Below are 114,894 nucleotides of genomic sequence, written 5' to 3'. Positions count from 1 at the left end.
TCACCCGGCCGCAGCGACGGCAGCCGTATGACGGCCCACATCGTCGCGAACAAGAACAGTGCGTCGACGAAGTAGAGGAGCGAATAGCCGAGGATGGGGATCATCGCACCGCCCACCAGCGGCCCGGCGATGGCGCCGGCCTGCATCACCGTCATGTTCAGTGAGTTCGCGGCGGGTAACTGCGCCACCGGCAACAACTTCGGGAGGATCGCTGTGCGGGTCGGCTGATTGACGGCGAAGAATGCCTGCTGGACCGCGAACAGACACAGGATCAGCCAGGCGTTGCCGAACCCGAGGAACGACTGCACGAAAAACAGTGCGCTGGTACCGATCAGGCCGATGGTCGTGATGATGAGCAGGATGCGGCGATCCATCGCGTCGGCCAGGGCGCCGCCCCAGAGTCCGAACACCACCAGCGGTACCAGGCCGAACAGACCCGTCAATCCGACGTACGCGGAGCTTCCGGTGAGTTGATAGATCTGCGCCGGGACCGCGACGACGGTGAGTTGCGCGCCGATGACGGTGACGATGTTCGCCCACCACAGCCGCCGGAAATCCGGCTGCGCGAGCGGAGTGGTGTCGGCGAGGAAGCGGCGGGCCACCTACGGCTGCAGTCGCACTGCGGACCACCGGCCGTCGACCAGGGTGGCGCGGACCCGATTGTGCAAACGGTTTGCCCTGCCCTGCCAGAACTCGACCTCGGTCGGCACGAGCCGATATCCGCCCCAGCGCGGCGGCACCGGTACCGGCTGCTCGCCATCTACGCCACCGAACTCGGCGGCGGTTCGGGCAGCCTTCTCCTCCAGTGCGTTCCGGGATTCGATCGGCGCCGACTGCTCGGACGAATAGGCACTGAGCTGCGATCCACGCGGACGTTTGACCCAGTAGTTCTCGGTCTGCTCGGCAGGGATCACCTCGACGGCACCCCGGAAATGCACCTGCCGCTCCATCGCGATCCACGGGAACGTCACCGACGCATACGGGACCGCCGCGAGATGGGCACCCTTGTCGGAGTCGTAGCCGGTGAAGAAGACGACGCCCGCCGCGTCGGCGCCTTTACACAGGACCGTCCGGGTCGACGGATGACCGTCGGCGTCGACGGTGCCGAGCACCATCGCGTTGGGCTCGGCGACCTGCGCGTCGATCGCCTCGGTGAGCCACTGCGAGAACAGCGCTGTCCAGGGCGGATCGCCTGCGAGCCAGCTCGGATCGAGGTTCCCTTTCACCCCGTCCTTGCCCGCCGCGTCGTCCCCGCCACTCGCCGCGTACGACACCCGCATGTTCGCCATATCGATTGGTTCGCTACCCACGGCAAATAACGCTACTCCCGGGTAACCGGAAACTCTTCGGCCCACTACAGTCCTAACAAGTACGGCAATGGCGCACATGGCAAGAGGAGTCCGGTTCGATGGCAGTCAACGTGGAAATACCCGAAGGTTTCGTCGAGGGCCTCGAGGGTGTCACCGCCTTCACGACCCAGATCGCCGAACCGGACAAGAACGGCGGCAACCTCCGATACCGGGGCGTCGACATCGAAGACCTCGTCGAGAACCAGGTCACCTTCTCCGATGTGTGGGCGTTGCTGGTCGACGGCAAGTTCGGTGACGGACTGCCTCCCGCCGAACCGTTCCCACTCCCCATCCACACCGGTGATGTCCGCGTCGACGTGCAGGCCGGCCTGGCGATGCTCGCGCCGATCTGGGGCTACCAGCCGCTCCTCGACATCGACGACACCACCGCCCGCAACAACCTGGCGCGCGCCTCGGTGATGGCCCTGTCCTACGTCGCCCAGTCGGCGCGTGGCATCCACCGTCCCGCAGTGCCGCAGGCGACGATCGACGAATGTGACACCGTCACAGCACGATTCATGACCCGCTGGAAGGGCGAGCCCGACCCCGCGCACATCCGGGCCATCGACGCCTACTGGGTCAGCGCCGCCGAACACGGCATGAACGCCTCCACCTTCACCGCCCGCGTCATCGCCTCCACCGGCGCCGACGTCGCGGCGTCCCTGTCCGGGGCCATCGGCGCGATGTCGGGGCCGCTGCACGGCGGCGCCCCCGCCCGAGTGCTCCCGATGATCGAAGAAGTGGAGAAGTCCGGCGACGCCCGGGCCCTGGTCAAGGGCATCCTCGACCGCAAAGAGAAGCTCATGGGGTTCGGACACCGCGTCTACCGCGCCGAGGACCCCCGCGCCCGGGTGCTGCGCCGCACCGCACAGGAGTTGAACGCACCGCGGTATGAGGTCGCCGCCGCACTCGAGCAGGCCGCTCTGACCGAATTGCGCGAGCGGCGTCCCGACCGCGCCATCGAGACCAACGTCGAGTTCTGGGCCGCCGTCATCCTCGACTTCGCCGAGGTGCCGCCGCACATGATGCCCGCGATGTTCACCTGCGGCCGGACCGCCGGCTGGTGCGCCCACATCATGGAGCAGAAGCGGCTGGGCAAGCTGGTCCGTCCCGCAGCGCTGTACGTCGGCGCGGCTCCCCGTCGTCCCGAGGACGTCGAGGGCTGGGACGCCATCGCCCCGAAGTAGCCCGAACCCGATCTTGGTGGGTTCTGGCGAGCAAATCCCCACGTCGCGCTCACCAAAACCCACCATCATCGGGGTCTGGGGGCGGTCTCTAGACTGATCCCATGAGCTTATCGATCACCATCCCGGCCGACCTCCTGCCCGCAGACGGCCGATTCGGTTGCGGTCCTTCTAAAGTCCGCCCCGAGCAGCTGCAGTCTCTCGTCGACACCGGCGCCTCGGTCTTCGGAACCAGTCACCGGCAGGCACCGGTCAAGAACGTCGTCGGCGCGATCCGCAGCGGCCTGGCCGATCTGTTCTCTCTGCCCGACGGCTACGAGGTCGTCCTCTCCAACGGCGGCACCACCGCGTTCTGGGATGCCGCAGCGTTCGGTCTGATCTCCAAGCGCTCGCTCAACCTGACCTACGGCGAGTTCTCGAACAAGTTCGCCACCGTCGCCAAGAAGGCTCCCTTCCTCGACGATCCGGTCGTGATCTCCACCGAGCCCGGCACCGCGCCGTCGATCTCGACCATCGGCGCCGATCAGTTCGACGGCGTCGACCTCGTGGGCTGGGCCCACAACGAGACCTCGACGGGCGTGGCCGTACCCGTGAGCAGGCCCGAGCTCGCCGGCGACGCACTGATCGCCATCGATGCGACGTCCGGAGCGGGTGGCCTGCCGGTCAACGTCGCCGACGCCGACGTCTACTACTTCGCGCCCCAGAAGAGCTTCGCCTCCGACGGTGGTCTGTGGATCGCCCTCATGAGCCCGGCCGCGCTCGAGCGCATCGACACCATCGGCAAGTCCGATCGCTGGTGCCCCGAGTTCCTCTCGCTGCCGACCGCCGTCGACAACAGCAGCAAGAACCAGACGTACAACACCCCGGCCGTCGCGTCGCTGCTGCTGCTCGCCAACCAGCTCGAGTGGATGAACGGGCAGGGCGGACTCGACTGGTGCACGTCGCGCACCGCCGACAGCAGCTCACGGCTCTACACCTGGGCCGAGAAGAGCGAGTACGCAACGCCGTTCGTCACCGACCCCACCTACCGCAGCCAGGTCGTCGGAACCATCGACTTCAACGACGACGTGGACGCCGCTGCCGTCGCGAAAGTGTTGCGCGCCAACGGAGTGGTCGATACAGAGCCGTACCGCAAGCTCGGTCGCAATCAGCTGCGGATCGGCATGTTCCCGGCCATCGAACCCGAGGACATCAGCAAGCTGACCGCGAGCATCGACTACGTGGTCGGCGCACTGTAGTCGCCGGTCGGGCTGCAGAAGACCCCCGCTGAGCTGGCATTTTTCCGCGTGTCACGGCAGGCGATTTCACTACACTGCATTACGCTGACGCTAATGCAGACCGACGCAAATGTAGAGGCTGGCTCCGAGACGTGAAGGAGGAGCAGATGCGTGAGCTTCGAGTCATCGGCCTGGAGCCGGACGGCAAAAAGGTGATCTGTCAGGACACCGAGTCGGGCGAGAAGTTCCGTATCCCTGCTGACGACACATTGCGAGCCGCTGCGCGCGGCGACCTGACACGCATGGGTCAGATAGAGATCGAGATGGAAAGCACGTTGCGTCCCCGCGAGATCCAGTCACGAATCCGGGCGGGCGCCTCCGTAGCCCAGGTCGCTGCGGCTGCCGGCGTCGGTATGGATCGGATCGAACGATTCGCCCACCCCGTGCTGCTCGAACGCGCCCGCGCCGCCGAGCTCGCCGCCGCCGCCCATCCCCTGCGCTACGACGGTCCTGCGCTCTCGACGCTGTCCGAGGTCGTTTCGGCAGCACTCGGGGCGCGAGGACACAACCCCGACGACACCGACTGGGACGCCTGGAAGGCCGAGGACAACCGATGGGTGGTCCAGGTCAGCTGGCGCGTCGGGCGGTCGGTGAACCGGGCCCACTGGCGATATGTGCCGGGTTCCAACTCGGGCACCGTCGAGGCGATCGACGAGGTCGCCGATGAGCTCATCGATCCGGACATCAGCAGGCCACTGCGGAGTGTCCAGCCGGTCGCACCGCTGCCGGTCGAGGACGACGACTCCGACCATCCGGAGCTGGCGTTCGACTACACCCCTCCGCAGGCCTCCCAGGTGGCACCGATCTCCCCCGTCTCACGCTCGGCGCGGCTGACGGTGAAATCCGACGGCACCGAGGCCGTGACCGTCGACGCCGATACGGTGACCGATGCCCAGGCCCGCCGGAATGCGCCCAGGCCGGCTCCGCGCCCGGCACCACCCGAGCCCGAGGTCGAGGTGGAGGTGGACGTCGAGTCCGCAGAGGAGTCTGCGCCCGCAGACGACACCGGCGACGCGTCGGTCCACGACGAGAAGTCACCCCCGTCCCGCAAACGCGGTCGCGGCAACCGGAAACCGTCCGTCCCGGCCTGGGAGGACGTACTTCTCGGGGTCCGCAGCAGTGGGAACACCTGACACAGGTTAAGTTGATCGGTACGCAAAATCGGTCGGACCACACGAAAGGCTTGCATTGGCAGCGAAAGCAGCATCCATGCTCTGGTTCGTCAATTCCAGCGATCCGGCAGCGGAGATCAGGCAGGGCCTGCGCCACGACCCGGCAACGGCCGGAGCGATCGCTGCCGCACTGCTCCCAGATCTGACTGCGGTGCCGATCGGCGAAACCACGCTGGCAGAGGCCGCAAATCCCGAGACCGACCAGCTGTTCATCGGAACCTACGGCGCACTGACGGTGGTGACGAGCCCCGTCCTCGCCTCGACGACACCGTCGACCCTGCCGGAGTCCTGGATCGCCGCACTGCCGTCGGATTCGACGATAGTGCTGCATACGGACCCCGAGTCATCACTGGGCGCTTTCGCCCGCTGGGACGCCGGTGAATTGCGCCGGTCGTTCTCTGCGAATCCCGTCGACATCCTCGAAAACAACGGTCTGCCCTTCGTTTTCGAGGGTCCGTTCTGGTCGGGCGAACATCCACTGGTCTACGCCGATGGCGCACAACCCGATCCACAGGCCCTCCCCTTCCACCCCCAGGAGTTCGCCGAACAGGCAATCCGCGAGTGGCTGGGATTTCGCTTCACCACGCCGCTCGAAGACTCCGACACCGATCCGGCCACCATCACCGTCTCGGGCTTCGCGATCCGCCCGAAGGGCTACGAGCCGACGGAAGCCGATGTGGAACTGGGGCTTTCGACACCCGCCGCACCTACCGGCAATACCGGCACGCCGCAGGAATCAGAGCCCAGCGCTCCCGGACGTGTGGCTCGCTGGTTCGGCTTCGGCCACAAGAACTAACGCGCTCGTTCGTAGAAGGCCAGCGCGGCCGCTGTCGCGACGTTGAGCGAATCGGTGCCGCGGGCCATCGGGATCCTTGCCCGCACATCGCCTGCGCGCATTGCGGTCTCGGAAAGTCCCGGCCCTTCTGCGCCCACCATGAACGCCACCCGCTCGGCGTCCACCGCGTCGGACAGAGGGATCGCGGCGGCATCCGGTGTCATCGAGATGATGCGGAAGTTGTTGTCGCGCAGGATGTCCAGGTCTGATGGCCAGTTCGCGGCGTGCGCGAACGGGACGAGCAGCGCATGCCCCATCGACACCCGCACCGAGCGGCGATACAGCGGATCGGCACATGCGCCGCCGAAGATCACCGCATCGACACCGAGGCCGGCAGCGTTGCGGAAGATGCTGCCGATGTTCTCGTGGTCGTTGACGCCTTCGAGCACGGCGATCGTGCGCGCCGTCGCGATCACGTCCGGCACCTCGAGAGGGACCGGCCGACGGGCCACCGCCAGGACCCCGCGGTTGAGATGGAACCCGACGATGTCGGCCATCACCGCGGCGCTCGCGCGATAGAACGGGACACCGGCCAAGGTCGGGTCGGTGGGGCCGAGTTCGCGCAGCCTCTTGTCGACCCCGAGGAAAGCGTGTGTCGCGAAGCGCGAGGCGACCATCCGCTCGGCCACCAGCACTCCCTCGGCGATCACCAGCCCCTTCCCGGGGCTACCGCCGGGCAGGATCGGCAGATCAGGGCGCCGATCGACGGAGTTCAGATCCCGGAAGTCGTCGACCCGCGGGTCCGCCGGGTCGTCGATATCGACCACGGTCACCGCGAGATCGGGTGGGGCGTCGGCGCGGGAAGGTTGCGATCCGGGCATCCGGCTAGTCTGCCCGACGTCGGGTGTGACAAGTTGGATGGGTGAGCAACGGGAACCTGACTCTTCGTCGCGCAATCGATTCGGACTGGCAAGACATCGCGACCGCCGACGCCCGGGCGTTCGCCTTCATCGAACCCCTCGACGACGAGGCGCTGGCAGACATCCGCTCCAAAGTCGACGACGGCGACGTCGTGGTGGTACACGACAACGTCGACCCCGACCGTCCGGTTCTGGTCGGCATCGCGATGTTCTACCGGATGGTGATGTCGGTGCCGGGCGGGTACCGCGCGAGTCTGCCCGGGCTGTCCTGGGTGTCGGTGGCGTCGACCCATCGCAGGCGCGGCATCCTGCGGATGATGATCACCGAGCTCTTCGAGCAGTGGGAGCAGGAGGAGTCCGTCTTCTCCATCCTCACCGCATCCGAGGGCACCATCTACGAACGCTTCGGTTACGGCCCTGCCTCATTCGAGCATTCCTGGCGAGTTGATCTGCGCCGGGCCGAGTTCCGCGCGCCGGCGCCTGCCGATTCCCGCGTGCGGTTCGGCGAGCCCGATCAGATTCGCGACCGCGTACCCGAGCTCCACAACCGGTGGGTCTCGACCAGACCCGGAGCCATCATGCGAGCTCCGGTGTGGTGGAACATGATCTTCGCCGACCGGCCGATGCTGCGGAACGGTCGCAGCGGTCTGCACTACCTGCTGCACGCCGACGGGTACGCGAGCTACCGAATCCACCATGAGACCGAAAATACCTCTATCGCAGAGGTTTACGAGATCTTCGCAGTCACCGATGAGGCGCACACAGACCTGTGGCGCGTGCTTGTCGGACTCGACCTGATCCCGGCCATCACCGCCACCACGCCGGTCGACGACCCGCTGCCGTTGAAGCTGACGGACCTGCGGGCCCCGGCGGTCACCGCAATCCGCGACAGCATGTGGCTGCGGATCCTCGACGTCGAGAAGGCCCTGACCCTCCGGGAATACGGCCATGACACCGAGTTCGTCCTCGAGGTCTCCGACACGTACCGCGAGTCAGGCGGCAAGTTCGCGGTGTCGATCACCGACAGCCAGGCCACCGTGACCGCAACCGACGCCGACCCGACCGTTCGAATGGACATCTCGGTGCTGGGCAGCCTGTACCTGGGCGGGTACCGGGCGGTTGATTTCGCGGCCGCGGAGCGTCTCTGGACGGCCGATGCCCCCACCCTGCACGCGGTCGATCAGGCCTTCAGCACCGACAAAAAGCCGCACGCGGGAACGTTCTTCTAGGTCGCAGACTGCTTCGGCACGGTCGACGGTCGGTTCGGCCCGGTCGCGGGGTGATCAGTCGCTTTCGGCGACGATGGATTCGATGATGCCGACTGCGTTGCGCAAGGTGGCGAGCTGATCGTCGTCGAGGCGCTTGAGCTGGGCGCGCAGCCATTCTTCACGAGCGTTCGCCTCATCGACCACGACGGCATCACCCGTCGGGGACAGGGTGACGATCACCTGCCTGCCATCGGTGGGGTGCGGATCACGCTTCACCAGCCCCAGGTCCGCCAGTGATGCGATCACCCTGGTCATCGACGGGGGCTGCACGCGCTCGCGGGCGGCGATCGCGCCCGGGGTCATCGGCCCCTCTCTCCGCAGGGTCGACAACGCCGACAGTTGCGTGAGCGACACCGGCGACGCATTTCTGCGGCCTCGCAGATGCCTCGTCAGTCGGACCACGGCCAACGCCAAGTCACTCGCGAGCTTTTCGTCATTCTGGTCCACGCAGCCAGGATAAGTCAGCTTTCAGAAAATACATGCCAAACGGGTGATGTTCATTTGTTCGACCCACCAGTGAATTACGGTTAACTTAGTGTCACGGGCGATCACCTCTGTGCCTGCGCACACCGGATTCTTCGCAGGCAAAACTATGTGCAGTTTTTCCGAAATGATGTACTTCCAAGGCCCGGACGCACTGTCCGCGCAATTCGAATTAGTCTGATGGTCATGGCTGGCCACATCCCCGAATTGCCACACAAGCTGACCGCCCCCGCGCCGGTCATCATCGTCGGCATGCTCGGGTGGTTGATCGCCACTGTTGTCGTCGCAGGCTGGGGCCTCGGGACCGACAACACGCTCACGATTTGTCTGGTCGGCCTCGGAGTTGGTTTGTTCGGCTGTTTCGTGGTGTCCCTGCAGAAGTGGGCGGTCCGCCGCGGGAGCCGGGCGGCCCAGCAGGGTCTGTCCTGAGCACCAGGAACGCCGCCAACGCGAGATAGATCGATCCGAAGGCCCAACCCGCCAGCACGTCGGTCATCCAGTGTGCACCCAGGTAGACCCGGGAAATCCCGATGGCGATGGCCAGCACCGGCGCAGCCACCAATACCCAACGGTGCGCGCGAACCCAATCGCTGCACCAGTAGGCCGAGACCGCGATGGACCCATAGACAACGGTGGACGTCATCGCGTGCCCTGACGGGAACGAGTAGCTCGACAGCTCGACCATCCGCTCCGGGATCGGTGGCCTCGGCCGTGCGATGAGCTGTTTGAGCCCGAACATGACGAGCGACCCCACCAGCGAGCCGACCGAGACCAGTATCGCCGGCCTCCACTGCCTTTTGCTCGCGAGAACCACGGCCACGAGGGCGGCGATCATCGTGAGCACCCCGGTGTTCCCCAGGACCGTGACCGCTTTCATCGCCGAATCCCAGAAGCCGGTCCGGTGATCGACCAGCCAATCCAGGACCGCTTGATCGGGCCCGAACACCGTGTCGGTCTCGACGACCTCAGCCACCGAGGACATCGAACCCCGCATCCACGTGGACCATCCCGTGCTCGTCACGCCACCAGGGAACCCGGTGCTCGCTGCGCTCGTCGCCGCGGCGCAGTTCGATCGTCAGCGACTCGTGGACGCGGATGGGACCGGTGGGTAGTGCTCTGTCCTGGATCAGGGCCGACCTCAGTGCCTGCGGGTGCGCCTGCCAGGTCGTGGCCTCCCCCGGCTCCGTGGGACCACCGGAGTACTGCTCGGTGGCCGTCGGGATGTCCAACAGGTCGGCCAGTTGCGTCGCCAGGGAAAACCCCGGTGGTGCCAACGCGACCACGACGGCGGGGTCGAGTGCCGCGGCGAGCCAGGGCACGTCCAACACCACCGCGTCGTCTGCGACAGATCCGGCGAGGGTGCGCAGCCCGCTCGGGGGGTCGATCCGTCCGAGGTCGATTCGCCCGTCCCGGAGCGCCACCGCGAGTGTGGTGTGGGCGATGGCAGCCACCGACGGGCTGATCGACCGGTCGGCATCGGCCAGGTGGGTCAAGAGCATCAACGCCTGATCGGTGTCCTCGACGTCGGCCGCGCCCAGAGCCCCGGACAGCTCATCCGCGTGCGGATGATCCAACGGATCCAACAGCCCCGCCATGGTGTCGTCGCTCGGAGCCCGCCAGTGCCCCAGTGGCGCGTCGTCGATCTCCGCGTAGTGGCGAAGCCACCAGGCCGTGTAACCGCGGCGATCGGTCAGCAACGCTGCACAGTCCGGAGATTCCGCGAGCAGGCTCAGAGCCTGCGGCCACCGGCCCTGGTCGACGAGGTCGAGGTCGCGAACTGCCGAAAACGTCTGCGGCGGATCGCCGATCGTGTCCCACCACCGTGCTTCGTCGGCAAGATCGTGGTCGGGGCCGGTCGGGTAATCCTCATGGGTGACGGTGAACCCCCATCCCACCCCGAGCGCGCGAAAGGCCTCTGCACCATACGTTTCGACCCAGTCCGGGTCGACGACGCCGAACGGCGAATCGTCGATCAGGACCGACGCCAGCGGGCTGTTCGGCAGCAGCAGCTCGTCCGCCGGACGCTCGTCGCCGTCCGTGGTCGGCAACAGCAGCTGTCCGAGCCAGGCCGGTACCGACGCGTCCGGTGCGGTGCGCAGCAGACCCAGCACGCTACGGGCCAGGTCATCACCCTCCGGGTCGGACTCGATCTCGCCGCGCAGCGCCGGATCAGACAGCATCTCCGACACCGACAGTTGCCGGGCACCCAGGCGTCCGAGCAGCTCATGGGCCGCCTGCGGATGCACGGTGGGCAGCCACGACGGCGCGACGACATCGGTGTCCGGGTCGTCGGACTGCGGCGGAGGCAGTACCGTGCCACGCGCGCCGGGCAATGTCCGGCCATCGGTCAACGGCACCGGCAAGGCGCCGAGTTCGTCGACCTGCCCCTGGGCGACCACCGACAGCTCGGTGTACAGCTTTCCCCACCAACGAGGTTCGCGGTCGATACCGGTGAGCCGCGACGCTATATCTGCCAGACCGATCTCGGTCACGCCCACCGAACGCAGCCGGGTGACGGCACTGCGGTCGGACAGGTCGGGGTGGACCAGCGTGGTGATGATCTCGCCGAGGAGTTCCGCCAAACCGGATGTCAGGTCGAGGAGCACCTCGGCGCGCTCCGGGATCAGGTCGTCGCCGCCGGCGCCCGGAAGCCACGGACGCGAGGACAACTCATCGATCAGAGCGCCGCGCAGACGCTCATCGGTACGGCTCGCGGCGAACCCCGGTTCCGGAACGAGTATCGCCCGCTGGTCGATGGGCAGGGATGCGGCAAAGTCCGCGTATCCGATTGCCGCGGTGGCTATGTCAGCATCGGGATGCAAGCCACGACGGTCAGCGGTCAGACGCACGTCGGCGATACAGATCGCCGGGACCGTGAGTTCTACGTCCGTCCTCGTCGGGGCGCGGAGCACGTCACGCTGCCGGGTCACCAGCCAGTCGCCCGTCATCGGCAACAGCCAGCGGGCATGGGGAGCCGAATATTCCAGCCACCTCTGCGACCCCACCGACACCACCGAATCGGCGCGCTCCCGGGTGAACAGGTGATCGGCTACCGAAATCGTCTCGACCGCAGGCAATTCCAGCAACAGCTCGACGGCCTCCGCGGCGAACTCCCGCATCATCACCGCGGTGTCGACGTGGGGTTCCAGGCGCAGTACCACCTCGGTGTCGAAACCGGCCGCAGGCGCGAGATCGACCGGCCAGGCGAGCCGCAGGGTCGGGACCTCCTCGGCCTCGATCCCATGCGCCGCCAATTCAGTGCGTGTGCGTTCGGCGGAGAACTCGATCGACCCACTGCGCGAACGGATCTGGACGTGACGGGTCACTGCGGCGACGGCGGTGAACCCTACCCCGAAGCGCCCCACCAACCCGGAGCCGGTCTTGTTCGACGAACGCAACGCGGTCAGCGCGGCGGCCCCGCCTGCGTCGAGCGGACTTCCCGTGTTCGCGACGTGCAGGTCTGCGCCGTCGAGCCAGACCTTCACCACACCGGAGACCCCCGCGGCCGTCGCCGCATCGGCGGCATTCGCCACCAATTCGGTGAGGAGCCGATCGCGGTACCCGACCCCGACGAGGTCGGACTCAGCTGCGACGTCTTCACGCAGCCGGGTCGGCGAGGTGAGCCAGGATTGCAGGGTCGAATCCCGGATCTCGTTGATCCCGAACGGATCCGCACCCGATCGGAGATCGGCTGCCCGACCCCCCGATCGGAGATCGGCTCCCCCATCGGCAGCGTCAGGCACCGGCGTCAGGAGTTGGCGTGGATTTCGACCGCACCGTCGTCGAAGGCGTCATAGGCCGGACTGCCGGCACCCGAGGGCGCCTTGACGTCGGTGTGGGCACCGCACCCGTGATCGGCGTGCACCACCCGCCCGTCCGCGGAGTACTCGTTGGCGCACACCCCGAACGCCGCGCGCAGTGCGCCGACGATCGGGAGGTAGAAACCGCAGCTGACGCAATTGTGGCGAGCGCCTTGCGCCATCGGCGAGTCCGGGCCGTATTCGCCTTCGGCCCAACGCTGCGCGGTGTCGAGGCGGGCTTCGCGAGTCATCAACCGGTCGCGGCCCAGGCCCAGTTCCGCGACGACCTGTGTTGCCGGGTCGACGGGATCGACGTCGCCGTTGTCGACGTAGCCCGGTTCCAGGCGGGGGTCGTCGGGTGGGCTGGCGAGCAGGTCGCCGGGATGGAGATCGCCCGGTTTGAGCCGCTCGGCCCACGGCACCCAGTCGGGCGCGGTCAGCGCCTGGGATCCGGGGAGCAGGGCGACCTCGTTGACGGTCACGTCGTCGCTGTCGGGACAGCCCGCGAGCACGACGCACCACTGCCATCCCCGGTAACCGGGGACGTCGGCGGCGAAGTAGTGGGTGACGGTGTAGCTCGCCTCGGTCACCGCGTCGAGGTGGTCACCGACCTCGTCACCCTCTGCGTCGATGGCCTCCCGCGCCTGCGAGACGGCCCCGGCCAGCAACGTTGCCACGCGCTGCTGATCTGCCTGTTCGTGATCAGTTGCTGTGTCTGCCTGCTCGGTTACCGCGTTCACCCCTCCAGTGTGCCGTATCGCAACTCGCCGCAGGCGCCCGAGGGTTGGTCGGCCAACCGGGGATAGGGAACAATCGTGGAAGTGAACCGAGGAAATGCACCACGCGACCCGAGGCAGCCTCCTCGCCCGTCGCCCGGCGCGCACCCGGGAGCAGCAAACTATCCGGTCGACGGTGCCGCCGGCCCGAGGCCACCGCGCCAGGGCCCCCCGCCGCCTCGACAACGACCGCCGGGCCCACCTCCGGCCGGGCCCTCGCCCCCCGGCAACTCGCCCCCCGGCAACCCGCCGACCGCGGCCTATCCCTCGCCGGGTGCAACCCGCCACGAGACCCGGCAGCAGACCTCGCACAATCCGCATCTGCCGCCGCTCGACGAGACCGACTACCACCGCGACGACAACCAGCGTGCGATGCCTCGCAAGCTCACGGTCACGCGGGTGGCCGCGCTGCGCGGGCGCGAACTGACGTCCAAGGGCATCGGCAAGATCCACCAGGCCGCCACGGCCGACGGCGCCGACCGTTCGGGTCTGACCGCGCTCACCTACCCGACCGTCGTCAACTTCGCCGTCGACGCCGCCATGACCATCGCCCTGGCGAACACCCTGTTCTTCGCCGCGGCGAGCGCCGAGTCCAAGGGCAAGGTCGGCCTCTATCTGCTGCTGACCATCGCGCCGTTCGCGATCATCGCACCGCTGATCGGGCCGATGCTCGACAAACTGCAACGCGGCCGCCGTATCGCGATGGCCGGGACGTTCGTCGGACGCACACTCCTGGCCGTGTTGATCATGGCCAACTGCGGGTGGGACGCCGCCACCAGTCAACTGACGTACGACCCGTGGGTGCTCTATCCGTGCGCTCTCGGAATGCTGGTGCTGTCCAAGTCCTTTGGAGTCCTGAAGTCCGCTGTCACGCCCCGTGTCCTACCCCCGTCCATCGACCTCGTGCGGGTGAACTCCCGGCTGACCACCTTCGGACTGGTCGGCGGAACCATCATCGGCGGCGGCGTCGCAGCGCTGTGCGAGGTCCTGCTCGGCAAGGTGCTGCCGCTGCATCTCCCGGGAGCGATGGTGTGGTTGGCCATCATCACCGTCGTCGGCGCCGTGCTGTGCATGCGGATCCCGTCGTGGGTGGAGGTCACTGCCGGTGAGGTCCCGACCACACTCACCTACCACGGTGAACCCGCCCGCGACCCGCTGTACCGGCCCGATTCCGGTCCTGCGGCGACCGAGCCGCCCGGTGAGAAACAGTCGCCGGTCAAGGCGCTCGCGGCCAGCATGCGTCAGCCCCTGGGGCGCAACGTCCTGGTGGGCCTGTGGGGCAACGGCACCATCCGCATCCTCACCGGGTTCCTGACCCTGTTCATCGCGTTCTACGCCAAGTCGCAGCAGGGCGGGGGCAGCGGATGGGCGCAGGTCGCGATGCTGGGCGCCGTCGGAGCCGCGGCCGGTATCGGCAACTTCATCGGCAACGCGACCGGCACCCGCCTCGAGCTGAAGAACCCCCAGAACATCATCGTCATCGTCACCGGGGCCTGCATGGTCGTCGCGGCGGTGGCCGCCATCTTCAGCAACCTGCTGCTGATCGCCATCGCGGCACTGATCGCCTCGGGCACCAGCGCCATCGGCAAGGTGTGCCTCGATTCATCGATCCAGGATGACCTGCCCGACGAGTCCCGGGCCTCTGCCTTCGGTCGCTCCGAAACCGTGCTGCAGATGAGCTGGGTGTTCGGCGCATCGCTCGGAGTCCTGCTGCCGCCCAACCTCACCATCGGCTTCGGTGTGGTCGCGGGACTGCTGGCACTCGGATTCATCCAGACCTTCGTCACCAACCGAGGGTCGACACTCGTCCCCGGCTTCGGCGGCAAACGACCAGACATGACAATGCCGACCGGCGCGATCCACATCGATCCGAAAACCCGCGAGGCCTGGAACAAAGGTGCACACGGCGCATGAGATTGTCCTCGGGCGAAAAGAAGTTCTTCGCCATCTTCTCGATCGTCGCTGTCCTCTTCGTCGCCGTCGTCGCCAGTTCCGTGGCAGTGCTGGCGTCGGGACACGAGGCCGACGACACCCCGTACGTGCAGGTGGCCAGCGGAGACAAGCTCGTCCGGGTGGAGCCGCTCAAGTACTGCAGCATCGACATGCAGAAGTGCAACCAGGAGGCGCTCGACCCGCCGGCACGAGTTCCGGTGAAGGTCGGAGACACCGTGATGCTGTCCCTGTCGGCAGAGCTGGCGGTCGGTCCGTGGACCCTGGTGGTGCAGTACCTCACCGCCGAGGGTTCGGACATCGGCGACGAGGTCTTCTACCCCAGTGATTCGGCACGAACGATCACGCTCGACTCGACTCGCGACCGGATCCTGGCCGCCATCGAGATCAAGCAACCTTCACAGGTCGAGGACGAGTTCGGCTTCGTACCCCGCGGAATCTGGGGAATCGACACCCTCCCGGACGGCGTCGAGGTGCCCGCTCAGAGTCAGTAACACCCAGCCGCAACCGGAAATGGTGGGTTGTGGCGCGCGTGACCAGGGGAAACGCTCGCCAGAACCCACCAAGATCGGAGGTCGGGCTAGTTCTCGAGCTCGCGGGCCACGGCCCGCACGACCTCGGAGATCATCTGCGCGGTCTTGCGATCGGGGTAACGCCCCTTGCGCAGATCCGGCTGCACCTTGCCCTCGAGCAGCGTGACGAGGTCGGCGATCATGCCGTGCAGTTCGTCGGTGGTGTGCTTCTTCGGCTGATCTTTGCGTGCGGCCTCGCGCGTGTTCTTGGCGACGCTCGGGGCCGGATCGAGCACCTTCACCGACAACGCCTGCGGCCCACGACGTCCCGCGGCCATCCCGAACTCGACCTTCTGGCCGGGCTTGAGCGCCTCGATCCCATCGGGGAGCGCGGACGAACGCACGTAGACGTCTTCGCCCTCATCTTGCGAGAGAAAGCCGAAGCCCTTCTCCGCGTCGTACCACTTCACCTTGCCGCTGGGCACTGCGCTCACCCTCATCTGCTCGTCATCAAACAAAACGAAAGCGCCCGCTGTGACGGTAGGTCCAGCCAGACGCGTTTGGGTCAGTCTAGCCCCTGGCCCCCGCGGGCAGCACAGGGGTTTTCCCGCCCCCGGCGGACTGCACTACCGTTGACCACATGCGCAAAACCGACGGCAACCTGCTCCTGCGGGTGGCACTGGGGCTCTTCGCGATCGGGCTCATCGCACTGGCCGTGCTGTTCTTGATGACGCCGATCACCGGTGAGAGCGCACCGCTGTTCGTCTATCTACTAACCATGTGCGCGCCCCTCGGATTTTTATTCGGGCTGATTTTTGCCCTGCGATCAGGCCGACGGCAGCGTGCCGAGCGGCGCAACCCGACCGGCGACACCCCGGCGAACTAGGCTGGTCGGTGACATGACGACACCAATCGACGGAGCCCTGACGCCGACCAGCGATGGATCGGCCTTACGGCGCGCCTACAGCTGTTTCCCGACCGGTGTGGTGGCGGTCTGCCATCAGTCCGGTGATCAATCGATCGGCCTGGCCGCCAGCTCATTTGCCACGGTCTCACTCGACCCGCCGTTGGTGTCGCTGTGCGTGCAGAACGAGTCGACCACGTGGCCGAAACTCCGTAATGCGCCGGTACTCGGGGTGTCGGTCTTCGCCCATGATCAGGACGCCGAGTGCAAGCAGCTCGCCGGAGCCGCGGATCGCCGCTTCACCGGGCTCGATCTCGAGACGACCGAGGACGGGGCACTGTTCATCGGCGGGGCCGTCGCCCAGCTCTCCTGCACCATCTACAACGAAATTCCCGCAGGCGACCACAGCCTGGTGTTGCTCAAGGTCAACGCCTTGCGCGCCGACCCGGTCCACGAACCGCTGGTCTTTCACGCGAGCACCTTCCGCGCCCTGGAACGGAAAAAGGCATCGACTCCGCAGTAGCGGACTCAGACGGCGACGGCGTCCGCATGTACGGATGCGGCCACGGCCATCACCCCCGGCGGCCCGACCATCAACCGACACAAACCGTACGCTGGGGGCTGTGACTGTCATCGCTCTCGGCATGCCGAGCGGCTTGTCCGCGCAGAAGCCCGTTCTGCGCGACGCCGCCATGCCCACCAGCGGACCCATGGTCGACACCTTTGGGCGCGCCGTACGTGATCTGCGCGTCTCGGTCACCGACCGCTGCAACCTACGCTGCACCTACTGCATGCCCGCAGAGGGACTCGATTGGCTTGCGCGGGACAAAGTTCTGACCGCCGAGGAAATCGTTCGGGCGGTCTCGATCGGCGTGCGGCATCTAGGCGTCGAAGCAGTGCGCTTCACCGGCGGTGAACCGTTGCTACGAAAAGACCTGCCCGACATCATCGAGGCCGTCGCCGCACTGGACCCACGTCCCGAGATCGCGCTCACCACCAATGGCCTGGGCCTGAAACATCAGGCCAAGCGGCTGGCCGACGCCGGACTGAACCGGGTGAACGTATCGCTCGACACGGTCGATGCGGCCAGATTCGCCGCGATCACGCGTCGCGACCGGCTACCCGACGTGCTCGCCGGACTGGAGGCAGCGGCAACGGCCGGCCTGTTCCCGGTGAAGGTGAACGCCGTCCTCGACACCGAGCACGGTCTCGACGATGCCGCCGCGCTGCTCCGGATGTGCCTGGACCGCGGCTACGAACTCCGCATCATCGAGCAGATGCCTCTCGACGCCGAGCATCACTGGTCGCGCACCACCATGATCACCGCGGACCAGATCCTGGAGCGGCTGCAACGGGAGTTCGATCTGCGCCCGGATGCCGCACCACGAGGCGCCGCGCCCGCGCAGCGCTGGACCGTCGAGGGGTACCTCGGTGCCGACGGGAAGCCGGCCCGCGTCGGGGTCATCGCATCGGTCACGCGGCCGTTCTGCGGTGACTGCGACCGCACCCGCCTGACCGCGGACGGACAACTGCGTAACTGCCTCTTCGCCACCGACGAGACGGATCTGGCCGATTTGCTGAAGTCAACTTCTTCTTCAGATGAAGAAATCGCGCTGCGGTGGCGCGAATCCACCTGGGGCAAGCTCCCGGGCCACGGCGTGAACGAACCGGGCTTCCTGCAGCCGTCCCGACCGATGTCTGCGATCGGCGGCTGAGATGGAGATCTGCGTCCGTTTCTTCGCCGCAGCCCAAGCTGCAGCAGGGACTGAACAAACTGTGGTGAAGCTCACTGACAAAGCCACACTTGCCGATCTGGAAAATGTGTTGGGTCAACAGAATCCAGAATTGGCCAACGTACTTAACCGATGCTCGTATCTGCATGAGTCAATTGCCGTTCGCGACCGCTCGCGCGTGCTGTCGAGCGGCGACACCGTGGACGTGCTCCCACCCTTCGCGGGCGGATGAGACCATCGATTGAGGGTTGGCGATCGGGTCGATCGACCCACAACGCCGCCTCATTCCTTCGGATGACACAGTGACCTTCATCACATAACGGTACGGTCACGGTACGGACACGGGACGACAGTCATAGCGATGAGCAGCGCGAATACGAAATGAACGCGAAATGGCCTCCCGACACGTCAAACACCTCACCTCACAAAGATGTGTGTCGACCCGAATTAACACGTACCGTCTGACTCGGTTGATCTGATCGACCGCAACGCAATTGAATATTCCCGGCTCGCCGCGCCCAACCTCGTCCCGCGAACCGAGAACACAACAAACGCAATTCAGGGACGAGGGCGGGGGACCCAAACATCTCCTGGAGATCACCGGGCTGCCGACGATCGGAAGCGACACGCTTTCATCCGACGGAGTCCTTGGGGTGTAGTTCCACTGGAACCGAGCAACCTCTCGCTCGAACCCGACAGCTGACTTCGTAGGCGCGTGGAGAGAGGAAGCAAACTCATGTCAGGACGTCATCGTCAGTCGACCAGCACCGGTCGCACCCTTGCCAAGATCGCTGTCACCTCTGCCGTGATCGGTGGCGGCGCAGGCCTCGCGTTTGCAGGCGGCGGCAACGCCGGTGCAGCAACCGACGCCGAGTGGGACACCGTCGCCGCGTGCGAGTCGGGCGGCAACTGGGCCATCAACACCGGCAACGGATACCAGGGCGGACTGCAGTTCTCCCCGAGCACCTGGGCGGGCCACGGCGGCACCGAGTTCGCGCCGTCCGCGGACCAGGCCACCCGTGAGCAGCAGATCGCCGTTGCCGAGCGCGTGCTCGCCGGCCAGGGCAAGGGCGCATGGCCCACCTGCGGCACCGGCCTCAGCGGCGCCACCGAGCGCAGCGCGCCTGCTCCCGAGGCTGCCCCCAGCCTCGAGATCCCGGCTCTGCCGCAGATCCAGCTCCCGGACCTCGCAGCGCAGACCGATGAGATCGCGAACCAGCTCAAGGCCTCGATCTCCGATCCCGCCATCAAGGCGCTGATCGACCAGGCCAACGCGGCAGGCGATCTCGACGCCGGCCAGATCGCCTTCTTCAACCAGTACAAGGACGTTCTGCCCCTCTCCTGATCACGGAGACCCAGACGAAGGGCCCCGCACGCGACATCTGAGTCCGTGCGGGGCCCTTTTCCATTCCTTCTCTACGGTTCCAAGAATGGGTCAGCGGGTGGGTGCCGGGAACAGCGTCTTCTCGAGCGTGATGTCCCCCTCGGCCTCGTCGACGAACTCAGCAGGACTGTGGCCGGCGAGGATCTCCGAGACTGCAACGACGACCCGCGGATCGGCCGGTTCGACCTCATGGACGAGGTCAGGAATCGGTGCAACCCGGTATTGGCCGCCATCGAGACGACCGTCCGCCAGTTCCTCGTCGCTGCGGATCGAGTAGTACGCCGTGTCGCCCGGGGTGTCGTCGCCGGTGATGAGGTCGGCGATGAACGGGGTCACCGGGCAGCCGTCCCAACCGAATCCGGGCAGTTGCGCGCAGCCACCGGGAGATCCGTACTGCGGGGTGCCGATGGCGATGTAGGTGTCGACCACGTCTGATCCACCGAGGGTCTTCAGATAACTACGGGCCGAGAGTCCACCGTAGCTGTGGCCGACGATCGCCACCGATTCGGCGTCAACGCCTGCGGTGGCTTTCGCGACCGCGGCCTCGACGACGCGGGTGTCGGCGGGGAGATCAAGGCCTTTCACATCGACCGTGTGCACGGTGTACCCCTGCGCGGTGAGCTCGGCTGCCATGTCCTCGTACTGATCCAGGCTCGTGGTCCCAGGAGTCGCCTGCTGGCCGGGCACCAGGACGACGATGCGCTCCCCCGCCGGAACTCCGTCGGCCGACGCAGCCGGTATGGACAGCGAGCCGACGGCGGTCAGCAGGACCATGGCAGACAGCGCGCGTGTTAGGCAACCCTTGGTTTTCATGGTCGGACCGTACCGGGCAACTGCGCGAACTTCAATCGCGACCCGTGAGGGGAGAACGTCAGGCCGATCCGACCCACTCGTCGGAACCATCGGCGAAGATCTGGTGTTTCCAGACCGGGAGTTGGGCTTTCACCTCATCGACGAGGAGTGAACAGGTGGCGAAGGCGGCGCCACGATGGTCGGCGGCGACGGCGACCACCAGTGCGGCGTCACCGATCAGGAGGTCACCGACCCGGTGCGACACCGCGACCGCCCGTACCCCCTCGGCGCCCGCCGCCACGTCGGCGACCACCTTCGCGACGACGTCGGCCGCGGTGGGGTGGGCACTGTAGTTCAGCGCGGTCACGTCCCGGCCACCGTCGTGGTTGCGTACAGCGCCGACGAAGCTCACGATCGCCCCAGCGGTGCCACCGGCGGCATCGGCCGCGAGTTGCTCGTGAAAGGCGGTCGACAACGGCTCTTCTGTGACGGCCGCTCGCGCGACGACGGCAGACATCAGTGATCGCCTCCATTGATCTGGTCGACGGCGTGGGCGAGCACCGGATCCAGCACCTCGAGGCCGTCCTTCACCCCGCCGGTCGAGCCGGGCAGGTTCACGATCAGCGTGCGACCCACGGTGCCGGCGAGGCCTCGTGAGAGGACGGCGGTGGGCACCTTCGGCAGCCCACTGCGGCGGATGGCGGCGGCGAGGCCCGGGATCTGCCGGTCGAGTACAGCGGCGGTCTGCTCGGGCGTGTGATCGGTGGGGCTCAATCCGGTACCGCCCGTGGTGATCACGACGGCGGCCCCTTGCGAGATGGCCTCGCGTAGGGCGCCGCCCACCGGATCTCCGTCAGGGACGACGATCGGGTCGGGCACCATATAGCCGCGCTCCCGCAGCCAGGTGGCGATGATCGGTCCGCAGCGGTCGGGGTAGACACCGCCGGCTGCTCGGGTCGAGGCGACCACGACCACAGCGCTCGGGTCAGTCATCGCCCGACTCCGGGTCACGTTTCCAGTGCCCCTTCTTGCCGCCGGTCTTTTCGAACAGACCGATGTCGGTCATCGATGCGCGTGGATCGACCGCTTTGACCATGTCGTGGAGAGTGAGACCCGTCACTGCAACGGCGGTCAACGCTTCCATCTCGACACCGGTGCGGTCGGTGGTCACAGCCGTGGCCCGGACGCCGATCGACTCCTTGCCGAGGTAGAATTCGACACTCACGGAACTGAGCGCCACCTGATGGCAGAGCGGGATGAGTTCAGAGGTCTTCTTCGCCGCCATGATCCCCGCGATCCGGGCCGTGGCGAGAGCGTCACCCTTGGGCAACCCGTTGGACGACAGCAACGTGATCACTTCGGCTGTGGTCCGAAAAGTGCCGGTGGCCACAGCTTTTCGCGTCGTCGCGGGTTTGCCGCCCACATCGACCATGCGGGCCGCCCCGGCATCGTCGAGATGACTGAGGCGTCCGCCCTCGGCCGACGTCGCCAACGGATCAGCGATTGACGGAGGTCTTCGGGTGGATGTACGGGAGATCCTCGACGGGCAGTGGGAACTCCACATCACCGAACGGCGACAGCGACCCGGACACGTTGGCCGCGAACTCGCTGATCGCGTGCTCGCCTTCAGGAACTACCGGCCAGCCATTGTCGACGTACTTCTTCTTTTCAGCCACGGGCGTCATTCTGCCATGAACCACCCGCATATCATCGGCTGGATGAAGACCGAGGCGCCAACCAGTCTGGCCGACGACCTCGCGGGCCGCGACGACGACCAGCTGCTCGACCTCATGCATTCGCGTCCCGACCTGGCGAGCCCGCCACCGCCCGGCGTCGCGGTGCTCGCGCAGCGTGCCCTGTCGGCCGCATCGGTCAACCGCAGTGGCGAAGAACTGGACCTGCCGGCGATCGCAATACTCGAGACGGTGAGCGCCCTCGGCCCCTCCCCGGTGTCCACCGCAGCCATCGTCGAAGCGCTGTCCGGCCGGTCGGATCCGGCAGACATCCGCGCCCGGATCGACAGACTCATCGACCTCGCCCTGCTCTGGGGACCCCCCGAGGCCCTGGTCACAGGCCCGCACCTGGCCGCGGCCTGGCCCTGGCGTTCACGGCTGGCGACGGCCGCGATCAACACCCTGACCCTCGAGGAGATCCGGGAGAAGATCGCCGCACTTCCCGAGCGTGAACGAGAGCTGCTCGGCACGCTGGCCTCGGGCCCCGGTCTCGGACGCACCCGCGACGCCGCGCTCGGCCCCGACTCGGATCGTCCGGTGCCGCGGTTGGTGCGCGAGGATCTGCTGGTCGTCGTCGACGATCAGACCGTGGAGTTGCCGGTGGTCGTCGGCCAATTGATCCGCGGCGAAGACCCGTCCGAGCCGGCCGATCTCCGGCCACCGGAGCTGACCGGCGCCGGGGGCCGGAAAATCGCCCTCGGCGAGGTCGACGCCGCGGCCGCCGGTGAAGCCCTGGAGTTCCTCCGGCATGCCGCCGACACCCTCGACACCCTGGGAGTACAACCCGCGGCGATGCTGCGGGCGGGCGGGATGGGCGTGCGGGAGATCCGCCGGCTGGCGAAGCTGGTCGGCGTCGACGAGAAACGCATCGGCCTGGTGCTGGAGGTACTGGCCGAGCTACGGCTCATCGACTCCGGATTCCCCGTCCCCGACATCTCCGACGGGGTCGAACCGTCCTGGGCGCCCACCTCATCGACAGACAGCTGGATCCATCAGGCCGCCGAGCGACGTTGGTTCTCGATCGCGTCGGCGTGGGTGAACCTGCAGCGCCGGCCGTGGCAGATCGGCGGTCGCACCCCCGAAGGCACACCCATCGGGGCCTTGGTCGGTGAGATGGCCGAAGGTGCCGCCCGGGCCGAACGGCTGCTGGTGCTCGAGGCACTCGGTGCGGCACAGGCCGGTGCCGACGTCACGCCGGTGTCGGTGGCCAGGTACATCGCCTGGCGACACCCGCGATGGGTGCGCCGAATGCCGCGAACGACGATCACCGAAACCCTCTCCGAGGCACAGGCTCTGGGGTTGGTCGCCCACGGCGCACTGACGTCGGCGGGGCGCCACCTGATCGCAGCGGGTGCCGCCGACGACGTGGAGAAGCACACCGTGGCGGCGATGGCGCGATCGATTCCGCCGCCCATCGATTTCTTCCTCGCCCAGGCCGATCAGACAGTCACCGCTCCCGGACCACTCGCACCTGAACTCGCCGCCGACCTCGCCTTGGTCGCCGACCTCGAATCCGGCGGCGCCGCATCGGTCTATCGCGTCTCCGAGTCGTCGGTCCGGCGCGCACTCGACGCCGGCCGCACCGGGACCGAGCTGGTCACCTTCTTCACCACACATTCGAAAACGCCGGTCCCACAGTCGATCACGTACCTGATCGACGATGTGGCACGCAAGCACGGTCAGTTGCGGGTCGGCGTCGCCACGTCGTTCATCCGGTGCGAGGACGCGACCATGCTGGCAGCGGTTCTCAGTTCCCCTGTCGCCGAGCAGCTCTCCCTGAGGGCTTTGGCACCGACGGTCGCGGTGAGCACCGACCCGTTGATCGAGGTCCTCGAAGCTCTCCGCGCAGCTGGTTTTGCCCCGGCGGGTGAAGACACGACCGGCGCACTGGTGGATCTGCGCACGCGTGGCGCCCGGCTGCCGACACCCCGGGAACGCCGGACGGCCCGCACGTCGACACTCGTACCCCCGACCCGGGACCGTCTGGCCACCGTCGTCACCCACATGCGATCACAGGATGCGGCCAACGCAGCCGTGGCCACCAGGATCGGCGCCGGAGGCTCTGCGGTCACCGGCGGCGGCACGCCCGCCGCGGCCCTGCTGCAGACCGCCCTGAACACCAAACGCACGGTGCGTCTTGGTTACGTCAACGCGCAAGGGTTCGCCAGCAAGCACATCGTCGCGCCCCGGATGATCGGCGCGGGGCAGGTCGTCGCGGTCGAACCGGGCAGCGAAGAAGAGCACCGGTTCTCGCTGCACCGGATCACCACGGTCGAAATCGTCGACTGACCTCCCGATCTTGGTGGGTTTTGGTGGGTGAATCCCCAGGTCGCCGTCGCCAAAAGCCACCAAAACCGGCTGTCGTGGACAATGGACCCTTGTGACCGATGGACCATTGATCGTGCAATCCGATAAGACCCTGCTACTCGAGGTCGACCACCCCCAGGCGGCGCAGGCGCGGGCGGCGATCGCACCCTTCGCCGAGCTCGAACGGGCTCCCGAACACGTGCACACCTACCGCGTGACCCCGCTCGCTCTGTGGAACGCGCGGGCCGCCGGACATGACGCCGAGCAGGTCGTCGATGCCCTGGTCAGCTTCTCCCGGTACGCGGTGCCGCAACCCCTGCTGATGGACGTCGTCGACACCATGGGCCGCTTCGGCCGGCTCCAGCTGGTGAAGAGTCCCGTCCACGGCCTGACGCTGGTGAGCAATGACCGGGCCGTCCTGGTCGAAATCATGCGGAACAAGAAGGTTGCGCCGATGCTCGGGGCGCGGGTCGACGACGACACCGTCATCGTGCACGCCTCCGAACGCGGGCGCCTCAAGCAGATCCTGCTCAAGGTCGGCTGGCCCGCCGAGGACCTCGCGGGCTACGTCGACGGCGAAGCCCATGCGATCTCCCTGGATGAGAACGGCTGGGAGCTGCGCGACTACCAGCAGCTCGCGGCCGAGTCGTTCTGGGCGGGCGGTTCGGGCGTCGTGGTCCTGCCCTGTGGTGCGGGCAAGACGATGGTCGGGGCCGCCGCGATGGCCACCGCCCAGGCCACCACCCTGATCCTGGTCACCAACACGGTCGCCGGGCGGCAGTGGAAACGAGAGCTGATCGCGCGGACCTCGCTGACCGAGGAAGAGATCGGCGAGTACTCCGGCGAGCGCAAGGAGATTCGGCCGGTAACCATCGCGACCTATCAGGTGATGACCCGTAAATCGAAGGGCGAGTACCGCAACCTCGACCTCTTCGATTCCCGCGACTGGGGTCTGATCATCTACGACGAGGTCCACCTGCTGCCGGCACCGGTGTTCCGGATGACCGCCGATCTGCAGTCCCGCCGCCGCCTCGGTCTCACCGCGACGCTGGTCCGCGAGGACGGCCGGGAAGGTGACGTCTTCAGCCTGATCGGACCGAAGCGCTACGACGCGCCGTGGAAGGACATCGAGGCCCAGGGCTGGATCGCGCCTGCCGAATGCATCGAGGTGCGGGTGACCCTGACCGACAACGAACGCCTCGAATACGCGGTCGCCGAGCCCGAGGAGAAGTACAAGCTCTGCTCCACCGCGCACACCAAGATCAACGTGGTGAAGTCGATCCTCAAGAATCACAAGGATTCCCAGACGCTGATCATCGGGGCGTACCTCGATCAGCTCGACGAACTGGGCGAAGCCCTCGACGCACCGGTCATCAAGGGATCGACGAAAAACAAAGATCGCGAGGTGCTGTTCGCGCAGTTCCGCACCGGTGAGATCCAGACGCTGGTGGTCTCGAAGGTCGCCAACTTCTCCATCGACCTGCCCGAGGCGTCGGTCGCCGTGCAGGTGTCGGGAACCTTCGGGTCGCGACAGGAGGAGGCGCAGCGACTGGGTCGGCTTCTGCGTCCGAAAGCCGATGGCGGGCAGGCCCACTTCTACTCGGTGGTCTCGCGCGACACCGTCGACGCCGACTACGCCGCCCACCGGCAGCGCTTCCTCGCCGAGCAGGGCTACGCGTATCGGATCACCGATGCCGACGACCTGCTCGGGCCGGCGGTCGGCTGACCCCAGCCCCCGTCTCTTCGGTGATCGCTACTCGGTGGGGTCACCCAGGCAGTAACCCAGCGGCTTCGGCTTGTCGAAGGTGACGGGGTCGTCGCAGTCGGGAACGGTCACGGAGTCGACCCTCGCCGTGACTTTCACCGTCCGGTTGAGCTGGCTGCTGTCGCCTGCACCGCAGGCCACCTCTTTCATGCCGGTCAACGACGAGATCGGGATCTCGTAGCATTTGCCCTGTTCGAAGTTCGGGACGAGACAGAGTTTGGTGGTCTCGTCGCCGGTCTGGGTGAGCTCGGAGTACTGCTCTCCCCCGCATGAGCCGTCGGTGGAGTCGAGCGTCTCGGCGACATAGAAGTTCAGCGGATCCGTGTCCCCACAGTCGACCTTGTCGAAGTCGGCATCGGAGTTCGAGCCGGTGACGGTCACGCAATCGCCCGCCTTCACGTCACTGATGTCATCGGTGAGCACGACGCCGACGACTACCAGGGCGACGACTGCGGCGACGACGAGCGCCACCAACGATCCGATGATGATCCAGATCGTCTTCTTTTTCTTCGGTGGCGGGGTGTTGTAATTCGAGCCGCCGTACTGGGGCACACCGCCGCCGTAGGGCGGTTGCCCACCGCCGTACGGCTGGCCGGGCTGTCCGTATTGCTGCCCGCCGGCGGGATACGGCTGCCCGCCCTGTTGCGGGTTGGGCGGGTAGTTCGGCTGGCCGCCAGGTGGCGGGTAACCGGGTTGTCCCTGCGGACCGGGTGGTTGATTGTAAGGATTTCCGCCGCCGGGAGGGTTGTACTGGTTCCCGCCGCCGGGCTGATTGAACGGCCCGGGCGCACCGGGATATGGGCCTTGATCGGACACGAGATACCTCCGGTGACGTGGATGCCTGCGCTGTGAGCGTACTGGCCGGACAGCCCTCCCGCCGGTCGATTCCACCCTGGTGTCCCAAAAATTCTGCTTTACCAAACCGATTGATCGCGATCGCAAATAGGTAAGCTGGCCGAATGACTGCTAAGCGTGGCATGCGGACCGTCGCACGGTTACAACCGTTTTCATCCACGATCTTCGCCGAGATGTCGCAGCTGTCGGTCACGCATGACGCCATCAATCTCGGCCAGGGTTTTCCTGACACAGACGGCCCCGCCGCCATGCTCGCCGCCGCGCAGGACGCGATCGGCACCGGACAGAATCAATATCCCCCCGGCCCCGGGATCCCCGCGTTGCGGGCTGCCGTGGCCAAGCATCAACTCGAACATTATGGGCTGCAGTACAACCCGGATACCGAGGTGCTGATCACCGTCGGCGCCACCGAGGCTATCGCGGGCGCCGTCGTCGGCCTTGTGGAGCCGGGCTCCGAGGTCGTCATGATCGAGCCCTATTACGACGCCTACGCCGCCGCGACCGCCATGGCGGGAGCCAAGCGCGTGACCGTGCCACTGGTCGCGGACGGCGACGGCTTCACCTTCGACCGCGACGCCCTGGCGGCAGCCGTGACCCCGAAGACCGCGCTGGTGGTGATCAACAGTCCCCACAACCCTACGGGCACCGTTCTTTCCGCCGACGACCTCGCAGCCATAGCCGCGGTCTGTATCGACAACGACGTGGTCGCATTGACCGACGAGGTCTACGAGCATCTGCTGTTCGACGGCCGTCAGCACACCCCGCTCGCCACCCTGCCCGGCATGAAAGAACGGACATTACGGGTCTCGTCGGCGGGTAAGACCTTCAACGTCACCGGCTGGAAGGTGGGCTGGATCAGCGGTCCGGCCGAACTCGTTGCCGCGGCCCGGGCTGCGAAACAGTTCATGAGCTACGTCGGCAGTGGCCCGTTTCAGCCGGCGGTGGCGGTGGCCCTGGAGTCGCAGATGGACTGGGTTGCGGGATCGGCGGCGGCACTACAGCGCAAACGCGACCTGATCTCGGCGGCGCTGACGGATGTCGGATTCGGTGTACACCGGAGCGAGGGAACCTACTTCGTCTGTGCCGACCCGCGGCCGCTCGGCTACCACGACGGCGCTGCGCTGTGCCGCGACCTCCCCGGCCGCATCGGTGTAGCCGCGGTGCCGGTCAGCGCCTTCGTCGATCACCCCGAACCCTGGAATCATCTGGTCCGCTTCGCTTTCGCCAAGAAAGACGACGTGATCGCGCAAGCTGCAGACCGACTCCGAGCGCTCGCCTGACCCAGGCGCCATCGAGCGTGCCGAAACAACCGTTCACCGTGCCCAAACAACCGTCGACCGTGCAGAAACAACCGTTCACCGTGCCGAAAAGCCCAGCGAGCGTGCCGGAATGGCGCCGGTGCGACCTCAGCCGAGGAGTTTTGGCACGGTCGGCGGCTGTTTCGGCACGGTCGGCGGCTGTTTCGGCACGGTCGGCGGCTGTTTCGGCACGGTCGGCGGCGTTACCGGCACGGTCGGCGGAGGTCTAGGCGGGCACCGCTGGGGTGGGCATCAGCTCGGCCAGGACGTCGTTGATGGTCAGCACCCCGCGGAACCCGGCGTCATCGACTACGACAGCAAGGTGATTGCGGCTCTCCCGCATCGTGCCGAGTGCCTCGTACACGGGAGTCGCCGCGGCCAACGTCAGCACCGGACGCATCAGGTCCGACGCGGTCGTATGTGCGGGCGCATCCACGCTGTCCCGCACGTGCACCACGCCTTCGATGCCGCCGGCGCCGCTGACCAGCAGTCGCAGATGTCCGCTGCGATGACCGGCGCCGCGCACGTCTGCCGCGCTCGCACCGATGTCGACCGTGCTCGGTGCAGCGGTTACGGGTACGAGTTCGCCGACGGACAGGTGCTCGAGCTCCAGCGCGACCGCCAGCTGTCCGTGATACCGCTCGTCGAGCGTTCCCACCGTCGCCGAGTGTTCGACGAGGTGCTTCAGGGCGGCTGAATCCTGGCCCGTGTCAACCTGATCCACCGGCGTCACGCCGACCGTGCGCAGGAGCGCGTTGGCCATCTGATTCAGCAGGTTGAGCAATGGCCTTGTAAGCCACATGAACCCGCGCATCGGGATGGCCAGCAGGGTCGCAGATTTTTCCGGATGAGCGATCGCCCAGGACTTGGGCGCCATCTCCCCGACCACGAGATGCAAGAACGTGACGATGATCAGCGCGAGCACGAATCCGAGCACGTCGGCCAGCCAGAGGGGCGCACCCCAGTCATCGAAGATCGGGGTGAGCCAGTGGCGCACAGCAGGTTTGGTGACTGCACCGAGCGCGAGCGTGCAGACGGTGATACCGAGCTGCGAACCGGCGAGCAACACCGAGAGCTCGCTGGAACTGCGTAGCGCCGCGCGCGCCGACCGGCTGCCGGGTGCGGCGTCTTCGAGGCGGTGCCGCCGTGCGGCGATCAGCGCGAACTCGACTGCGACGAAGAACGCACTCGCGGCGATGAGCCCCACGGTGACGGCGAGAACGATCCACGGATCACTCATCGTCAGATCCTTCGTCGATGGCCAGCGTCACGAACAGCGATGCAGGCACGTGCTTGTCGATCTCCAGTACCTCGGCGACCAGGGCGCGTTGCGGCGCCGCGTCGTCGTCTAGCAAGTCCGACGGGTCGGCCGGGAGGGGGATCCGGACGACCTCACCGATCGCGGGCAACCCTTCGAACCGGGCGACGACCGCGCCGGCGAGGGTCTCGAAATCGCCTTCGGGCAGGTCGAATCCGAGCACTCGCTGCACTTCGTCGATGTGCATGTCGCCGGTCATCGTCCACCCCGACTCGGGCGAACCCTCCACCACGCTGACACCTTCGGGATCGTGTTCGTCGACGATCTCGCCGACGAGTTCCTCGGCCATGTCTTCGGTGGTGATCACGCCGGCGAAACCGCCGTACTCATCCACCACGAGCGCCATCTCCTCCGACTGATCCGAGAGCTGTGCCAGAACCTGCGGCAACGGCAACGTCGTGGGTACGACGACCGCGGGCCGCATCCGACCGGCGGCCGTACCGTCGACCGAATCGCCGAGGAGATCGTGCAGATGGATGACACCGCACAATTCGTCGGCGCCTTCCCCGATCACGGGGTAGCGCGTGTGCCCGGCCCCCATCTTCGCCAGCACCTCCGAGGCCGGAGTGTCGGCACGGACGGTGTCGACTCGTGAGCGCGGGATCATGGCATGTTCGGCGGTCCTCGTCGGGAAGTCGAGAATCCGATCGAGCAGGGTCGACAGTTCGGCAGGCAGTTCCCCGGCATCGCGGGACTGCGCCACGATGTGTTCGAGGTCGCGGGCCGTCGCCGAGTGCTCGACGTCGTGCACGGGTTCGATCCGCAACGCCTTCAGCAGCAGATTCGACGACTGGTCGAACAGCCAGATCAGCCAGCCGAACAATCGCAGGTAAATGGTGGTCGACCTCGCCAGCCACCGGGCAACCGGTTCTGGTCGCGCGATGGCCAGGTTCTTCGGGAACAGCTCGCCGAAGAGCATCTGCACGAACGTCGAGAACAGCACGGCCAAGACCACACCGACGGCAATCCCGACCGCCGTCGGAATCCCGACCCCACCGAGTAGTTCGCCGAGGCCCCGGCCGATCAGCGGCTCGGCGACGTAGCCGACCAGCAGACCGGTCACAGTGATCCCGAGCTGGGCACCCGAGAGCATGAACGACGTGCGGCGGGTCACCGACAGAGCCCGTGCCGCACCGGAATCGCCGGCCTCGGCTCCGGCCTTGAGCCGGGAGCGATCGACCGACATGAACGCGAACTCCTGGGCTACGAAGTAACCCGTGAGTGCGGTGATGAGAAGGACTACGAGAATTCCGAACGCGATGGTCAGAACCGTCAACGCGGGCTCGACCCCGCTTCGATGTTCGTGAGGGACTCGGGCGGTGTGCTACTGCACCGTGCGCTGACCATGGCTCTTTCTGTTGTCGGGACGATCAATCGGGAAATGTATCAGCCAATAGTAAAGGATATTTTGCAATCGAGTCGCCACCCGCAGCGCCCGGACCAGAAACTGTTCGTATGTATGTTCGATGGCAGGTAGTCTGAGACGTATGCACCCCGGTCGCCAGGCATCGCTGTTCGAGGAGGACGCAGCAGACGAAAGCGAACAAAACTCAGCAGTCGGCGACCACACCCCCGGATTGGCCCCGCTCGCCGGTGTCGTCGCCCGGCGGACACTCACCGCTGGAGCCTGGGTCGATCTGAGGCCGGGCTGGGTCACCGGCGCCGACGAATTGTTCGACCGTCTGGAATCAGATGCTGCGTGGCGCGAAGAACGGCGGGTCATGTACGACCGCGTCCTGCCGGTACCGCGACTGGTCAGCCACTACGAGGATCGCCGCACTTTCCCACATCCGTTGCTGGAGACATGCCGCGGCGCTCTCACCGACTTCTACCGCGACGAGTTGCCTGAGGGTTTCAGCTCAGCCGGACTGTGCCTGTACCGCAACGGAAATGACAGTGTCGCCTGGCACGGCGATACCATCGGTCGCGGCAAGACCGAGGACACGATGGTCGCGATCCTCTCCCTCGGATCACCGCGACCGCTGCTGCTGCGGCCCACGGGCGGTGGCCGATCGCTGAGGTTCACCGTGGGTCACGGCGACCTACTGGTGATGGGCGGGAGTTGCCAGCGCACGTGGCAGCACGCCGTCCCGAAGACCACCGGGGTCGGACCCAGGATCAGTGTGCAATTCCGCCCCCACGGCGTGCGCTGAAGCAGAGCCTCAGAGCGGGTCGTCGACGCCGGTCAGCGCTCGGCACCGGAGAATGCGTAGTGCACACCGGTGAGCGACTCGGACAGGTCCCACAGACCGGCTGCGACAAGCTCGTCGTGAGAGCGCTTGTTCGATTTCGCGGGTCCTGGTGCGCCCCGCATGCCGCCGAACTTAGTGGGTCCGTAGAACGCGCCGGAGCGCGCCTGCGGGGAGGTCGCGGCATACAGTCCGGGCAGCGCACCATCGGCCGCGGACTGGGCCGCCAGATTTCCGATCCCCATGAACCGGTCCCAGATCGAGTCGGTATGGGATTGTAGCTCGGTCGCCGCGTATCCCGGGTGGGCCACAATGGATTTCACCGATGATCCGGATGCCCTCAGCCTCGCCGCGAGTTCGTAGCCGAACAACAGATTCGCCAGCTTCGACTGTCCATACGCGGGCCAGCGGCTGTACCTGCGCTCGCGGTAGTTGGGATCCTCGAGGTTGATCTTGCCAATCTGGTGCATGGACGACGACATGGTCACCACCCGATCGGAGATCTTGGGGAGCAGCAGTCCCGTCAGGGCGAAGTGTCCGAGATGATTTGTGCCGAACTGCATCTCGTAACCCTCGGCCGTACGAGCCTCGGGCACGGCCATCACGCCTGCGTTGTTGATCAGCACATCGATCGGGCCGGTGCGCTCGGCACAGGCCTGCACCGAACTCAGGTCGGCGAGATCGAGTTCGGTGATCGACGCACCCGCTCCGATCCGGGCTGCTACCGGTTCGGCCTTGGACACGGTGCGGCAGGCGAGGATCACCTCGGCGCCCGCGGCGCCGAGCGCGAGTGCGGCCTCTTCACCCAGGCCACTGTTGGCCCCGGTGATGAGGATTTTGCGTCCGGTCTGGTCTGGGATGTCAGCAGTAGTCCACGTCATAGCTTCAACGTACCTGTGTTCACGTGCATGTCTCCTTGTGTTGGAAGGTCTTTACCGACGCTCACGTAGTCCGAGCATCATGCCGGGGATCTTGATCACGCTGCCGACGAGCGCCTTGAGGCTCCATTCGGCCGGATCCGCGCCGGCGGCAATGGTGTAGAGCTTGGTCGGCACCGCACGACCACGCAGCACCAGCGAACCGATCGAATTCCATTGCGCGGATTCATCTTTCGACGCATCCATCGCGGATCCGCTGGCCAGCACGTGCGACCGCACCGACTTGGCGGCCTCGGACAGCCTGGCCGATTCGTTGACGGCGTCACCGACCACGGTGTACTCGTATCGGGTGACAGCGCCGATGTTGCCTGCGAAGACGGTGCCTGCGGAGACGCCTATCGAAAATCGAAGCGGCCGAAGAACCTCCAGTTCCGCATAGAGATCACGGGCAGCGGCCAGCGCCGCGCCCGCGGGGTCGTCGACCGCGCTGGGAGCACCGAAGATGGCCAGTGCGGCGTCGCCCTCGAACTTGTTGATGAAGCCGTCATGACGGTCGACGACCTCTGCGACGATGGCGAAGAAGCTGTTCAGGAGGGTGGCGACGGTTTCGGGTTTCTCGCGCTCGGCGAGCTTCGTCGACCCCTGGATGTCGACGAACAGCACGCCGACGAACGCGTTCTCACCGTGGAAGCCCGCGCCCTGTTCCAACGCCAGTCGGGCGACGCCGTCCCCGACATGGCGTTCGAAGAGTTCCCTGATCTGCTCTCGTTCGGCGAGCCCGGCCACCATGTCGTTGAAGCCCTGCTGCAGGATTCCCAGCTCGGACGAGTCGTAGACGTCCACCACAGGGTGAACCTGACCCGACTGCACCTGCTCCATACCGGTCCGGATCTCGCGCAGCGGGTCGGTGATCGATCGTGAGACCAAGACGGTGGCCCGGATTCCGCCGAGCAGGCAGAAGATGGCGAGCACCACCGCCGGCGTGTCGATCAGCATGCGGTTGTCCGGCAGCCAACCCGCCAGCCGGCCGACGTTGATCGCGATGATGCCGAACAACGGGATGGCACAGAAGACGATCCACACCGCCAGCAGACGTTCACGCACGCCGAGTATCGCGCCGCCGAGCACCCCGCCGCGCAGCGCAATGGCGACCAGCGGCCGCGACATCCGCTCCACGAACAGGTAACTGAGGCAACCGGCCGACGTGCCCGCCATCAGGAATGCGGAACCGTAGACGACGAACTCGACCGCCGAACCGCCCAGCCCGATCGGGATGTAGACGATGGCTCCGACAGCCCAGGTGAGCAGCGCTGCTCCCGCCTGCTGCAGCGGCATCAACTGGATCGATCGACGCTCGGCCGGGGTCGCGGGTACGGCTTTGACGAACCAGGTCAGCTGTGGGTACAGCAGGTAGATGCTGAGGGCGCCGCCCACGGCGAGCGCCGTCACCACCGCGATGATGAGAACGGGCAGGTTGGACCCGCTGATCATCCCCGAGACGCTCAGCTCGCCGCCGGTCATCACCAACTGGATCATCACCACGGTCTCGATCGCGGCGATGATGTTGCTGATTGCGAGTCCGAGGACCGCGAGGATGATGAACCGGTTCGCGACGTGTCTACGACTGTCCGGGCCGTCCTGACTCGGGTCGGGCACACCGATCAGAAAATCGTCGAGGTGCACGACCGCGCTCAGCGCACCGGAGACCCCGGATCGTCGAGCGCTCGGTCGTGCCATCGAGGTCCGCCTTCTCTCGCCGCTGATCGTGCCCCGGACGTGGCCCCGACCGCAACGGAAGTCTCGCCGGTGAGTATACATAATGCAACTGGAGTTGCGTTAGAGTGGAGCAGGTGACGCAGCCCCCTCCCCCCGCACCGGAGCGACCGAGCACGACCCGGTCGCATCGTCGGGGGGCCGCTGTCCGCGACGGCGTGATGTCAGCCGCGGTTCATGAGCTGCTCAACGTCGGTTTCGACGGTCTGACCATCGCTCACGTCGCCGAGCGTGCCGGCGTCCACGTGACCTCGATCTACCGGCGGTGGAAGACCAAAGAGCAGTTGGTCACAGACGCCCTCATCGATCATTTCGATCCATCGATCGCCTCTCCGGACACGGGTTCGCTCCGCGGCGATCTCATCGCGATGTGCGCCGATCTGCACACCTCTCTCACGAGTCCGCAGATGAAGGCACTCCTGCGACTGGCGGCGATGCCGGTGGACATCGACCCTCTCGACGAGGCACGGCGCCGCATGGTCGAGGCCAGACTCGATGTGCTGGCAGTGATCTTTGCGCGGGCCATCGCTCGCGGCGAGATTGTCGACACCGTTCAACCCGACTTCGCATTGGCACTCGAGGTGCTCCACGCACCTATATACACGCGGGTGCTGCTCAGTCGCGAACCCGTCGACGAGCACTACCTCGGCGGCCTCGTCGATCTGCTGCTGGCCGGACTCACGGCCCACTGACAGATGGAAACGGCGGCCGCGGCACCGGGATCTTCCGGTACGCGCGGCCGCCGCTGAACCTGATCCGACGGGGGGATCGGACCAGGTGGTTTCAGGCGAGATCAGGCAGCTTTGCCGGCCTCGATCTCGAGGGTGATGGTGACCTTGTCGCCGACGACGCTGCCGCCGGTCTCGAGGGGCATGTCGATGTCGATACCGAAGTCCTTGCGGTTGAGCACAACCGAAGCCTCGAAGCCTGCGACCGGGCCGTTGCCCATGCCGGGGTTGACACCGTTGAACTCGAGCTTGAGGGTGACCGGGCGGGTCACGCCATGGAGGGTGAAGTCACCCTCGAGGGCGTAGTCGTCGCCGTCGGCCTTGACCGAGGTGCTCGTGAAGGTCGCGGTCGGGTACTTCTCGACCTCGAAGAAGTCAGCAGATTTGATGTGGCCGTCGCGGCCTTCGTTGCCGGTGTTGATCGAGTTGACGTCGATCTCGGCGGTGACCGAAGGAGCGCCGTTCTCGTCGACGGTGATGGCGCCCGAGAAGGTCTCGAACTTGCCGCGCACCTTGCTGACCATGAGGTGACGAACGGAGAAGGAGACGGACGAGTGCACCGGGTCGATGGTCCAGGTGCCGGCTTCCAGATCGGTGGTGGTGAGTGTGGTGCTCATGTGATTGCTCCTTGGTGAAGTGCGTTTTGGGCCTACAGAGAGTCTAAACGGACCTTGGTCCGAATACATTCCCGGATGACCCGATCGATCATTCGAGTGCGATTGACCTGCGTCGACGCTGCCAGAATGTGACCGGAAGCACTCCCGGCTGTCCGTTTCCTTGCATAATCTGAGTCGGGGCGGGAAGCGAAACTCGAGACAGGCGGTAGCGCAGTGGCAGAAACAGAAGTCCTCGTGGTCGGAGCCGGACCGGTCGGGTTGACCGCCGCGATCGAGCTGCGACGGCGTGGCGTCCGGTGCCGAATCGTCGACCCCCTGCTCGAGCCACCGCAGTATGCGAAGGCAGTCGGGGTTCAGCCTCGGACGCTCGAGGTCTTCGAGGGCATGGGTGTATTGCGTCAGATCCTGGACTCCTCGACACAGATGCGCGGCCAGGTTGTGTTCGTCAACGGCGAGGAAGCGGGACGGATCGACCTCGAACTTCCGGACGATGTGCCGTTCGGCTTCGCCTCGATCCCCCAGTACGTCACCGAACGCATCCTGCGGGAACGACTCGCAACCCTCGAGCAGCCGATCGAGCGCGGCAAGGCTCTGACCGGTTTCGAGCAGAACACGGACGGCGTCACCGCGACCCTGTCCACTCCCGACGGCGAAGAGACGGTCACCGCCCAGTACCTCATCGGCGCGGACGGAGCGCACAGCGTCACCCGGAAGACCCTCGGCCTGACCTTCGAGGGCGCGGCCTTCGAAGAGCAGTACATGCTCGGCGATGTCGAGGTCGATTGGTCGCAGCCCGCCGGCTACGGAATCCGGGCCATGCACCAGACCGACGGAAAGACCGATGATCTGCTCGTCTGCATCCCCCTGTACGGCCGGGGTAGGTACCGGATGTCAATGTTGGTCCCCGACGAACTCGCTACCGCGAAACCCGAACGCGGCGCTGTCGCACATGGATTCGAGGGTGAGAAGAAGCCCGAACTCTCTCACGTCCAGGCCGTTCTCGATCGCCTCTCCCCCGAACCGACCACCGCACGAAATCTGCGCTGGTCGTCGGTGTTCCGGATCAGCCACCGCATCGTGGATTCCTACGGTCACGGTCGGGTCTTCGTCGCAGGCGACGCCGCGCACATTCATCCGCCCACCGGCGGGCAGGGCATGAACACCGGCATCCAGGACGCCCACAACATCGCCTGGAAGGTGGCCTTGGCCGTCCAGGGCAAGGCCTCGGACGGGTTGACCGCCAGCTACGACGCCGAACGCCGACCCGTCGGCGAGGAGGTTGTCGGCCGTACCGTCCGCAGCGCCCGTGAGGGTATCGGCGCGGGAGAAAACGACCCCGCCTATGTCATGCGCCGCGAGGCCCAGCTCCTCATCGAGTACGCGGACAGCCCCCTCATCGAAAAGTCCTCCGACGAGGCGATCCTCCGGCCAGGGGTGCGCGCTCCGGACGCCAAGGGTCTCACCAGGGACATGGTCACCGACCCGATCCGGTTGTTCTCGCTACTGGACCGGTTGCGGCACACCGTCGTCATCCACCTAGACGGGGCAACGACCACCGACGATCTCCTCGAGATCGAGCGCGTGGTCGAGACCGCGCAGTCGGCTGCTCACGGTGAACTCGACATCTACCTCGTCGCCTCCCCGGGCGCCGAAGTCGCGCCTACCGTACTGCCGGTCATCCGCGACACCGCTGGGACCTTCGTCGAAGCCTATGGCGCCCAGGATCGTTCGCTCTTCGTGATCCGGCCGGACGGCTATTTGGGGTACAGCGCAGGCGCGGTCTCCAGCGACGATCTCGTCGTTCACCTGAAGAAGACCTTCCGATAGATCGCGTCGGATCGGCGGGTCCCCGACCGGGACCCGCCGATGGACGGAGTTCGGGCGAACGCGGCCCCCGGAGTGCGTGAGGATGAGCAGATGTCGTCGGATTCCAGGCGGTCCACCCGCGAACCGCGATGGTGGGTCCGCGACGTCCTGATCTCGGGGATCGTGGCGGGTGGTCGTCAGCGTGGGCACCATCGTCGGGCAAAAACTCATCGACGACGTGCGCGCCGATCGCGATCACGAGATCTCCCGGCAGGAGAACGCTCGCGCCGAGCGGCTCGAGAATCTGCGCTTCGTCCGTGGGCGCTCGATCGCCGACCCCACTGTGGAGCGGCCGTTCTTCGCCATCGATCTGGCCGGGCTGAGCCTGGCCGGGCTCGACCTGCCCCGCGCGAACTTCGGGGAGGCCAAGCTCAGCGGATGTGATCTGCTGCAGACCAATCTCGAAGGCGCGAACCTCGCCTATGCCGACCTCACCGGCGTGCTGGCCATCGGTGTCAATCTCAAGGGTGCCGACCTGACCGGCGCGGACCTGCGATACGTGGTGATCAACAACGAGCTCGCGCAGTCGCCGGCCCCCGGACAACCGGTGGTACTGACCGAATTGGCCGGAGCCAAGGCGCCCGGTGCCGACTTCAGCCAGACGGGCCTGGTCGAGGTGAGCCTCGCCGACATCGATCTCACCGATGCGAAGTTCGTCGATGCCACCTTCGCCGGGGTGGATCTGACCGGGGCCAATCTGTCCGGCGCGGACTTCGACGGAGTCTCGTACGACAGCGCAACCATCTGGCCCGCCGGTTTCACACCACCACCCAGCGCCGAATAGCCCGCCATCCCCGATGATGGGTCGTTTTGGCGATCATTTGCGCAGGTCGCGACCGCCAGAACGACCCATCATCGGGTCACTCGTGGTGAATCCGGCCGTCGATCTCGGTGAGTGGACGACCGCCGCCGCCCCAGCGTTTCGCGATGATCTCGGCCGCTATGGACACCGCGGTCTCCGCCGGCGTCCGGGCGCCGAGGTCGAGTCCGATCGGACTGGAGAGCCGATCGATCTGTTCATGCGTCAGCCCCGCTTCGCGTAACCGGTCGAGCCTGTCGAGATGGGTACGCCTCGAGCCCATCGCGCCGACGAACGCGACCTCCGGCATCTGCAGCGCCACCTCGAGCAACGGGACGTCGAACTTCGGGTCATGCGTGAGGACGCAGATGACGGTCCTGGCGTCGAGCGATCCGGTCGCGAGCTGAGCGGACAGATACCGGTGCGGCCACTCGACGACAACCTCGTCGGCTGTCGGGAAACGTGCGGACGTCGCAAAGACTGCGCGGGCATCGCAGACCGTCACGCGGTAGCCCAGAAACGAGCCCTGCTGTGCGACCGCCGCGGCGAAATCGATGGCCCCGAACACGAGCATCCGTGGACGGGGGGCGTGAGCAGCGACGAACACGGCCATACCCTCGCCCCGGCGTTGACCGTCGGGACCGTAGGTCAGCACCTCGCTGCGGCCGGCGGCCAACAATCCCCGCGCGTCGTCGACCACCGCGTTGTCCATCCGACCGGAGCCGAGTGACCCCTGCGCGGTGTCGGTGCGGACGATCAGCCGGCGACCCACCCACGAGGCGTCGACATGCGAGACCACGGTCGCGATGGCCACCGGACGGTGCTGCTCGATGTCGTCGGCAATGTCACCGAGTTCGGGAAACGTTGTCTGAGATACGGATTCGGTGAAGATGTCCAGGATTCCGCCGCAGGTCAGGCCGACCGCGAACGCGTCGTCGTCGCTCACCCCATAGCGCTCCAGCGACGGTATCCCCGACTCCGCAACGGCGGACGCCGAGTCGTAGACCGCTCCCTCGACGCAGCCGCCGGACACCGACCCGCTGACGGTGCCGTCCGGTGCGACCACCATCGACGCACCGGGCGGCCGAGGCGCCGAACGGAAAGTCCGGACAACGGTGCCGACACCGGCGGTCCCGCCGCTGCGCCAGATCTGCATCAGCTCTGCGAGCACGTCCTGCATCGTGGCCTCCATGCCGGTGCCCGGCCAGTGATTCTGCGACCGACACCGCGTCGGCAACGTCCAACGTAAACTCCGATCGTGGCACCCGCCTCGGTTCGCAGTCCACTCGGCGCAAAGGATGTCTCACGGTGGCGATCGAAGAGCCCGGTCCGACAACCGAGTTCCCGCTACGGCTCGGCAAAGTCGCGCGACGGCAACTCGCTGTCCACGGCTATACGACGTTCCGTCAACTGACCGAGGTCACGGCCAAACAACTGCTGCAGATCCACGGCGTCGGGCCGAAGGCCATCCGCATCCTCGACGAAGAGCTCACCGACCGCGGGCTGTCGTTCGCGACCTGACTTTTCGGCACGGTCGGCGGCTGTTTCGGCACGGTCAGCGGCTGTTTCGGCACGGTCGGCGGCTGTTTCGGCACGGTCAGCGGCTGTATCGGCACGGTCGGCGGGGGTCAGGGCATGGCTGGGGGTTCACCACCGGGACCGCCTGCGCCGCCCGGTCCGCCACCACCAGCAGGCGGGGCTGCCTGGGCGTTCTCCGACTTCGCGGCCACACCGATGGTGATCGCGATGTCGTAGCCGCTGGAGACACTGCCGGTCGCGGTGGCGAGTTCGGCATCCCAGCCGTCACCGAACACGTTGTCGGACGACAAGGTGGTGCGGGTCATGTTGGTGACGCTCTTCTCGTACCCTTCCGCACCGGCGAAGACCGTGTCGCAGGCCTCCTGCGGCAGCGCGATCTGCGACGTGAGCCGGGCGTTCTCTCCTGCGATCGCGACTTCCAGAGAGTCGTAGACCTCGAAGTGGATGTGGGGCCACCGGCCGGAATACGCAGCCGGGAAGATCGAGGTGAACGACACCGTGCCGTCGGCACCGGCAACCTGCACACCGCGCAGATAGTTCTGGTCGGTGATCGCTTTTCCGTACAGCGAATACTCGCCATCACGGTCACAGTGCCAGAGGTAGACCGCCATACCGGCGCCCGGATCGCAGTTCTTCGTCAGATCCTGCAGCGCCATCGTGATGGTGACCGGGACACCCTCGGCTGTACCCGTCGACGTGCCGAAGCTGCTGGTGATGTCTTTGCGGACGATTCCCGATTCGACCAGGACGTTGGGACCGTTCGACCCGTCGCCCGGGTACGGTCCGGCGGTTTCGCCGGGCGCTGCGGCGACGCACTCACCCACCGCGTCAGCGGTCGAGGTGGCCGTCCCCGCGCCGGCCGTCGCAGAGGATGACGCCGTCGTCGACGTAGACGACGGGGAACCGCACGCCGCGAGAGCGGCAGTGGCGCCTGCCGCGCCGAACAGGGCCAAGGCTCCGCGGCGCGACATCGTCTTCATATCGTGCGAGAGGCCGAGGTCGTGCTCGTGCACCTCGGGGTCGCGGCCGAACATCCGGCGTTTGCTCATCGATGACTCCTTCAGGGGCTGTTGTCGTGTGTATCCATGGATATCGGGGCAATCCCGACGCACCCTGCACACCCCCTGTGGGTTCGCTGGGAGCGGTCCCGCGCATCTCGGGCCGGTTCACGATCACGGTGGAATAGATCCCTCGCTCATCCGGTTGTAAGACCTGACGGTGTCCGGATCAAGCCCCGGGTACCACCCCATAAGCCGCCGAGAGCGGCCACTTGCCGAGAGGCGCATTGGCGGGCACCGTCCCTGGCATCGAGAAGGCCGCCGACCATCGGGTCGGCGGCCTTTTCGTGTGCCCACACCCCGTCAGTCGGCGGCCACCGCCCGCGGCGGGTCGACCCGAGGGCCGGGATCGTCGCCGACGTGTAGCCACCGTCCGAGCACACCTTCTTCGACGAACAAGGCATGGACGATCACGGTCGCCGCGATGACGATCGCAGAGAAGACGAACAGCCAGCTGATCACCGTGAAGATGACACCGAGGATGCCGAACTGGTTGGTGGCCGAGGCCAGCACCCGAGACAACCCGATATGCGTGGCGACGACCAGGACGGTGAGCCCCGCGGCCGTGATGCCGGCGTTGAGCAGCAGGCACCGCGTGTTGATGCGGCCCGAGGTGAGCAGCCAGGCGATCCCGAACCACAGGACAGCCCACAGCATGTACCCGAGCGCCAGCTCGACACCGAGGTCGACGGCCGCGCGGACCGACCAGACGTCGCGGAGCGAGGGCAGCACTGTCTGGATCGCCACGCCGATCGCAACGGCGACGATGACGACCAGCCAACGCCAGCTTTGTCTCAGGGACAGCCGCGGCACGCCCCACACCCGGGAGTACATCCGGTCCAGGGCGCGGGAGAACGAGGTGGCGCTCACGAGAGTCATCACCGCACCGAGCACCCCAAAGGTCACGGCGGCATCCTGCGCCCCCGGGGAACCGAGCGCCAGGTCGCCGGAGGTGAGGTCGTACCCCGCGAGCGCATCGTCGAGAACGCCCTTGCCCGGGATCGCGGACAGCAGGATCATCACCGGGAGAATCGAGGTGAAGGCCTGTCCCGCAAGGGTCATCGCCCGGTCGGCGATCTCACTGCGGGCGAGGTCCGACACGATCTGCAGGAGCAGCGAACCACCCGGGAGCGACCTGATCCGGGCGGCGCCGGATTCCACCACCGACGCGAGCGCTTGAGTCATGAGGGAACGCTACTGCGTTCACGATGACGCAGTGGTGTGGGTCGGGGCAGCTGTCAGTCTTGTCTGTCCTTCTTGTGCACGATCTCCGGCGCGACCTCGCGGGTCGCCATGCCGCCCGTGCCGCCCTCGTCGACGGGCCCCGGCCGTCCGCCCTTGGGCTCGTCGGTCGGCTCGCCGGAATCGGGGTGCTCTTTCTTGGAGGTCATCGGCCCAGGTTACGCCCGCAAACGCGTACGCCGATCGTCGAGTAGGGCGCTCATCGGCGCCGAGACCGCGGTGGTCGGGAACACCATGATCGGCGAACCGGATTCACCGATCGGTCGGCACACCCAATGCGAGTATCGCGGTGTCGTCGTCGAGACCTGACCCGAAGCCGGCGAGTAGTTGTTCCAGCGCCGCCACGATGTCGGCGGCGGATGCCGGGGCCTGCGCGTTCGCGAACTCGAGCAGCGCACCGTCGTCGTCGTACCGCGCAGTACCGACGCCGGTACGGGCTTCGGTGAGCCCGTCGGTGTAGAGCACCAGGGTGTCGCCGACATCGAGTCGAACTCGCGCGGAGACGAATGTGGCCTCGGAGAGTATTCCGACGAACTGGCCGCCCGCAGTGCTGATGTGCAGCGCCGTGCCATCGGCCCGCAACAGTAGGGCCGGTGGGTGGCCGCCACTGGCCAGCTCGACGTCCCATCCCCCGCTGCGGTCGGCCTCGCCCTCCCGTGCGGTCAGCACTCCGAAGATCACCGTGCAGAAATGAGGGTCGTCGCCGTGGTATTCGTGGCTCAAGACGGTGTCGAGGTTGTGTAGCACGGCAACCGGATCGGCGTCGTAGACCGCAGCGGAGCGCAAGGTGTAGCGGGTCAGCGACGTCACCGCCGCCGCTCCGGCGCCCTTGCCCGACACGTCCCCCAGGAAGAATCCCCACTGCGTGGACGACAGCGGGAACAGGTCGTAGAAGTCGCCGCCGACGTCGTCGGCCGAGGCCGGGTGATGGTACGCAGCGGCTTCCAACCCATCCGGCGGCGACAGGGACGGTGGCAGCATCGCTCGCTGCAGGGTCGCGGCGAGAACCTCCACCCGCGCACGCTCGCGCTCGGCCCGGCGCCGTTCCTCGAGGAGTTCATTCTCGTACGAACGCCTTTCACGGGCATCCTGCACGGTCACCCGGATCAGGACCACGTTGCCGGCCGCGTCGGTCTTCGCGTTGGCATCGACGAAGACCGGCAGCCGAGAATCGTCGGCGCGCACCAGATCGACCGCGATCCCGTCGAGCTGTCCGCTCATCTGCAATACCGGGCGGAAGTGGGTTTCGTAGTGGATCCGGCCGCCGGCGGTCAGGATCGTGGTGAACGATGCACCGATCAGCGAACTCGGTGGGCGGTCCAACCATCCGCACAGGGTCGTGTTGACCTTTACGATGCGGCCTTCCGGCGACATCGACAAGAAGCCGCACGGCGCGTTTTCGAAGAGGTCTTCGAGCTCGCCGGAACCACTCAGGCCGTCGATCACCTGGCGAATACCGCTATCGCGTCCGCGGTTGCGTCCGGCGCACTGAGCTGCGGACAGTGTCCGGCGGCATCGAGGGTCACCAGTCGACTCCCGGCGATGTGCTCGTGGACGTAGGCACCGACCTCGCGAGGAGCCAGCGAGTCGTGGGCACATTCGATCACCAGGGTGGGCACCCTCACGCGGCCGAGGTCGGCCCGGTTGTCGGACAAGAATGTGGTGCGCGCGAACACGCGGGCGCGGGAGGGATCGGTACGGCAGAAGCTATCGGTCAGTTCGTCGCCGAGTTCCGGGCGCTCCGGGGTTCCCATGATCACCGGGGCCAGCTGCCGCGACCAACCCAAATAGTTGCTCTCCAGGGATTCGAGCAGTTCGTCGATGTCGCGCCTGGTGAAACCGCCGCGGTACCCGTCATCGTCGAGATAACGCGGTGACGGCGTCAGCAGCACCAACTTCGAGAAGCGGGACGGATCCGACGCCACGGCCAGTACCCCGATCATGGCGGCCACCGAGTGACCGACGAACACGACGTCACGTAGATCCAGGTCTCGGACAAGATCGAGCACGTCCTGCGCATAACCGTCGAGTGAGGCATAGCGCTGCGCGTCCCAGGCCGCCGGATCGGACGAACCAGACCCGACGTGATCGAACATGACCACCCGAAAGTGCGGATCCAACTGCTTGGCAACCAGGCGCCACAGATGCTGGTCACATCCGAAGCCGTGCGCGAGCATTACGGTCGGGCCGTCTTCCACCCCGGAGATCGTCACGTTGTTTCGCACCCGCACATCCACGCGACCATCCTCTCACCCGGCCCGACGTGGTTGATAATGACCGGATGCGGTCGCGCCAGAAAATCCTCGACGCCACTCTCGGCCTGATCGGGAGCGGCGGATTCGAGGCGGTGAACATCGCGGCGGTCGCGTCGGCCGCGGGGGTCTCACGACAGACCGTCTACTCGATCTTCGGATCGCGCGAGGATCTGGTGTCGCAGGCGATCGCCGGAGTCGCGCTGGAGATCCTGTCTGCCATCCGATCTCGCATGGAAGCGATCGAGTCACCGGTCGAGTACATCGTCGAACTGATCGTCAGCGGTCGCGCACTCGTCCGCGACGATCAACTTCTCGCCACCCTCTGGACGGCCGGTGAAGGCAATCCCGTTTTCGACACCGGGATGATGACCCGAGCCAGACCCATTGCTCACGAACTCCTCTCACCCCTGGCCGAACGCAATGCCGCCGTGAAGGCGAATCTCGACGACATCGTCGAGATCTCGCTGCGCCTGGGACTGTCCGTCGTGTTGTTCGACGACGAGGCGATCCATTCCGATGACGATCTACGAAAGTTCCTGACGCGCTGGCTCGGGCCTGCGCTGCCCTCATACCCGTGACTGTTTTCCCGTGACACCGGGCACACTGCAGGTCTGCAGTAATTCTTGACACTCTGTGCTCAGAGTGTCTAGGTTTGAGCACGCTGTGGGGGTCGGGACCGCAAGGGTCTCCGGACGCAGCGAAGTGCGACAGCCAATGGGGGTCATGTCATTTCTGCCATCAAACGCCGTACCTTTCTGACCGGTGCGGCCGCCGCGGGTGTTGCGCTGGCCGGCTCCAGGGTGCTTGCGCAGGCCGCGCCGAATCCCGCCGCGGTCCCGCTGACCCGCGAAGACCACCGTGCGGTGGTCATCGGGTCCGGCTTCGGCGGCGGTGTCGCCGCCCTGCGCCTGGCCGAGGCCGGTGTTCCGGTGACGGTGCTCGAGCGCGGAAAACGCTGGCCCACAGGTCCGAACGCCAACACCTTCCCCGACGCCACCGCCCCGGACAAGCGGATTCTTTGGCACAAGTCCGATCCGCAGCTCTTCGGCAGGCCCGCGGTGTTCGACCCCTACGTCGGGCTCCTAGAAGCTGTTGTCGGCGACAACATGACGACGTTGTGCGCGGCAGGCGTCGGCGGCGGGTCGCTGGTCTATCAGGGGATGACGTTGCAGCCCGCGGAATCCGTGTTCAACACACACTTCCCGCAGGAGCTCGACTGGGCGCTGATGAACCGGGTCCACTACCCGCGTGTGGCCCGGATGCTGCAACTGCAGGTCGCTCCGGACGAGTTGATCGCGAGCGAGAACTATCGGGCGCCGAGAGTGTTTGCCGACAACGTCAGGCGAGCCGGGCTCCCGGTGTCGAAGATCCCGATGCCGATCGACTGGAACTTCGCCCTCGACGAGGTCGCGGGCAAGATGAAGCCGTCGTATTCGAACGGATCCGGTGCACTCGGGGTCAACAACGGCGGCAAGCACTCGGTAGACGTCACCTACATCGCCGCAGCGGAGGCAACCGGTCTCGCGACGGTACAGACGCTGCATCAGGTCACCGATGTCGAGCGGGCCAAGGACGGCCGGTGGATCGTCCACGTCGAGCGGACCGACACCTCCGGAAAGGTGCTCGAGAACAAGATCCTGACCACCAAGGCGCTGATCATGGCCGCGGGCAGCATGAACACCACCAAGCTGCTGATGTGCGCTGCCGCCAAAGGTCAGATCCCCGACATGCCGGACGATCTGGGCGGCAACTGGGGCTCGAACGCGGACCGGATCTACGTCTGGACCAACCTGGAGACCGAATTCGGTGCACCACAGGGTGGCCCGGTCGTCTACGGCAGCAAGAACTGGGACAACCCGGAATCCGCGTTCACCGTCATCCAGGCCTCCGTGCCACCACTGTCGTTCGACGCGCGGAGCACGATGATGGTCGGCTACGGGGTCAGCCGAGGGCGTGGCCGGTTCTACTACGACTCCGCCGCCGACGACGCGCGCCTGCGCTGGCCGACGGACGCCGATTCTGCCATCCAGAACGGTCACATCGGACCCGCCGTGCGCAAGATCGCCGGACCGGCAGGCATTCTCACCGATACCAACCTGGCATTCCCGTCCACCTGGCATCCCCTCGGTGGCGCGAGCATGGGATCGGTCTGCGACCTCGAGGGCCGGGTACACGGCCAACCCGGGTTGTACGTTCTCGACGGCGCGCTGATGCCGGGCAACTCCGCGGCCTGCAACCCATCGATGACCATCGCTGCGGTGGCCGAGCGCGCGCTCGACCAGATCGTCGTCCGCGACGTGGGTGCCGCGATATGACGGCCACGCGTGATCGAGCAACATTTGCACACACTGACCGGGGACAGGAAAGCACCATGACCAACGACGATTCGACCTCCAACCGGTCGCCACGTCGCCGGCGCGGCCGAGCAGGGGTACTCGCCGTGTTGCTCTCGATCGCGACCGCTGTCGGTATGAACACCGCAGTCCCGCAGGCGACCGCAGCGCCGGTGACCGCGTTCTACCAACCGCCCACGGACGTCTCGAGTACGCCCGGTTCGGTGGTTCGTACCGAACCGATGCCGCTGCTCGTGTCCGTACCCGGCCTCAACGGCCCGTGGCCGGGCTCGGCGAAGCGAGTGATGTACACGTCGCAGCTGGAGACCGGGGATCCCACCGTGGTGACCGGAACCTTCATCGACTCGACCCAACCGTGGCAGGGCGCAGGCGAGCGGCCCACCATCGTGATCGCCCCCGGCACCATGGGCCAAGGCGACCACTGCGCGCCCTCCCTGGCATTCTCCACCGGTCTACTCCTGGAACCCGATCAGCTGTCCCTGTCCGCGAATCAGGAAGCGCCCGCTGCGGCACGGTGGAACGCGTTGGGAGCAAGGGTCTTCGTCACCGACTACATCGGGCTGGGCACTCCGGGCGTCCACACGTACGTCAATCGCATCGAAGAGGCACACGCGGTCCTCGACGCAGCACGGGCCGCGAACGCGATCAGCGGCACCGGACCGCAGACGCCGATCGCGTTCTGGGGCTACTCGCAGGGTGGCGGTGCCACCGCCGCCGCAGCCGAACTCCAGCCGACCTACGCGCCCGAGTTGAACCTCAAGGGAACCTGGTCGGGTGCACCACCCGCTGATCTACTCGCCGTGCTGACCAAGATCGACGACGGAAACCTCATCGGGGGCGCGATCGGCTTCGCCATCAACGGATTCGTCGCGCGGCATCCGAATCTGAAAGAGCCCCTACGCGAACGGACCTCACCCGCGGGTCAGGTGCTGCTCGATCAACTCAGCACGGAGTGCATAGGCGATGTGATCCTCAAGCACCCCTTCCTGCGGACGAGCTCGCTGACCAGAGACGGCCGATCATTGCTGGCGAATCTCGAGACCATCCCCGAGGCCGCACCCATTTTCGAGCAGCAGCGAATCGGAACGCTGACGCCGAGCACACCCGTCTTGCTCACCGCAGGTATCAACGACGACACCATTCCTCACAATCAGGTGAAAGCACTCGCCACGAGTTGGTGCGACGGCGGCGCCGACGTCACGTTCCGCACCAACGAACTACCCCCGATCGGGCCGGGATTGGTCATTCCCAACCATTTCGGGCCCGAGGTCATCGACGGCATCGTCACCAACGGGGTGATCGACTACCTGCTGGACCGTTTCGCCGACAAACCGGTCAACGGCTGCACGTTCAACTGAGCCGGCGCCCTGAAAACCGCTCCATAGGAGAGCTCCGAGGGAAATGTTCCCTCGGAGCTTTCGTATGGGCCGGTTTTCAGTGGCGATCGGACAGCAACGCGTGCACGGAGCCGGCAATCCCCAGAGCCGTATAGGTGCCCGTGATGGCCACCAGGAGTACGGCCGCGCGGCGGCGTGGTGCGTCGTCGATACTCCGCAACGCATTCAGCCCGCCGACCGTGTCGAGAGAATCGACGAGAAGCCCGAGCCGTTGCCATCGCGCTCGCGCCGGAGTATCTCCCTGGAGGTAACCGACTCCGATGGCCACTGCGCGGGCACCGAACACCCTCGTCAAATAGGTCACCTCTGGCGTCTGGAGTTCCGGGACCCCGGCAGCGCGTAGGTTTGCGCCCGGCGACACGAGCGCCGCAACGCCCCATGCGAGACGTCCGGCGGCCGCGACAGCGAATGCGCGGCGCAGCAGCGCCGGCTGTCTCGGATCTGGTCTGAGGTCCTGCACCCTGTCGTCCATGAAACAAGGCTGCACCGCCCGACCCGGGCCCAGCGATTACCTGGCGGGTAAGGCTTTTCTCAGATGGACGACTCCAGCGTCACCTTCACCGACACCTGGCCTTTGTCGTTGCGGCGGCTCACCCCGTGCCCCGGGCGGTCGACGCCGTCGAGCTTGATCGAGATCGGTGCGCCCTCGCCGGAGAAGTTGCGCCACCAGGTCTTCTTGTCGGGCATCGCGACGGCGATGACCACCTCGTCGCCGGAACGTTTGTATGCGACCGGGATGGAGAAGGTCTTACCCGACTTGCGACCGGTGTAGGTGATGGTGGTGATCGCCTTGCCGATGATCTTGTCGAGCACGGGGATACGCGCGACGACCCCGAATCCCGTGTTCACCACTGCTGCGATCTTCTGAAATGTGCCCATGATCCCCGTCTTCACGAATGGTCGTCGCGGCGCGTCGCCGCGAAGCTCCGGTCGTCAGCGTATCCCCCAGCGCCGCGACGAGTCCGCCGCCGAAGCGCAGGTGATGCACAGTCGCGCTGCGGGAAGTGCCTCCAGCCGGGCCTCCGCGATCGCGGATCCACACCGTTCACAGATGCCGTACGTCCCGCCTTCGACCCGGAGCAGCGCAGCGTCGATGTCGAGAACCAGTGCCTTCGATCTCTCGATCTGCGCGACGAGCTGGCCACGCTCGAACGCCAGGGTCGATCCTTCCGGATCGTGTTCGTCGTCTGAGCTCTCGCCTGCACCGGCCTCGACCACCGACCGTAGGCGAACCGACATCGTCTCGATCAGCTCCGCGGCCTCGGTCCGCTCTGTCGCGAGAGCTTCGCGGGCGGCGTCGGGGTCCATGGCGCGATGATACGGACACCCGCGGACATCGCAGGAGCGCACGAACAACACGGACGCGCGCACCGACGATACTGCGCGAGTACCGGCCCGGCCTTTGTACGATGTGTCGACATCAACCGGGGCGGCAGTACGCGTCCTCGCCACAGCAGCACTCGGACGAGAAGGACCACCAGATCGTGAGAGAACCCGGGTTTTTCACGTCGCTGACCCGCCGCGACGGTGGCCGCAGATTGCCACCCGCTCGTGCCGCCCGCCGGATATCGGCGTTCGCCTACGGCAACATCCTCGTGCTGTCAGTCGTGGTGGTGTCCGAGACACGTGCGGTGGAGGAACGTGAGGCGGCCTGGCTCGTACTCGGAACCACGTTGTCGACCTTCTTCGCCCATCTCTTCGCCGAGTGGTTGTCCCACGGGGTCACCGCACGACGGCCGGGCGAGACCGAAGGCCCGGAGCCGTCGAAGATGGACTTCGCTGCGGCACTGCGCGATGCGTTCCCAATCATCACCTCCGGCACGGTGCCGTTCATAATCTTGCTGATCGGGTCGTTCGAGGTGATCGCATTGTTCGATCCACCCGGCGCCCAGCTGTGCGCAGCGGCCATCATCATCGTCCGAATCGGATTCCTCGGACTCGTGGTGGAGCGATTGCAGTCGAGCAAAGTATCGTGGCGCACAATCGCATCCGGGGTCGGGGTGGCGGCCGTGGCCACGATCATCACCATCGTCAAGGTGATCCTCACCCACTGACGGGGTCAGACGTCCGCGGCGACCCGGAACCCGACGTTCCCCGAGGAGCTGTCGGGCGCACTGCCGATTCGCGCCGACACCCGGTACCGCCGACAGTACGACGCGTGGCACAGATACGACCCCCCGCGCTGGATACGCTCCGCTCCGGCGGCCGGCCCCGTCGGATTCTGCGCGGGCGAGTGCGCGTAGTACGAGGGGTCACGCCAGTCGGCGCACCACTCCCACACGTTGCCCGTCATGCTGTGCAGCCCGTACCCGTTCGGCTCATACGCGTCGACCGGAGCGGTGCCGAGGAAGCCGTCCGCCGCGGTGTTATCGCCGGGGAACACGCCTTGGAAGACGTTCATCCGGTGCGCACCCGCGGGTTCGAGCTCGTCACCCCACGGAAACGGCATGCCGGTCAACCCGCCCCGCGCGCCCGCTTCCCACTCGGCCTCGGTCGCCAACCGGGTGCCCGACCAGGCACAAAACGCGCGGGCATCGTTCCACGAGACATGGACCACCGGATGGTCCGGCCGGTCGTCGATGTCGGACTGTGGACCTTCTGGATGGTTCCAATCCGCACCGAACACCTGCCGCCACCACGGGGTGCCCTCGACCCCGCGGGTGGGCGGGAAGTCAGCGGGTAAAAAGCCGTCGAAGACGAACGACCACTCGTACTTCTCGGCGTCGGTACGCCATCCGGTCGCGGCGATGAACTCGGCGAAGCGCGCATTGGTCACCGCGTATCGGTCGAGCCGGAACGCCGACAGCGACACCTCGTGCACGGGCCCCTCCCCGTCCGCGGGGTACGCCCAGTGCGAGTCGTCGCCCATCCGGAACGTCTGCGCCGGCACCGTGATCAGTGAATCGGACACCATCGGGTTCGCGCGCGGGGTCAGAGCAGCGGCGGAATCACCTTCGGCCGGGCGCCGGCTCGGCGAACAGCAACCATCTGTCATGGGGCCACTGTATTGGCAGCGGCCGGATCTGCCTGTTGCCGGAGGTCACCGGTGGTGGCGGTGAGCGTGATGTGTTGGCCGTCAAACGATTCGACGCCCGCTTCGGCAGCGCCCACACGCGCCTAGACTGGAAGCAATGGCTTCCGACCTGCGCCCCGCTCAGCGGCCGGTCACCGAATGGGACGATGACCGCCGTATAAAACGGCTGCGCGAGACCCGACTGGGCAAAGGCAGAGCATCCGGCCGCTTGTTCGTTCAGCTCGGTGTCGCACTGCTGGCCGTGGTCATCGTGTGCACCCAGTATTGGGTGTACGACGTCGCACCCGAGCGCGCCAGACTGGCGTCGACGCAGCCACAGGTACACCACATCTACGACGCGCAGGACCCGCTCGACCAGGACACCGCGGTCGTCGATCTCGTCGGCCTCGGCAATCTCGACGCAAGCGCCACCGCCATCAAGTTGCCCTCGTTCACCAGGATCGGTCAGGTCTGGGCGGTGCAGTACGACAACTCCGGTCTCGACACCGCGGTGATCAGCCGGATCATCGCCCAGCATGCACTGCGCGAAGGAGTCGATCGGCTCGTGCTGGCCGGCCACAGTATGGGCGGGATCATCGCACTCGAGGTCGCCGAGCACATCGCCGAAGACACCGATCTCGAGTTGAAGGCCGTCATACTCGACTGCACTCCGATCAATCTGCACGCCGTCCGCGCGCAGAGCCGAGACGCCGGGGAGGACATGCTGCGCTGGATGGGTTGGCTACCCGGAGCCCGGGAGAGTCGATCGCTGCGCCTGCTGGTCGAGACCGTGGCACGTAGGGATCGCTACCTGTTCCCGTCGTCCGGCCGCAACCGATTCGTCGACGTGGGCGAGCTCACCCGCGTCGTCGACGAGGTGCTGCACGGGAAGATCCTGTCGAAGAACACCGCCAGCAACGGTCTGATCGAATCGCAGTTCCGGGCGATCGTCGCCTCCGGCGCTCAGGACGATCTCGAGACGCTGACCTCCGACGACGACAACAACCCGGCGTTCGTCTTCCTCCGGCCGATCTTCGGTGACGCTGATCCGGTGGTCGACGTCGACTACAGCCAGCGGGCGCTCTTCGACCGCACCGGCGGCCCCGACGGCCGGCTGCTGGTGGTTCGCATGCCCGGGACCGGGCACGCGAATCCAGGGCAGCAACCGGAGCAGTACAACCGGGCGATCGAGGACGCGATCGATCCGTTCCTGGCAGAGCTCGAACTGCGCGACGGTGATTCGGCCGTCGCCGACGCCGCCGCCGGACGTGAGCGCGGAACTCCCTAGTCTCGCGCGGCCTTGATCAGATCGGCGCACCGCTCGCCGACCATCATCACCGTGATGTTCGGGTTGACGGTGGTGTGCTCGGGAAACACGGAGGCGTCGGCGACGCGGAGACCGTCGACGCCTTTGACCCGGAGTTCGGGATCGAGCGGCGACTCGTCGTCGTCGACCGCGCCCATCCGAACACTCCCTGCGACGTGATAGACGGTGTTGTGGGTCAGCCGGATGTACTCGGCGAGGTCCTCGTCGGACTGCACGTCTATGCCGGGGAAGAGCTCGTCGCCGGCCCAGTCCGCCATCGCAGGTTGCGCCACGATCTCGCGTGCTCGCCGGATCCCGGCGATCATGATGCGCATGTCGTAGCCGCTCGGGTCCGTGAAGTACTTCGGATCGACGAGAGGCTTGTCCCGAAAGTCCCTGGTACGCAATCGGATGGTCCCGCGAGACCGTGCGTGCGTGACGTTCGGGGTGAGTACGAACACGTTTTCCGAGGTGGGATAACCCTGCCGCACCGTATGCATGTCGAAGGGCACCGACCCGTAGTGCATCATCAGGTCGGGACGATCACGACCCGGATCGATGGTGTCGAAGATCCCGATCTCCCACCACTGGGTGGAGGTCTCGGTCATCGGCCGCTTCGCCTCCCACGAGATGACACCCTCGGGGTGATCCTGCAGGTTGGATCCGACGCCGGGCGAGTCGACGAGTACGTCGATCCCGATCTCCCGCAGGTGATCTGCCGGCCCTATTCCGGAGAGCATCAACAATTTCGGGGAGTCCACCGCGCCTGCTGAGAGCACCACTTCGGCGTTCGCGCGGACGACGTGCGTGCGTCCGAACTGTCCGTCCACCACCTCGACGCCGACACACCGTCGCTCGTCGAAGATCAGCTTCTTGGCACGCAGTCCGGTGAGCAGGGTGAAGTTCGGGCGGTCGGAGATCGGATGGATGTAGGAGACGGACGACGACGAGCGGGTCCCGTCGCCTCGCCTGTTGATCTGAAAGAAGTTGGCGCCCTGCACCACTGTGGAACCGGTGTTGAACTTGGTGGTGGGTAGCCCCGCCTGTGCGCAGGCCTCGAGCAGGGCCACGCCGCACGGGTCGGCCGGCGGGACGTTCATCAGGTGCACCGGACCACTGTCCCCGTGGTGCGGGTGGTCAGGACCGGCGTCCTCATTGGTTTCCAAACGCTTGACCAGCGGCCAGACTGTCGCCTTGTTCCAGCCCGTCGCGCCGTGGACCGATTCCCAGTCGTCGATGTCCTCGGCGGGCGGCCAGAACGCGATACACGAATTGTGCGACGAACATCCGCCCATCACCTTGGCCCGCGCATGCCGCAGAAACGAGTTGCCGTTCTCCTGCGGTTCGACGACATAGTCCCAGTCGTAACCGGATTCGAGCAATTCCATCCAGCGGTCGAGCTGCAGGACCTCGGGGACGTCGCGGTCGTCCGGCCCGGCCTCGATCAGCGCCACGCTGACCGACGGGTCTTCCGACAACCTGGCGGCGACAGCGCATCCGGCAGACCCGCCGCCGATGACCACGTAGTCGAATGTCTGCTCGGTGCTCATCAGATGCTCTCCTGAGAGTTGTTCTCGAACCAGCCGGTGACCGCGGGCGCGATGTTCTGGTAGACGTGCTTGGCCTCGCGGTACTCGTCGAGACCGGTCGGTCCGAGTTCGCGACCGACACCGGAATGACCGAAGCCGCCCCACTCGGCCTGAGGCAGGTAGGGGTGATAGTCGTTGATCCAGATGGTGCCGTGCCGCAGCCGATTCGCGACGCGTTGCGCTTTGCCGGCGTCCTGGCTCCACACCGCCCCGGCGAGGCCGTAGTCGGTGTCGTTCGCGATCGCGATAGCGTCTTCTTCGTCGGTGAACGTCTCGATGGTGACCACCGGACCGAACGCCTCGTCGACGACCACCGACATCCCGCTGCGGACCTGATCGAGGATCGTCGGCGTGTAGTAATAGCCCGCATCGAGGTCGGAGTCCCCGGATGTACCGGTTCCGAACGTGCCGCCACACCGCAGGCGGGCACCTTCGGCGACGCCCTTCTGGATGTAGGCGTCCACCTTGTCGCGGTGTGCAGCCGAGATCAGCGGACCCGTCTCGGCGTTGTCGTCGAACGGCCCGCCGAGCCGAATCTGCTCGGCCCGGGCGACGAGTGCGTCGGTGAACTTCTCGGCGATGCTGTCCTGCACCACGATTCGGGCGCCTGCCGAACACACCTGCCCGGAATGTACGAAGGCTCCGTTGAGGGCGTTGTCCACCGCGGCGTCGAAGTCGGCGTCGGCGAAGATGACGTTCGGGTTCTTGCCTCCGAGTTCGAGAGCCACCTTCTTCACGGTGGCCGCTGCCGCCGCGGCGATGACCTTTCCGGTGACCAGTCCCCCGGTGAACGAGACCATGTCGATGTCGCGGTGTTCCGAGAGCGGTGCGCCTGCACCGGGGCCCGCGCCGGTGACGAGGTTCGCCACCCCGGCAGGCAGACCGAGGTCGTCGAACACCTGCATCATCAGGATCGCGGTGTGGGGGGTCAATTCCGCGGGTTTGAGAACGAACGAGCACCCGGCGGCCAGTGCAGGCGCCATCTTCCAGGCGGCTTGCAGCAGTGGATAGTTCCAGGGCGTGATCATGCCGCAGACGCCGACCGGTTCGTACTGGACGCGGCTGATGACGGTGTCGCAGCCCGCATCCACCAGGCGTCCGGCGTCCTGGGCGGCGGCACGGCCGAAGTACTCGAAGCACGCGGTGATGTCGTCGATGTCAATTTCCGACTCCACCAGACGCTTGCCGGTATCCAGCGATTCCGCGCGGGCGAACTCGGCCTTGCGTTCGCGCAGCGCACCGGCCACCCGCAGGAGGAAGGCCCCGCGGTCGGGTGCAGGCACCGATGACCAGCGGCCGTCGTCGAAGGCCCTGCGCGCCGCGGCGATGGCACGTTCGGTGTCGCTGCGGGAGGCCTCACTGACGGTTCCTACATGAGTTCGATCTGCCGGGCACTGGATGTCTCGGGTGCCACCGTCGGCCGCAGCCTCCCACGTTCCGTCGATGAACAGGGTCTGAGCAGTCATGCGTCCTCTTTCCGTGCCGTCACGTCATCGTCCTCGGCGGGGATGGATTCGAAGTCCGGTGACCAGTCGAGCACAGGCCCGGCGTCGACCGCGGTCGAATCGGCACCTACGGAACAATCCGGAATTCTTGGTCGATCACCGCCCAGCTGATGATCCCATGATGCGGACGCCACACCCGATGAACCCGTCACGGACCGGCAGCGCTCATTCACGCAAATCGGACAGCGGACGCGTTCTGCAGGTCGGGCTGCGGCGGAGTCACCCGTCACATCTGCGTTTGAACACGTTCTACCGGTGGAACCACTGAGTCAGACATCAGAACTGCGCGCTCAACGCGAGCTGACGAGATTGCTGTCGAGAGGGGACTGAACATGACGGAGCACAACAAGGCTGACCAGGCACGCAAGGGTTTGATCGACTCGGTCAAGGGCAAGGCGAAAGAAGTCGCCGGTGCCGTGATCGGAAACGATTCCCTGACCGCCGAGGGACAGCTCGAGCAGACACAGGCCGCCGAGCGCAAGCGGGCGAACAGCGTCGAGGCCGTTGCCGACGCCGAGGCCGCACAGGCGCGTGCCGAGGAGAACGAGGCCAAGCTCGAGAGCGCCAAGGAACGTACCGAGGTCAGCGTCGAAGCCGGGGGCGCGAAGAACGAGGTGGATGCGCGCGCGGCCGCACAGAAGCACGCTGCGGAACAGGCCGGCGCCCAGGAAGCCGCCCGCAAGAAGACCCAGGCGGAGATCGATGCCGAGCGCGAAGTCGCTCAGGCGCAGGCAGCAGAACGCGAAGATGTCACCGACGCTGCGCGCGAGGTCGCCGAAGCGGCGGACGAGCACCGAGAGACGACGGCGGAAGCAACCAGCGCCCAGACCGAGGCCGACCGGATCAGGCGTCAGACCGAACGCCTCTCCAACGACGCCGACCTTCCCTGACCAACCACAACCACCAGGAGCCACTGATGAGTGTCACCGCTATTCCGTTCGCAGTTCTGCGTTTCAACTACCGGATTGCCCGCTTCCCGCTGCAATTGATCGAAGATCAAGTCGTGGCCAAGTGGGATGCCGAGGCTCCCGCCCGGTTGTTCTACGAGCGCTCGCTGGGAGCGTTGGATGCCACTGTCGGTGGCGTCCTCGGCGACGCCACACTGGCCAAGCGCGGGGCCGCGCTCACCGAACGCAGTGAAGCCCTGGCCAAGGCCGCAGAACTCGATGCTCAGGCGGCAGCCAAGCGTGAGGCCGCCGACGCCGAACTGAAGGCGAAGCGCGAGAAGGCCGTCGCGGAGCAGAAAGAAGCACGCGAGGCGAAAGAGCAAGAAGTCGCCGATGCGCGCCAGACCGCGGAGCAGCGCAAACAGGAGGCCGAGAAGACTGCGGCCGAGCGCACCGCTGCCGCCAAGAAGCAAGCTGACGAAGTCGCGGCCCAGCGCAAGAAGTCGGTCGACGCCGCCAAGCGCGACGAGCAGGCGAAGATCCGTGCCGCCGAGCATCAGGCGACCGCTGCGGCTGCGGCCAAGAAGAAGGACGCCGCCGCCAAGCGCGATGACGCGGCCGCTACCCGCGCGCAGGCCGATCGGGTGGAGAAGCTCGCCGACGCGGAGAAGGAAAAGCGTCAGGCCGAGCGCGCCGACAAGGCCTGACCCGTAGGTATCTGACGAAGCCGAGAGAGCCGGCGCCGACTACTGCGAGACGTCGGCGCCGGTTTTCTTTGTGGACTTGACCATTGTGGCGGCCAGGATCAGTACCACCGACAGCACTCCGGCAACCATGAACGCGAGGTGGGTGCCGTCGGAGTACGCGGTGACTTCGTCGGCGCCATCGCTCACCGACGACGTGGTTCCGCGGGTCATCAAGGTGATGAACAGTGCGGTGCCTGCGGCGCCCGCAACCTGCTGAACCGTGCTCACGGTCGCGCTGCCGTGTGAGTAGAGTTCCGGCGGAAGCGAACCCAGGGCCGAGGTCATCAGCGGCGTGAGGGCGAAAGCGATACCCGCACTGAGGATGACGTGTGCACCGATCACGTGGGCCAGCGACGAGGTGGTGTTCAACGTGGCCAGCAGCCAGGTGCCCACGCTCATGGCGATCGTGCCCGGCAGCACCAGTGGACGGGCGCCCCAGCGGTCGAACAGCGCCCCGACACCGGGTGCCAGCAGTCCCATGACGAGACCACCCGGCAGCAGTACCAGGCCGGTGGTCAGCACGCTCTTGTCGAGCACGTTCTGTAGGTAGAGGGGCAGCAGGATCAGGGCGCCGAACAGGGTCAGCATCAAGCCGCCCATCAGACCGACCGCCAGGCGGAACGAGGCGACCTTGAAGGTGCGCAGATCGAGTAGTGCGAGTCCGCGACTGACGAGCCGCTGTTGCCGGATCACGAAGAGGACGAGAGCCACGGCACCGATCACCAGTGGGACCCACGGCGGGACGGGGGCGTGCCCGGCCGCCGATTCGCCGATACTGCTCAATCCGTAGACCAACCCGCCGAAACCGAGCGCCGACAGCGGGACCGAGATGAAGTCGAGATGGGCCTTGCGGGGCTCGGTGACGTTACGGACGAAGAGTCCACCCAGCACGAGCACCGCTGCGGCGATCGGGAGGACGATCCAGAACATCGCACGCCAGTCGAACGACTCGAGGATCAGACCGGACACGGTGGGTCCGATCGCGGGCGCCACCGAGATCACGATGGACACCAGGCCCATGGTCCGGCCACGCGAGTGCTCGGGGACCACGTTCAAGATGGTGGTCATCAGCAGCGGGATCATCAATGCGGTGCCGCCGGCCTGGATCACGCGGGCGACCATCAGCACCTCGAATCCTGGTGCGAGCGCCGCGACCAGGGTGCCGACGGTGAACGCACTCATCGCGGCGACGTACACGGTGCGCATGTGGAAGCGCTGCAGAATGAAGCCCGTGGTCGGAATGATGATGGCCATCGTCAGCAGGAAGCCGCTGGTCAGCCACTGCGCCGTCGACGCGGTGATCTCGAGGTCCACCATCAGGGTGGGTAGGGCGACACTCAGGATCGTCTCGTTGAGGATCACGACGAAGGTCGCGATCAGCAGCAACCCGATCAGCAGTACGGGGTTCGCGGCCTTCTGAGTATCGGCGCTGCCCGCCTTGGTCTCGACCATTGCATCCTCGGTCACGATCACATCCCCCTCATTGCCGTGCAGAACTTCAGCAGCATATACCAAGTGGCAGTGACTGCCACATTGTCACCAACTGACGAAAACCTTGTCCGGGGCGGATACTCTCTTGACATGCCAGCCACGTCAGCGCCAGAGGCCCCCGCCGGTCTGCGGGCCCGGCGACGCACCAGGACGCTGCACGAGATCCAGCAGGCAGCACTCACCCTGTTCGAGCGACAGGGTTTCGAGGTGACGACGGTCGACGAGATCGCCAGAGATGCTGGAGTGTCCGCACGGACGTTCTTCAGATACTTCACCACAAAAGAAGAGTCGGTGCTCTTCGACATGTACGGATTCGATGAAGCGTTGCGGGCCTGCGTGGTCGCCGCAGATCCCACCGAGTTCTCGCTCGCCGACGTGGAGGCCGCGTTCACCGCGGTCATCGAGGGATTCCGTGACGAGCAGAGTGAAGTCGCCCGTACCATCGCACGCATCCAGAAGCTGGTCTGTTCGAATCCCGGCCTGAGTGCCGCGGTGGTCGGCCGGTGTTCGGACAATTCTCAGCGCCTCTCCGGGCTTCTCGAGACCGAGTACGGACCAGAGGTCCGTTCACACGTTCGGCTGATCCTCGAGATCGCGCAACTCGCCCTGCGGTCGGCGTTCGACGAGTGGGTCAGCCGCGCGACCACGGAATCGTCGGGGGCTGATCTGCTCTCGATCTATCAAGACGTCTGCGTACGCGTCCGAAATCTCTGAAGAGACGAGCGGACCCCCTCGACGCACGCCGACAACACCTTTCGGTCCTTCCTTTCGCGCGATCGGCACTTGCTATCGCCGCGACACTCCGCCTGATCGGTCGATGAGACTGACTCTGCACCCACACCCGACACGCATTCGTGGTGGGCAGCTGGTCAATCCATTGCCGACTGGACGGAACAACCTTCATGAGCGCACTGACGCTCCACGGAGTGACAAAAGTATTCGACGGTTCCACCGTGCTGGATTCCGTTGAGCTCGCAATACCCGACGGGGAATTCATGGTGCTGCTCGGGCCGAGCGGATGCGGCAAGTCGACCCTGCTCCGCATCATCGCCGGACTCGAGACACCCTCGGCGGGAACCGTTGTCATCGATGGCATCGACGTCACGGACCTGCCGCCGCGGGAGCGGGATCTGGCGATGGTGTTCCAGAGTTACGCGTTGTACCCGCACCTGTCGGTCGCGAAGAACATTGCCTTCCCACTGAAGACCGCGCGGGTTCCGAAGCGAACGATCAATGACGCGGTCCAGTCTGTTGCCGGCGCGCTGGGGTTGCGAGAGCTGCTCGATCGCCGACCTGGGCAGCTCTCCGGTGGCCAACGACAACGAGTTGCCTTGGGCAGGGCCATGGTCCGCGACCCGGGGGCCTTCCTGATGGACGAGCCGCTGTCCAATCTCGACGCACGGCTGCGCGCGGTGACCCGCACCGAGTTGATCGCACTACACCAGCGGGTGGCCAAGACGTTCCTGTACGTGACGCACGATCAGGTCGAGGCGATGACGATGGCCGATCGCATCGCCCTCCTCAACGAAGGGCGCATCGAACAGGTCGGCACTCCGGAGCAGCTCTACGACCACCCCGAATCGGCGTTCGTCGCCGCGTTCCTGGGCGCACCTCCGATGAATCTGTTCGATTCCGACGTGGTCGACGCCGGTGGACACCTCGTTGCCGAGTTCGGCGGGGCGTCGATACCGATCGGCATCCGATGCGACACCGACGCCATCACCACCCGCCGCATGAGGATCGGGCTGCGACCCGAACGGCTCGCCGTGTATTCCGGAACCGCTCCCGGACCACCCCGAGCGTCACCTACGACCGGATTTCGCATACCCGCCGCGGTCGCGCTCACCGAGAACCTCGGCGGAGACGTGCTGGTGCACTGCGATGTCGGTGCCGTCCGCTTGTGCGCCCGCGTACCTCGAACAGGAAATGCGCGTTCCCTGGGCACCGGCGCCGCCATCACGCTGGCCGCCGACATCTCCGATCTGCACATGTTCGACCCCGACAGCGGCCGGCGCGTGCGCTGGCAGCCCCGGCCGTCCGCCGCCACCACACCTCGACTTCTCGACGTAGGAGCACCACAGTGATCACTTCCAGAACCACCCTCGCCATCGCGGTGACGGCATCTGCCCTGATGCTCACGGGCTGCTTGTCGAGCGGCTCCACGAAGACGCAGACGTCCGCAATACCCGAACTCGACGCCGACCAGAAGGTGTCGATCGTCTTCGAGAGCTACAACTACGGGATGGCAGGCGCCTGGACCGACACCTTCGACGAGCTGCTGGCGGAGTTCTCCAGGAAACATCCGAATATCGCTGTCACGCCCCAGAAGCCCGCAGGTAACAGCCCCAATCCGGCCACCGATACGGTGTCGAGCATCCGGAATCAGATGACGGCCGGGAATGCCCCGGACGTCGCCCAGCTCGGCTTCTCCGACCTCGACTTCACCGTCAACCAACTCCGTGCGCAGTCGCTGGACCAGCTCGTCGGTAGCGAGGAGGTGGAGAAGAACTTCGACGGAACCACCCACCCGTTCGCACCCAGGGCACGAACTCTCGGCGACTGGAACGGTGAGACATTCGGTGTTCCCTTCGTCTTCTCGACGCCGGTGCTCTATTACAACGCGTCGCTGTTCGAGCAAGCCGGGCTCGATCCGAACAGCCCGCCGGGGACCTGGGAGGAGGCGACCGCCGCGGCCGCGACCATCGCAGAGCGGACCGGCAAAGGCGGCGCCTACATCGATTGCCTCACCAAGGCGGCGAAGGACTGGTGCTTCCAGAGTCTCGTCCGGTCGAACGGCGGCCGGGTGCTCTCAGAAGACCGCCATACGTTGACCTTTGCCGACCCGCCCGCCGTGGAAGTCGTCACCATGGCCAAGAATCTGGTCGACTCCGGGGCCACACCCGCTCTCACCCAGAAGCAGGGTTATGAGGCGTTCGCCCGCGGGGACATGGGCATGATCCTCGAAACCAGCGCCATCCAGGACCAGTTCGTCAAGGGAGCCAGGGACAAATGGAACCTGCGCTCGGCTGCGATGCCCAGCTTCGGCGGCAAACCGGTGGTCCCCACCAATTCCGGCGCTTCGTTGTTCGTCTTCTCGTCCGATCCGGCGAAGCAGCGCGCAGCGTGGGAGCTGATCAAGTTTCTCACCAGCGAAGAGGCATACGTCCGGATCTCGAGCGGCATCGGATACCTGCCACTGCGTACCGGACTGATGGACGACCCTGCCGGGCTGAAGGACTGGGCTGCACAGAACCCGTTGTTGGAACCCAACCTCGAGCAACTCGAATCGATGGAACCGTGGGTGTCGATGCCAGGCAACGACTATCTGCAGATCCGCGACGGGATGATGTCGGCGATCGAATCCGCGGTATACCAGGGCGCCGATCCCGCCACCGCCCTGAACGCCGCGCAGGAGCAGGCGGCCACCCTCCTGCCCGCGTCATGACCGCGCCCGAGGCGACCATCATCCAGATCACCGACACCCACCTCAGTGCCGAGGGTGAGCGGATGCACGGAATGATGGACACCACAAGCAATCTCCGCCAGGTGCTCGACCATCTCGACGCGTCGGCGATCCCCGTCGCCGCCATCGTCCTGTCCGGGGATCTCACCGATGCCGGATCGCCCGCGGCGTACGAGCTGCTGCAGTCCATGGTCGAACCCACTGCTGACCGGCTCGGGGCCAAGGTCATCTACGCGATGGGCAACCACGATGATCGCGCAAGTTTCCGACTCGGTCTGGGGCTTGCGTACAACGGATCGACGGAGCTCGGTGCACCCTACGACGTCGTGCACCAGGTCGGCGGGCTACGCATCGTCGTCCTCGACAGCACCACCCCGGGACATCACGACGGCCACCTCGACGGGGCGCAGTTGGATTGGCTGGCCGCCGTTCTGGAGGATCCCTCGCCGGGCGGGGCGTTGCTGGTGCTGCACCACCCGCCGATCCGATCGCCGATCACCACTGTGGATTTCCTCCGACTCGTCGAACCCGCCCACCTCGAGCGGGTGATCTCCGGTTCCGACGTGAAGATGATCCTGTGCGGCCACGCCCACTACACCGGCGCGGCAGCGGTCGCGGGCATTCCGGTCTGGCTCGGCCCGCCCGCGTCGTATCGGACCGATCCGGTGCCACCGGTCGGCAGGCACCGCGCCGGGATCGGACATGGGTTCAGCCGCATCGATCTGTTCGGGGACTCGGCAGTGGCCACCGCGGTCGACGTCGTCGGGGTCGACGAGGTGTACAACGAATCACAATCGGTTGTGCTGGAACGCCTTCGATCACTCACCCCGCAGGCGCGGTGAGCGCAGGTGTTCGTGATCGACGAACCGGCGACCGCGACCACGCAGCCGCCCTCGGTCGCCGCCGCCGGGGATGCCCCCGGCCGTAGACCGCGCAGAAGGTTCTCCAAACACGCGGTGGTCCCGTACCTGTACCTGTCCCCCGCGCTGATCCTCATCGTGGTCTGGACGTATCGGCCACTGCTGCAGGCAGTACAGCTGTCCACGGTGTCGTGGAACCTGTTGCCCGACAGCCCCATGGAATCGGTCGGAGCGAAGAACTATCAGCAGTTGTTCGAACTGCCGGCCCTCGGCGATGCGGTGTGGCTGACGGTCGTGCTCATCCTCGGACTGCTGCCTTTCACCGTGATCGTTCCGGTCATCGTCGGCTTCGCGATACGCAACCTGCCCGACCGGACGTCTCGGCTCTACCAGGGGCTCATCTTCGCTCCGTTCCTGGTGGCGCCCGTGGCCGGTGCCGCCGTCTGGCGTTGGCTGCTCGACCCCGGTGCGGGCGTGGTCAACCGTGTTCTCGGAACCGATCAGAACTGGATCTACGACACCAGCACTGCTCAACTGGCCATCATCGTGATCACCGGTTGGCATCTCATCGGATTCGCCGTGCTTGCCGTGGCGGCGGGGCTGGCGGGCATCAGCTCGGACTACGACGAAGCAGCACAGGTCGACGGCGCGACCCGGCTGCAGATCGGCGTGCGGATCACGCTGCCGCTGTTGTCACCGACGCTGGTCTTCCTCATCCTCATGACCATCCTGCTCAGCGCACAGTGGAGCTTCCCGTTGATCGACACCCTGACGCAGGGTGGACCGGCCGGCGCGACCACCAACATCTATTACCTGCTCTGGGACTACGGATTCCACACATTCAACGCCGGCCTCGGTGCAGCGGCAGGCCTGGTGCTGTTCCTCGGGTTCGGCGCCGTCGCCGGAGCCCTGGTCTGGCTGTCAGAACGGCTCACCTTCGATGACAACTGATCTCGAGACCACGACCGGTCATACCGGCGGACGTGACCTCCATACGCGCGTGCGGAGTCATCTCACGCTCGCAGTCATCTCGATTGCCTGCGTGTTTCCCATCTACTGGTTGGTGGCCACCTCGGTTCGCCGCCCCGACGACGTGGGTTCGTTGCAGTTGCTGCCCTGGCCACTGTCGATCGAGAACTACGTCGACGCCGCGGACAAGGTCGACATCCCCCGGCTGATGCTCAACACGTTCGGGGTGGCCACCGCGTCCACCTGTGGCCAGCTGCTGATCGCCGTGCTCGCCTCATATGCGTTCGCGATGTACCGATTTCGGTTCCAACGGCTGCTTTACCTCGCGTTTGTCGGTACCTGGTTGGTGCCTTACCAGGTGACGATGTTGCCGAACTACGTCCTGCTCAATCAGCTCGGTCTTCTCAACACGCTGACCGGAGTGGTGCTCCCTACGCTCAGTTCGGCACTGGCCGTATTGATGATGCGTGCGCACATGGCCGGTTTCCCCACCGAGTTGATCGAGGCGGCGCGGATCGACGGTCGATCGTCGTGGTCCATTCTGTGGACCGTGGTGGTACCCAACCTCCGACCTGCGCTCGCCGCTCTGGCGATCCTGCTGTTCATCAACTCCTGGAACGAGTACTTCTGGCCCGCGGTGGTGTTGCAGTCCAGCAATGATGTGCTGCAACTCGGTCTGCGGAGCTTCATGGGGACCGAGGGTGATCAGTGGGGCCCGATGATGGCTTTGGCCGGGCTGGCGTGCCTACCGGTGTTCGCGCTCTATGTGGTGTTGCAACGTCACATCGTGAATGCGTTCGTGCGCAGTGGACTCAAGTAGAGACCTCCTCCACGCAGTCGACGAACGCTGCGACAGCGCTGTTCACCGTGGTTTCCGACCACACCATGTACAGGTCGACCGTGGGGGTCGGGTCGATGAGCTTCACCGCGACCGACGATGCCCCGGCGGTTCCCATCCCCACCCCGGCGGCACGCGAGAGCGAGGCAAACGCGACGTACGGCTTCATGGCAATAACGTGCGCGGTCCCGCCCGGATCATCGGACGACTGGGCGACGGTCAGCGACACCCCGGACTCGGCGGCCGCAGCGACGATCGCGTCGTACATCGCCGGGCATTGGTCGCGGTCGAACAAGACGCACGGCTCACCGGCGAGCTCGGCGCAGCGCACACTCGAGCGGCCTGCCCAGGGGTGGGCCCTCCCGACCACGGCGACGATCGGGACGCGGGACAGGAGCAGTCGCGATCGGAGGCCCGGTAGCCGCGGCTCCCCATACACGAGCGCGATGTCGAGCGACTCGTCGACGATCCCGCCGAGTTGCGGTCCGGTTCGTTTCTCCCACAGCGACACCGACATGTGTGGGTGGCGCTGACCGAGACGCGCGAGCGTCGAGGGAAGGACGTGGCGGCTCGCCAAGAAGTTGTAGCCGATGTTGAGCGAACCGACCTGCCCCGCTGCGGTCGACTTCGTGATGTCGACCGCCTTGTTCATCTGCGCGACGACCATACGCGCGTGTTTGGCGAACTCGACGCCAGGCGAGGTCAACTGCACCTCATGCGAACTGCGCACGACGAGCGTGACGTCCAAGGACTTCTCGAGCTTCTGCAGTTGTGCACTCAGCGACGGTTGCGACATGTGTAGCCGCGCAGCAGCCCGGCCGAAATGCAGCTCTTCAGCGAGAACGATGAAGGACGACAGATGTCGAAAGTCCACGATTACCTCCCCTGACCAACGCGAGCGTGCATGATCGAGCGCCTGGTCATCACACGAGAGACGCCTCGTCTGCATCCGGTTGAGCGAGGTCGTTTCGAGTCGGAGCCGAAGTCGAAGTCGGAGTCGGAGGCTCGTCGTACATCTGATCGAGCTGCGCCATCGACAAGCCGTTGGTGTCGACGCTGAACTTCCATGTCACAAAGGCGCCCAGCAGCGAAGTGGCCACCAAGATCGTGAGAACGGCCATGGTTCCCCATGAGTCGAGCAGCAACGGGAACAGGAATGCGGTCAGTACCGCTCCCACCTTGCCGAAGGAGGCGGCGAGTCCGGCGCCGGTCCCGCGGAGCCGAGTCGGGAACACTTCACCGGCCAAGAGGTAGGTCATCGAGTTCGGCCCCAGATTGGTCATCAGGTTGAACAACATGAAGCCGCCGAAGATCAGCAGGATCTGCATGGTTCCCCCGACCGCGGTCGACAGCGCAGCGATGGCCAGCCCTGCCGCGCAGCCCAGGAATCCGACGATCTGCAGCTTGATGCGGCCGAACCTGTTGACCGACACAATCGCCAACGCGATCCCCACCAGCAGGAGAACGTCGATGACCGCAGCGCCCTCTGCGCCGTTGAGATCCCCTGCGATAGCGGAGGTCACGGTCCCGTCGTCGGCCGCGACCGTGCCCACCGTGGCGGCGACGATCGTCGGGGTGAAGATGCCGATCCCGTAGGTGCCGAGGTCTTGCAGGAACCACGGCACCGACGCCAGGATGGTCGATCTGCGCCATGGCCTACGGAAGAGCGTGGCCCAGCCGGCAGTGCCTTCGGCTCGATCGGATGCGGTCGCCTCCAGCGTGATGGACGTCGGATATTTCGGCTCTCGTTCCAGCAGCCGGGCCAGATGAACCTGCGCCTGCGCGACCTTCCCCCGTTCGAGCAACCAATGCGGGCTCTGCACCACGAAGGTCCGCCCGATGGTCACTACGATCGCGGGGATGATCGCCACGGCGAACATCCATCGCCAATCCGACACCTCGTCCCGATTGCCCAGGATGATCACGCCGATCAGGGTGCCTGCCGTGGCACCGATGGCCTGGAAAGCGAACGCGCTGAGCACACTTCGACCACGATTGGCTGTCGAGATGGTCTCCGAGATCATCATGTGCGCGGTCGGATAGTCGCAGCCGAGCGCCAGGCCCAACCCGAACAGACACCCCACCAGCACTGGAAGGCCGGGGCTCACGCTCACCCCGACCAGGAAGATCGTCAGCAGCACCATCTCGAAGACGAACAGGCCTCGCCTGCCGAACCTGTCGGAGAGATTGCCCAGCGCGGTCGCACCGATCATGATGCCGAGCAGGGGCGCTGCCGTGACCAGACCGGTCTGGTTTGCGTTCAGAGAGAACTCGAGCTTGATCAGTGGCAAGGCCACCCCGACCATGAAGATGATCATGCCCTCGAAGAACTTGCCTGCGGACGCCAGAAACCAGATACGCCGCTGCATCCGGGTCTGGGTCCCTGCGAGGGAGGGTGTTCCGTCGTGCCAGGTCGGCACCTCGTCGATGTACGCCTGCACGCTCAGTGCATCCGGGGCCGGACCGCCCTCAGCACCCACCACGGCAACCCCTTGATCATTGGCAACGCAGGACCTGAACGGACGAACGATACCTGCCGCCGATTAACCCCGCGCAGACGCGATCTGAACGTCACCTGAAGGGCACAACCACGACACCGATTCGCCGTACATTCACCAGAGTAGTTGTCCCGAAGGAGATTTACGCAGTTGCAAGCGGGTCAATCGCTTGTGCGGTCGACTAGCCTGCCCGGGAGAACAGCGCGACCACGAAGTCGGAGCGGTCAGTGAACGGCCGCAGATCCCAGGTCGAGAACCGATGATCGTCGGAAAGCCCGCTTGCCGCCGCGTCGTCGAAGAATTCGGCGAACTCGTAACCACGTCCGGACCCGAACCCGATGACTACGCGCCCGGTCGGCGCGAGATGACGGGCGAAGCCCGCCAGCACAGCCCGCCGGGTGGACGGCGCGACGAACGCCATCACATTTCCGGCACAGACGATGACCTCGAAACTCGCGGCGATCCCCCGGGCGGGCAGATCCAGTTCGGCGAGATCGCCCACCTCCCACGTCGGGCCGGGGTAGTCCTGCTGCGCTGCTGCGATCAAGACCGGATCGACGTCGACGCCGACCACCGTGTGGCCGGCCGCGTGCAGATGGCCGCCGAGTCGTCCGGGCCCACACCCCGCGTCGAGGACACGACCGCCGCGGGACATCATCGCGTCCACCATCCGCGCCTCGCCCACGATGTCCTGGCCCTTGGCTGCCAACTCCCGGAAGCGCTCTACGTATCGGGTCGAGTGCTCTGGATCGGCGGCGGTGATCTCTTCCCATTGACTGGGGGTGCGCGCGCTCATCAGATACTCCTCGGCTCGGGACAGGACGGTCACTGTCACCGTATGCGGCGGCTTCCGAGGGCCCCGACCCGAGGCCGTCTCAGCGCACGACGTCGAAGATCTGCTTCTGGATGCCGTTGCCGTACGCCTCGTACTCGACGAGATCCAGTTTCGTGGCGTCCTTGTCGGCGTCGCTGAACAGCCGCTTGCCTGCGCCGAGCAGCAGGGGGAAGACGAGGAGGTGATAGCGGTCGACGAGACCGGCGTCGCCGAGAGCGCGGCCGAGGGTCGCGCTGCCGTGCACAGCGATCGGACCGCCTTCCGTCTCCTTCAGCGCCGCCACATCGTCCACCGAGCGGAGAATGGTTGCGGGCCAACGCTCGTCGTCGGACTGCAGTGTCGTCGAGACCACGTATCTCGGCATCGCGTTGTATCCGGCGAAGTCGTCCATCGTGGGCCAGATCGGGGCGAACGCCTCATACGAGGTCCGGCCGAGAAGGAGCGCGGTGGTCTCCTCTTGTTCGCGTCCTTTGATCTCGTAGGCGGCGGGATCGAACGCGACGTCTTTGAAGGTCCATCCCGAGTTGCGGTATCCGGGCTCCCCACCGGGCGCCTCCATGACGCCGTCAAGGGAAACAAAGGCGGTGACGATCAGTGTGCGCATCTTCTGGTCCTCCATGTCGTGGCTGCCGCACCCACCGTAGTGCCGGTTGCGGTCTGTCTTCCATACGTCGAACGGGTTCTTCCGAAATCGACAGGCGCGAGATCGTTCGTTGTTAACGTTGCCGCATCTACGCACCCAGGGGGAGGGCATCTTGCGCGGATTTTTTCGACATGCCGGTTTGTCAGTTGTGGCCGCCATCGGCCTTGCGGCGCTGCTACCGGCCACGGCAACCGGCGCGCCACTGCCGGTCAGTTACGACTTCAACACTGGCATCATCGCCGAGTTGACCAACCCGAACGGGTCACTGCCGGGTACCAATGACTGGTCGTGCCGGCCGAGTGCGAAGCACCCCAATCCGGTGGTGTTGGTGCACGGTGGCTTCGCCAGTCAGCAAGTGAACTGGGGCGTCTATGGTCCCCTGCTCAAGAACGAGGGCTACTGCGTCTACACGCTGACCTACGGAGCGATTCCTGATGCCGCGTGGCCGCTGTCCGCGATCGGAGCGCTCGCACCGTTGGAGACCGGTGCGGCAGAACTCTCCACGTTCGTAGACAGGGTCCGTTCGTCAACCGGGGCGAACAAGGTCGATATCGTGTCGCATTCGCAGGGCAGCCTGACCTCGGGGTACTACGTCAAGTTCCTCGGCGGCGGCGACGTCGTGGCACACCTGGTGTCGCTGGGCGGGCTGTGGAAGGGCACCGGTTCCGGAGAGAACACCCTTGGTGCGCTGCAAGAGCAGTTCGGACTGCCGAACGTGCCGTCCATTCCGTTCTGCCCGGCGTGCACGCAGGCAGTCAGCGGCGAGCCGTTCATCGCAGAACTCAACTCGGATGGCAGTCCCTACGTGCCCGGCGTGCAGTACACCAACATCTCGACGAAGTACGACGAACTGGTCATCCCTTACACCTCGGGACAGGCGCCTGGACCTCCCGGGACCGATGTCACCAACATTGTTGTGCAACAGGGATGCGCCATCGACCACACCGCCCACCGGGGACTGGCCGCAACACGTCGAGTCGCGGCTTTCGTTCTGACCGCACTCGATCCGAGCAATCCACGATCGGCGCCGTGCGCAGCGGTGGAACCGAACTCCGGGGTGGGCTGACCGTCCGCGTCCGAATTCGCTCCACCTGCATGCGTGCGCGCCAGTTGCACGTGGTGCGTATGCGCGCAGGTGGCGCGGACTTCTCGGCGTCTGGATCCGCCGCGGTGTTGCCGCCCAGCCCGTCTGGGCGGCAACACCGTGCGCTTTCACACTATGGAGTTGTCAAGGTTGCGTGCGCGGTCCCGGCGGGGCCGGGTGCGGCTGGTCGAAAAGTGTCAGTGGTCAGTCAGAGTCGTTCAGTAGCAGGGTGTTACGCGGCGAGGGTCATGGTTCGTCTGTTGTAGGCCGGTAGTGGTCGTTGGTGTGGGTCCATCTCGACCGGCGGAATCAACCACGGATGCCCATCAGACCCCATGATCACGTCCCAACCGGTGTTGTGGACGGCGCCGTGGCAGGTCCGGCACAACAAACACCCATTCGCCAGGGTCGTCTCACCCCCGTCGATGTAGTGCTTGATGTGGTGGGCATCAGTCCACGTCGCCGGGGCCCCGCACTTGATGCAGCACTCATCGCGGATGATGATCGCTTTGCGGACCGGCCCGGTGAACAACCGTTTCGGTGGGCTCAGATCAATCGGCACCTGCTGCCCATCAAGGGTGATGAAGGTGAAAGTCGAATCACACGCCAACGCCGCTGCGGTGGCTTCGGTGATCGGACCCATCCACCGCAGCGACGCCTGATCAGGATGATCAGCAGGAACGGTCACATTCACCTCGGTCCGCGGCGCCGAGATCAACCCCTGCCCACCACCGCCACAGTCGAGCAACTGATGCAACGCATCCGCCCGCAACTGCGTCGGCGTCCGGGCATCAGGGGAACCATCAGGCTCCGGGCGGGGTTTGGACCAGAAGTCCAGAGCGGAGAACAACTTCTCCCCGATCTTCACATCCAGATCGAACTTCCCCACACACCGGCCCTCACCACTGACCGCATAATCGAGACTGTTCAGCGACGGGTCCTCCGCCGGCGGCTTCCCACCAGTATCTGCAGCGAACTCATTGCCCAGACTGCGGGCAGTCTTGCTGATCTCACTCGGCGGCGCCCCCGACACCGCCCCATTGAGCAACTCCCCCTCGAACCCGTACCGCTTGGCGTCGGTAACCGGCTGCTCCGACCGCCCGTCGATGCCGGCCAGGCCCTTCACGATGGCATCAACATGCTCCGATGACAGGTACCCGTCGCGGGCCCACCCGACCGTACGATCGAGACCCGCCAGCCCGGCACCGATCCGCACCCACCGCTGCGCCGACGCCGGCGCAGCACCATTGGCTTCCAACAACTTCGACGTCGTCGACCCCGCCTGACGCGCCACACCCAACTCATCAAGCACCGCAGCACACACGGCCAACTGATGCTCGGTGGCATTACGCAACGTGATCAGATCACGCACCAACATCAACAGCTCCGAAGAATCACCAGGGACCACCAGCTCAGTCACAGCCGCCACCGAATCGAGAACCCGCATAAGACAACACCTTCCACCCACAGATCAACAGGGACAGTCGGCGGCATCTTCCCGGAAGGGCATGTATCAAGATTCGTCATCATTGGGCCGACTACCTACAACCTACCGCACTCGAACACATGTTCGCAAGCGGTTCAAGCCACTAATCCCGCTGCTTCGCAACATCTTTCGATAGCAAAGCAAAACTTCCGAGACTCGCGGGCGTCTTCCGGAAGGTACCAGCAGGTCCTGACAATGGTCCTAAGCATCTCGTTCAAACTAAGCGGCGATAGGAGACCCGCGGCGGAGCGGTCCTGCGTCGCTTCGAGATGCCGTTGTTGCGGCAGCTGGATCAGAACACCCGCCTGGCGGTACGACGCCCCAACCGTCTCTACGACGCGGGACACGGGCTATCTGATCCACGTCGACATCAAGGCTCTTCGAATTCCCTGACAGCGGCAAGGTCTGGGCTGCGCACACAACGCATCACTGTGTACAACGTTCCCCGGGAAGCACATCGAGCCTTACGGAAAAAAATCCAGAACACGAAAACGCTCCACCCCAAAACGGGCGGAGCGTTTTCGTTAACTGCACGTCACTTGCGGCAACCGTCAGCTACTACTGCTGAGGTACTCCTCATCGGTCACATGCTCTAGCCACGTGGTGGTGGTCGCCGGGTCGTCGGCGTTGTCCAGCATCGCGAGATGCTCCATGAAGTTCTCCGATGTTGCTCCGTGCCAATGCTCTTCGCCAGGCGGGCAGTACAGGGTCTGGCCCGCGGATGCCTCGACCTTGGCTTCCCCACGCGACTGCACCCACGCGACACCCTGGGTCACGTGAAGGGTCTGACCACGCGCGTGCGAGTGCCAGGCCGTCCGCGCCCCCGGCGCGAACCGCACCTTCGCGACGATCATCTGCTGGCCGTCCTCACGCGGAAAGGCGATGGGGTCCAGCCACACGTCTCCGGTGAATTGCGCGGGCGGGTTCTTCGTTGTCGGCATTACGGGATCGATCTGCATGTTCACGCCTCCGGGATGTCGAGGCCGAACGTCTCACGCGTGACGACCTCGGGCTCAGGTCCGCCACGGATTCCGGTGTCGAGGGCATCGATCGCAGCGAGCTGATCAGCGGTGAGTTCGAAGTCGAAGACGTCGAAGTTCTCGACGATCCTCGACGGGGTGACCGATTTCGGGATCACCTGTCGCCCCTGCTGTAGGTGCCAGCGCAGCATCGCCTACGCAGGCGACTTACCGTGCGCTGCGGCGATCTCCTTGATGACCGGATCTTCCAGCGTGGAGCCATGTTTGCCGTCGCGGTAGAACGTGATGCCACCGATCGGCGCCCAAGCCTGTGACAGTATGCCGTGTTTCTCGTTGACCTCGAGCAGTTCTGACTGGCGGAAGTAGGGATGGACCTCGATCTGATTGATCGCCGGCACAACAGAAGTCGCTTCCAGCAAGCGATCGAGATGGTCCGGCATGAAGTTACTGACTCCGATGGCCCGGACCTTGCCGTCCGCGAGAAGTGCTTCCAGTGCCTTGTACGCGGCGATGGTGAGGTCGAACTCGCCGGGCAGCGCCTGATGCAGGATCAGCAGATCGAGTTGCTCGACACCCAGTTTGCCGACCGCCTTGTCGAACGCGTGGAGCGTGGCGTCATACCCGTAGTCGGTGATCCAGATCTTCGTCTCGATGAAGATGTCGGAACGGTCGACGCCGGAACGCTTGATCGCGTCGCCGACACCTCGCTCGTTCAGGTACGCCGCAGCGGTGTCGATGTGGCGATAGCCCGTCTCCAGCGCGGTCTCGACCGCGACGGCGGTCTCGTCGGGTGGGGTCTGAAAGACGCCGAAGCCCAGGCTCGGGATCTCGACGCCGTTGTTCAAAGTCAGATTCGGATTACTCATGACTTCCACGCTAGGCGCGACGTCGGCCGCTTGGGAGTGCCTGACGAACCAGGTACCAGCAGGACCCCTTTCACCTGCGGCGAGCCGTGCGGCGCGTCATGCCGCAGGCGCACGATTGCCTGCCGTGTCCACCGCGTCGGGCTCGATGTGGTGTCTCCTGATGAACAAGATGATCGCCAGCATGATCGAGGTCAGAATTGCGTACAGGGCAGGTGCGTAGGTCTTGCCGGTGGTCAGCGAGAAGTCCCACAAACCGTGGATCAGGACCGGGAAGAGCAAGCCTCCGGTGCGTCGCCTGATCAGGTACAGAAAGTAGCCGGCGACGATGGTCGAGCCGACCTGGGCGAACGCCTTTGGCCCCTCGGAGATGAGGTTGGTCGAGTGCGCCAGTCCGAACACCAGGGTGCTCCACAGCGCGACCTTGCCTTCGCTCAAGTTGTTCTTCCGGAAGCAGGTGACACCGATGCCCCGGAACATCGTTTCCTCACCCAGACCGACCATCAAACTGCCCAGCAGGAGCAACAGCGTGAACGCCAGACCGTGATCGATCAGCCCGGCGTAGTCGGTGACGATGACGATCGACACCGCCATCAACACGGGCACGACGATCACCCAACGCTGGACCGGCCGGTCATCGATCCACACGGGGCGCCACCACCCCAGCCACGCGACCGCGGCGTAGACCAGGACAAGCGATGCCGCGACCGGCACCAGGATCATTCGCCACAACTCATCGATGTTCTCCGGGGCCGCGTACTTCACGTCCTTCGCCAGGAGGAGGCCCAGGCCCTGAAGAACGGCCAGGTAGACGACAACAAGGACGATGAAGCCGACTACTGAAAGACGACGGCAGAACCAGATTCAGGCAAAGACATAGCGGAATCGTAAACGCCGTCATTGCCGTCCGCCCGGCAGGTCAGACCCCCGCACGCCCGGCCGACTTCCGCGTTGACGGAACGATGACCGCGAGTACAACAGCGAGCGCGATCGCAAGCATCACGCTGCTACCGGTGAGTGCCACATCGACCCGCTCCGCGGTACTACCGGCGCCGGCGGCGACCGCCACGAGAATGCCGAGGCCCAAGGCCATTCCGAGTTGGTGGGCCGAGTTCAGCAGCCCTGAGCAGCGACAACTGCGTCGCGTCGTCGAGGCTCTCACCCCCGTAGACCTTCACCAGCGTGCCGGCGGCCAGCGGAACCCGAACCGCCTCGGCCTGCGCGCCGGCGCTACCGAGCGCAGCGTCGTTCCAGAACCCGCCCCGCACGCAGGACGTCTGCAGCCTGTTGTTCCAGGTACTGCCAGTGCCTCCCCCGAGCCGACTCTGCGGCCTACCGTGGGCTCATGAGCACGACCGAGCTACGTACTGAGATCCGCGAATTCCTCAGTTCCCGCCGCGCACGCATCACCCCCGAAGAATCGGGCCTGCCTGCGTACGGTGGCAATCGCAGGGTCAAGGGGCTCCGACGCGAGGAGGTCGCCATGCTCGCCGGCAACTCGACGAGGCCGAGCGCGATCACCTGTTCACCCTGGCCCGTCAGTCCGAGTCAGGGACACGGCGACGCAAGCGGTCACCGCAATCCACCGTGCGCCCGGCGATCCAGCAGGTCCTCGACGCCATCACTGACGCCCCGGCCTGGATCCGCAATGGTCGGCACGACATCATCGCGATGAACGACCTCGCCCGCGCGCTGTACTCCCCCGTCCTGGCCGACCCGCGTCGCCCGGCGAACACCACCCGCTTCGTCTACCTGCACCCCGAGGAGGCAGAAGCGTTCTTCGTCGACTACGACCAGATCGCACGTGACGCCGCTGCGATGCTCCGCCTCGAGGCAGGACTCAATCCGCACGACAAGGCGCTCATCGAACTCGTCGGCGAATTGTCCACCCAGAGTGAGCAGTTCCGTCGCCGCTGGGCCTCGCAGGATGTGCGGTTCCACCGCAGTGGCCGGAAACGGCTGCGGCACCCGGCAGTCGGGCAACTCGACCTCGACTTCGAGTCTCTGGAGCTACCGTCCGAACCCGGTCTCAAGCTCAACATCTACACCGCGGCCTCAGGGACACCCACCGCCGATGCGCTGAAGCTGCTGGCATCCTGGTCAGCCAGCCACGACGCCTTGCCCACCGAGCGCACCGCGTCGAGCGACCGGACGTAGTTTGTCGCCACCCGATTCACCCAGATCGGATGAAGCTCGTCACCCAGTCGAGGAGAATGCTTAGGCAGACCACGACAAAGGAGTGCCGGTGACCGATCTCGACGCACGGCCGACGCAGGACCCCGAGTTCGTCGACGCACCGATGCCGGAACATCCGAACCCGGGTCGTCAGTCACGAAAATTGGTCCCACGCAGCGAGCTCGGACGGTGGAATCCCGAGAAACGTGGCCATGACGCACTGCAGACGATTCTCGCGCAGAGCGATATCCGGGCCCCGGATCTATTGCCCATCCGTCATGGCCGGATGAGTCACTCCCCCTGGACCTATTACCGCGGTGCTGCAGCGGTGATGGCGGCCGATCTGGCGTCGACCCCGCACACCGGCATATTGGTCCAGATGTGCGGCGACGCACACGTACTCAACTACGGGATGTGGACATCGCCCGAACGCAACCTCATCTTCGATCTCCGCGACTTCGACGAAACGCTGCCAGGTCCGTTCGAATGGGACCTCAAACGCTTTCTCGCGAGCCTGGTCGTGCTCGCCCGGGACAACGGGATCACGGAATCGGCGGCGCAGGATGCAGTCCGGGCGGGTTACCGCAACTATCGCAAGCGCATGAGGGCGTACGCGGAAACGCCCCAGATCGATGTCTGGTACGACAAGATCGACATCGAGCAACTGGTGCAGTACGCCAAGAAGGAAAACGAAGAAAAACTCGATGCCCTCATCGAGAGCCGGGCCAAGAAGCGGACCAGTCGGGGCGTGTCCAAGAAGCTGCTCACCACGGTCGAGGGAAAGGCACAGATCACCGAGGATCCCCCGTACCGGACCCACCGGCTAGGCGATGCCGCAGAGGAGATCCTGCGGGTGGTGCTCGCGAAGTATCACGAGTCGGTCCCCGACCACCTCGAGAACCTGCTCACCCGGTACGACGCGGTGGACGCCGTGCGCCAGGTCGTCGGTGTGGGCAGCGTCGGCATGCGGGTGTTCCTGACGTTGCTCGAGGAGCGTCGTACGGGCGATCCCCTGTTCCTGCAGGTCAAACAAGCCGGACCGTCTGTGTACGAACAGTTTCTCGGCAGGAGCAAGTACGACAACCACGGTGCCCGGGTCGTGCACGGGCAACACCTCATCCAGAGCGCCACCGACATGTTCGTGGGCTGGACGTCGTTCGAGTGGCCGGAGCTGGAGCTGGATCTGGACTTCTACGTGCGTCAGTTCCGCGACGGCAAGGTGATCCCGAAAGGCGAAGGGGTGGCTCCGGTGCTACCGCGGTTCGCCGCTGCCTGTGGTCACGTGCTGGCACGGGCGCATGCGCGCAGCGGGGATTCGGCGGCGATTGCGGACTACCTCGGCAACAGCGACAAGGCGGAGGACGCCCTGGTCGACTTCTCGAGCGCCTATGCCGACCAGAACACCGCCGACCACGCACAATTGGCGAAAGCCGTTGCCGATGGCGATATCCCATCCGAGCGAGGCTGGCCCGACATTCCCTGACCCAGTCGTTCTACAGCATCTCCCAATACCGCGCCGACTCCACCGCTTCGCGGCGATTGGACACACCCAGCTTTCGGTAGATCGAGCGCTGGTGAGTCTTGACGGTGTTCACCGACACGAACAGATCAGCTGCGATCTCCGACGATTTCAGCATGGTCGGCAGATATTTCAGCACTGCGAGTTCGCGTTCGGTGAGGCTTTGCAGGACTGTCGCCGGCGGCGTCGTCAGCTCGGTGACGACGCCGAAGGTGCCCGCGAGTTCGGTGACGAATGAACTGCGGTCGCCGCTGAGGCGGATGTATCGGTTCAGCTGAATGGGTATCTGCGCGTCCTGCCTCAGGAACGGACGCCGTAAACCGATCGGCGCGGACAACGCCACCGCGGCGCCGATCCTTTCGACGGCTATGTTGTCCCTCCGAAGATGGCCTTGCGCCGCCGCCTCCAGCAGCGCGCCTTCGGCGGCCAGTGCCCGAAACCCGGCGAACCGACCTGCCGGACGAAGCTCCTCGAGAGCAGCGGCGGGCCGCGCGAGTTCGAGTAGCGCTTTGGCGCGTGTGATGCGCATCAGGCTCGAGACGTAGCCCACATCTTCGACGGGGTCGCCGGGGTCGCCGAGGTCGCCGATCACGTCGAGCGCAATGTGGGGCTCCCCGACTGCCATCGCCACCTCGGCGCGGCAAACGCGTGACCACGCAACCAACAAAGCGGGCAGGGAAGTCGAAGCCGCCGACAGGTCGAGACGATGGAGTGCCGTCCGTGCCGTCGACGCCTCCTGGCGGGCAACGGCGACACCGACGGCTGCCACGTGCAGGAGCAGCCGGCAACCGAAGTCCGACCCCTTCGTACTGGCAACCAGGCCCGCGTCGATGTACCGCTCAGCCTTCTCGCGTTCACCGCGGTCGAGGTAGACCAGCGCCGCTGCAGCGTATGCGGCCAGCAACTGGGGCTCACGCGCCCATCCCCGCCTCTCCGCCGCCGCCAACGACGACGTCGATTCGGTCTCGGCCTGATCGAGATCACCCAGCAGGAACTCGACGAGCGACAGATAGGACGCGGCCGAGAGGACCGTCAAACCTAGGCCGAGATGCTCGCCCTGGGTGCGCACCGCGGACAGAGCCACCTGAGCCTCGTCGAGGTGGCCTTCGTGGACGAGTCCGGTTGCACGGTTGTTGATGCCGACGACGGCGTAGGCGGCGGACGCCGGAACCTCCCGCCGGGGAACATGATCGAGCAGTTCGAGCAACGCGTCCGCGGTGTCCACCAGCTGCGACGGCACCGATGCCCTGGCATGAACGGTGTGCGCGATGGCAATGATGACCCGATACACGTCGGTCAACGGATCAGCTGTCCCATTCAGCAGCAACGTCGCTTCGTCGGCATTGCGCTGCATCGACTCGAAGTCGTGTCGCTGATAGTCGCACACCAACGCGACGATCAAGGTCTCGGCGGTCGGCAGCCGCGCCACGTCGTCGTACACGGTGGACAGTGCCGACACCAGAGCCGCGGCCTGCGGCGTCAGGATCAGCGGCAGGGCGACCTGTCCGAGAACTCTTGCCACAGTTGACCAGTCACGGGCATACGCATAGTGCCGCAACGCATCGATCGGTTCGTTCCTCCCGACGTACCAGTCGGCGGCCCGGCGGTTCAGTTCCGGGACACTGTCAGGATTCTCCGCGGAGAGCCTGTCCAGCAACAATTCTCGGAGTAGCGGGTGATAGCGGAACCAGTTCGGTCGATCAGACAGGCGCACCGTCAACGCATTACGTGCCACCAGGTCCTCGAGTACCTGCCTGCTGTCCACGCGGCCGGACAGTGCTCGCGCCAACTCCGCGGTCATCTGATCGACGACACTTGTGGCAAGAAGGAACAGGCGGTCGCTCGGTGACAGTCGGTCGAGAATCTCCTCCAGCAGATACTCGGCGACCCTGCGGTTGTTGCCGCTGAAGTGTTCGAGGGCCGGGACCGCTCCGGCAGCCTCGTCGACGCTGATCATCGCCAGCCGAAGTCCCGCCGGCCAGCCCTGCGTTCGACTGTGGAGCTCAGTCGCCGCGCCGTCGACGACCGTCACCCCGCTCCGGGCGCACACCTCGCGAGTCTCCGCGGCCGTGTACGTCAGATCATTGCCATCGATGTCGGCGACGTCATCGACGAGGCGGAGTCTGGAAAGCCGCAGTTCAGGCTCGGTGCGAGAGACCAACACCAGTCGCAATTGCGGAATGCGGTACTCCGCGACGCGATTGAGGCTGTCCAGCGCGGCGGGGTCGGTGATGTGGTGGAAGTCGTCCAGCACGACGACGATCGGGGTCGGCAGACGCATCAAACCCTCGACGATCCGGTCGAATTCGGGTTCGCCGAACTGCACTCCCGGGGTCAGGGTGGCGAGCACACTCGACTGCGGCACGACCCCGGAGATCCGCAACGCGTCCAACAGGTCCGCCCACAGGCCCTGTACGTCATATCTGGTGTCCGCGGTCAGCCAGGCCACGGGCCCGGGAGGATCACCGCGCCCGACCCAGGCCGAGACCGCAAGGGTCTTACCGTAACCGGGTCCGGCGCAGACGATGGTGACGGCTCTACGCGCGCCATGGTTCAGCATGGAGTTCAGGCGCTGACGCTCGACGAAACCTGGTGGAGGATCCGATCGGGACGTTCGTAGACGAAACGCTGCAGTGTACTGGTCGGCCATGTTTTGACCACCTCTTCCGGTATCGTTCCCGGCCCCGCCCGTGGAACACCTGAGCCTGATGATAAGTCTTCTTACCCGCTCGCACATCTCATTCCCTACGGGTGACGACAGAACGAGACATGGATTGGGAAACTGACGTCATTCACCGTCGGGCGTGTGCGCAGGTTCCCCACGCCGGCGTGCACGACTGCACATGGAGGTCCGGTTGATCGACTACTCCGAACTGGGTCCTATCGACTACGTGATCGTCGAGTTCGTCGCCGGTGAACACCACATTCCCGCTGCCATGACGCGATCATTGCTCGACCTCGTCGACCGCGGCATCATCCGGGTACTCGATCTGCTCATCGTCACGAAGTCGGCCGCCGGCGACATCGCGGTGACCGAGGTCGAAGACCTCGGGGAAGCCTCCGAGTTGGGCTCGCTCACGGGGACACTGGCCGAGATCTTGGCGGCCGACGACATCGACAACGTGGCGAGGGCGATCCGCTCAGGCGCCACCGCCGCGGTGATCGTCTGGGAGAACATCGGAGTCGCCTCGATCTCGGCGTCTGCCCGTCTGGTCTCGGCGCAGATCGTCGCGCAGGGGCGCATCCCCTCCCGAGCGATCGTCGCGACGCTCCAAGCCGACCGCCCGATGGCGGACTGACATGACGATGCGCAACGGAAGAGCCACGAGACGTGCGGTGATCGGGCACCCTGTCATCAGACAGCGGTCGAACACGGACGGCGCAGCGGTTGTCGCCGAGGGTATCCGTCGTCGCCGAAGCTCCACTGACCATGATCGCGATCGTCGGCCCGGATCTCCCGAAGCCGGCGAGCCCGAAAATGATTCCCATCAATCCGATCTGTACATCGACGAGAAGCCAGGAGCCCGACATGCCGAAGCTGGAGATCAAGAAGACCACCGAGCTGACCCGTAAGCAGGTTTCCGAAAGACTCATCGCCCTCGGCAAAGCCCTTGCCAGCGGATCCGAAGTGGACCTGGGCACCGGCGGTGAGTCGATCACCGTCGAAGTCGCCGACCGAGTCCAGTTCGAGCTGGAGATCGAGGTCGACGGGGACGAGACGGAGATCGAGATCGAGATCAAATGGCGCGATGGAGCTTCTGCAGCGCCTGCCAATGCAGCACCCGAACCGGCCGCGGCCGCCCCGGCCAAGGCGACCCGGCGGGCTCGGCCACGCAAAGCGGCTGCCAAGTAGTACGCCGCACCGGCACCGTCGGCAAATGAACAGCCATCGTGACAATCCGGACCCCGCGTCGCCGGCAGCCGCCCGCTGGTTGGCACGGGCGTCGTTTCTTGCCGTACTGGCGACAGCGGCAGTCCTCCTGGTGTTCGCGGGCCTGGACACACTGACATTGCTGATCGCGGCAGTGGGCACGATCGCGATCGTGATCGTCGCCCTGTACTGGTTTCTGTCGGCCCGCGGAGTGGTGCGTTGGGTGTCGCTGGCGGCACTCATCGTTGCCCCACTTGTGTTTCTGGGCTTGCTCGTTCGAGCGAGTCTGCTGTGGGTGGTGCTGGCCTCGATCGTATTGCTGATGATTTCCGGAATCTGTGCCCGCTCAGCGCTTCGGCGGGACAACGCCGCCGCAGCGATGCCAGAGCGGGGGGCCTCGCCGCCCGAGCACGCGTTCCTGGTGATGAATCCCCGTTCGGGCGGAGGGAAGGTCGGCAAGTTCGACCTGAAGAAAAGAGCCGAGGCGCTCGGTGCCGAGGTCGCGCTGCTCGACGGACACGGGATCGTCGACGTCGCAGCCCTGACCCGGGACGCGGTCGAGCGCGGGGCCGATCTGCTCGGAGTTGCGGGCGGCGACGGTACGCAGGCACTCGTCGCGGGCATCGCCGCCGAACACGACCTCCCGTACCTGGTGATCAGTGCCGGCACTCGCAATCACTTCGCCGGCGATCTCGGACTCGACCTCGACGATCCGGCCAAATGCCTCGATGCACTGGTCGACGGGACGGAGATCCGCGTCGATCTCGGCGAGATCGACGGCCGCACATTCGTGAACAATGCATCTTTCGGGGCGTACGCCGAGGTGGTGCAGAGTCCCGAATACCGAGATGACAAACGGGGCACGATGCTGCGGATGCTGCCCGACCTCATCGGCAACCACCGGGGCGCCGGATTACGGGTCCGGGCGGGAAATATGACCATCGACAATCCGCAGGCCGTGCTGATCAGCAACGGACCTTACGAGACTCGTGATCTCGCAGGACTCGGCCATCGGCCGCGGATTGACTGCGGCGTCCTCGGAATGGTCACCATCTCGGTCGACAGCACCAGAGACGCCCTCGGTCTACTCCGCCGCACCCGACAACGGGGTCTGACCCAGCACACCATCGACGCCGTCGTGATCGAGGCCGACGCGCCGGAGATCCCCGTCGGCGTCGACGGTGAAGCGCTCGTGTTCCCCACTCCGGTGCGATGCACCATCAAACCGGGCGCACTGCGGGTCCTGGTTCCTCGGGAACGACCCGGAATTCATCGTCCGCGGACGCGAGTGGACTGGGTTCGACTCCGCGAGCTCAGTGTGCCCGGTTGTATGCGTCGATGACCTCTCGAGAAAGTCGCCCCCGGTCCCCGACACCGCGGCTTTGTGCCCGCGCCCAGGTACGAATCTGTCCGATGCGCAGTCGCTCCGCAGCGGCGTCAAATCCTATCGGCGCCGAGGGAAAGGCCAGCCGTTTCAGAGTGGTGCCAGTCCGAGTCGACTTCTGCAAGAGGACCGCAACCGAGATCTCACCGGCCTCTATCTTCGCGAGATTGATTGTGCTGGTGTCGAATTGGTAATCCACGCCCGCCCAAGACCACTCCATGGTGTGGAGGTCGACGATGTCTAGCGGTGCGTCATCAAGATCATCGAAGTAACGAACAGCAACTATCTTCGCCATTTTCACCAGGAGTCCCGTATCGATTCCACCCATTTTGCGGCACAAACAGAGGAGACCTTTACGTCCTCCACCACGCAGAAGCCTCCGAGCCACGTGGAGACATGTTCTGTCGCTGAATCCACCGCCGGACAGCGGAGTTGGCATTCACAACTCGCGCCCGAGGGGAAAGTATCCGACCTGTTGAGGTTGAACCCGAACACCTGACCAAAATGATCGCCGCGGCAATTACTTTGACTTACCGAAGACTGTACGCGCATCACTCTCCGAGCGACATCTCACCACTGGTCCCCCTCGACCGGAGGGGGATGTTGTAGACCATCGTCCAGCCGCGCTCCTTGGCGCGTTCGACCAATTTCTCGGCATTCGATGTGTATGCGAACTCGCGCTCGTCGTCGTCGTGGTTCACCAACAACGCGAAGGTCGCGGTCTCGAGCATCTCGATGTCGACGTCGGCGTTACCGCCGGCGAACACGGGCAGCCGCCCCGTCGTGGCGAAGATGTGCTCGGGCTTACCCGGACCGATGTCGAGTCCGCCGAGGCCATGTTCAGCACGAACGATCGATCCATTCAAATAGTGGTAGTCGGCGGCCGTCCCGATCACGTTCTCCTTGTAGATACCCCACGTTTCCTCCGCGAAGACCCGCATGAAGTCGCGCCCACCGCCGGAGCAGACAAAGACACGAAAGTCGTTGTCTTTCAGGTATTCAATGAGTTCGAGCATCGGCGCGTACACCAGTTCGACATAGGGAACATCGAACTTCGGTTGCCTGACCGTCTCCAGCCATACCCGGACCTGGGCGTCGAACTCGGCGGGGGTGGTCCCTGCCCACGACCGTGAGAACGCGGCAAGCAGGGTCTCGATCACCTCGGGGTCCTGCGCTTCCACCCGAGCAAAGAAGGCGTTGTCCTTTTCGACCAACGCCTTGTACGGCTGGACTGCGGCCAGAGAGTGGTCTGCGGCGACCTCCTCTCCCCATTTGCGAAAGACGAAGTCGAACTGGGGCGGCAGCGGCTGCTCCGACCACAGGGTGCCGTCGTTGTCGAACGCCGCGATCCGGTCGGCGATTTCGACGAAACCTTCACCGGGAGTGACCGCCGAAGTCACGAACTCTATGACGGCCCTCTTGGCCGCGCCATCGTTCCAGCTCGCCAACACAGTGCAAGTCATATTCTCTCCAAACCTGCTTCAGCGCGAGATCCACACGTGGTTTTGTCAACGGTAGGTCGCGGCGGTCCTCGTCGCATCATCCGAACAAGACGTTTCCGCGCGGCGAATCAGCGGAATCAGAATCGACGCGGGCTCGACTTGGACACCAAACAAAACTTGAGTCTGGACACATGTCTGATGGTCGAGGTAGCGTGCCTGCCATGGGACGCGTGGACGGAAAAGTGGCAATCATCAGCGGTGGCGCTCAGGGAATGGGCGCATCTCACGCCCGACTCTTGGTCGAAGAGGGCGCAAAGGTCGTGATCGGGGACATCCTCGACGAGAAAGGCCAGGCGCTGGCCGACGAACTCGGCGACGCCGCACGCTACGTCCACCTGGACGTAGCGCAGTTCGATCAGTGGGAGGCCGCGGTCGCCACCGCCGTCAACGACTTCGGGGCTCTGAACGTCCTCGTCAACAACGCAGGTATCGCCAACGGCAGTTCGATCCAGCAGTTCAAGCACGACAAGTGGCAGAAGATCATCGACGTCAACCTCACCGGCACGTTCTTCGGCATCCAGGCGTCGACCGATCCGATGATCGCGGCCGGTGGCGGTTCGATCATCAACGTCTCGTCCATCGAGGGCCTTCGCGGCGCCCCCTGGGCGCACGGATACGTCGCGACCAAGTGGGCCGTGCGCGGTCTCGCGAAATCGGTGGCCCTGGAACTGGCGCCGCACAACATCCGCGTCAACTCCTTGCACCCCGGCCTGATCCGCACACCGATGACCGAGAAGTTCCCCGACGACCTCGTGACGATTCCCCTCGGCCGACCGGGGCAGTCCAGTGAGGTGTCCACATTCGTGCTCTTCCTGGCGAGCGATGAATCGTCGTACGCGACGGGAACCGAGTTCGTCGTCGACGGCGGACTGGTCACCGACGTTCCCCACAAATCTATGTGACCTGCTGACACCAGAGCCCGACAGACCAGTGCATCAACACTTCTGAGGAGATCCCCCATGGCGATTCGCGTCGCCCTCATCGGCACCGGCAACGTCGGCCGCCTGGCGCTGACCCAACTGATCGAGAGCGCGGATTACGAGTTGACGGCGGTCGGCGTCTCCACAGAATCGAAAGTGGGCAAAGACGCCGGCGAGCTGGCCGGCCTCGACGTGACCACCGGCATCACCGCGGTCGGCAGCATCGATGCGGTGTTGGCCACCACACCCGACTGTGTCGTCTACTGCGCCATGGGCGACATCCGTACCGGCGATGCGCTCAGGGACTGTCAGAAAATTCTGGAGGCCGGAGTCGATGTGGTCGGCTCGTCGCCCGTGATCCTGCAATTCCCCTGGCAACTGTTGCCCGACAAGAACATAGACCGAGTCGAGGCGTCGGCCCGCAAGGGCGACGTCAGCATCTTCATCACGGGCGTCGACCCCGGTTTCGCCAATGACCTGATCCCCCTGGCGCTGGCGGGCACCTGCCAGCGCGTCGAGCAGATCCGGGTCATGGAGATCGCCGACTACGCCACCTACGATGGCGCCACCGTGATGTTCGACGTCATGGGGTTCGGCAAAGATCTCGACGACCTGCCGATCCTCTTCCAGCCGGGAATCCTCGGGTTCACTTGGGGCACAACGATAAGGCAACTCGCGGCCGGTCTCGGTATCGAGGTCGACGAGATCACCGAGAACTTCGAATTGGAACCCGCCCCCGAGGCGTTCGATGTCGCAGTCGGACGGATCGAGAAGGGCACCGTTGCCGCCATGCGTTTCGAGATCCACGGAAAAGTCAACGGGCACTCCGCGATCGTCGTCGAGCACGTCACCCGGCTGCGCGACGACCTGCGCCCGGACTGGGCCCGGCCCGCGCAAGAAGGTGGTTCGTACCGCGTGGAGATCATCGGCGAACCCAACTACGCCGTCGACATCTGCCCGACCAGCGTCAAGGGCGATCACAACCACGCCGCGATCGTGGCCGCCGCCGGCCGCATCGTCAACGCCATCCCGGCGGTCATCGCGGCCCCACCGGGGATCCGCACCACCCTGGATCTGCCCCTCGTCACCGGCAAAGGCCTCTACGTCGGCTGACCCGCCCGCGAGCCCACTATCGTCCGATCGCCTCTGGCGACAGGCCGCGCACACCCAGATGCCGACCGAGGACCGACGCCGTGCCACCGTGGACCCATGGAACGCGAGTACCGCTTCGAGATCGTCTCCCTGCTGGTGTCCCCTGCCCACGCCTACTTCGGCCGGGCCAAGGATGGGCCCGCCGCCGACGTCACGACGCAGACACCCGATCTCATCGAGATCACCGCGAACAAAGGCATCCGCGGTGACCGATTCTTCGGTGTCCGGGCGCACACCGAGGCAGCGATCACCTTTCTCGCCCTCGAGGCCTGGGAGGCCGCGGCAGGAGACGTCGATCCGGCGGTGGCCCGCCGCAACGTCATGGTCCGCGGACTGGAACTCGACCCGCTGCGAGGCGAAGAGTTCGAGATCGACACCGGCGACGGTCCGGTCCGATTCCGCGGCGGCCGTCCTGCCCACCCCTGCGTGTGGATGGACACGATGGCAGGCGAAGGCACCCGCAAAGCACTGATCGGACGCGGCGGGCTCCGAACGCAACCGCTGACGTCCGGGGTCCTACGCGTCGGGCCGGCAGTCATATCCTGCGATGTGGAACTCGACCCGGCACGGGTGGCAGAGCAGGTCCGCCGGGCCCAGCCGATCTGAGGACTCAGCTCCCGGCTTCGAACTACCCCCCGGGTGGCCACTGGTTGCTTGACTACTCGGCCAGGGCAGAGTTCCGTTGCCTACCTGGCGAAGGTGTAGTCGGCAAGGGAGAACCACCGGCTCTGCCAGGCCGCTTCGAGTGTGGTCGATGCCCGGAAGGGCACATCACCGTTCTTGGTGAAGTAGTAGCTGTTTGCGTCCGCGCAGGTCGGGTTGGTGAACACTTGCAGAGGGCGGCGCGCCAGTATCGAGGTCATGTACTTGTCCTGTGCCGCCGCGGTCACTTCGGCCGACGTGGCTTGGCGGCGGCGAGCTTCGTCGAGCACCCGCACGATGTGGGTCGCACTGTTCTCGACCAGCGTGAAGAAGGAAGCGCCGTTGTAGCCGTATGGGCCAAAGACGGTGAAGAAGTTCGGGAAGCCCGCCGTCGTGACGCCCTGGTAGGAGTGGAACCGATCGGTATCCCAGTGCTCGGCCAAGTCGGTGCCGTCGTTCGAGGTGAGTTGGTAGGTCGGTAGCGCATCCTTGTCGGTGACCTTGAAACCTGTGGCCAGGATGAGTACGTCGAGTTCATGTTCGGCGCCGTCGGTTGTCCTGATCCCCTTCGGGGTGATCGCCTCGATGGACCTGGTCTCCAGGGCGACGTTGTCACGGTTGAAGGTTGACAGATATGAATTGTGGAAGCTCGGCCGTTTGCACCCGAGGGCGTAGGTGGGCGTGAGCTTGCTCCGTGTGGTCGGGTCGAGGACCTGCATGGCGACATACTTGCGGGCGGCAACTTCGAGGGCGGAGGTACCGGGAATCCAGCGATGGAAGTGCGCCAGCACCGGGAACGTCGCCTCGACGAACGCCTGGCTCGCCAGGCGGGCGGCCTGCCTGACTCCGGGTACTTTCCTCAGTCCTGCGCGTCCGACGCGACCGAGGGGAAAGTCCGGTTTCGGCAGACACCAGATGGGGGTTCGTTGGAAAACCGTCAGTTGCTCGACGTCGGGTGCGATCTCAGGGATCACCTGCACGGCCGTCGCTCCGGTGCCGATGATCCCGACCCGTTTACCCGCCAAGGACACCTCGTGGTCCCATCGGCTGGTGTGCATCGTCGCGCCCTCGAAGGTGTCGATGCCGTCGATCTCGGGCAGCTTGGGCTGGCTCAGCGGTCCACCGGCGTGAATCAGCCAGCGTGCGGTGACATCCCCAGAACTGGTCGAGATCGACCACTGTGCGGACTGCGCGTCGAACGTGGCCTTGTGGACCCGGGTGCAGAACTGCAGGTGGGGTGCGAGGTTGTATTCGTCGACGATCTGCTTGGCGTACACGCGCAGCTCACGGCCAGGTGCGTAGCTACGTGACCAGGTCGACCGCTGAGCAAACGAAAACTGGTAGCTGAACGACGGGATGTCGACGGCCACACCCGGGTAGGTGTTCCACTGCCAGGTGCCGCCGGGACCATCGGCGTCGTCGACGATGAGCAGGTCGTGGAAACCGGCTTTCTTGAGCGCGATCGCGGTCCCCAAGCCGGAGAAGCCACCGCCGACGACGACGATTTCGTGGTGAGTCTTTTCTGCCATTACCCAATGTTACGCTCGCCAATGACAACATTCGCATTCCATGGAAATCCGGAAGGTAACCCCATGACTCACGTTTCCCCCTGGGTGACTGACGACCTGGACGACCTGCGTGGTCTGGTCCGGTCGTTCTTCGAGAAGACCGTCGCTCCCAACGCCGACAAGTACGTCGACCAGCATCACGTCGATCGCGATCTGTGGAATCAGGCGGGAGAACTCGGCCTCCTGTGCATGTCGATTCCGGAGGAGTACGGCGGCGGTGGCGGCACGTTCGCACACGAGGCGGTGCTGATCGAAGAGCAGGCTCGGGTCGGTGACTCGTCGTGGGGCGTCAGCCTGCACAACGGCATCATCGCTCATTACCTGCTCGCCTACGGGACAGAGGAGCAAAAGCAGCAGTGGTTGCCGAAGATGGCCTCTGGTGAGGTGGTCGGCGCCATCGCCATGACCGAGCCGGGCACCGGATCGGATCTGCAGAGCATCAAGACCAAGGCGATTCGCGACGGCGACGACTACGTCATCGACGGGTCGAAGACGTTCATAACCAACGGTTCTCAGGCCGACCTCATCATCGTCGTGGTCAAGACCGACACCAGTGAGGGCGCCAAGGGCATCTCGCTGGTGCTCGTCGAGGGAGACCGCGAGGGCTTCCGGCGGGGGCGAGTGCTCGACAAGATCGGCCAGCGAGGACAGGACACCTCGGAACTGTTCTTCGACGCCGTCCGGGTTCCGGTCGCGAACCTGCTCGGCACCGAGGAGGGCCAGGGCTTCATCCAGCTCATGCAGCAGCTCCCGCAGGAGCGCCTCATCATCGCGGTCGCTTCGGTCGCAGGCATGGAATCTGCTGTCGCACAAACCATTGCCTACACCAAGGACCGTCAGGCGTTCGGCCGTCCGGTCTTCGGTTTCCAGAACACCAAGTTCAAGCTCGCCGAGGCGGCCACGGAGACCCGCATCGCGCGGGTCTTCGTCGACGATTGCATCGTCAAGCACCTCACGGGCGAGCTCGACATCCCGACGGTCGCGATGGCCAAATGGTGGACCACCGACCGTGCGATGTCGGTCCTCGACGAGTGTGTCCAGCTCTTCGGGGGCTACGGCTACATGAGCGAGTATCCGATCGGCCGTATGTGGGCCGACGGACGCGTGCAGAAAATCTACGCGGGTACCAACGAGATCATGAAGGAAATAATCGCCCGATCGCTGTAGCGTTCCTGCGTTTCCCCGCAAGAGTTCATCGCTGCCCTGACGTCCGAGGCTCGGCCGTCAGGGCAGCGACATCGAGGCCAGATGTCAACCAACACCAGGGCTCTCACATCTTGGCCGGTGTCAGCGCCAATCCCCCACCCAGTCCGATCAGTGCGGTTCCCGAGATCCGGTCGGTCAACACCCTGGCACGTCGTCCACCCATGAGCGTCCGGAGGCGGTGCACTCCGAACACGAAGAACGCCCACCAAACGACTCCGAGGGCTACGTCGATCACACCGAGCCCGAGGATCTGCAGCGTGACAGCGCCACCGGTGGACACGAACTGCGGGAGAACAGCCACGAAGAAGAGTGCCGCTTTCGGGTTGAGGACGTTCGCTACGAACGACTGGCGCCAAACAGCGAACAACCGAAGGTCGGCCGGTTCCTGAGCCTCGGTGACGGAACCGCCGGAGCTCGACCGCGAATTCAGCAGTGCACGGACTCCGAGGTACACCAGATACGCGGCGCCGACGAGCTTGAGCACGGTGAAGGCCGTCGCGCTGGCCAGCAGAATCGCGGCGACCCCAACTGCGGCCGCCGTCATGTGGACCAACAATCCGCATTGGGACGCCGATCGCGGCGACCCAGCCGGACCGCTTGGACCGGACGGCGTGTCTCATCACCACAAACCAGTCCGGACCAGGCGTGACGTAGGCGAGCAGGGCAATACCACAGAAGGCAAGAACCGTTTCAGGACTCATTGCCATCTCGGGTACCCACCGGAGACGACTCAAACCCTCGACTGCCAAGCGATGTCAGGTGAGCAGCGTAGAACCCAGAAAGTCTCCCTTCTCGATGCCCGGAAGGATGGCGTACACCGCGGAGCCGATCGGAACCGTCCACTCGTTCAGGGCATCGTGGTCGGCGAGACGCTGCTGGACCGGAAGGTATTGCGTGTCGACATCCCGCTGGTACGCGGCGAAGATCAGACCGGAGTTCGACGTCTGACCTGCCGAGGGTGGGTCGTCGAAGTTGTACCCCCGGCGCAAGAACTGCTCGTTCGGTGTGCGCTGATGCGCCCGCGCGATGTGGGACGACGGTGGGATGACCGGAATCCCCATCTTGGTCGCCTCGAAGTCCGGCTCGTCGTGCTCCGCCGATCCCGTCAGAGGAGCGCCAGTGTCGACGGTCCGCCCGACGGTGAGTTCCCTGGCGTGGCGGTCGAGTTCCTCCCACGTGTCGAGTTGCATGGCGATCCGCCGGAGCACGAGCGATGTCCCACCCGCCAACCACGGCTGCTGTGATCCGTCATCCCAGACCAGACCGTCGAAGTCGACGTCCGACCTCGGATTCACGGTGCCGTCGACCTGCCCCATGAGGTTGCGCATCGTCGTGCCCGCCGGGGTACTCCCCCGAGCGTGATGGAAACCGCGCTGAACCCAGGCAATCCGAACTCGTGAACGCACGTTCTTCGTCAGCACTCTGACTGTGTGCGCGACGGTCATCGGGTCGTCGCCACAGACCTGCAGCAACAGATCCGTTTGGCTCCAGGCATTCTGGTCGAGCCGGTCGATGGCGAACCCAGGGAGAGGTCTCAACCAGGTCGGTCGGCGCTCTTCCAGTCCCGCGGCGCTGAACGCCCCCGCTCCGACACCGACGGTCACCGTGAGCCGGGACGGGATCTGTGCCAGTTCGGGTTCGGTATCCGCCAGCGCGGCCCGGCCACCGGTCAGGCGGGCAGCGTCTTCCGTCCAGACCTTGAGGATGCCGGTGAGCGCGGCACGGTCGGTGCCGTCGACGAGGTCGAGGCCGACGAACTGGCCATACGCCTGCGGCGTCGTCGCGATACCCGCCTGATGAGGCCCGTAGAACGATTCGGTCTGGCCTCCAGCGCTGCCGTCCGAGTCGTTCGAGGCGGCGGCTTCTGCTGCACCCCAGCCGATTCCGACTCCGACCCCGGCCGCTCCCAGCCCGGCGGCGCCTCCGAGGAGACGCCGCCGGCTGAATCCGGCGCGGGGCCGACCGCGCTCAGGCACCGGGAGTCGGCGTGTCGGTGGTACCGGGGTCGTAGTTCTCCTCGTTGCCGCTGAAGTCGCGAACCTGGGCCTCGACCTCCTTGGTGGAGCCGTCGTCGAAGGTCAGGGTGAGGTCCACGGTCTGGCCTGCGGTCACCGGCGCGGTGATGTCCATGAACATCAGGTGGTCGCCGCCCGGATCGAGGCTGTGCGACCCTTTGGCCGGGATCACAAGTCCCCCTTCTTTTTCGCGCATCACCATGCCGCCGGAATCGCTGGTCGCCATCTCGTGGATCTCCATGTAACCGCTGGCAGGACTCGAGACAGAGACGAGATGGATCTGCGAGTCACCGGTGTTCGCCAACTGACCGAACGCAGCGGTCATCCCGCTGTCAGCGGCCTTGACCCACTGGTCGGAGACGGTGACCGAGTCGGCCTGCGTTGCCGTTTGTTCTTTGTCACCGCACGCGGCGAACACGGTGACGCACAGGACAGCCGCCGCGAGAGCTCCGGCAGTTCGGGTGTGGAGATTGCGCATGGTCATGCACCTTTCGTGGTGGTGGAGGTCGAGACCGGTGGCGTTCGCCGTGCGCGGGCGTCGTGGTAACGCCCGATCGCGATGTCGACCAGGATGAAGGTGAGCAGGCTGATTCCCAACAGCGGGATGAACCAGCCGACGAGAACTGCCGCGGCGACGATCGCGACCGCGATGGCCGGATGGGTCTTGCGCAGTGCACCACGTCGAGGCGGGCGAGCCAGCGCAACACCCTCACGGTGACGGGTCGGGCGGCGCTTCCACCACATCAGGTATCCACGCACGCATACGCTGACCAATCCGATCGCTACAGCCAGCAACACCAACTGATTGGCGAGCCCGAACAGCAGTCCCATGTGGAGCGCGATGCCCCAACTCGAGAGCTTCGCCGCCAACGGCCATTCGGAGAACTTCGACTCGCCGACGATGGTCCCGCTTCCGGGATCGATTGCCACCGAATTGGTTTCCAGCTGCCACGCCGTTCGGACCTGCGAGACGACCATGGCGGTCGCGGCATCGGACGGGATCGTCATCTCGACGGCCCCGGTGACGCCCGCGGCCCGCGCGGTGGACAGCACCTGCCCGACGTCGGTGACGTTGCGGGACACGATCCGCTGATCGGCTGATACCGTCTCGTGTCCGCCGCCGCTGTGGTCGTGATGACCCGAATCCGCCGGAGCGGCAGCGGGATCGAGTGAGCTGTCCAGAGCCGGTGTCGTCCAGCTGAGCGATTGCCTCAGTTCGGTGATGTTCTCACCCGCAAAACGCGACCAGGTCAGTCCGGTCGCCGACAGGAACACCAGACCCACGACGATCCAGGTCCCGACTGCACCATGCCAATTGAGCGTCCGGTTGCGGCCCGTGGTCGTTCGATCGATCCCCAGCAGCGGCGCCGATCCGGTGTTCCGCTGGCGGCTGCGATAGCGGACGATCCAGAGCACGAGCCCGCCGAGCGCGATCACCCACAGCCAGGACGCAGCGAGTTCGCTGTAGATGCGGCCGGGTTCGCCCAGGTGCAAGTTGCGGTGCAGCTGCGAGATCCAGGTCCGCATGGGTAGCGATCCGCTGGATCCGTATGCGATTTCGGTGCCTCTCGATGTCGCCGTCACCGGATCGATGAACACCGCCGTCCGCATCGACGGTCCCAGCGAGGGGTCGGCGAACAGCACCCTGGTGGTCTGGCCTGCCTCGACCGCGGGGCGAACCGCGTCGGGCTGTAGATCGGGAACAACGCTCTGTGCCACCTGAGCCTGCTCGGCCAATGGCGCCGCCGGTCCGGTCGAATCGGTGTGCAGGACGTCGCGATAGACCCATTGCTCGGCAGTGGGCGCAATCGCATAGAGGCCGCCGCTGATGGCGGCGACGATGAGGAAGGGCGCAATGAACAACCCCGCGTAGAAGTGCAAACGCATGACCAGAGGACGAATCACCTGAACTGGCGCAGGTGATCTCGTCGTCGAAACGGACGCAAAGGCCGCGTCCGGCTGGTCATGGTCGGATCGGATGATCGACATGACTCTCTATTCGTATGTGAAGATCTCATGGCGCAGTGGACCACGAAGGCGCGCGGCGATCGGGAATCGCTCCGCGGGGCGACCGGAGTCGGGCCCACCGCGGAGGTGTTCGTGCTGACCGACAACGAGTCGAATCCGCACGAGCAGAAAGATCTACGCAGCCAGAGGAGGACCGCGGGTGCCCGCGGTCGACAACGCGAGGAAGCGGTGAGCAGCAGACCGGTAGCTGGTGATCGTGGCCGTCCACATCGGGACGAGGCCTGCCGGGACATCGAGCACCCGGGTGAGCAGGCGGGCAACGAAGCCGAAAGCCGCGAGCAGCCCGTGTTCGGCACAGCGGAGGAGTACCGCGGTCAGCAGGAGGACAGTGAGGTGGCCGGCGACCATGGACGGCGCAGGTACCAGGCTGTGGGCATGGCCGTGACTCAGGGTCAGGATCACGTGGCCCATGACCTGGCCGAGGCCGAGGACCGCGAGAAGGACCACCAACCGGTTCGATCGAACCTGGCCCGGCGTGACCGCTGCGCCCGCCGCGGTGCAGACCAGCACCAGCAGGAGCAGGGAGGATTCGGACAAAGCCATTGCCCCACCACCGAGTCCGTGACCGGCGACTGCGACAGCTCCGGACATCAACCCGACGAAGGCACCGCGCATCCGCGCGAGCAACTGCATCCGGGAGTCCACAGCGGCACCTTACTAGGTACTACCGACTGTCGTACAGGTGCTGCGCCGGCAACGGCGCCCGCACCCGCGGGTCACGACCGCAGGTCGGATGGTCGTGTGCTCACCGAACGAACCGGTAGCCCATCCCCGCTTCGGTCAGCAGATGCCGCGGCTTCGTGGGATCGACCTCGAGCTTTCTCCGCAAACTGGCGAGATAGACCCGCAGGTAATTGCTCTGGGTGCCATAACTGGGACCCCACACGTGGGTGAGGATGTCGCGTTGGCCGACCAACTTGCCCTCGTTGTGCACCAGCAGCTCCAGCACACCCCATTCGGTGGGGGTCAGGTGGACGGGCACTCCCCCGCGGGTGACCTGTTTCGAACGCAGATCGACCGTGAACGCATCGGTCTCGACCACAGGTTCCGAGGAGTCGGTGGCACTTCCGCGCCGAACCGCTGCCCGCAGCCGGGCGAGGAACTCCTCCATGCCGAAGGGTTTGGTCACGTAGTCATCCGCACCGGCGTCGAGGGCCTGCACCTTGTCGGCCGAATCGGTGCGCGCCGACAGGACGATGACCGGCACGTCGGTCCACCCCCGCAACCCGGCGAGGACCGTGAATCCGTCTATGTCGGGTAGACCGAGGTCGAGGACGATCACCTGGGGATTCGTCTGACCGGCAGCGGTCAAGGCGCCCGCACCGCTGGAGGCGGTGGTCACGTCGAACCCGCGCGCATTCAGATTGATCCGCAGGGCGCGCAGAATCTGCGGCTCGTCGTCGACGACGAGCACGCGCACCTTGGCCTCGCGCCCCTCCTCAACCATCGAGTACCTCCACCCGGGCGAACTGGGCTTCGGCGGGCGGGCCGGAACGCAGTTCGAACGACATCGTCAAGCCGCCGCCCGGTGTCTGCGAGGGGGTGATCTCGGATCCCATCGCGCGGACGAAACCCTGCGCCACGGACAACCCCAGCCCTACCCCGGTACCGCTGCCCGAGTCCCCGAGTCGCTGGAAGGCGGTGAAGATCTTGTCCCACGACTCGGCGGGTACCCCCGAACCGTGGTCGCGCACCGACACCGTGCATCGCGGTAGGTCCTCGACATCAGATGGGTCGTGGCCGAGGCGGGCGCGGACCTGCACCACCGAGGCCTGCCCGCTGTGCCGGAGGGCGTTGTCGATCAGATTGGCCAGTACGCGTTCGAGCAGCCCCGGGTCTGCGTAGACGAGCATCTGTTCGACATCGAGTTCGACACGAGTGGCACCGGTGGGGTCGAGGCGGGAGATGCCCATCATGGCCCGGCTCACGACCTCCGTCAGATAGACCATCTGCAGGTCTGGCCGAATCACCCCGGCGGCCAGTCGCGACGAGTCGAGCAGATTGCCGACCAGCGCGGTCAGATGATCAGTGGATTCTTCGATGGTGGCGAGCAGTTCCGCGGTGTCCTGGGGCGAGAACGTGACGTCGGTACCCCGCAAACTCGACGCGGCCGCTTTGACCGCGGCCAACGGTGTCCGTAGGTCGTGACTCACCGCCGACAGCAGTGCCCGTCGCAGTTGATCGGTTTCCGCCAGCGCTCGTGCCTCGGCCGCCTCGGCGGCGAGTTCGCGCCGTTCGACGAGGCCCGCGGCCTGGGTGGCGACAGCGACGAGAACCTTGCGTTCACGGCCACCGAGTTTGGGGCCGGTGAGCAACATCGCGAAGTCGCTGCCGGGGACGGGACACACGGTGTCGGCGGCACCGGTGTCGGCAGGTGGCTCCTCCCCGACCGATCCCTCCACGATGCTCGCCTCGCGGCCGCTGCGACGGATCAGCGAGACGGCGCGCTGATCGTAGGTTTCGCGGACCCGCCGCAGCAGGCCGTCGAGTCCTTCTCCACTGAGAACAGCGCCGGAGAACGTGGCGAGGAGTTCGGCATCACGACCGGCCCGCTGCGCCTGCACCCGTCTGACAGTGGCCGAATCGACCAGAGCAGCAACGGCTATGGCGATCATCAGCATCACGATGATGGTGATCAGGTTGTCGGCCTCGTTGATGGTGAAGGTGTAGCGCGGCGAGGTGAAGAAGTAGTTGAGCAACAACCCCGACACAATCGCCGACAGCGCCGCCGGACCGATGCCACCGAGCATGGAGACCGCGAGCACCACCACGAAGAACAACGCCGACTCGCTGGCGATACCCAGCCACCGGTCCAGGAAGGCGAGCACCCCCGCCGCCGCCGCCGGGACCAGGACGGCGAACACCCAACTCAGCGGCCGGTGGAAGCGGGTCTGCCTGATGTCGAGTGGATTTCGTGCCTTGGTCTCGGAATGGGTGACCATGTGGACGTCGATCTTTCCGGAGTTCCGCACGACGGTGGCGCCGACGCCTTCGTCGAGGATGCGTTGCCACCGAGAACGTCGGGAGGTGCCGACCACGAGTTGGGTGGCGTTGACCCCACGGGCGAACTCGAGCAGCGCGGCGGGTACGTCGTCGCCGACGATCGTGTGGGTTTGTGCGCCGAACCCTTTGGCCAGCTCGGTGAGCTCGGCGATGTCCAGCGAGGCGGGATCGGCGAGACCGTCAGCCGCCGCGATGTGCACCACGACGAGTTCGGCGCTCGAGCGCGACGCGATCCGGCCTGCGCGGCGGAGCAGTGTCGCCGATTCCGGACCGCCGGTCAGCGCCACCACGACGCGCTCGCGCGCCTCCCAGGTGGCGGTGATCTGGTGTGCGGCGCGATATGTCGCGAGGTTGTCGTCGACCTGATCGGCCAGCCACAGCAGGGCCAATTCCCGCAGCGCGGTGAGGTTGCCTTCGCGGAAATAGTTGGCCAGCGCACCGCCCACCCGGTCCCCGGGGTACACCTTGCCTGCCGTAAGACGTTGCCGCAGTGCCTGTGGCGCGATGTCGACGAGTTCGATCTCGTCGGCGGCCCGCACGACGTCGTCAGGGACGGTCTCGCGCTGCACGATCCCGGTGATCTCCTGGACCACGTCGTTCAGACTCTCCAGATGCTGGATGTTGATCGTGGACAGGACATCGATGCCGGCGGCGCGCAGCTCTTCGATGTCTTGCCAGCGCTTGGCGTTCCGCGAGCCGGGGGCGTTCGTGTGGGCGAGTTCGTCGACAAGGGCCACCTGCGGGCGGCGGGCAAGCACCGCGTCTGTGTCCATCTCGGCGAGTACGGTCCCGCGGTGCTCGACATTCCGGCGAGCGATCAGCTCCAATCCGTCGGTCATGGCCGCGGTGACGGACCGCCCGTGCGTCTCCACCACCGCGACCACCACATCGACGTCCTCTCCGAGCAGAGCGTGGGCCTGCGCCAGCATCTCGTACGTCTTGCCCACACCGGGGGCGCAGCCGAGGAACACCTCGAGACGCCCTCTGGTTTCGCCGGTCACTGCGCCGACCTTAGTCGCAGGCAGGAGCGGTCAGCCCCAGATCGAGGTTCACCTCGAGCACGTCGACCCTGGGCTGGCCGAGAAAGCCCAGCTGACGCCCCTCGGTGTGATCCGAGATGATCTGCCGCACCTCCGCGATCGACTTCCCGTTCTCCCTGGCCAGCCGCGGTACCTGGAGCCCCGCGTAGGCCGGGCTGATGTGCGGGTCGAGACCCGACCCTGACCCGGTGACCGCATCGACCGGAACACGGTCGGCGCTCACGCCCTCGCGAGCGGCGATCAGCTGCCTTCGTTCGGCGATCCAGCCGGCCAGCTTCTCACTGTTCGGGCCCTGGTTGCTCGCCGCGGACGCTGCGGGATCACCGGGGGCCATCGGGTCGTCCGAGGATCCCAGCACGCGGGCGTGCAGGTACCTGTCGGGTTCGCCGGCGGCCACCTGCGGATCGATGCCGATCAGGCTCGACCCGACGACGCAGCCGTTGCGGTCGGTGACCTGCGACCCGTCGGCCGAGGTCGCGCCGATTCGCGAAAACCCCCAGACGACTGCGGGATAGGCCACCCCCAGGATCACCGTCATCGCTGCGAGGACCGCGACGGCCACCACACACTGCCGTATCCACGTCGACATCGTTCTCATCTCGTCTACCCCATTCCCGGGAGAAAGCGGACCACCAGGTCGATCAGCCAGATACCGAGGAACGGCGTGATCACACCCCCGAGTCCGTAGATCAACAGATTGCGACCCAACAGCTTTGACGCAGAACTGGGCCGGTACCGCACACCGCGTAGCGACAACGGGATGAGCGCCACGATGACCAGGGCGTTGAAGATCACCGCCGACGTGATCGCCGACTCCGACGAGTGCAGACCCATGATGTTGAGCTTGTCGAGTTGCGGGTAGATGCCACTGAAGAGCGCGGGCAAGATCGCGAAGTATTTCGCGAGGTCGTTGGCCAGGGAGAACGTGGTCAACGCTCCGCGGGTGATCAGCAGCTGCTTGCCGATCGCCACCACGTCGATCAGCTTGGTGGGATCGGAGTCCAGATCCACCATGTTGCCGGCTTCTTTTGCGGCCGAGGTGCCCGTGTTCATCGCCAGCCCGACGTCGGCCTGGGCGAGTGCCGGAGCGTCGTTGGTGCCGTCGCCGGTCATGGCGACCAATCGCCCGCCGGCCTGCTCCTTGCGGATCAACGCCAGTTTGTCCTCGGGTGTCGCTTCGGCCACGAAGTCGTCGACTCCGGCTTCCGCGGCGATCGCCGTCGCGGTGAGCGGGTTGTCACCGGTGACCATCACCGTGCGTATCCCCATCGCCCGCAGCTGCGCAAAGCGCTCGGCCATACCCGGTTTCACGACATCGGAGAGCGCGATCGTCCCTAATATGACGGCCCGGTCGTCGCCGGTCTGGGTGCCGACGACCAGTGGCGTGCCGCCTGCCCGCGAGATGTTGGCGACCTCATCGCTCACCTCGGCCGGGGTGTCACCGTGGTTGTCGGCGACCCACCGCAGCAGCGCGTCGGCCGCACCCTTGCGGATTCTGACCGTACCGGCGGGGCCGGGCACGTCCATCCCGCTCATCCGGGTCTGGGCGGTGAAAGGAACGATCTCCCGGGTGGCCCGGTCTGCGGCGTCGAGCGCTTCCGGATCCTGGCCGAACTCGACACGGCACAAGTCGACGATGCTCCGACCCTCTGGGGTGTCGTCGGCCAGGCTCGATTGGCATGCTGCCAAGGACAATTGCGAAAGCGTCACGCCGGGCGCCGGCACCAGGGCAGTCGCCTGGCGGTTGCCGAATGTGATGGTTCCGGTCTTGTCCATGAGCAGTGTGTCGATGTCGCCGGCCGCCTCGACCGCGCGCCCGGACATCGCGAGGACGTTGCGCTGCACCAGCCGGTCCATCCCGGCGATCCCGATCGACGAGAGCAACGCACCGATGGTGGTCGGGATCAAGCAGACCAGCAGCGCGATGAGTTTCACCGCATCCGGGGTCTGTCCCGCGTACTGCTGCATGGGCCCGACAGCCACGACCGCCAGCAGGAAGATGATGGTCAGGCTCGAAAGCAGGATGTCGAGGGCGATCTCGTTCGGTGTCTTCTTCCGCGACGCTCCTTCGACGAGCGCGATCATCCGGTCCACGAACGATTCGCCCGGCGACGTCGTGATCTTCACGATGATCTTGTCCGACAACACCACCGTGCCACCGGTCACCGCACTGCGGTCGCCGCCGGATTCGCGGATCACGGGTGCGGATTCACCGGTGATCGCGGATTCGTCGACCGTGGCGATACCGTCGACGACGTCGCCGTCGCCGGCGATCACCTCTCCGGCCTCGACGACGATCAGGTCACCGATCACGAGTGCGCTGCCCGAGATCTCGGTGATGGCGCCGTCTGCGTCGAGCCGTCGAGCGACGGTGTCCTGTTTGACTTTCCGCAGGCTCGCGGCCTGGGCGCGGCCGCGTCCCTCGGCGACCGCTTCGGCGAGGTTCGCGAACAACACCGTGAACCAGAGCCAGAACACCACCGCGAACGAGAACCACGACGGCTGCCACACCGCCAGGACCGTCGTGATGATCGCGCCGAGGTAGACGACGAACATCACCGGATTGCGCGCCTGGTCACGCGGATCGAGTTTGCGCAGCGCCTGGGGTACCGAGGTGATCAGCTGGCGGGGATCAAACGCTCCGCTACCGGCCAGATCGTCGTCCGCCCGGACGGACGCGGTGTCCCGCTCCGCGACTGTGGTCATGAAAGTGCCTCTGCTATCGGTCCCAGCGCCATGGCCGGGAAGAAGGTGAGTCCGGCGACGAGAAGAACTGTGCCGGTGAGCAGGCCGCCGTAGAGCAGACCGTGGGTGGGCAGTGTTGCGGAGCTGACCTGTCGGGGTTTCGCCGAGGCCAGTAGGCCGGCCAGCGCGAGGACGAAGATGATCGGCAGGAACCGGCCGAGCAGCATCGCGAAGCCCAGTGAGCTCTGGAACCAGTCACTGGTGGCGGTGAGCCCGCCGAACGCACTGCCGTTGTTGTTTGCCGCGGAGGCGAACGCGTACAGCACCTCCGAGAAGCCGTGAATCGAACCCGGTGATCCAGGTTCGCCGCTGTTGCCCTGAAAACCTGTGGTGGACGCCAAGATCACGGTGATCGCGGTGCCGATCAACACCAACGCGGGCATCACCAGGATCGACAGCGCCGCCATGGTGATCTCGTGCTGGCCGATCTTCTTGCCCAGGAATTGCGGTGTCCGGCCCACGAGCAGGCCACCGACGAACACCGCGATGATCGCCAGCACCAGCATTCCGTACAGACCGGTCCCGACGCCGCCGGGTGCGACTTCACCCAGCAGCATGTTCCAGATCAGTGCGCCACCGCCGCCTGCGGAGTACGAGTCGTGCGCCGAGTTCACCGCGCCGGTGGATGTTCCCGTTGTCGAGACCGCGAACAAGGCAGACCCGGCGACCCCGAACCGTTGTTCCTTGCCTTCCATCATCGCGCCGGCCGCCTGGGCCGCGAGGCCGTTGGTATGCGATTCGAACGCCCAGACGAGGGCGACCATGCCCGACCAGATCGTGGCCATGACCCCGAGGATCGTGAGACCCTGCCGGCGGTCACCGACCATCGTGCCGTAGGTGCGGGTCAGACACACCGGGATGATCAGCAACGCAATGATTTCCACGATGTTGCTGAGCGGTGTGGGGTTGGAGAACGGATGTGCGGAGTTGGCCGACAGGGTTCCGCCGCCGTTGGTGCCGAGTTCCTTGATCGCCTCCTGAGATGCGAACGGTCCTACCACGCCGGACCCACTCGACCCGTCGAGCCCGATGAAGTCGAAGCCGCTCTTGAACGACTGCACTGCGCCCTGGGTGAGCAGCAGTAGCGCGACGATGATGCTCAGCGGCAACAGGATCCGGAAGGTGGCTCTGGTCAGATCCACCCAGAAGTTGCCGAGTTCGCCGTCGCCCTTCGTGCCGATGATTCCGCGGATGAGCGCCACCGCCACCGCGAGACCGACCGCAGCGGACAGGAAGTTCTGCACCGCGAGCCCGGCCATCTGGGTGAGGTTGCTCATCACGACCTCGGGTGAGAAGGACTGCCAGTTGGTGTTCGCGACGAAGGAGATCGCAGTGTTGAAGGCCATCGCGGGCGAGACCCCGTCGCGGCCGTCGCTCCAGGGCAGCACACCTTGGAGTCGCTGCAGGGCGTAGAGGAACAGCACCCCGACGAAGGAGAACGCCAGCACTGCGGTGGCGTAACCCGTCCAGGTCTGGGACCGGCGCGGGTCGATCCTGGCGATCTTGTAGAGCAGGCGTTCCGGCGCCAGGTCAGTCCCGAGGCCTTGCGGTCTGCCGCGCCCACCGGAGAACACGCGGGCCATGTAGTCGCCGAGCGGGACGTACGCCGCCGCGAGGATGAAGACCACCGACCCGACCTGGAGGGCGGCGGCCACAGAGGAGTTCACGTTTGCCTAGAACCTTTCGGGAAGTACCAGGGCTGCACAGAGATACAGCACCACCACGATTGCGATGATCAGCAACACGACATTCGTCGCGCCGTCGGCGGTCACGGTCGGGTCCTGGCAGCGACGAGGCGCAGGACGAGTACGCACACACCGAAACCGCCGAAGATCGCCGGCACGAAAAAGAGATCTGCCACGTCCACTCCTGAGGATGAGGGGGCCGGACCACTTCGTCGGGTCCGGCCGGTGGATTCAGCATGCTGGGCCGGCGGTGCCCGCGACCAGGGTGTTGACGACCTTCATACGCGCACACGCTGCATCTTTACGAGATCTTTGCGCCGCTTGCTGCTGACAGCCAGATGAGGAAGCCGATCCGTGCTCTGGGAATGATCCGCCGTCTGACGACGGTCCGCGCGCACGGTTAGCCGCCCTCACAGCTGGGTATACGCACGATGAGGCATGGCGAGGCGGACACGATCCGCCTCCGTCATGCCTGTCTCGGTTGAGTCGTCAGCCTTCTGGAAGTCCGTGAGCGATGGTGGAGCGAGGTCGTGGGTGAAGCGCAGCAGTATCAGGGTCGCGTCGGTGCCGAACTCACATGTTTACGTCCGGCACATCGCGCCTCTGATGCCCGAGGAGACGAATGTCATCCGCCTGCCCGACCCTGTTCCGGCCGGTGGTCCGGTGGATCCCGGCGTGTGGTGGCCACCGCGCATGTTCGACCCACAGTGGATCTCGGCCCACCACGCGGAGTTCGACGTCTTCCACATCCACTTCGGGTTCGACGATGTCTCTCCCGAGGTCATGAGGGACGTGATCCACGAGCTCCGATCACGCGGCAAGCCGATCGTCTACACGCTGCACGACCTGCGTAATCCGCACCATCGGGAGCCAGGTGCCCACGAGGAAATACTCGACATCCTGGTTCCGGAGGCCGACGAGATCATCACTCTCACCCCGGGTGCCGCCGAGCGCATCCGGGAGCGCTGGGCGCGCACCGCCACCGTCTTGCCCCATCCACACGTGGTCCCGCCGCAGTGGTTCCATCGACGTCCGACCGACTCCCCCCAGTTCACCGTCGGCGTACATGCGAAGAGTGCGCGTGCGAACTGCGACCCGCTGACGGTCGCGCAGGCCCTGGTCGAGATCGCCGGGTCATACGACGACGTGGTGATACAGATCAACGTGCACGACGACATCTTCGATCGAAGCAGCCACGGATACGACCCCGACCTGGGACGAGCACTTCGGACGCTCGGATCCCACCGCCGCGCACGGCTGATCGAGCACCGGCGGTTCTCGGACGAACAATTGTGGGCGTACCTGCAAGGTCTATCTGTTTCGGTACTTCCGTACCGGTTCGGGACGCATTCGGGCTGGCTCGAGGCGTGCCACGATCTGGGCACAGCGGTCCTGGCTCCCAGCTGCGGCTTCTACGGTCAGCAACAGGAATGCTTCGAGTTCGACCTCGATGAAGACCATTTCGACGCCGAGACACTCGCTGCTGCACTGAAAACGGCCCACGACACTCCCACCCCGGCACCGTCGTGGTCGCAGCGGCTCTCGCAGAGACAGTGGCTGGCCCAACAGCATTCCGCCATCTACAGCAGGTGCCTCGATGCCTGAACGGATGACTGAACGGCCGTTGCAGATCGCCGTCATCGCATCGAGCCGCCACCCCATCGCGGAACCTTTCGCGGGCGGGCTCGAAGCCCATGTCTGGCACCTGACGCGGGCACTGACTGCCGCGGGACACGAGGTGACCCTGTTCGCAGGCCCGGGATCGGACGTCGGCCCCGGCGTACATGTGATGCACGTCAACATCTTCGAGCCATCTGCGGTGGCGCGGGGTGATGTGTCGATGCCGTCCGAGACGGCGATGCGTGACCATCACGCTTATCTGTCACTGATGCTCGATCTCGTCGCCGACCCCGGGCGGTTCGACCTCATCCACAACCACAGCCTGCACTACCTGCCCATCGCGATGGCTCCGGCACTGGCCACCCCCATGGTGACCACCCTGCACACCCCGCCCACGCCCTGGCTCGAGTCGGCGATGACCGTCGCGCCCCAACCGCGATGCGTGGCGGTCAGTGGCCACACCGCGCGGCTGTGGGAGCACGTCCTGGGTCCGACACCTGTGGTCCGCAACGGAGTTCGGATCGACCACTGGCCGGAGGGTGCCGGCGGCACGGACCTTGTCTGGTTCGGTCGCCTGGTCCCGGAGAAGGGCGCACACCTGGCGATCGAGGCCGCTCGGCTGGCCGGGAAGCCGCTCCGTCTCGCCGGTCCCCGGAGCGACGAGCATTACTTCACCACGATGATCGAGCCTGCGCTCGACGACCAGATCAAGTACGTCGGGCACCTCGGTCACAGCGCACTGGCCGACCTCGTCGGCTCGTCGGCAGTCACTCTGGTCACCCCGATGTGGGACGAGCCGTACGGACTCGTGGTCGCCGAATCACTGGCGTGCGGGACCCCCGTGGCATCGTTCGATCGCGGTGGAATCCCCGAGATCGTCGGTATCGACGGCGGGATCCTCGTCCCACCCGGAGACGTTGCGGCACTGGCGACTGCGGCTCTCACGGCCGCGGGATACGACCGCGGCAACGTCCGGCGTCGCGCACTCACCCACTGCAGCGAAGACACCATGGTGGAGCAGTATCAGCTGCTCTACTCGGAGATGGCCGGCCGCGAGAACATCCCGGCGTGATCGGCTACTACATCCACCATCAGGGCAGTGGACACCGGATGCGCGCGGAGGCGATCACCGAACGGCTCAGGGTTCCGGTCGTGGCGCTGAGCAGTGCCGACATCACCAGCGCGGTGTTCGCCGACCGGGTCAGGCTCACGCGAGATGATCTGTCGGATACTCCAAGCGACGTCGACGCCAACGGAGCGCTGCATTGGGCTCCCCGCCTCGACGTCGGACTTCGGACCCGCATGGTGGAGATTGCGGAGTTCGTGTCTGTCCACCGTCCCGATGCCATGGTGGTCGACGTGTCCGTGGAGGTCGCAGCCTTCGTTCGCTTGCTCGGTGTTCCCGTGGTCGTCACTGCGATGCCCGGGGAGCGAACGGATCCGCCCCATCTGCTGGCCTACCAGTTGGCCGACGCCATCATCGCTCCGTGGCCGGAGGAGCTATACCGGCCGGAATGGCTCATCCCGCACCTGCACAAGACCACGTTCACGGGAGGGATCAGCCGGTTTGACGGCCGTCCGGTCCACAACGATGCCGGCTGCCAGTCCGACGTCCTGGTCCTGACCGGCACCGGTGGGGCCACCACCTCGCAGGCCGCGGTCTCGCAGTTCGCCGACGACCACCCCGAACTCACCGTCCGCGGGCTCGGCCCGGCGTTCGGAACGTGGAGCGACGATCCATGGCGGGAGTTGTGCAGCGCCCGGCTCGTGGTCACCAACGCCGGACAGGGCAGTGTCGCCGACGTCGCGGTCGCCCAGAAGCCCGCGGTACTCCTCCCTCAGGACCGCCCCTTCGACGAACAACTCCGCACCGGAAGAAACGTTGCCCGTGCGGGTCTGGCGCATGTATGTTCCGCGTGGCCCACCGCGGACGAGTGGGCGACGATCCTGCGGGCAGTACCTGATTCGGCCACGTCGTGGTCCCGCTGGCGCACCGCGGGCGCCGCGGGACGAGCGGCGGCCGCCATCGAGGCGGTCCTCGGATGACTTCCGCATCGCGGCCGCCGAAGGTCGTTGCCATCACCATCGTCTCCGGCCGACATGATCACCTCGCGAACCACCTCGACGGGGTGGCCGCAGCGGCCGTGCGGCCCACGGAACACATCATCGTCGCGATGAATGATCCTGCGGTGCACGACATCGCGGCACCGTATCCCTCGACCCGGGTGGTCGACGTCGAGTCCGTCGGCGCACACCTGCCCTTGGCGCAGGCCCGCAACCTCGGCGCACGGACCGCGATCGACGCCGGCGCGGACCTGTTGGCCTTCCTCGACGTCGACTGTGTTCCCGGCCCCCAGTTGTTCCGGTACTACGCCGCTGCCGCCGAACGGAGAGGTGGAGAACAACTGCTCTTCTGCGGACCCGTCACCTATCTGTCGCCGCACGCCGATCTGGGCGACCTCGCGGCACTGACCGATCCGCATCGGGCGCGCCCGAACCCCGACGCCGGCGTCATCGTTCTCGACACCGAGATGACCCTGTTCTGGTCGTTGTCGTTTGCGCTGACCGTCGCGAACTGGCAGATGCTCGGCGGCTTCTCGACCGCGTACGAGGGCTACGGCGCGGAGGACACCGATTTCGCCATGTCGGCTGCGGCGCATGATTTCCGCATTGCCTGGGTCGGCGGCGCCCACGCCTATCACCAGTACCACCCGGTCTCCGATCCCCCCGTGGAACACCTCGACGACATCCTGCGTAATGCCCGGATCTTCCACTCGCGGTGGGGATGGTGGCCGATGCAGGGATGGCTCGACGCCTTCCGCGATCGAGGACTGATCGCGTTCGATGCGCGTACTGATAGCTGGGTCACCCTACCCGCCTGACCGACGTTTCGAGTCCACCCGAAATGGCTACGCCATAACTTGCAGCACAGCAATATTCGAAGGACGGAGGAGTCGATGATTGCCGATCCCGAAAAGCGGATACCGACCGATTCTGAGCTTGCGCAGTGGTGTGAGCAGCTGGCGGAGCTGGCCGAGCAGAACAACAGAGTCATCGCCACCGCCGAGTCACTGACCGCGGGCAACCTGGCCGCCGAGCTGGGACGCGCGTCAGATTCAGGTGACTGGTACTGCGGAGGCATTGTCGCCTATCGCAAGCAGGTAAAACACGACGTACTGGACGTCCCGGACGGGCCAGTGGTCAGCGAAGCCGCGGCCAGAGCGATGGCCCGCAGTACCGCGACGTTGCTCGGCGCCGATCTGGCGGTCGCGGTGACCGGAGAAGCCGGACCCGAAACCCAGGAGGACGTGCCACCGGGGACCGTGTGGTTCGGTGTCTACGACAACGGTTCGGTCGAGACCTTGCATCGAGTCTTCGATGGGGAGCCGGAGCAGGTCCTCGCCTCTACGATCGCCGCGAGCGTGGATCTGCTCATTCAGCACGCCAAGGCAGGAACAGGCGATCCGGACGAGCAGACACCCCGGACCGGAGAGGAGAACCCATGACCGCGCTCCGCGACCAGATCCGCAAGGAGCTACACGTCTCACCGTCGATCGATGCCGAACGCGAGATCGAGCGACGAGTACAGTTTCTTGCCTCGTACCTACGCGCCACCGGCACACAGGGTTTGGTGCTGGGCATCAGCGGAGGCCAGGACAGTACCCTGGCAGGGAAACTGAGCCAGTTGGCCGTCGACCGGGTCAATGAGGCGGCCGGCGGCGCCGAGTTCGTCGGGGTGCAGTTGCCGCACGGACAGCAATCCGACCAGTCCGATGTCGACATCGCGCTCGATTTCATCAAACCATCCCGGGTGATCAGCATCGACATCAAACCCGGAGTCGACGCCGAATCCGCCGCCATCGCCAACGGTCTCGGTGTCGACCGACTGCGAGACTTCGTGCGCGGGAACGTGAAAGCCCGGGCACGCATGGTGGCCCAGTACGCCGTGGCCGGTGAGCGTAACCTGCTCGTGGTCGGTACAGACCACGCCGCCGAGGCCGTCACCGGATTCTTCACCAAGTACGGGGACGGGGGTACCGACGTCAATCCGCTCGAGGGTCTGACCAAAAGCCAAGGTGCGCAGCTGTTGCGCTCGCTGGGCGCCCCCGAATCCACGTGGCAGAAGGTTCCCACGGCCGACCTCGAGGACGACCGGCCGGCACTGCCCGACGAAGAGGCACTCGGGGTGACGTACCCGGAGATCGACCGTTACCTACAGGGAGAATCGGTCTCGGCCGAGGCCGCTGAAACGATCGAGGCCGTATATCTGCGCACTCAGCACAAGCGTCATCTGCCGGTCGCCCCGTCCGACACGTGGTGGCAGTGACGATCGGATCAGCCGACGAAGGCCGCGAGCATGCCATCGACAGCGTGTGGCCAGCTGAACTGTTCCGCGCGCTCGCGAGCCAGTGATCGTCGTTGTGCCGCAGGGAGGTCCAGCACGGCCAAGATCGCCTGGGCCACACCCATCGCCGTATCCGGAGCCAGTGCGCCCGACTCGGCCCTCACGATCTCCGACAGCGCGGATCTCTGCGACACCACCACCGGGGTACCCGTCGCGAGCGCTTCGAGGGCTGCGAGCCCAAACGTTTCGTGGGGTCCCGGCGCCAATGCCACGTCGGACGACGCCATCAACGCGGCGACCTCGGCTCGACTACCCAGGTAGCCCGCGAAGTCGACGGGCAGACCCTCTGCGCGCCGCTTCAGCTTGCGCATGACCGGGCCATCTCCGACGATCAGCAAGCGTACCGATATCCCTGAATCACGCAGCAGTGCAACAGCATCGACACTTCGATGGACGTGCTTCTCCACCGAGAGGCGCCCACAGTGGATCAGCAGGTGCTCGGCTCCTCGTCTTGCCAGGTCGCGTAGTGCGGCGCTGCGGCGCTCGGGGTGGAACACCTCGAGGTCGACGCCGAGCGGAACCCGGCAGAGGTTGCTCGCGCCGATGCGGTCGAACTCCTCGGCCGCGAACGCAGTGGTGCACACAACTTTGTCGTAGTCGCGTGCGGTCGCGCGATTGGCGACGTCGGCGAGGGTCTGCGCCACGGCTCGTGGAAGCACCTGACCGAGGAGTCTGTCGAGACGTTCGTGGGCGATCATGACGCTGCCGACATCCCGTTCGCGCGCCCAGACACCCATGCGCCGCAGAGTCAATCGGTCGGACACCTCGATGACGTCGGGGGCCGCCGACGCAGCCACCGCCGCAACGGAAGCGAAGCGTGCGGCGCGATATCCCCCGGTGAACGGGAGAACTGGGGCAGGCACCGTCACCCGCACAACGCCTGATGCGAGTACCTCGTTCGCAGCGACAGGCCCCGGGACGATCAGCGTGACGTGGTGACCACGCCGAACATATCCGGTCCCCAGTTCGTCGACCGCGGTCCGGAGTCCACCCGAACGCGGCCCGTAGAAGTTGGCGACCTGCACTATCCGCATGGTCGAAGTGTCGGCCGCTCCCCGGCCTGTGGCCAGAACGTGCGGTGGCGCGTCGGTGAACTCCGGCCGAACACCTCCTCCGGCACCTCAGTGTCGGACGTGTGGGCGCTGACCTGCCGCGCCGCGACGGCTTCGTGGTCAAACGCGTCCGCTACCCACCGGACCGCAGTACATTCAAAGACAGTCTGAGGTCCAGCCCCGCAGGCCCCGGCCGACCCCACGGCTCTGGGAGGATGACTATCTATGCGAGGACCCGAACAGGAGTTGGCGATCCTGCAAGCGCTGATGGAGCATTCGCCCGATCTCATCTCTCTGTCGGAGTTCTCAGGCATGGTGCGCTACATCAATCCAGCTGGTCTCGAATTGCTGGGACTGAGCGCATTGCCTTAGGACGGCAGCCTCACCACGGAGGACTTCTTCACGCCAGAAGGCCTACAGGTCGCGGGAGAGGTCGAGCACGGGCTGAGCACGGTCGGGCACTGGCAGGGTCGTAGCGAGATGCGTCATTTCGCCACGGGAGAGGGTATCCCGGTCGCCATCTCGACGTTCGTGGTCGAGCGGGATGGTGACAACCCGCGAATGATCGCCTCCTATGTCCGAGACCGCCGTGCCGGTCACGTTCGCGACCTCCAACTGCTCGATGCGGCCGCCAGCGCCGCCCAGTTCGCCGCGGAGCAGCAGTCCGTCGCCGAGCTCAGCCGGATCGCGATCAGCGGAGACCTCCCCCAGCTACTCCCGATCGCAACCGGCGCGGCGGCGACAATGATGGGCGTCGAGCGATCGACGATCACGCGGGTCGATCCTCAAGAGGATGCGGTCCTGGTCCTCGAGGCGTACGCGGGGGCCGGCTGGAAGATGCGCGCGATACCTGCAGGAACCTATTCATTGATGGGTTACTCGATCCTGCGCAACACGCCGATAGTCTGCGTCGACATCGTGGGCGAGACCCGATTCGACACCAGCGCGATGGCAACCGCCGGTATGCAGAGCGGGGCGTCCGTACCCATCGCGGGGAACTCCGGGCCGTGGGGTGCGCTGTCGGTGCACAGCGTCCGTCCCCGCTCCTACGGCCCCCGCGAGGTCGCATTCCTACAGACCGTGGCGGGCGTACTGTCGACGGCGATTCGCCGGATCGAACTGGATCGGCGGCTGCGGCACCGCCGGATGAGCGATCAGCTGACGGGTCTGCCCAACCGCGAGGTCGCCTACGAACGCATTGACGAGGCGCTTGGGCGGGCCCGGCTCAACGGAATTGTGGTCGCCGTCCTCCTACTCGACATCGACGACTTCAAGATCATCAACGACAGCCTCGGACACGACACCGGTGACATCGCTTTGCGCCAATTCGCCCGCCGGCTCAACTCGGCGACCCGGCCGCAGGACACCGTCGCCCGCCTCGGTGGGGATGAGTTCCTGATCATCTGCGAGGGCATCCGGGATGTGGCACATGCCCAGGAGATCGCGCATTCGATCACCGACGAGATCAGGCAACCGATGGTCGACGACAACTCCCCGACTCCGCGCAGCGCCAGTATCGGGATCGCTGTGTCCGATGAGGCGTCGACCAGGCGAGACCTCATCCACCAGGCCGATCTGGCCATGTACCGCGCAAAGGGCACCGGCACCGGCGGACACGCGGTGTTCGACAACGCCGATGTCTATGACGCCGAACGCATCCGAACTCTTTCGCTCGCATTGCGAAAGGCGTTGATTCGCGGCGATCAGATGCACATGGTGTACCAACCGATCGTCGAGATCGACAGCAACCGGATAGTCGCGATCGAGGCGCTGGCACGGTGGAACCACCCGACACTCGGTCCGATCGGTCCCACCGAGTTCGTGGCCGTCGCCGAACGCACCGGGCTGTCCACCGAACTCGGAATGTGGGCGCTGCGAACGGCGTGCACCCAGGCAGCCGTATGGCGAAAGACCAACGACATCACCATCCGCGTCAATGTCAGCGCCCTGCAGCTGAGGGATGCGAAGCTGCCCAATCAAGTCGCGCTGGTTCTCGCGGCGACCGGCCTGCCCCCGACAGCCCTCGGCCTGGAGATCACCGAGACCGTCTGGGTCGAAGACACAGAACGAGTTGCCGACACTCTCACCGAACTCCACCGGATGGGCGTGGGGATCCTGCTCGATGACATCGGGGTCGGGCACAGCTCCATCTCCTACCTCGACCGCTACCCGCTGTTCGAGTGTTTCAAGATCGACCAGTCGTTCATCGCGAGGTTGCCCAGCCCGCGCGGCGAGGCCATCATCTCCGCAATCGTCTCGCTCGCAAACGCATTCGATGTGACCGTGGTCGCCGAGGGGGTCGAGACCCCGGAGCAGCTCGAGGCGCTTCGGACTTGCGGATGCCAACTGGCGCAGGGGTACCTGCTCGGACGCCCGATCTCCGGCGACGAGACAACAGAACTGCTGCGTGCTCAGCTGGACTGAGCGGCCCGCGCTTGCCTGTGCAGCAGGCGTGCCGATTCGATGAGCACCACACCGTCGGGTCCCCACATCAGCCTCATGAAGTGGCGTTCGATCGGTGGCTGCTGCATGAGCCAGACAATCGGTAGCACAGCCATCTTCGACAGGATCGCAAGTCGAGACTTCGTGGGACCCAGTCCCATCGCGCGGCGCGCCCGGCCTGAAAGTACGCCTGCAATAGGCAGATTGAACACGATGGCCTGAATCATCAGGGGAACAATGGCCCGTATCTGAGTGATGTGGAAATTCTTGATCATGGCCTTGCCCATGACCTCTTCGAAGTCCTCGCCGGTCTCGGGAATGAGTTTCATCGTCGGGCTGTGCCGAAACAGATGGTCGTATTTCTCGTAGAGCAGAGCGAGCTGAGCCATCGTGGTCGGTATCTCGTCCTCGGGCACACCATGCAGACGTACGTAGCGCGCGGACTCGCCCATGAATCGGTCGCGGGCTGTGGCCGGAAGTCGATGGGGCAGCTTCCCATCCCGGAAGGCAAAGGCCTCATATACGCGCAGCATCGGGTGCATTTCGGTCAGGGCCGCACACATCACCTCGCGCGTGTCGGTCGCGGCGTAGCCACCCAGTTCCGGCTCGCCGACGTCGATGATGTCGCCCGCCACCCGCTGGTGAATGTTGTGCAGGTGTTTCACCATCTTTTCCGCGGTCGCGGTGTCGCCGAGCCACATCGGAGCGTGCATGCCCGCATTGCGCTGGAGCCGTTATAACGAATCGAAGAACGTCAGGGTGCCGTCGCGCCCTTTGCGCGAGATCGGATCGCAGTCGCGAATGCCGGCTTCGATCGGTTTGTAGATCGTCTGCATGAAACCCTGGATCGAGTTGTGGAACACGATTGTCGCGGGATGGAGCAGTACCTCCCACACCTCGCTTCCCGGGCCGAAGATTCCGTAGTCGGGCATCCCGTCCGCATCCAGCGATTCACCCGCCGGTGTCGGCTCTCCGAATCGCCTCCATCGTCTTGCGGTACCGAGAAGGCGCTCACTGGTGAGCACCCTGTTCACGGACCCATCGCTTCGACCGTTGGCGACAAGTCGCATGCCTACCCCCTCGGCTTCCAGTTCCCGGCCGGGAACTGTTGCTTGTGCGACTGTAGGCTGGCCGTTCGGAGGTCGTCAACCCCCATTCCGAGGAGGCAGGGCTCGTGGCTCACAGTGAACGCACTGCACCCGTTCGCCGTGCACGAGGAGTCCGGGCGGGGCTCGACAGGGACCAGATCGTCGCAGCCGCCAAGACACTCGACCCTGGTGCGGTCACCATGCAGGCCGTTGCCGGAGTTTTGGGTGTCGACAGGAAGGCGGTCAATCATCACGTCAGCGACCGAGAGACCTTACTCGGACTCGTCGCCATGGACGCCTTCGCGGACAGCTTTTCTGCAGTTCGGTTAGGCGCAGAGATTTCGTGGAGGGAGGCTTGCCGCACCTACGCGATCGGCTTCACCGACGCGGTCATCGCCATCGGGCCGCTCGCCGACCATCTCCAACTCGGCAATCCGTTCGTCACGACCATGCTCGAGGCATCCGAGGTCATCGTCCAGAAGCTGATCGACGCCGGCGCCGATGACGAAACCGCCCTTCGGTGTCTGGTGCTACTGACGAACATCTGCCTCTCCCATGCCAGGGACATGGTCGCGATCGCAACGGCCGAAGCAGCGCCGCGCCCAGAGTTGCTCCGGCAAGCCATGTCTGAGCACAAACCTGAGATACCCACTCTCGCCAGGATCGCCGAACAGAAGGTAAACACCTACGACAGAGCCCAACTGGAGCTGTCGATCGACGTATTCGTCGGAGGCATCGAGGCGCGCCTTTCCGCCACGAAGAACACGGACTGAAGCCTCGCTGGCGTTGCCGCCCAGCCCGTCTGGGCGGCAACACCGCGCTGCGGGCACCACAAAAACACACCGTTCAGTCAAAAGCACCTGTTGCAGAGGCTGTTGCCGAATCGCGGGCGGTAACGCCCGCGATTCGGCGTGTTTGGTGCAAGAATTCTGGTGTGGCCAAGTCGTACATCCATGCTGATCGTGATCAGCAGTTTCTGTTGCCGCCGGATATGCGGGAGTGGTTGCCGCCCGGTCATCTGGTGTGGCTGATCGCCGATATTGTTCAGGCGCTGGATACCTCGGCGTTTCATGGCCGGCGTAAGCGTCGGGCCACGGCCGATTCAAACGCCGGACGGCGCGGTTACGACCCGGACATGATGTTGGTGCTGCTGTTCTATGCCTACTGCGTCGGGGAGCGGTCCTCCCGGATGATCGAACGACGCTGCCACACCGACGTCGCGTTCCGGGTCGCGTGCGCCCAACACGCCCCTGATCACACCGTCATCGCCCGGTTCCGCAAAGACCAGGAAACCCACTTCACCAGCCTGTTACCCAGGTCCTGCAGCTGTGTGCGGCGGCAGGGATGGTCAAGGTCGGGACCATCGCCGTCGATGGCACCAAGATCGAAGCCAACGCCAGTATCGATGCGAACAAAACCGAAGCCAGACTGCGAGAGATGGCGAGCGAGATCGTCGCCGAAGCGGCTGCTGTCGATGATCAAGAAGATCTCGACGACCCAGGCGATCAGACTCCGCCGCGGTTGCAGTCGAGGGCCACTCGCCAAGCTGCGATCGCTGAAGCGCTGGCCTCGATCGAGAAAGATCGCCGCGAACGACCCAGCAGTGCAGCAAAGATGACGATACGTAGGGTCGAGCGTGCTGAGGCCAAAGAACGCCGTCTCACCGAAGAGTCGACCGCCATCTACACCGCTCAGCAGCAGGTACTCGCGCAAGGACGGCGCCCGGCCGGACGCCGGGCGGTGCATCCCGATCGCAATGTCAACGTGCTCAAAGCCCGGCAGAACCTGATCAATGCGCGGGCCGCGCTCGAGCGCCGGAACGCTTCCAAACCAGTCCGAAAACGCAACCTTACCGACCCGCAGTCCCGGCTCATGAAGACCCGATTCGGGTTCCGGCAGGCCTATAACGCCCAGCTGGCCGTCTCCGAAGATCACCTCATCCTCGCCGCGTATGTCACCGACCGCGGCATCGATATTGGCGAGTACATACCGACGGTCGCCGCCGTCGAGCAAACGTTGAGCGAGCTCGCCGCCGCCGGTCACGATCGGGTCATCGGGACCGTCCTTGCCGACGCCGGCTACTTCTCACGAGAGAACCTCGCCGCCGCCGGACCCAACAGACTCATCGCGCCCGGCAAAGCCAAAGATGTTGCAACATCGAAGAAAACGGCAGTCACCCAGCCCGGGAAATACGACCGGACCGCCATCGAAGAGATGCAAGAACGCATCGGCACCGACGAAGGAACCGCCCACTACCGCCAACGCGCAGGGATCATCGAACCCGTCAACGCCCACCTCAAAGACCGACGAACCCTACGACGATTCGCCCGACGCGGCCTCGCAGCTGCACAATCTGAACTCATCCTCGCCGCCGCAGCCACCAACTTCCTGCGCTACGTGAAAGTCAACAACCTCGCCACCATCTGACCCCGGGGCCACGGCCCCGGCCCAATCCCCGACCGGGCCACGAACCCCCACGATCAAACACGCCCGCGGGATTAGGCAACAGCCTATGCAACGTGTGCA

General features: G+C 65.6%; 111 protein-coding genes, 4 pseudogenes and 1 riboswitch (1 of these 116 only partly in view). Of the genes and pseudogenes, 54 read left to right on the top strand and 61 right to left on the bottom strand.

The annotated features are described in order from the left end of the window. Together BFL43_RS16015 and pdxH are read right to left on the bottom strand one after the other, a co-directional pair. Nucleotides 1–602: the 5' end (the start) of an MFS transporter gene (locus tag BFL43_RS16015; protein ID WP_084893495.1), read on the bottom strand. It extends 667 nt beyond the left edge of the window; 602 of the gene's 1,269 nt are visible here — the first part of the coding sequence; its start codon is at nt 600–602; its stop codon lies beyond the left edge, outside the window. Then, entirely contained in the window at nt 603–1,289 is a 687-nt protein-coding gene (pdxH, locus tag BFL43_RS16010; RefSeq protein ID WP_143695361.1) for a pyridoxamine 5'-phosphate oxidase, read from the bottom strand. It abuts the gene before it with no gap. Nucleotides 1,290–1,408: 119 nt separating this feature from the next. On the opposite strand from pdxH, the gene BFL43_RS16005 reads away from it, so the two are divergent. From BFL43_RS16005 to BFL43_RS15990, 4 genes are all read left to right on the top strand, one after another. Next, nucleotides 1,409–2,536, top strand: coding sequence for a citrate synthase 2 (locus tag BFL43_RS16005; RefSeq protein WP_084893493.1), 1,128 nt, complete (start codon nt 1,409–1,411; stop codon nt 2,534–2,536). Nucleotides 2,537–2,637: 101 nt separating this feature from the next. Further along, on the top strand, nt 2,638–3,771 hold the full coding sequence (gene serC / locus BFL43_RS16000; protein WP_084893492.1) for a phosphoserine transaminase: 1,134 nt from the start codon (nt 2,638–2,640) through the stop codon (nt 3,769–3,771). Nucleotides 3,772–3,917: 146 nt separating this feature from the next. After that, complete coding sequence (sepH, locus tag BFL43_RS15995; protein ID WP_084893547.1) at nt 3,918–4,943, top strand: septation protein SepH; 1,026 nt, start codon at nt 3,918–3,920, stop codon at nt 4,941–4,943. 76 nt (nt 4,944–5,019) lie between these two features. Beyond that, nucleotides 5,020–5,778, top strand: a complete 759-nt coding sequence (locus BFL43_RS15990; RefSeq protein ID WP_084893546.1) for a hypothetical protein — start codon at nt 5,020–5,022, stop codon at nt 5,776–5,778. Here BFL43_RS15990 and BFL43_RS15985 read toward each other — a convergent pair. Beyond that, nucleotides 5,775–6,638 carry an RNA methyltransferase gene (locus tag BFL43_RS15985; RefSeq protein ID WP_084893491.1) on the bottom strand — a complete coding sequence of 288 codons (864 nt, stop codon included), beginning with the start codon at nt 6,636–6,638 and terminating at the stop codon, nt 5,775–5,777. The two genes, BFL43_RS15990 and BFL43_RS15985, sit on opposite strands and share 4 nt — an antisense overlap. Nucleotides 6,639–6,679: 41 nt before the next feature. On the opposite strand from BFL43_RS15985, the gene BFL43_RS15980 reads away from it, so the two are divergent. Beyond that, nucleotides 6,680–7,906 (top strand): GNAT family N-acetyltransferase, encoded by a 1,227-nt coding sequence (locus tag BFL43_RS15980; RefSeq protein WP_084893490.1) that lies wholly within the window; start codon nt 6,680–6,682, stop codon nt 7,904–7,906. A gap of 54 nt (nt 7,907–7,960) precedes the next feature. Here BFL43_RS15980 and BFL43_RS15975 read toward each other — a convergent pair whose 3' ends face one another. Further along, complete coding sequence (locus tag BFL43_RS15975; RefSeq protein WP_084893489.1) at nt 7,961–8,392, bottom strand: MarR family transcriptional regulator; 432 nt, start codon at nt 8,390–8,392, stop codon at nt 7,961–7,963. 216 nt (nt 8,393–8,608) lie between these two features. On the opposite strand from BFL43_RS15975, the gene BFL43_RS15970 reads away from it, so the two are divergent. Next, complete coding sequence (locus BFL43_RS15970) at nt 8,609–8,857, top strand: DUF2530 domain-containing protein (protein ID WP_084893488.1); 249 nt, start codon at nt 8,609–8,611, stop codon at nt 8,855–8,857. Here the strand turns inward: BFL43_RS15970 and BFL43_RS15965 are convergent. From BFL43_RS15965 to BFL43_RS15955, 3 genes are read right to left on the bottom strand one after another with little or no spacing between them, the layout of a single operon-like run. After that, complete coding sequence (locus tag BFL43_RS15965; protein WP_084893544.1) at nt 8,745–9,410, bottom strand: phosphatase PAP2 family protein; 666 nt, start codon at nt 9,408–9,410, stop codon at nt 8,745–8,747. The genes BFL43_RS15970 and BFL43_RS15965 overlap by 113 nt on opposite strands. Continuing rightward, a complete protein-coding gene (locus tag BFL43_RS15960) occupies nt 9,394–12,171 on the bottom strand; it encodes an ATP-binding protein (RefSeq protein ID WP_240498302.1) in 2,778 nt (925 codons plus the stop codon). The genes BFL43_RS15965 and BFL43_RS15960 overlap by 17 nt, the downstream gene beginning before the upstream one ends. A 5-nt stretch (nt 12,172–12,176) precedes the next feature. Then, nucleotides 12,177–12,905 carry a DUF3027 domain-containing protein gene (locus BFL43_RS15955; RefSeq protein ID WP_143695359.1) on the bottom strand — a complete coding sequence of 243 codons (729 nt, stop codon included), beginning with the start codon at nt 12,903–12,905 and terminating at the stop codon, nt 12,177–12,179. A 144-nt stretch (nt 12,906–13,049) separates the two neighbouring features. On the opposite strand from BFL43_RS15955, the gene BFL43_RS15950 reads away from it, so the two are divergent. Beyond that, nucleotides 13,050–14,918, top strand: a complete 1,869-nt coding sequence (locus BFL43_RS15950) for an MFS transporter (protein WP_240498301.1) — start codon at nt 13,050–13,052, stop codon at nt 14,916–14,918. Beyond that, the gene (locus tag BFL43_RS15945) at nt 14,915–15,448 is read left to right on the top strand and encodes a DUF2771 family protein (RefSeq protein WP_084893486.1); all 534 of its coding nucleotides are present in this window, start codon (nt 14,915–14,917) and stop codon (nt 15,446–15,448) included. Before BFL43_RS15950 ends, BFL43_RS15945 begins: the two co-directional genes overlap by 4 nt. An 86-nt stretch (nt 15,449–15,534) precedes the next feature. Here BFL43_RS15945 and BFL43_RS15940 read toward each other — a convergent pair whose 3' ends face one another. Beyond that, the gene (locus BFL43_RS15940; RefSeq protein ID WP_084893485.1) at nt 15,535–15,951 is read right to left on the bottom strand and encodes a cold-shock protein; all 417 of its coding nucleotides are present in this window, start codon (nt 15,949–15,951) and stop codon (nt 15,535–15,537) included. 155 nt (nt 15,952–16,106) lie between these two features. Here BFL43_RS15940 and BFL43_RS15935 point away from each other — a divergent pair, with 155 nt between their 5' ends. From BFL43_RS15935 to BFL43_RS15915, 5 genes are all read left to right on the top strand, one after another. Next, entirely contained in the window at nt 16,107–16,352 is a 246-nt protein-coding gene (locus BFL43_RS15935) for a hypothetical protein (RefSeq protein ID WP_084893484.1), read from the top strand. Nucleotides 16,353–16,365: 13 nt separating this feature from the next. Further along, nucleotides 16,366–16,893, top strand: coding sequence for a flavin reductase family protein (locus tag BFL43_RS15930; protein WP_084893483.1), 528 nt, complete (start codon nt 16,366–16,368; stop codon nt 16,891–16,893). A gap of 100 nt (nt 16,894–16,993) precedes the next feature. After that, entirely contained in the window at nt 16,994–18,085 is a 1,092-nt protein-coding gene (moaA, locus tag BFL43_RS15925; protein WP_240498300.1) for a GTP 3',8-cyclase MoaA, read from the top strand. Between the two features lies 1 nt (nt 18,086). Continuing rightward, nucleotides 18,087–18,335 (top strand): MoaD/ThiS family protein, encoded by a 249-nt coding sequence (locus BFL43_RS15920; protein WP_084893481.1) that lies wholly within the window; start codon nt 18,087–18,089, stop codon nt 18,333–18,335. A 310-nt stretch (nt 18,336–18,645) separates the two neighbouring features. After that, nucleotides 18,646–18,833: riboswitch (cyclic di-AMP (ydaO/yuaA leader) on the top strand. 6 nt (nt 18,834–18,839) lie between these two features. Beyond that, entirely contained in the window at nt 18,840–19,448 is a 609-nt protein-coding gene (locus BFL43_RS15915; RefSeq protein WP_084893480.1) for a transglycosylase family protein, read from the top strand. Nucleotides 19,449–19,538: 90 nt separating this feature from the next. Here the strand turns inward: BFL43_RS15915 and BFL43_RS15910 are convergent, their stop codons facing one another. The 5 genes from BFL43_RS15910 to BFL43_RS15890 are packed head-to-tail and all read right to left on the bottom strand — an operon-like array spanning nt 19,539 to nt 21,964. Next, nucleotides 19,539–20,300: an alpha/beta fold hydrolase gene (locus BFL43_RS15910; RefSeq protein WP_240498299.1), complete on the bottom strand. Its 762-nt coding sequence runs from the start codon at nt 20,298–20,300 to the stop codon at nt 19,539–19,541. Between the two features lie 58 nt (nt 20,301–20,358). Then, nucleotides 20,359–20,796 (bottom strand): molybdenum cofactor biosynthesis protein MoaE, encoded by a 438-nt coding sequence (locus BFL43_RS15905; RefSeq protein ID WP_084893479.1) that lies wholly within the window; start codon nt 20,794–20,796, stop codon nt 20,359–20,361. Next, nucleotides 20,796–21,272 carry a MogA/MoaB family molybdenum cofactor biosynthesis protein gene (locus BFL43_RS15900; RefSeq protein WP_084893541.1) on the bottom strand — a complete coding sequence of 159 codons (477 nt, stop codon included), beginning with the start codon at nt 21,270–21,272 and terminating at the stop codon, nt 20,796–20,798. Before BFL43_RS15900 ends, BFL43_RS15905 begins: the two co-directional genes overlap by 1 nt. Then, nucleotides 21,265–21,771, bottom strand: coding sequence for a cyclic pyranopterin monophosphate synthase MoaC (moaC, locus tag BFL43_RS15895; protein ID WP_084893478.1), 507 nt, complete (start codon nt 21,769–21,771; stop codon nt 21,265–21,267). The genes BFL43_RS15900 and moaC overlap by 8 nt, the downstream gene beginning before the upstream one ends. 4 nt (nt 21,772–21,775) lie before the next feature. Next, on the bottom strand, nt 21,776–21,964 hold the full coding sequence (locus tag BFL43_RS15890) for a hypothetical protein (protein ID WP_206186686.1): 189 nt from the start codon (nt 21,962–21,964) through the stop codon (nt 21,776–21,778). Between the two features lie 6 nt (nt 21,965–21,970). Here BFL43_RS15890 and BFL43_RS15885 point away from each other — a divergent pair, with 6 nt between their 5' ends. Next, nucleotides 21,971–24,301 carry a helicase-associated domain-containing protein gene (locus tag BFL43_RS15885; protein WP_143695352.1) on the top strand — a complete coding sequence of 777 codons (2,331 nt, stop codon included), beginning with the start codon at nt 21,971–21,973 and terminating at the stop codon, nt 24,299–24,301. Nucleotides 24,302–24,392: 91 nt separating this feature from the next. Next, nucleotides 24,393–26,045, top strand: a complete 1,653-nt coding sequence (locus BFL43_RS15880; protein ID WP_084893475.1) for a DNA repair helicase XPB — start codon at nt 24,393–24,395, stop codon at nt 26,043–26,045. Nucleotides 26,046–26,072: 27 nt separating this feature from the next. On the opposite strand, the gene BFL43_RS15875 is transcribed toward BFL43_RS15880, so the two are convergent. Beyond that, nucleotides 26,073–26,900 carry a hypothetical protein gene (locus BFL43_RS15875; protein WP_084893474.1) on the bottom strand — a complete coding sequence of 276 codons (828 nt, stop codon included), beginning with the start codon at nt 26,898–26,900 and terminating at the stop codon, nt 26,073–26,075. Between the two features lie 161 nt (nt 26,901–27,061). Between BFL43_RS15875 and BFL43_RS15870 the strand changes: the two genes are divergently transcribed. After that, nucleotides 27,062–28,219: a pyridoxal phosphate-dependent aminotransferase gene (locus BFL43_RS15870; protein ID WP_084893473.1), complete on the top strand. Its 1,158-nt coding sequence runs from the start codon at nt 27,062–27,064 to the stop codon at nt 28,217–28,219. A 244-nt stretch (nt 28,220–28,463) separates the two neighbouring features. Here BFL43_RS15870 and BFL43_RS15865 read toward each other — a convergent pair whose 3' ends face one another. Together BFL43_RS15865 and BFL43_RS15860 are read right to left on the bottom strand one after the other, a co-directional pair. Continuing rightward, a complete protein-coding gene (locus BFL43_RS15865) occupies nt 28,464–29,477 on the bottom strand; it encodes a hemolysin family protein (RefSeq protein WP_084893472.1) in 1,014 nt (337 codons plus the stop codon). Then, the gene (locus tag BFL43_RS15860) at nt 29,470–30,831 is read right to left on the bottom strand and encodes a hemolysin family protein (RefSeq protein WP_084893471.1); all 1,362 of its coding nucleotides are present in this window, start codon (nt 30,829–30,831) and stop codon (nt 29,470–29,472) included. Before BFL43_RS15860 ends, BFL43_RS15865 begins: the two co-directional genes overlap by 8 nt. Nucleotides 30,832–31,042: 211 nt before the next feature. Here BFL43_RS15860 and BFL43_RS15850 point away from each other — a divergent pair, with 211 nt between their 5' ends. After that, entirely contained in the window at nt 31,043–31,708 is a 666-nt protein-coding gene (locus tag BFL43_RS15850) for an alpha-ketoglutarate-dependent dioxygenase AlkB (RefSeq protein ID WP_084893469.1), read from the top strand. 32 nt (nt 31,709–31,740) lie between these two features. Here the strand turns inward: BFL43_RS15850 and BFL43_RS15845 are convergent, their stop codons facing one another. Beyond that, complete coding sequence (locus tag BFL43_RS15845) at nt 31,741–32,625, bottom strand: oxidoreductase (protein ID WP_084893468.1); 885 nt, start codon at nt 32,623–32,625, stop codon at nt 31,741–31,743. 51 nt (nt 32,626–32,676) lie between these two features. Continuing rightward, complete coding sequence (locus BFL43_RS15840; protein ID WP_240498298.1) at nt 32,677–34,359, bottom strand: adenylate/guanylate cyclase domain-containing protein; 1,683 nt, start codon at nt 34,357–34,359, stop codon at nt 32,677–32,679. 113 nt (nt 34,360–34,472) lie between these two features. Between BFL43_RS15840 and BFL43_RS15835 the strand changes: the two genes are divergently transcribed. Then, nucleotides 34,473–35,087: a TetR/AcrR family transcriptional regulator gene (locus tag BFL43_RS15835; RefSeq protein ID WP_143695351.1), complete on the top strand. Its 615-nt coding sequence runs from the start codon at nt 34,473–34,475 to the stop codon at nt 35,085–35,087. A gap of 101 nt (nt 35,088–35,188) precedes the next feature. Here BFL43_RS15835 and BFL43_RS15830 read toward each other — a convergent pair whose 3' ends face one another. Beyond that, complete coding sequence (locus BFL43_RS15830; protein ID WP_084893465.1) at nt 35,189–35,740, bottom strand: YceI family protein; 552 nt, start codon at nt 35,738–35,740, stop codon at nt 35,189–35,191. 213 nt (nt 35,741–35,953) lie between these two features. On the opposite strand from BFL43_RS15830, the gene BFL43_RS15825 reads away from it, so the two are divergent. Further along, a complete protein-coding gene (locus BFL43_RS15825; protein WP_084893464.1) occupies nt 35,954–37,567 on the top strand; it encodes an FAD-dependent monooxygenase in 1,614 nt (537 codons plus the stop codon). Nucleotides 37,568–37,736: 169 nt separating this feature from the next. Further along, nucleotides 37,737–38,390 (top strand): pentapeptide repeat-containing protein, encoded by a 654-nt coding sequence (locus tag BFL43_RS15820; RefSeq protein ID WP_084893463.1) that lies wholly within the window; start codon nt 37,737–37,739, stop codon nt 38,388–38,390. Nucleotides 38,391–38,466: 76 nt separating this feature from the next. Here BFL43_RS15820 and BFL43_RS15815 read toward each other — a convergent pair whose 3' ends face one another. Beyond that, a complete protein-coding gene (locus BFL43_RS15815) occupies nt 38,467–39,585 on the bottom strand; it encodes an XdhC/CoxI family protein (RefSeq protein WP_084893540.1) in 1,119 nt (372 codons plus the stop codon). Between the two features lie 128 nt (nt 39,586–39,713). On the opposite strand from BFL43_RS15815, the gene BFL43_RS15810 reads away from it, so the two are divergent. After that, nucleotides 39,714–39,926: a hypothetical protein gene (locus BFL43_RS15810; protein WP_084893462.1), complete on the top strand. Its 213-nt coding sequence runs from the start codon at nt 39,714–39,716 to the stop codon at nt 39,924–39,926. Nucleotides 39,927–40,033: 107 nt separating this feature from the next. On the opposite strand, the gene BFL43_RS15805 is transcribed toward BFL43_RS15810, so the two are convergent. The 5 genes from BFL43_RS15805 to BFL43_RS15790 all read right to left on the bottom strand — a co-directional run bounded on the left by BFL43_RS15805 (nt 40,034) and on the right by BFL43_RS15790 (nt 44,481). Continuing rightward, nucleotides 40,034–40,993 (bottom strand): intradiol ring-cleavage dioxygenase, encoded by a 960-nt coding sequence (locus tag BFL43_RS15805; RefSeq protein WP_084893461.1) that lies wholly within the window; start codon nt 40,991–40,993, stop codon nt 40,034–40,036. A gap of 312 nt (nt 40,994–41,305) precedes the next feature. Next, on the bottom strand, nt 41,306–42,187 hold the full coding sequence (locus BFL43_RS15800) for a hypothetical protein (protein ID WP_084893460.1): 882 nt from the start codon (nt 42,185–42,187) through the stop codon (nt 41,306–41,308). 53 nt (nt 42,188–42,240) lie between these two features. Beyond that, entirely contained in the window at nt 42,241–42,393 is a 153-nt protein-coding gene (locus BFL43_RS29020) for a hypothetical protein (RefSeq protein ID WP_168176658.1), read from the bottom strand. A 103-nt stretch (nt 42,394–42,496) separates the two neighbouring features. Then, the gene (locus BFL43_RS15795) at nt 42,497–43,690 is read right to left on the bottom strand and encodes a SpoIIE family protein phosphatase (protein WP_346425973.1); all 1,194 of its coding nucleotides are present in this window, start codon (nt 43,688–43,690) and stop codon (nt 42,497–42,499) included. After that, nucleotides 43,687–44,481, bottom strand: coding sequence for an alpha/beta hydrolase (locus tag BFL43_RS15790; protein ID WP_084893459.1), 795 nt, complete (start codon nt 44,479–44,481; stop codon nt 43,687–43,689). Before BFL43_RS15790 ends, BFL43_RS15795 begins: the two co-directional genes overlap by 4 nt. A 44-nt stretch (nt 44,482–44,525) precedes the next feature. On the opposite strand from BFL43_RS15790, the gene BFL43_RS15785 reads away from it, so the two are divergent. The 3 genes from BFL43_RS15785 to BFL43_RS15775 all read left to right on the top strand — a co-directional run bounded on the left by BFL43_RS15785 (nt 44,526) and on the right by BFL43_RS15775 (nt 48,211). Further along, on the top strand, nt 44,526–45,077 hold the full coding sequence (locus tag BFL43_RS15785; protein WP_084893458.1) for a TetR/AcrR family transcriptional regulator: 552 nt from the start codon (nt 44,526–44,528) through the stop codon (nt 45,075–45,077). Nucleotides 45,078–45,227: 150 nt separating this feature from the next. Then, on the top strand, nt 45,228–46,814 hold the full coding sequence (locus BFL43_RS15780; protein WP_084893457.1) for a GMC oxidoreductase: 1,587 nt from the start codon (nt 45,228–45,230) through the stop codon (nt 46,812–46,814). A gap of 56 nt (nt 46,815–46,870) precedes the next feature. Further along, on the top strand, nt 46,871–48,211 hold the full coding sequence (locus BFL43_RS15775) for a lipase family protein (protein ID WP_084893538.1): 1,341 nt from the start codon (nt 46,871–46,873) through the stop codon (nt 48,209–48,211). Between the two features lie 76 nt (nt 48,212–48,287). Here BFL43_RS15775 and BFL43_RS15770 read toward each other — a convergent pair whose 3' ends face one another. The 3 genes from BFL43_RS15770 to BFL43_RS15760 are packed head-to-tail and all read right to left on the bottom strand — an operon-like array spanning nt 48,288 to nt 49,558. Further along, nucleotides 48,288–48,722 (bottom strand): hypothetical protein, encoded by a 435-nt coding sequence (locus BFL43_RS15770; RefSeq protein WP_084893456.1) that lies wholly within the window; start codon nt 48,720–48,722, stop codon nt 48,288–48,290. A 59-nt stretch (nt 48,723–48,781) separates the two neighbouring features. Further along, the gene (locus BFL43_RS15765; protein ID WP_084893537.1) at nt 48,782–49,129 is read right to left on the bottom strand and encodes a hypothetical protein; all 348 of its coding nucleotides are present in this window, start codon (nt 49,127–49,129) and stop codon (nt 48,782–48,784) included. Between the two features lie 54 nt (nt 49,130–49,183). Beyond that, complete coding sequence (locus tag BFL43_RS15760) at nt 49,184–49,558, bottom strand: TraR/DksA C4-type zinc finger protein (RefSeq protein ID WP_084893455.1); 375 nt, start codon at nt 49,556–49,558, stop codon at nt 49,184–49,186. A 176-nt stretch (nt 49,559–49,734) separates the two neighbouring features. Here BFL43_RS15760 and BFL43_RS15755 point away from each other — a divergent pair, with 176 nt between their 5' ends. Beyond that, complete coding sequence (locus tag BFL43_RS15755; RefSeq protein WP_143695349.1) at nt 49,735–50,304, top strand: hypothetical protein; 570 nt, start codon at nt 49,735–49,737, stop codon at nt 50,302–50,304. Nucleotides 50,305–50,309: 5 nt separating this feature from the next. On the opposite strand, the gene BFL43_RS15750 is transcribed toward BFL43_RS15755, so the two are convergent. Then, entirely contained in the window at nt 50,310–51,245 is a 936-nt protein-coding gene (locus tag BFL43_RS15750) for a formylglycine-generating enzyme family protein (RefSeq protein ID WP_084893453.1), read from the bottom strand. A gap of 136 nt (nt 51,246–51,381) precedes the next feature. Here BFL43_RS15750 and BFL43_RS15745 point away from each other — a divergent pair, with 136 nt between their 5' ends. Further along, nucleotides 51,382–52,551 carry an alpha/beta hydrolase gene (locus tag BFL43_RS15745; RefSeq protein WP_084893452.1) on the top strand — a complete coding sequence of 390 codons (1,170 nt, stop codon included), beginning with the start codon at nt 51,382–51,384 and terminating at the stop codon, nt 52,549–52,551. Here BFL43_RS15745 and BFL43_RS15740 read toward each other — a convergent pair. From BFL43_RS15740 to BFL43_RS28650, 3 genes are read right to left on the bottom strand one after another with little or no spacing between them, the layout of a single operon-like run. Further along, the gene (locus BFL43_RS15740) at nt 52,548–54,119 is read right to left on the bottom strand and encodes a GMC family oxidoreductase N-terminal domain-containing protein (protein ID WP_084893451.1); all 1,572 of its coding nucleotides are present in this window, start codon (nt 54,117–54,119) and stop codon (nt 52,548–52,550) included. The genes BFL43_RS15745 and BFL43_RS15740 overlap by 4 nt on opposite strands. Next, nucleotides 54,119–55,624, bottom strand: a complete 1,506-nt coding sequence (locus BFL43_RS15735; RefSeq protein ID WP_084893450.1) for an aldehyde dehydrogenase family protein — start codon at nt 55,622–55,624, stop codon at nt 54,119–54,121. The genes BFL43_RS15740 and BFL43_RS15735 overlap by 1 nt, the downstream gene beginning before the upstream one ends. After that, a complete protein-coding gene (locus BFL43_RS28650) occupies nt 55,621–55,815 on the bottom strand; it encodes a hypothetical protein (protein ID WP_143695348.1) in 195 nt (64 codons plus the stop codon). Before BFL43_RS28650 ends, BFL43_RS15735 begins: the two co-directional genes overlap by 4 nt. A 180-nt stretch (nt 55,816–55,995) precedes the next feature. On the opposite strand from BFL43_RS28650, the gene BFL43_RS15730 reads away from it, so the two are divergent. Beyond that, nucleotides 55,996–56,553 (top strand): CsbD family protein, encoded by a 558-nt coding sequence (locus BFL43_RS15730; protein ID WP_084893449.1) that lies wholly within the window; start codon nt 55,996–55,998, stop codon nt 56,551–56,553. Between the two features lie 26 nt (nt 56,554–56,579). Beyond that, nucleotides 56,580–57,257 carry an IF2 family translation initiation factor gene (locus tag BFL43_RS15725; RefSeq protein ID WP_084893448.1) on the top strand — a complete coding sequence of 226 codons (678 nt, stop codon included), beginning with the start codon at nt 56,580–56,582 and terminating at the stop codon, nt 57,255–57,257. A gap of 39 nt (nt 57,258–57,296) precedes the next feature. Here the strand turns inward: BFL43_RS15725 and BFL43_RS15720 are convergent, their stop codons facing one another. Continuing rightward, nucleotides 57,297–58,763, bottom strand: coding sequence for an MDR family MFS transporter (locus BFL43_RS15720; RefSeq protein WP_346425972.1), 1,467 nt, complete (start codon nt 58,761–58,763; stop codon nt 57,297–57,299). A gap of 114 nt (nt 58,764–58,877) precedes the next feature. On the opposite strand from BFL43_RS15720, the gene BFL43_RS15715 reads away from it, so the two are divergent. From BFL43_RS15715 to BFL43_RS15695, 6 genes are all read left to right on the top strand, one after another. Then, a complete protein-coding gene (locus BFL43_RS15715; protein WP_084893447.1) occupies nt 58,878–59,501 on the top strand; it encodes a TetR family transcriptional regulator in 624 nt (207 codons plus the stop codon). Nucleotides 59,502–59,689: 188 nt separating this feature from the next. After that, the gene (locus BFL43_RS15710; RefSeq protein ID WP_084893446.1) at nt 59,690–60,871 is read left to right on the top strand and encodes an ABC transporter ATP-binding protein; all 1,182 of its coding nucleotides are present in this window, start codon (nt 59,690–59,692) and stop codon (nt 60,869–60,871) included. Between the two features lie 47 nt (nt 60,872–60,918). Beyond that, entirely contained in the window at nt 60,919–62,232 is a 1,314-nt protein-coding gene (locus BFL43_RS15705) for an ABC transporter substrate-binding protein (protein WP_084893535.1), read from the top strand. Beyond that, nucleotides 62,229–63,092 carry a metallophosphoesterase gene (locus tag BFL43_RS28645; protein ID WP_143695347.1) on the top strand — a complete coding sequence of 288 codons (864 nt, stop codon included), beginning with the start codon at nt 62,229–62,231 and terminating at the stop codon, nt 63,090–63,092. Before BFL43_RS15705 ends, BFL43_RS28645 begins: the two co-directional genes overlap by 4 nt. Nucleotides 63,093–63,098: 6 nt before the next feature. Next, nucleotides 63,099–64,061: a sugar ABC transporter permease gene (locus tag BFL43_RS28640; protein ID WP_143695346.1), complete on the top strand. Its 963-nt coding sequence runs from the start codon at nt 63,099–63,101 to the stop codon at nt 64,059–64,061. Next, complete coding sequence (locus BFL43_RS15695) at nt 64,051–64,899, top strand: carbohydrate ABC transporter permease (RefSeq protein WP_084893445.1); 849 nt, start codon at nt 64,051–64,053, stop codon at nt 64,897–64,899. Before BFL43_RS28640 ends, BFL43_RS15695 begins: the two co-directional genes overlap by 11 nt. Here the strand turns inward: BFL43_RS15695 and BFL43_RS15690 are convergent. From BFL43_RS15690 to BFL43_RS15675, 4 genes are all read right to left on the bottom strand, one after another. Continuing rightward, nucleotides 64,892–65,791: a LysR family transcriptional regulator gene (locus BFL43_RS15690; RefSeq protein ID WP_084893444.1), complete on the bottom strand. Its 900-nt coding sequence runs from the start codon at nt 65,789–65,791 to the stop codon at nt 64,892–64,894. The two genes, BFL43_RS15695 and BFL43_RS15690, sit on opposite strands and share 8 nt — an antisense overlap. A gap of 49 nt (nt 65,792–65,840) precedes the next feature. Further along, entirely contained in the window at nt 65,841–67,397 is a 1,557-nt protein-coding gene (locus BFL43_RS15685) for an MFS transporter (protein ID WP_240498297.1), read from the bottom strand. A 199-nt stretch (nt 67,398–67,596) separates the two neighbouring features. Beyond that, on the bottom strand, nt 67,597–68,211 hold the full coding sequence (locus tag BFL43_RS15680; protein ID WP_084893534.1) for a class I SAM-dependent methyltransferase: 615 nt from the start codon (nt 68,209–68,211) through the stop codon (nt 67,597–67,599). 79 nt (nt 68,212–68,290) lie between these two features. Then, nucleotides 68,291–68,854 carry a dihydrofolate reductase family protein gene (locus BFL43_RS15675; protein WP_084893533.1) on the bottom strand — a complete coding sequence of 188 codons (564 nt, stop codon included), beginning with the start codon at nt 68,852–68,854 and terminating at the stop codon, nt 68,291–68,293. A gap of 187 nt (nt 68,855–69,041) precedes the next feature. Here BFL43_RS15675 and BFL43_RS15670 point away from each other — a divergent pair, with 187 nt between their 5' ends. Continuing rightward, nucleotides 69,042–69,959, top strand: coding sequence for a lipase family protein (locus tag BFL43_RS15670; protein WP_240498296.1), 918 nt, complete (start codon nt 69,042–69,044; stop codon nt 69,957–69,959). Nucleotides 69,960–70,209: 250 nt separating this feature from the next. On the opposite strand, the gene BFL43_RS15665 is transcribed toward BFL43_RS15670, so the two are convergent. The 6 genes and pseudogenes from BFL43_RS15665 to BFL43_RS29505 all read right to left on the bottom strand — a co-directional run. Next, nucleotides 70,210–71,424 carry an HNH endonuclease signature motif containing protein gene (locus BFL43_RS15665; RefSeq protein WP_084893442.1) on the bottom strand — a complete coding sequence of 405 codons (1,215 nt, stop codon included), beginning with the start codon at nt 71,422–71,424 and terminating at the stop codon, nt 70,210–70,212. A gap of 590 nt (nt 71,425–72,014) precedes the next feature. Further along, entirely contained in the window at nt 72,015–72,422 is a 408-nt protein-coding gene (locus tag BFL43_RS15655; protein WP_084893440.1) for a cupin domain-containing protein, read from the bottom strand. 2 nt (nt 72,423–72,424) lie between these two features. Further along, a pseudogene (locus tag BFL43_RS15650) lies at nt 72,425–73,309 on the bottom strand (aldo/keto reductase). Between the two features lie 96 nt (nt 73,310–73,405). Then, nucleotides 73,406–74,071 carry a CPBP family intramembrane glutamic endopeptidase gene (locus BFL43_RS15645; RefSeq protein WP_084893439.1) on the bottom strand — a complete coding sequence of 222 codons (666 nt, stop codon included), beginning with the start codon at nt 74,069–74,071 and terminating at the stop codon, nt 73,406–73,408. Between the two features lie 154 nt (nt 74,072–74,225). After that, the gene (locus BFL43_RS15640; protein WP_206186685.1) at nt 74,226–74,399 is read right to left on the bottom strand and encodes a hypothetical protein; all 174 of its coding nucleotides are present in this window, start codon (nt 74,397–74,399) and stop codon (nt 74,226–74,228) included. A 49-nt stretch (nt 74,400–74,448) separates the two neighbouring features. After that, nucleotides 74,449–74,589, bottom strand: a pseudogene (locus tag BFL43_RS29505) (IMP dehydrogenase); the annotation flags it as partial. A gap of 62 nt (nt 74,590–74,651) precedes the next feature. Between BFL43_RS29505 and BFL43_RS15630 the strand changes: the two are divergent. Beyond that, nucleotides 74,652–75,463: pseudogene (locus tag BFL43_RS15630) on the top strand (transcriptional regulator). A gap of 142 nt (nt 75,464–75,605) precedes the next feature. After that, the gene (locus BFL43_RS15625) at nt 75,606–76,964 is read left to right on the top strand and encodes a DUF2252 domain-containing protein (protein ID WP_084893531.1); all 1,359 of its coding nucleotides are present in this window, start codon (nt 75,606–75,608) and stop codon (nt 76,962–76,964) included. Nucleotides 76,965–76,974: 10 nt separating this feature from the next. Here BFL43_RS15625 and BFL43_RS15620 read toward each other — a convergent pair whose 3' ends face one another. Next, nucleotides 76,975–79,650, bottom strand: a complete 2,676-nt coding sequence (locus tag BFL43_RS15620; protein WP_168176657.1) for a LuxR C-terminal-related transcriptional regulator — start codon at nt 79,648–79,650, stop codon at nt 76,975–76,977. Between the two features lie 193 nt (nt 79,651–79,843). Between BFL43_RS15620 and BFL43_RS15615 the strand changes: the two genes are divergently transcribed. From BFL43_RS15615 to BFL43_RS15605, 3 genes are all read left to right on the top strand, one after another. Next, nucleotides 79,844–80,299, top strand: coding sequence for a DUF6325 family protein (locus BFL43_RS15615; RefSeq protein ID WP_084893436.1), 456 nt, complete (start codon nt 79,844–79,846; stop codon nt 80,297–80,299). Between the two features lie 230 nt (nt 80,300–80,529). Then, entirely contained in the window at nt 80,530–80,853 is a 324-nt protein-coding gene (locus BFL43_RS15610) for an amphi-Trp domain-containing protein (protein ID WP_084893530.1), read from the top strand. Nucleotides 80,854–80,878: 25 nt separating this feature from the next. After that, nucleotides 80,879–82,213 (top strand): diacylglycerol kinase family protein, encoded by a 1,335-nt coding sequence (locus tag BFL43_RS15605; RefSeq protein ID WP_084893435.1) that lies wholly within the window; start codon nt 80,879–80,881, stop codon nt 82,211–82,213. On the opposite strand, the gene BFL43_RS15600 is transcribed toward BFL43_RS15605, so the two are convergent. Then, nucleotides 82,185–82,583 (bottom strand): Lsr2 family protein, encoded by a 399-nt coding sequence (locus BFL43_RS15600; RefSeq protein WP_240498295.1) that lies wholly within the window; start codon nt 82,581–82,583, stop codon nt 82,185–82,187. The genes BFL43_RS15605 and BFL43_RS15600 overlap by 29 nt on opposite strands. Nucleotides 82,584–82,806: 223 nt before the next feature. Continuing rightward, complete coding sequence (locus tag BFL43_RS15595; RefSeq protein ID WP_084893434.1) at nt 82,807–83,718, bottom strand: HAD family hydrolase; 912 nt, start codon at nt 83,716–83,718, stop codon at nt 82,807–82,809. A gap of 200 nt (nt 83,719–83,918) precedes the next feature. Here BFL43_RS15595 and BFL43_RS15590 point away from each other — a divergent pair, with 200 nt between their 5' ends. The 3 genes from BFL43_RS15590 (at nt 83,919) to BFL43_RS15580 (ending at nt 86,435) form a co-directional block, all read left to right on the top strand. Further along, complete coding sequence (locus BFL43_RS15590; RefSeq protein ID WP_084893433.1) at nt 83,919–84,659, top strand: glucose 1-dehydrogenase; 741 nt, start codon at nt 83,919–83,921, stop codon at nt 84,657–84,659. 57 nt (nt 84,660–84,716) lie between these two features. Beyond that, entirely contained in the window at nt 84,717–85,790 is a 1,074-nt protein-coding gene (locus BFL43_RS15585) for a diacylglycerol kinase (RefSeq protein WP_084893432.1), read from the top strand. Nucleotides 85,791–85,886: 96 nt separating this feature from the next. Then, complete coding sequence (locus BFL43_RS15580; protein ID WP_084893431.1) at nt 85,887–86,435, top strand: molybdenum cofactor biosysynthesis protein; 549 nt, start codon at nt 85,887–85,889, stop codon at nt 86,433–86,435. An 80-nt stretch (nt 86,436–86,515) separates the two neighbouring features. Here the strand turns inward: BFL43_RS15580 and BFL43_RS15575 are convergent, their stop codons facing one another. Continuing rightward, the gene (locus BFL43_RS15575) at nt 86,516–88,000 is read right to left on the bottom strand and encodes an NAD(P)/FAD-dependent oxidoreductase (protein WP_084893430.1); all 1,485 of its coding nucleotides are present in this window, start codon (nt 87,998–88,000) and stop codon (nt 86,516–86,518) included. Nucleotides 88,001–88,063: 63 nt separating this feature from the next. Here BFL43_RS15575 and BFL43_RS15570 point away from each other — a divergent pair, with 63 nt between their 5' ends. Next, a complete protein-coding gene (locus BFL43_RS15570) occupies nt 88,064–89,206 on the top strand; it encodes an acyl-CoA dehydrogenase family protein (protein ID WP_084893429.1) in 1,143 nt (380 codons plus the stop codon). A gap of 103 nt (nt 89,207–89,309) precedes the next feature. Here the strand turns inward: BFL43_RS15570 and BFL43_RS15565 are convergent, their stop codons facing one another. The 11 genes from BFL43_RS15565 to BFL43_RS15515 form a co-directional block, all read right to left on the bottom strand. Continuing rightward, complete coding sequence (locus BFL43_RS15565) at nt 89,310–89,789, bottom strand: LysE family translocator (RefSeq protein ID WP_240498294.1); 480 nt, start codon at nt 89,787–89,789, stop codon at nt 89,310–89,312. 211 nt (nt 89,790–90,000) lie between these two features. Continuing rightward, nucleotides 90,001–91,221, bottom strand: a complete 1,221-nt coding sequence (locus tag BFL43_RS15560; RefSeq protein ID WP_084893428.1) for a Dyp-type peroxidase — start codon at nt 91,219–91,221, stop codon at nt 90,001–90,003. Continuing rightward, nucleotides 91,214–91,744: a copper chaperone PCu(A)C gene (locus BFL43_RS15555; RefSeq protein WP_084893427.1), complete on the bottom strand. Its 531-nt coding sequence runs from the start codon at nt 91,742–91,744 to the stop codon at nt 91,214–91,216. The genes BFL43_RS15560 and BFL43_RS15555 overlap by 8 nt, the downstream gene beginning before the upstream one ends. After that, on the bottom strand, nt 91,741–93,147 hold the full coding sequence (locus BFL43_RS15550; RefSeq protein WP_346425971.1) for a PepSY-associated TM helix domain-containing protein: 1,407 nt from the start codon (nt 93,145–93,147) through the stop codon (nt 91,741–91,743). Before BFL43_RS15550 ends, BFL43_RS15555 begins: the two co-directional genes overlap by 4 nt. 255 nt (nt 93,148–93,402) lie before the next feature. Beyond that, nucleotides 93,403–93,933 (bottom strand): hypothetical protein, encoded by a 531-nt coding sequence (locus BFL43_RS15545; RefSeq protein WP_143695345.1) that lies wholly within the window; start codon nt 93,931–93,933, stop codon nt 93,403–93,405. A 100-nt stretch (nt 93,934–94,033) separates the two neighbouring features. Continuing rightward, nucleotides 94,034–94,735 (bottom strand): response regulator, encoded by a 702-nt coding sequence (locus tag BFL43_RS15540; RefSeq protein ID WP_084893424.1) that lies wholly within the window; start codon nt 94,733–94,735, stop codon nt 94,034–94,036. Further along, entirely contained in the window at nt 94,728–97,292 is a 2,565-nt protein-coding gene (locus BFL43_RS15535) for a sensor histidine kinase KdpD (RefSeq protein ID WP_084893423.1), read from the bottom strand. The genes BFL43_RS15540 and BFL43_RS15535 overlap by 8 nt, the downstream gene beginning before the upstream one ends. Nucleotides 97,293–97,302: 10 nt before the next feature. Further along, nucleotides 97,303–97,929 carry a potassium-transporting ATPase subunit C gene (locus tag BFL43_RS15530; RefSeq protein ID WP_084893422.1) on the bottom strand — a complete coding sequence of 209 codons (627 nt, stop codon included), beginning with the start codon at nt 97,927–97,929 and terminating at the stop codon, nt 97,303–97,305. A 5-nt stretch (nt 97,930–97,934) separates the two neighbouring features. Then, nucleotides 97,935–100,037, bottom strand: a complete 2,103-nt coding sequence (kdpB, locus tag BFL43_RS15525) for a potassium-transporting ATPase subunit KdpB (RefSeq protein WP_084893421.1) — start codon at nt 100,035–100,037, stop codon at nt 97,935–97,937. After that, entirely contained in the window at nt 100,034–101,743 is a 1,710-nt protein-coding gene (gene kdpA / locus BFL43_RS15520) for a potassium-transporting ATPase subunit KdpA (protein ID WP_084893420.1), read from the bottom strand. The genes kdpB and kdpA overlap by 4 nt, the downstream gene beginning before the upstream one ends. Nucleotides 101,744–101,749: 6 nt before the next feature. Then, nucleotides 101,750–101,848 (bottom strand): potassium-transporting ATPase subunit F, encoded by a 99-nt coding sequence (locus BFL43_RS15515; RefSeq protein ID WP_084834682.1) that lies wholly within the window; start codon nt 101,846–101,848, stop codon nt 101,750–101,752. A 447-nt stretch (nt 101,849–102,295) separates the two neighbouring features. Here BFL43_RS15515 and BFL43_RS15510 point away from each other — a divergent pair, with 447 nt between their 5' ends. From BFL43_RS15510 to nadE, 6 genes are all read left to right on the top strand, one after another. Continuing rightward, nucleotides 102,296–103,366, top strand: a complete 1,071-nt coding sequence (locus BFL43_RS15510; RefSeq protein WP_206186684.1) for a glycosyltransferase — start codon at nt 102,296–102,298, stop codon at nt 103,364–103,366. After that, nucleotides 103,359–104,453: a glycosyltransferase gene (locus tag BFL43_RS15505; RefSeq protein ID WP_240498293.1), complete on the top strand. Its 1,095-nt coding sequence runs from the start codon at nt 103,359–103,361 to the stop codon at nt 104,451–104,453. Before BFL43_RS15510 ends, BFL43_RS15505 begins: the two co-directional genes overlap by 8 nt. After that, the gene (locus BFL43_RS15500; RefSeq protein WP_084893418.1) at nt 104,450–105,427 is read left to right on the top strand and encodes a glycosyltransferase; all 978 of its coding nucleotides are present in this window, start codon (nt 104,450–104,452) and stop codon (nt 105,425–105,427) included. Before BFL43_RS15505 ends, BFL43_RS15500 begins: the two co-directional genes overlap by 4 nt. Continuing rightward, on the top strand, nt 105,424–106,263 hold the full coding sequence (locus tag BFL43_RS15495; protein ID WP_084893417.1) for a galactosyltransferase-related protein: 840 nt from the start codon (nt 105,424–105,426) through the stop codon (nt 106,261–106,263). The genes BFL43_RS15500 and BFL43_RS15495 overlap by 4 nt, the downstream gene beginning before the upstream one ends. A gap of 75 nt (nt 106,264–106,338) precedes the next feature. Beyond that, nucleotides 106,339–106,887, top strand: a complete 549-nt coding sequence (locus BFL43_RS15490; RefSeq protein ID WP_084893416.1) for a CinA family protein — start codon at nt 106,339–106,341, stop codon at nt 106,885–106,887. Then, entirely contained in the window at nt 106,884–107,708 is an 825-nt protein-coding gene (gene nadE, locus BFL43_RS15485) for an ammonia-dependent NAD(+) synthetase (RefSeq protein ID WP_084893415.1), read from the top strand. Before BFL43_RS15490 ends, nadE begins: the two co-directional genes overlap by 4 nt. An 8-nt stretch (nt 107,709–107,716) precedes the next feature. Here nadE and BFL43_RS15480 read toward each other — a convergent pair whose 3' ends face one another. After that, nucleotides 107,717–108,820 carry a glycosyltransferase gene (locus BFL43_RS15480; protein ID WP_084893414.1) on the bottom strand — a complete coding sequence of 368 codons (1,104 nt, stop codon included), beginning with the start codon at nt 108,818–108,820 and terminating at the stop codon, nt 107,717–107,719. Nucleotides 108,821–109,063: 243 nt separating this feature from the next. Here BFL43_RS15480 and BFL43_RS29500 point away from each other — a divergent pair, with 243 nt between their 5' ends. Together BFL43_RS29500 and BFL43_RS15475 are read left to right on the top strand one after the other, a co-directional pair. After that, complete coding sequence (locus BFL43_RS29500) at nt 109,064–109,210, top strand: PAS domain-containing protein (RefSeq protein WP_240498292.1); 147 nt, start codon at nt 109,064–109,066, stop codon at nt 109,208–109,210. A gap of 108 nt (nt 109,211–109,318) precedes the next feature. After that, a complete protein-coding gene (locus BFL43_RS15475; protein ID WP_240498291.1) occupies nt 109,319–111,262 on the top strand; it encodes an EAL domain-containing protein in 1,944 nt (647 codons plus the stop codon). On the opposite strand, the pseudogene BFL43_RS15470 reads toward BFL43_RS15475, so the two are convergent. Then, a pseudogene (locus BFL43_RS15470) lies at nt 111,250–112,002 on the bottom strand (oxygenase MpaB family protein); the annotation flags it as partial. The gene BFL43_RS15475 and the pseudogene BFL43_RS15470 sit on opposite strands and share 13 nt — an antisense overlap. Nucleotides 112,003–112,014: 12 nt before the next feature. After that, nucleotides 112,015–112,350 (bottom strand): hypothetical protein, encoded by a 336-nt coding sequence (locus tag BFL43_RS15465; RefSeq protein ID WP_143695344.1) that lies wholly within the window; start codon nt 112,348–112,350, stop codon nt 112,015–112,017. Nucleotides 112,351–112,454: 104 nt separating this feature from the next. Here BFL43_RS15465 and BFL43_RS15460 point away from each other — a divergent pair, with 104 nt between their 5' ends. Next, nucleotides 112,455–113,141 (top strand): hypothetical protein, encoded by a 687-nt coding sequence (locus BFL43_RS15460; RefSeq protein WP_084893411.1) that lies wholly within the window; start codon nt 112,455–112,457, stop codon nt 113,139–113,141. Nucleotides 113,142–113,712: 571 nt separating this feature from the next. Beyond that, nucleotides 113,713–114,795 carry a transposase gene (locus tag BFL43_RS15450; protein WP_084891679.1) on the top strand — a complete coding sequence of 361 codons (1,083 nt, stop codon included), beginning with the start codon at nt 113,713–113,715 and terminating at the stop codon, nt 114,793–114,795. The last annotated feature ends 99 nt before the right edge of the window (nt 114,796–114,894 follow it).

Source organism: Williamsia sp. 1135, from assembly GCF_002095395.1.
Classification (GTDB): Bacteria; Actinomycetota; Actinomycetes; order Mycobacteriales; family Mycobacteriaceae; genus Williamsia.
The sequence above is the reverse complement of the archived record's forward strand: the minus strand, read 5'-3'. Positions and strand labels throughout refer to the sequence as shown.

Bases quoted from the DNA above. Each gene is read 5' to 3' on its own strand.
- BFL43_RS15610 (WP_084893530.1), top strand. From the start codon at position 80,530: ATGCCGAAGCTGGAGATCAAGAAGACCACCGAGCTGACCCGTAAGCAG.
- BFL43_RS15730 (WP_084893449.1), top strand. From the start codon at position 55,996: ATGACGGAGCACAACAAGGCTGACCAGGCACGCAAGGGTTTGATCGAC.
- BFL43_RS15570 (WP_084893429.1), top strand. From the start codon at position 88,064: ATGACTCACGTTTCCCCCTGGGTGACTGACGACCTGGACGACCTGCGT.
- BFL43_RS15655 (WP_084893440.1), bottom strand. From the start codon at position 72,422: ATGCAGATCGATCCCGTAATGCCGACAACGAAGAACCCGCCCGCGCAA.
- BFL43_RS16005 (WP_084893493.1), top strand. From the start codon at position 1,409: ATGGCAGTCAACGTGGAAATACCCGAAGGTTTCGTCGAGGGCCTCGAG.
- BFL43_RS15815 (WP_084893540.1), bottom strand. From the start codon at position 39,585: ATGCAGGACGTGCTCGCAGAGCTGATGCAGATCTGGCGCAGCGGCGGG.
- BFL43_RS15575 (WP_084893430.1), bottom strand. From the start codon at position 88,000: ATGGCAGAAAAGACTCACCACGAAATCGTCGTCGTCGGCGGTGGCTTC.
- BFL43_RS15990 (WP_084893546.1), top strand. From the start codon at position 5,020: ATGCTCTGGTTCGTCAATTCCAGCGATCCGGCAGCGGAGATCAGGCAG.
- BFL43_RS15735 (WP_084893450.1), bottom strand. From the start codon at position 55,624: ATGACTGCTCAGACCCTGTTCATCGACGGAACGTGGGAGGCTGCGGCC.
- BFL43_RS15565 (WP_240498294.1), bottom strand. From the start codon at position 89,789: ATGACGGCGGCCGCAGTTGGGGTCGCCGCGATTCTGCTGGCCAGCGCG.
- BFL43_RS15605 (WP_084893435.1), top strand. From the start codon at position 80,879: ATGAACAGCCATCGTGACAATCCGGACCCCGCGTCGCCGGCAGCCGCC.
- BFL43_RS15885 (WP_143695352.1), top strand. From the start codon at position 21,971: ATGAACCACCCGCATATCATCGGCTGGATGAAGACCGAGGCGCCAACC.
- BFL43_RS15595 (WP_084893434.1), bottom strand. From the start codon at position 83,718: ATGACTTGCACTGTGTTGGCGAGCTGGAACGATGGCGCGGCCAAGAGG.
- serC (WP_084893492.1), top strand. From the start codon at position 2,638: ATGAGCTTATCGATCACCATCCCGGCCGACCTCCTGCCCGCAGACGGC.
- BFL43_RS15865 (WP_084893472.1), bottom strand. From the start codon at position 29,477: ATGAGTGATCCGTGGATCGTTCTCGCCGTCACCGTGGGGCTCATCGCC.
- BFL43_RS15620 (WP_168176657.1), bottom strand. From the start codon at position 79,650: ATGGCCGACCAGTACACTGCAGCGTTTCGTCTACGAACGTCCCGATCG.
- BFL43_RS15740 (WP_084893451.1), bottom strand. From the start codon at position 54,119: ATGAGCACCGAGCAGACATTCGACTACGTGGTCATCGGCGGCGGGTCT.
- nadE (WP_084893415.1), top strand. From the start codon at position 106,884: ATGACCGCGCTCCGCGACCAGATCCGCAAGGAGCTACACGTCTCACCG.
- BFL43_RS15615 (WP_084893436.1), top strand. From the start codon at position 79,844: ATGGAGGTCCGGTTGATCGACTACTCCGAACTGGGTCCTATCGACTAC.
- BFL43_RS15900 (WP_084893541.1), bottom strand. From the start codon at position 21,272: ATGACTGACCCGAGCGCTGTGGTCGTGGTCGCCTCGACCCGAGCAGCC.
- BFL43_RS15760 (WP_084893455.1), bottom strand. From the start codon at position 49,558: ATGGACCCCGACGCCGCCCGCGAAGCTCTCGCGACAGAGCGGACCGAG.
- BFL43_RS15705 (WP_084893535.1), top strand. From the start codon at position 60,919: ATGCTCACGGGCTGCTTGTCGAGCGGCTCCACGAAGACGCAGACGTCC.
- BFL43_RS15495 (WP_084893417.1), top strand. From the start codon at position 105,424: ATGACTTCCGCATCGCGGCCGCCGAAGGTCGTTGCCATCACCATCGTC.
- BFL43_RS15915 (WP_084893480.1), top strand. From the start codon at position 18,840: ATGTCAGGACGTCATCGTCAGTCGACCAGCACCGGTCGCACCCTTGCC.
- BFL43_RS15710 (WP_084893446.1), top strand. From the start codon at position 59,690: ATGAGCGCACTGACGCTCCACGGAGTGACAAAAGTATTCGACGGTTCC.
- BFL43_RS15765 (WP_084893537.1), bottom strand. From the start codon at position 49,129: ATGGGCACATTTCAGAAGATCGCAGCAGTGGTGAACACGGGATTCGGG.
- BFL43_RS15910 (WP_240498299.1), bottom strand. From the start codon at position 20,300: ATGAAAACCAAGGGTTGCCTAACACGCGCGCTGTCTGCCATGGTCCTG.
- BFL43_RS15530 (WP_084893422.1), bottom strand. From the start codon at position 97,929: ATGAGAACGATGTCGACGTGGATACGGCAGTGTGTGGTGGCCGTCGCG.
- BFL43_RS15680 (WP_084893534.1), bottom strand. From the start codon at position 68,211: ATGAGCGCGCGCACCCCCAGTCAATGGGAAGAGATCACCGCCGCCGAT.
- BFL43_RS15540 (WP_084893424.1), bottom strand. From the start codon at position 94,735: ATGGTTGAGGAGGGGCGCGAGGCCAAGGTGCGCGTGCTCGTCGTCGAC.
- BFL43_RS15920 (WP_084893481.1), top strand. From the start codon at position 18,087: ATGGAGATCTGCGTCCGTTTCTTCGCCGCAGCCCAAGCTGCAGCAGGG.
- BFL43_RS15580 (WP_084893431.1), top strand. From the start codon at position 85,887: ATGGAACGCGAGTACCGCTTCGAGATCGTCTCCCTGCTGGTGTCCCCT.
- BFL43_RS15475 (WP_240498291.1), top strand. From the start codon at position 109,319: ATGCGTCATTTCGCCACGGGAGAGGGTATCCCGGTCGCCATCTCGACG.
- pdxH (WP_143695361.1), bottom strand. From the start codon at position 1,289: ATGGCGAACATGCGGGTGTCGTACGCGGCGAGTGGCGGGGACGACGCG.
- BFL43_RS15490 (WP_084893416.1), top strand. From the start codon at position 106,339: ATGATTGCCGATCCCGAAAAGCGGATACCGACCGATTCTGAGCTTGCG.
- BFL43_RS15890 (WP_206186686.1), bottom strand. From the start codon at position 21,964: ATGACGCCCGTGGCTGAAAAGAAGAAGTACGTCGACAATGGCTGGCCG.
- BFL43_RS15725 (WP_084893448.1), top strand. From the start codon at position 56,580: ATGAGTGTCACCGCTATTCCGTTCGCAGTTCTGCGTTTCAACTACCGG.
- BFL43_RS15775 (WP_084893538.1), top strand. From the start codon at position 46,871: ATGACCAACGACGATTCGACCTCCAACCGGTCGCCACGTCGCCGGCGC.
- BFL43_RS15985 (WP_084893491.1), bottom strand. From the start codon at position 6,638: ATGCCCGGATCGCAACCTTCCCGCGCCGACGCCCCACCCGATCTCGCG.
- BFL43_RS15715 (WP_084893447.1), top strand. From the start codon at position 58,878: ATGCCAGCCACGTCAGCGCCAGAGGCCCCCGCCGGTCTGCGGGCCCGG.
- BFL43_RS29020 (WP_168176658.1), bottom strand. From the start codon at position 42,393: ATGACCTCCAAGAAAGAGCACCCCGATTCCGGCGAGCCGACCGACGAG.
- BFL43_RS15905 (WP_084893479.1), bottom strand. From the start codon at position 20,796: ATGTCTGCCGTCGTCGCGCGAGCGGCCGTCACAGAAGAGCCGTTGTCG.
- BFL43_RS15870 (WP_084893473.1), top strand. From the start codon at position 27,062: ATGCGGACCGTCGCACGGTTACAACCGTTTTCATCCACGATCTTCGCC.
- BFL43_RS15675 (WP_084893533.1), bottom strand. From the start codon at position 68,854: ATGCGCACACTGATCGTCACCGCCTTTGTTTCCCTTGACGGCGTCATG.
- BFL43_RS28645 (WP_143695347.1), top strand. From the start codon at position 62,229: ATGACCGCGCCCGAGGCGACCATCATCCAGATCACCGACACCCACCTC.
- BFL43_RS15930 (WP_084893483.1), top strand. From the start codon at position 16,366: ATGACGACACCAATCGACGGAGCCCTGACGCCGACCAGCGATGGATCG.
- BFL43_RS15590 (WP_084893433.1), top strand. From the start codon at position 83,919: ATGGGACGCGTGGACGGAAAAGTGGCAATCATCAGCGGTGGCGCTCAG.
- BFL43_RS15585 (WP_084893432.1), top strand. From the start codon at position 84,717: ATGGCGATTCGCGTCGCCCTCATCGGCACCGGCAACGTCGGCCGCCTG.
- BFL43_RS15550 (WP_346425971.1), bottom strand. From the start codon at position 93,147: ATGCGTTTGCACTTCTACGCGGGGTTGTTCATTGCGCCCTTCCTCATC.
- BFL43_RS15805 (WP_084893461.1), bottom strand. From the start codon at position 40,993: ATGAGCAAACGCCGGATGTTCGGCCGCGACCCCGAGGTGCACGAGCAC.
- BFL43_RS15965 (WP_084893544.1), bottom strand. From the start codon at position 9,410: ATGTCCTCGGTGGCTGAGGTCGTCGAGACCGACACGGTGTTCGGGCCC.
- BFL43_RS15785 (WP_084893458.1), top strand. From the start codon at position 44,526: ATGCGGTCGCGCCAGAAAATCCTCGACGCCACTCTCGGCCTGATCGGG.
- BFL43_RS15935 (WP_084893484.1), top strand. From the start codon at position 16,107: ATGCGCAAAACCGACGGCAACCTGCTCCTGCGGGTGGCACTGGGGCTC.
- BFL43_RS15695 (WP_084893445.1), top strand. From the start codon at position 64,051: ATGACAACTGATCTCGAGACCACGACCGGTCATACCGGCGGACGTGAC.
- BFL43_RS15665 (WP_084893442.1), bottom strand. From the start codon at position 71,424: ATGCGGGTTCTCGATTCGGTGGCGGCTGTGACTGAGCTGGTGGTCCCT.
- BFL43_RS15465 (WP_143695344.1), bottom strand. From the start codon at position 112,350: ATGCGACTTGTCGCCAACGGTCGAAGCGATGGGTCCGTGAACAGGGTG.
- BFL43_RS15845 (WP_084893468.1), bottom strand. From the start codon at position 32,625: ATGACGTGGACTACTGCTGACATCCCAGACCAGACCGGACGCAAAATC.
- BFL43_RS15625 (WP_084893531.1), top strand. From the start codon at position 75,606: ATGCCGGAACATCCGAACCCGGGTCGTCAGTCACGAAAATTGGTCCCA.
- BFL43_RS15850 (WP_084893469.1), top strand. From the start codon at position 31,043: ATGCACCCCGGTCGCCAGGCATCGCTGTTCGAGGAGGACGCAGCAGAC.
- BFL43_RS15770 (WP_084893456.1), bottom strand. From the start codon at position 48,722: ATGGACGACAGGGTGCAGGACCTCAGACCAGATCCGAGACAGCCGGCG.
- BFL43_RS15800 (WP_084893460.1), bottom strand. From the start codon at position 42,187: ATGACTCAAGCGCTCGCGTCGGTGGTGGAATCCGGCGCCGCCCGGATC.
- BFL43_RS15840 (WP_240498298.1), bottom strand. From the start codon at position 34,359: ATGGCACGACCGAGCGCTCGACGATCCGGGGTCTCCGGTGCGCTGAGC.
- BFL43_RS15640 (WP_206186685.1), bottom strand. From the start codon at position 74,399: ATGGCCTTGGGCCTCGGCATTCTCGTGGCGGTCGCCGCCGGCGCCGGT.
- BFL43_RS29500 (WP_240498292.1), top strand. From the start codon at position 109,064: ATGCGAGGACCCGAACAGGAGTTGGCGATCCTGCAAGCGCTGATGGAG.
- BFL43_RS15450 (WP_084891679.1), top strand. From the start codon at position 113,713: ATGGTCAAGGTCGGGACCATCGCCGTCGATGGCACCAAGATCGAAGCC.
- BFL43_RS15600 (WP_240498295.1), bottom strand. From the start codon at position 82,583: ATGGGTGGAATCGATACGGGACTCCTGGTGAAAATGGCGAAGATAGTT.
- BFL43_RS15830 (WP_084893465.1), bottom strand. From the start codon at position 35,740: ATGAGCACCACACTCACCACCACCGATCTGGAAGCCGGCACCTGGACC.
- BFL43_RS15505 (WP_240498293.1), top strand. From the start codon at position 103,359: ATGCCTGAACGGATGACTGAACGGCCGTTGCAGATCGCCGTCATCGCA.
- BFL43_RS15945 (WP_084893486.1), top strand. From the start codon at position 14,915: ATGAGATTGTCCTCGGGCGAAAAGAAGTTCTTCGCCATCTTCTCGATC.
- BFL43_RS15555 (WP_084893427.1), bottom strand. From the start codon at position 91,744: ATGACCATGCGCAATCTCCACACCCGAACTGCCGGAGCTCTCGCGGCG.
- kdpB (WP_084893421.1), bottom strand. From the start codon at position 100,037: ATGACCACAGTCGCGGAGCGGGACACCGCGTCCGTCCGGGCGGACGAC.
- BFL43_RS15480 (WP_084893414.1), bottom strand. From the start codon at position 108,820: ATGCGGATAGTGCAGGTCGCCAACTTCTACGGGCCGCGTTCGGGTGGA.
- sepH (WP_084893547.1), top strand. From the start codon at position 3,918: ATGCGTGAGCTTCGAGTCATCGGCCTGGAGCCGGACGGCAAAAAGGTG.
- BFL43_RS15750 (WP_084893453.1), bottom strand. From the start codon at position 51,245: ATGACAGATGGTTGCTGTTCGCCGAGCCGGCGCCCGGCCGAAGGTGAT.
- BFL43_RS15970 (WP_084893488.1), top strand. From the start codon at position 8,609: ATGGTCATGGCTGGCCACATCCCCGAATTGCCACACAAGCTGACCGCC.
- BFL43_RS15745 (WP_084893452.1), top strand. From the start codon at position 51,382: ATGGCTTCCGACCTGCGCCCCGCTCAGCGGCCGGTCACCGAATGGGAC.